99 protein-coding genes and 16 pseudogenes (2 of these 115 running past the window's edge) are annotated in these 115,343 nt (G+C 33.8%); 62 read left to right on the top strand and 53 right to left on the bottom strand.

Annotation, left to right across the window (positions count from 1 at the left end):
• From nirK to ACQ9BO_RS11395, 3 genes and pseudogenes are all read left to right on the top strand, one after another.
• Window positions 1–935, top strand: partial view of a copper-containing nitrite reductase gene (nirK, locus tag ACQ9BO_RS11405; protein ID WP_431244799.1) — the 3' portion only. Its footprint begins 511 nt before the window's first position; the window shows 935 of its 1,446 coding nt (coding positions 512–1,446); its start codon lies off the left edge, out of view; its stop codon occupies window positions 933–935.
• Between the two features lie 16 nt (window positions 936–951).
• Window positions 952–1,729, top strand: a pseudogene (locus ACQ9BO_RS11400) (formylglycine-generating enzyme family protein).
• A gap of 16 nt (window positions 1,730–1,745) precedes the next feature.
• Window positions 1,746–2,337, top strand: a pseudogene (locus ACQ9BO_RS11395) (SCO family protein).
• A 42-nt stretch (window positions 2,338–2,379) separates the two neighbouring features.
• Here the strand turns inward: ACQ9BO_RS11395 and ACQ9BO_RS11390 are convergent.
• From ACQ9BO_RS11390 to ACQ9BO_RS11370, 5 genes and pseudogenes are all read right to left on the bottom strand, one after another.
• Window positions 2,380–3,483 carry a hypothetical protein gene (locus tag ACQ9BO_RS11390; RefSeq protein ID WP_431244798.1) on the bottom strand — a complete coding sequence of 368 codons (1,104 nt, stop codon included), beginning with the start codon at window positions 3,481–3,483 and terminating at the stop codon, window positions 2,380–2,382.
• Between the two features lie 287 nt (window positions 3,484–3,770).
• Window positions 3,771–4,502, bottom strand: a complete 732-nt coding sequence (gene ric / locus ACQ9BO_RS11385) for an iron-sulfur cluster repair di-iron protein (protein WP_431244797.1) — start codon at window positions 4,500–4,502, stop codon at window positions 3,771–3,773.
• A 119-nt stretch (window positions 4,503–4,621) separates the two neighbouring features.
• The gene (locus ACQ9BO_RS11380; protein WP_431244796.1) at window positions 4,622–4,819 is read right to left on the bottom strand and encodes a plastocyanin/azurin family copper-binding protein; all 198 of its coding nucleotides are present in this window, start codon (window positions 4,817–4,819) and stop codon (window positions 4,622–4,624) included.
• On the bottom strand, window positions 4,806–4,985 hold the full coding sequence (locus ACQ9BO_RS11375) for a hypothetical protein (RefSeq protein WP_431244795.1): 180 nt from the start codon (window positions 4,983–4,985) through the stop codon (window positions 4,806–4,808). The genes ACQ9BO_RS11380 and ACQ9BO_RS11375 overlap by 14 nt, the downstream gene beginning before the upstream one ends.
• A gap of 205 nt (window positions 4,986–5,190) precedes the next feature.
• Window positions 5,191–5,636 (bottom strand): annotated as a pseudogene (locus ACQ9BO_RS11370) (RrF2 family transcriptional regulator).
• A 200-nt stretch (window positions 5,637–5,836) separates the two neighbouring features.
• Between ACQ9BO_RS11370 and ACQ9BO_RS11365 the strand changes: the two are divergent.
• Window positions 5,837–6,616 carry an NYN domain-containing protein gene (locus ACQ9BO_RS11365; RefSeq protein ID WP_431244794.1) on the top strand — a complete coding sequence of 260 codons (780 nt, stop codon included), beginning with the start codon at window positions 5,837–5,839 and terminating at the stop codon, window positions 6,614–6,616.
• Window positions 6,617–6,664: 48 nt separating this feature from the next.
• Window positions 6,665–8,162 (top strand): annotated as a pseudogene (locus ACQ9BO_RS11360) (FMN-binding glutamate synthase family protein).
• A gap of 69 nt (window positions 8,163–8,231) precedes the next feature.
• Here the strand turns inward: ACQ9BO_RS11360 and ACQ9BO_RS11355 are convergent.
• From ACQ9BO_RS11355 to ACQ9BO_RS11345, 3 genes are all read right to left on the bottom strand, one after another.
• A complete protein-coding gene (locus ACQ9BO_RS11355; protein WP_431244793.1) occupies window positions 8,232–8,663 on the bottom strand; it encodes a hypothetical protein in 432 nt (143 codons plus the stop codon).
• Window positions 8,664–8,868: 205 nt separating this feature from the next.
• Window positions 8,869–9,270, bottom strand: a complete 402-nt coding sequence (locus ACQ9BO_RS11350) for a hypothetical protein (protein WP_431244792.1) — start codon at window positions 9,268–9,270, stop codon at window positions 8,869–8,871.
• A gap of 10 nt (window positions 9,271–9,280) precedes the next feature.
• Window positions 9,281–10,459: a glycoside hydrolase family 88 protein gene (locus ACQ9BO_RS11345; RefSeq protein ID WP_132990110.1), complete on the bottom strand. Its 1,179-nt coding sequence runs from the start codon at window positions 10,457–10,459 to the stop codon at window positions 9,281–9,283.
• Between the two features lie 125 nt (window positions 10,460–10,584).
• Here ACQ9BO_RS11345 and ACQ9BO_RS11340 point away from each other — a divergent pair, with 125 nt between their 5' ends.
• The 7 genes from ACQ9BO_RS11340 (at window position 10,585) to ACQ9BO_RS11310 (ending at window position 16,772) form a co-directional block, all read left to right on the top strand.
• Window positions 10,585–10,983: a DUF2809 domain-containing protein gene (locus ACQ9BO_RS11340; RefSeq protein ID WP_431244791.1), complete on the top strand. Its 399-nt coding sequence runs from the start codon at window positions 10,585–10,587 to the stop codon at window positions 10,981–10,983.
• Complete coding sequence (locus ACQ9BO_RS11335) at window positions 10,955–11,533, top strand: non-canonical purine NTP diphosphatase (RefSeq protein ID WP_431244790.1); 579 nt, start codon at window positions 10,955–10,957, stop codon at window positions 11,531–11,533. Before ACQ9BO_RS11340 ends, ACQ9BO_RS11335 begins: the two co-directional genes overlap by 29 nt.
• A 203-nt stretch (window positions 11,534–11,736) precedes the next feature.
• Window positions 11,737–13,647, top strand: coding sequence for a DEAD/DEAH box helicase (locus ACQ9BO_RS11330; protein WP_431244789.1), 1,911 nt, complete (start codon window positions 11,737–11,739; stop codon window positions 13,645–13,647).
• A gap of 410 nt (window positions 13,648–14,057) precedes the next feature.
• The gene (locus ACQ9BO_RS11325) at window positions 14,058–14,831 is read left to right on the top strand and encodes a carboxypeptidase-like regulatory domain-containing protein (protein ID WP_431244788.1); all 774 of its coding nucleotides are present in this window, start codon (window positions 14,058–14,060) and stop codon (window positions 14,829–14,831) included.
• 249 nt (window positions 14,832–15,080) lie between these two features.
• Window positions 15,081–15,572 (top strand): hypothetical protein, encoded by a 492-nt coding sequence (locus ACQ9BO_RS11320; protein WP_431244787.1) that lies wholly within the window; start codon window positions 15,081–15,083, stop codon window positions 15,570–15,572.
• 187 nt (window positions 15,573–15,759) lie between these two features.
• Window positions 15,760–16,200 (top strand): hypothetical protein, encoded by a 441-nt coding sequence (locus tag ACQ9BO_RS11315; protein ID WP_431244786.1) that lies wholly within the window; start codon window positions 15,760–15,762, stop codon window positions 16,198–16,200.
• Window positions 16,201–16,355: 155 nt separating this feature from the next.
• Complete coding sequence (locus tag ACQ9BO_RS11310; protein WP_431244785.1) at window positions 16,356–16,772, top strand: DUF4304 domain-containing protein; 417 nt, start codon at window positions 16,356–16,358, stop codon at window positions 16,770–16,772.
• A gap of 43 nt (window positions 16,773–16,815) precedes the next feature.
• Here the strand turns inward: ACQ9BO_RS11310 and ACQ9BO_RS11305 are convergent, their stop codons facing one another.
• On the bottom strand, window positions 16,816–16,938 hold the full coding sequence (locus ACQ9BO_RS11305; RefSeq protein ID WP_431245107.1) for a winged helix-turn-helix domain-containing protein: 123 nt from the start codon (window positions 16,936–16,938) through the stop codon (window positions 16,816–16,818).
• A 139-nt stretch (window positions 16,939–17,077) separates the two neighbouring features.
• On the bottom strand, window positions 17,078–17,707 hold the full coding sequence (locus ACQ9BO_RS11300) for a hypothetical protein (RefSeq protein ID WP_431244784.1): 630 nt from the start codon (window positions 17,705–17,707) through the stop codon (window positions 17,078–17,080).
• Window positions 17,708–17,843: 136 nt separating this feature from the next.
• Between ACQ9BO_RS11300 and ACQ9BO_RS11295 the strand changes: the two genes are divergently transcribed.
• Window positions 17,844–18,416, top strand: a complete 573-nt coding sequence (locus tag ACQ9BO_RS11295) for a hypothetical protein (protein WP_431244783.1) — start codon at window positions 17,844–17,846, stop codon at window positions 18,414–18,416.
• A 123-nt stretch (window positions 18,417–18,539) separates the two neighbouring features.
• Here the strand turns inward: ACQ9BO_RS11295 and ACQ9BO_RS11290 are convergent.
• A pseudogene (locus ACQ9BO_RS11290) lies at window positions 18,540–19,999 on the bottom strand (aminoacyl-histidine dipeptidase).
• 344 nt (window positions 20,000–20,343) lie between these two features.
• Here ACQ9BO_RS11290 and ACQ9BO_RS11285 point away from each other — a divergent pair.
• Complete coding sequence (locus ACQ9BO_RS11285; RefSeq protein ID WP_431244782.1) at window positions 20,344–21,405, top strand: DUF3810 domain-containing protein; 1,062 nt, start codon at window positions 20,344–20,346, stop codon at window positions 21,403–21,405.
• Between the two features lie 70 nt (window positions 21,406–21,475).
• Here ACQ9BO_RS11285 and ACQ9BO_RS11280 read toward each other — a convergent pair whose 3' ends face one another.
• The 4 genes from ACQ9BO_RS11280 to ACQ9BO_RS11265 form a co-directional block, all read right to left on the bottom strand.
• Window positions 21,476–24,019, bottom strand: coding sequence for a TonB-dependent receptor plug domain-containing protein (locus ACQ9BO_RS11280; RefSeq protein ID WP_431244781.1), 2,544 nt, complete (start codon window positions 24,017–24,019; stop codon window positions 21,476–21,478).
• A 74-nt stretch (window positions 24,020–24,093) separates the two neighbouring features.
• Window positions 24,094–24,339 carry a hypothetical protein gene (locus tag ACQ9BO_RS11275; protein WP_431244780.1) on the bottom strand — a complete coding sequence of 82 codons (246 nt, stop codon included), beginning with the start codon at window positions 24,337–24,339 and terminating at the stop codon, window positions 24,094–24,096.
• On the bottom strand, window positions 24,336–26,006 hold the full coding sequence (locus ACQ9BO_RS11270; protein ID WP_431244779.1) for a hypothetical protein: 1,671 nt from the start codon (window positions 26,004–26,006) through the stop codon (window positions 24,336–24,338). Before ACQ9BO_RS11270 ends, ACQ9BO_RS11275 begins: the two co-directional genes overlap by 4 nt.
• Window positions 26,007–26,010: 4 nt before the next feature.
• Window positions 26,011–28,767, bottom strand: coding sequence for a carboxypeptidase-like regulatory domain-containing protein (locus ACQ9BO_RS11265; protein WP_431244778.1), 2,757 nt, complete (start codon window positions 28,765–28,767; stop codon window positions 26,011–26,013).
• Between the two features lie 147 nt (window positions 28,768–28,914).
• On the opposite strand from ACQ9BO_RS11265, the gene ACQ9BO_RS11260 reads away from it, so the two are divergent.
• Window positions 28,915–29,409 (top strand): RNA polymerase sigma factor, encoded by a 495-nt coding sequence (locus ACQ9BO_RS11260; protein ID WP_068843197.1) that lies wholly within the window; start codon window positions 28,915–28,917, stop codon window positions 29,407–29,409.
• An 8-nt stretch (window positions 29,410–29,417) separates the two neighbouring features.
• Window positions 29,418–30,050 carry a hypothetical protein gene (locus ACQ9BO_RS11255; protein ID WP_431244777.1) on the top strand — a complete coding sequence of 211 codons (633 nt, stop codon included), beginning with the start codon at window positions 29,418–29,420 and terminating at the stop codon, window positions 30,048–30,050.
• A gap of 243 nt (window positions 30,051–30,293) precedes the next feature.
• Here the strand turns inward: ACQ9BO_RS11255 and ACQ9BO_RS11250 are convergent, their stop codons facing one another.
• The gene (locus ACQ9BO_RS11250) at window positions 30,294–31,103 is read right to left on the bottom strand and encodes a lysophospholipid acyltransferase family protein (RefSeq protein WP_431244776.1); all 810 of its coding nucleotides are present in this window, start codon (window positions 31,101–31,103) and stop codon (window positions 30,294–30,296) included.
• Window positions 31,104–31,229: 126 nt separating this feature from the next.
• Window positions 31,230–31,880 carry an NUDIX hydrolase gene (locus ACQ9BO_RS11245; RefSeq protein WP_431244775.1) on the bottom strand — a complete coding sequence of 217 codons (651 nt, stop codon included), beginning with the start codon at window positions 31,878–31,880 and terminating at the stop codon, window positions 31,230–31,232.
• Between the two features lie 91 nt (window positions 31,881–31,971).
• Here ACQ9BO_RS11245 and ACQ9BO_RS11240 point away from each other — a divergent pair, with 91 nt between their 5' ends.
• The 8 genes and pseudogenes from ACQ9BO_RS11240 (at window position 31,972) to ACQ9BO_RS11205 (ending at window position 39,881) form a co-directional block, all read left to right on the top strand.
• Window positions 31,972–32,409 carry a DUF4268 domain-containing protein gene (locus tag ACQ9BO_RS11240; RefSeq protein WP_431244774.1) on the top strand — a complete coding sequence of 146 codons (438 nt, stop codon included), beginning with the start codon at window positions 31,972–31,974 and terminating at the stop codon, window positions 32,407–32,409.
• A gap of 344 nt (window positions 32,410–32,753) precedes the next feature.
• On the top strand, window positions 32,754–33,008 hold the full coding sequence (locus tag ACQ9BO_RS11235) for a tetratricopeptide repeat protein (protein ID WP_431244773.1): 255 nt from the start codon (window positions 32,754–32,756) through the stop codon (window positions 33,006–33,008).
• A 50-nt stretch (window positions 33,009–33,058) separates the two neighbouring features.
• Entirely contained in the window at window positions 33,059–34,762 is a 1,704-nt protein-coding gene (locus ACQ9BO_RS11230) for a hypothetical protein (RefSeq protein WP_431244772.1), read from the top strand.
• Between the two features lie 32 nt (window positions 34,763–34,794).
• A complete protein-coding gene (locus ACQ9BO_RS11225) occupies window positions 34,795–36,006 on the top strand; it encodes a hypothetical protein (RefSeq protein WP_431244771.1) in 1,212 nt (403 codons plus the stop codon).
• Window positions 36,007–36,016: 10 nt separating this feature from the next.
• Window positions 36,017–36,313: a hypothetical protein gene (locus ACQ9BO_RS11220; protein WP_431244770.1), complete on the top strand. Its 297-nt coding sequence runs from the start codon at window positions 36,017–36,019 to the stop codon at window positions 36,311–36,313.
• A 15-nt stretch (window positions 36,314–36,328) separates the two neighbouring features.
• Window positions 36,329–36,820 (top strand): DUF3857 domain-containing protein, encoded by a 492-nt coding sequence (locus ACQ9BO_RS11215; protein ID WP_431244769.1) that lies wholly within the window; start codon window positions 36,329–36,331, stop codon window positions 36,818–36,820.
• An 11-nt stretch (window positions 36,821–36,831) separates the two neighbouring features.
• Window positions 36,832–37,932 (top strand): annotated as a pseudogene (locus tag ACQ9BO_RS11210) (transglutaminase-like domain-containing protein); the annotation flags it as partial.
• A gap of 218 nt (window positions 37,933–38,150) precedes the next feature.
• Window positions 38,151–39,881: a DUF3857 domain-containing protein gene (locus ACQ9BO_RS11205; RefSeq protein ID WP_431245106.1), complete on the top strand. Its 1,731-nt coding sequence runs from the start codon at window positions 38,151–38,153 to the stop codon at window positions 39,879–39,881.
• 130 nt (window positions 39,882–40,011) lie between these two features.
• Here ACQ9BO_RS11205 and ACQ9BO_RS11200 read toward each other — a convergent pair whose 3' ends face one another.
• From ACQ9BO_RS11200 to mnmA, 4 genes and pseudogenes are all read right to left on the bottom strand, one after another.
• The gene (locus tag ACQ9BO_RS11200; protein WP_431244768.1) at window positions 40,012–40,422 is read right to left on the bottom strand and encodes a hypothetical protein; all 411 of its coding nucleotides are present in this window, start codon (window positions 40,420–40,422) and stop codon (window positions 40,012–40,014) included.
• Window positions 40,423–40,442: 20 nt separating this feature from the next.
• Window positions 40,443–41,388 (bottom strand): annotated as a pseudogene (locus tag ACQ9BO_RS11195) (NAD(P)H-dependent flavin oxidoreductase).
• Window positions 41,389–41,400: 12 nt separating this feature from the next.
• Window positions 41,401–42,957 (bottom strand): S8 family serine peptidase, encoded by a 1,557-nt coding sequence (locus ACQ9BO_RS11190; RefSeq protein WP_431244767.1) that lies wholly within the window; start codon window positions 42,955–42,957, stop codon window positions 41,401–41,403.
• Between the two features lie 90 nt (window positions 42,958–43,047).
• A pseudogene (gene mnmA / locus ACQ9BO_RS11185) lies at window positions 43,048–44,234 on the bottom strand (tRNA 2-thiouridine(34) synthase MnmA).
• Between the two features lie 320 nt (window positions 44,235–44,554).
• On the opposite strand from mnmA, the gene ACQ9BO_RS11180 reads away from it, so the two are divergent.
• Entirely contained in the window at window positions 44,555–46,252 is a 1,698-nt protein-coding gene (locus ACQ9BO_RS11180) for a PEP/pyruvate-binding domain-containing protein (RefSeq protein WP_431244766.1), read from the top strand.
• Here ACQ9BO_RS11180 and ACQ9BO_RS11175 read toward each other — a convergent pair whose 3' ends face one another.
• The 10 genes and pseudogenes from ACQ9BO_RS11175 to ACQ9BO_RS11130 all read right to left on the bottom strand — a co-directional run bounded on the left by ACQ9BO_RS11175 (window position 46,253) and on the right by ACQ9BO_RS11130 (window position 57,853).
• Window positions 46,253–46,810, bottom strand: a complete 558-nt coding sequence (locus ACQ9BO_RS11175; protein WP_431244765.1) for a DUF4956 domain-containing protein — start codon at window positions 46,808–46,810, stop codon at window positions 46,253–46,255.
• Window positions 46,811–46,928: 118 nt separating this feature from the next.
• Complete coding sequence (locus ACQ9BO_RS11170; protein ID WP_431244764.1) at window positions 46,929–47,645, bottom strand: toxin-antitoxin system YwqK family antitoxin; 717 nt, start codon at window positions 47,643–47,645, stop codon at window positions 46,929–46,931.
• Between the two features lie 96 nt (window positions 47,646–47,741).
• Window positions 47,742–49,656: pseudogene (yidC, locus tag ACQ9BO_RS11165) on the bottom strand (membrane protein insertase YidC).
• Between the two features lie 73 nt (window positions 49,657–49,729).
• Window positions 49,730–51,344: pseudogene (locus ACQ9BO_RS11160) on the bottom strand (CTP synthase).
• 445 nt (window positions 51,345–51,789) lie between these two features.
• A complete protein-coding gene (locus ACQ9BO_RS11155; protein WP_431244763.1) occupies window positions 51,790–52,026 on the bottom strand; it encodes a DUF3820 family protein in 237 nt (78 codons plus the stop codon).
• A gap of 338 nt (window positions 52,027–52,364) precedes the next feature.
• Window positions 52,365–54,293, bottom strand: coding sequence for a glucosamine-6-phosphate deaminase (gene nagB / locus ACQ9BO_RS11150; RefSeq protein WP_431244762.1), 1,929 nt, complete (start codon window positions 54,291–54,293; stop codon window positions 52,365–52,367).
• Window positions 54,294–54,324: 31 nt separating this feature from the next.
• Entirely contained in the window at window positions 54,325–55,278 is a 954-nt protein-coding gene (locus ACQ9BO_RS11145) for a hypothetical protein (RefSeq protein ID WP_431244761.1), read from the bottom strand.
• The gene (locus ACQ9BO_RS11140) at window positions 55,241–55,699 is read right to left on the bottom strand and encodes an MFS transporter (protein WP_431244760.1); all 459 of its coding nucleotides are present in this window, start codon (window positions 55,697–55,699) and stop codon (window positions 55,241–55,243) included. Before ACQ9BO_RS11140 ends, ACQ9BO_RS11145 begins: the two co-directional genes overlap by 38 nt.
• 176 nt (window positions 55,700–55,875) lie before the next feature.
• Window positions 55,876–56,772 carry a sugar phosphate nucleotidyltransferase gene (locus ACQ9BO_RS11135; protein WP_431244759.1) on the bottom strand — a complete coding sequence of 299 codons (897 nt, stop codon included), beginning with the start codon at window positions 56,770–56,772 and terminating at the stop codon, window positions 55,876–55,878.
• Window positions 56,762–57,853 carry a mevalonate kinase family protein gene (locus tag ACQ9BO_RS11130; protein ID WP_431244758.1) on the bottom strand — a complete coding sequence of 364 codons (1,092 nt, stop codon included), beginning with the start codon at window positions 57,851–57,853 and terminating at the stop codon, window positions 56,762–56,764. Before ACQ9BO_RS11130 ends, ACQ9BO_RS11135 begins: the two co-directional genes overlap by 11 nt.
• 234 nt (window positions 57,854–58,087) lie before the next feature.
• Here ACQ9BO_RS11130 and ACQ9BO_RS11125 point away from each other — a divergent pair, with 234 nt between their 5' ends.
• Both ACQ9BO_RS11125 and ACQ9BO_RS11120 read left to right on the top strand, forming a co-directional pair.
• Complete coding sequence (locus ACQ9BO_RS11125; RefSeq protein ID WP_431244757.1) at window positions 58,088–58,426, top strand: LacI family DNA-binding transcriptional regulator; 339 nt, start codon at window positions 58,088–58,090, stop codon at window positions 58,424–58,426.
• A 41-nt stretch (window positions 58,427–58,467) separates the two neighbouring features.
• Window positions 58,468–59,127 (top strand): substrate-binding domain-containing protein, encoded by a 660-nt coding sequence (locus ACQ9BO_RS11120; RefSeq protein WP_431244756.1) that lies wholly within the window; start codon window positions 58,468–58,470, stop codon window positions 59,125–59,127.
• Between the two features lie 124 nt (window positions 59,128–59,251).
• On the opposite strand, the gene ACQ9BO_RS11115 is transcribed toward ACQ9BO_RS11120, so the two are convergent.
• On the bottom strand, window positions 59,252–59,755 hold the full coding sequence (locus ACQ9BO_RS11115; protein WP_431245105.1) for a sugar-binding protein: 504 nt from the start codon (window positions 59,753–59,755) through the stop codon (window positions 59,252–59,254).
• Between the two features lie 807 nt (window positions 59,756–60,562).
• Here ACQ9BO_RS11115 and ACQ9BO_RS11110 point away from each other — a divergent pair.
• The 20 genes and pseudogenes from ACQ9BO_RS11110 (at window position 60,563) to ACQ9BO_RS11015 (ending at window position 81,114) form a co-directional block, all read left to right on the top strand.
• Window positions 60,563–61,027 carry a carboxypeptidase-like regulatory domain-containing protein gene (locus ACQ9BO_RS11110; RefSeq protein ID WP_431244755.1) on the top strand — a complete coding sequence of 155 codons (465 nt, stop codon included), beginning with the start codon at window positions 60,563–60,565 and terminating at the stop codon, window positions 61,025–61,027.
• A gap of 11 nt (window positions 61,028–61,038) precedes the next feature.
• Window positions 61,039–63,180, top strand: coding sequence for a SusC/RagA family TonB-linked outer membrane protein (locus ACQ9BO_RS11105; RefSeq protein ID WP_431244754.1), 2,142 nt, complete (start codon window positions 61,039–61,041; stop codon window positions 63,178–63,180).
• Entirely contained in the window at window positions 63,095–63,649 is a 555-nt protein-coding gene (locus ACQ9BO_RS11100; RefSeq protein ID WP_431244753.1) for a hypothetical protein, read from the top strand. The genes ACQ9BO_RS11105 and ACQ9BO_RS11100 overlap by 86 nt, the downstream gene beginning before the upstream one ends.
• Before the next feature lie 37 nt (window positions 63,650–63,686).
• Window positions 63,687–64,397, top strand: coding sequence for a RagB/SusD family nutrient uptake outer membrane protein (locus ACQ9BO_RS11095; protein ID WP_431244752.1), 711 nt, complete (start codon window positions 63,687–63,689; stop codon window positions 64,395–64,397).
• Entirely contained in the window at window positions 64,351–65,199 is an 849-nt protein-coding gene (locus tag ACQ9BO_RS11090) for a RagB/SusD family nutrient uptake outer membrane protein (RefSeq protein ID WP_431244751.1), read from the top strand. The genes ACQ9BO_RS11095 and ACQ9BO_RS11090 overlap by 47 nt, the downstream gene beginning before the upstream one ends.
• A gap of 101 nt (window positions 65,200–65,300) precedes the next feature.
• The gene (locus ACQ9BO_RS11085) at window positions 65,301–66,395 is read left to right on the top strand and encodes an aryl-sulfate sulfotransferase (protein ID WP_431244750.1); all 1,095 of its coding nucleotides are present in this window, start codon (window positions 65,301–65,303) and stop codon (window positions 66,393–66,395) included.
• A gap of 16 nt (window positions 66,396–66,411) precedes the next feature.
• Window positions 66,412–66,714 (top strand): hypothetical protein, encoded by a 303-nt coding sequence (locus ACQ9BO_RS11080; RefSeq protein WP_431244749.1) that lies wholly within the window; start codon window positions 66,412–66,414, stop codon window positions 66,712–66,714.
• Between the two features lie 13 nt (window positions 66,715–66,727).
• A complete protein-coding gene (locus tag ACQ9BO_RS11075; RefSeq protein WP_431244748.1) occupies window positions 66,728–67,729 on the top strand; it encodes a c-type cytochrome in 1,002 nt (333 codons plus the stop codon).
• A gap of 40 nt (window positions 67,730–67,769) precedes the next feature.
• Window positions 67,770–70,001: a glycoside hydrolase domain-containing protein gene (locus ACQ9BO_RS11070; protein WP_431244747.1), complete on the top strand. Its 2,232-nt coding sequence runs from the start codon at window positions 67,770–67,772 to the stop codon at window positions 69,999–70,001.
• A complete protein-coding gene (locus ACQ9BO_RS11065; RefSeq protein WP_431244746.1) occupies window positions 69,982–70,761 on the top strand; it encodes a glycoside hydrolase domain-containing protein in 780 nt (259 codons plus the stop codon). Before ACQ9BO_RS11070 ends, ACQ9BO_RS11065 begins: the two co-directional genes overlap by 20 nt.
• 256 nt (window positions 70,762–71,017) lie before the next feature.
• Window positions 71,018–71,692: a DUF5107 domain-containing protein gene (locus ACQ9BO_RS11060; RefSeq protein WP_431244745.1), complete on the top strand. Its 675-nt coding sequence runs from the start codon at window positions 71,018–71,020 to the stop codon at window positions 71,690–71,692.
• Window positions 71,622–72,701, top strand: coding sequence for a DUF5107 domain-containing protein (locus tag ACQ9BO_RS11055; RefSeq protein ID WP_431244744.1), 1,080 nt, complete (start codon window positions 71,622–71,624; stop codon window positions 72,699–72,701). Before ACQ9BO_RS11060 ends, ACQ9BO_RS11055 begins: the two co-directional genes overlap by 71 nt.
• Entirely contained in the window at window positions 72,676–74,115 is a 1,440-nt protein-coding gene (locus tag ACQ9BO_RS11050; RefSeq protein WP_431244743.1) for a tetratricopeptide repeat protein, read from the top strand. Before ACQ9BO_RS11055 ends, ACQ9BO_RS11050 begins: the two co-directional genes overlap by 26 nt.
• A gap of 71 nt (window positions 74,116–74,186) precedes the next feature.
• On the top strand, window positions 74,187–74,558 hold the full coding sequence (locus ACQ9BO_RS11045) for a hypothetical protein (protein WP_431244742.1): 372 nt from the start codon (window positions 74,187–74,189) through the stop codon (window positions 74,556–74,558).
• Window positions 74,512–76,371, top strand: a complete 1,860-nt coding sequence (locus ACQ9BO_RS11040) for a M1 family metallopeptidase (protein WP_431244741.1) — start codon at window positions 74,512–74,514, stop codon at window positions 76,369–76,371. The genes ACQ9BO_RS11045 and ACQ9BO_RS11040 overlap by 47 nt, the downstream gene beginning before the upstream one ends.
• A gap of 98 nt (window positions 76,372–76,469) precedes the next feature.
• Window positions 76,470–76,838 (top strand): DUF5077 domain-containing protein, encoded by a 369-nt coding sequence (locus tag ACQ9BO_RS11035; RefSeq protein WP_431244740.1) that lies wholly within the window; start codon window positions 76,470–76,472, stop codon window positions 76,836–76,838.
• Complete coding sequence (locus ACQ9BO_RS11030) at window positions 76,811–77,758, top strand: DUF3472 domain-containing protein (protein WP_431244739.1); 948 nt, start codon at window positions 76,811–76,813, stop codon at window positions 77,756–77,758. The genes ACQ9BO_RS11035 and ACQ9BO_RS11030 overlap by 28 nt, the downstream gene beginning before the upstream one ends.
• Window positions 77,759–77,799: 41 nt before the next feature.
• Window positions 77,800–79,176 (top strand): Gfo/Idh/MocA family protein, encoded by a 1,377-nt coding sequence (locus ACQ9BO_RS11025; RefSeq protein WP_431244738.1) that lies wholly within the window; start codon window positions 77,800–77,802, stop codon window positions 79,174–79,176.
• 82 nt (window positions 79,177–79,258) lie between these two features.
• Window positions 79,259–80,721, top strand: a pseudogene (locus tag ACQ9BO_RS11020) (glycoside hydrolase family 35 protein); the annotation flags it as partial.
• A gap of 48 nt (window positions 80,722–80,769) precedes the next feature.
• Window positions 80,770–81,114, top strand: coding sequence for a hypothetical protein (locus tag ACQ9BO_RS11015; RefSeq protein WP_431245104.1), 345 nt, complete (start codon window positions 80,770–80,772; stop codon window positions 81,112–81,114).
• A gap of 253 nt (window positions 81,115–81,367) precedes the next feature.
• On the opposite strand, the pseudogene ACQ9BO_RS11010 reads toward ACQ9BO_RS11015, so the two are convergent.
• The 8 genes and pseudogenes from ACQ9BO_RS11010 to guaA form a co-directional block, all read right to left on the bottom strand.
• Window positions 81,368–81,770: pseudogene (locus ACQ9BO_RS11010) on the bottom strand (OsmC family protein).
• On the bottom strand, window positions 81,770–82,003 hold the full coding sequence (locus tag ACQ9BO_RS11005) for a hypothetical protein (RefSeq protein WP_431244737.1): 234 nt from the start codon (window positions 82,001–82,003) through the stop codon (window positions 81,770–81,772). The pseudogene ACQ9BO_RS11010 and the gene ACQ9BO_RS11005 overlap by 1 nt, the downstream one beginning before the upstream one ends.
• Window positions 82,000–82,476 (bottom strand): hypothetical protein, encoded by a 477-nt coding sequence (locus ACQ9BO_RS11000; protein ID WP_431244736.1) that lies wholly within the window; start codon window positions 82,474–82,476, stop codon window positions 82,000–82,002. Before ACQ9BO_RS11000 ends, ACQ9BO_RS11005 begins: the two co-directional genes overlap by 4 nt.
• Window positions 82,457–83,332 (bottom strand): PBP1 and LysM peptidoglycan-binding domain-containing protein, encoded by an 876-nt coding sequence (locus ACQ9BO_RS10995; RefSeq protein WP_431244735.1) that lies wholly within the window; start codon window positions 83,330–83,332, stop codon window positions 82,457–82,459. The genes ACQ9BO_RS11000 and ACQ9BO_RS10995 overlap by 20 nt, the downstream gene beginning before the upstream one ends.
• A 79-nt stretch (window positions 83,333–83,411) precedes the next feature.
• A complete protein-coding gene (locus ACQ9BO_RS10990) occupies window positions 83,412–83,795 on the bottom strand; it encodes a LysM peptidoglycan-binding domain-containing protein (protein ID WP_431244734.1) in 384 nt (127 codons plus the stop codon).
• Between the two features lie 168 nt (window positions 83,796–83,963).
• Entirely contained in the window at window positions 83,964–84,500 is a 537-nt protein-coding gene (locus ACQ9BO_RS10985) for a hypothetical protein (protein WP_431244733.1), read from the bottom strand.
• Between the two features lie 56 nt (window positions 84,501–84,556).
• The gene (locus ACQ9BO_RS10980; protein WP_431244732.1) at window positions 84,557–85,879 is read right to left on the bottom strand and encodes a LysM peptidoglycan-binding domain-containing protein; all 1,323 of its coding nucleotides are present in this window, start codon (window positions 85,877–85,879) and stop codon (window positions 84,557–84,559) included.
• 62 nt (window positions 85,880–85,941) lie between these two features.
• Window positions 85,942–87,471, bottom strand: coding sequence for a glutamine-hydrolyzing GMP synthase (gene guaA, locus ACQ9BO_RS10975; protein WP_431244731.1), 1,530 nt, complete (start codon window positions 87,469–87,471; stop codon window positions 85,942–85,944).
• A 229-nt stretch (window positions 87,472–87,700) separates the two neighbouring features.
• On the opposite strand from guaA, the gene ACQ9BO_RS10970 reads away from it, so the two are divergent.
• Complete coding sequence (locus ACQ9BO_RS10970; RefSeq protein WP_431244730.1) at window positions 87,701–88,228, top strand: hypothetical protein; 528 nt, start codon at window positions 87,701–87,703, stop codon at window positions 88,226–88,228.
• A gap of 102 nt (window positions 88,229–88,330) precedes the next feature.
• Here ACQ9BO_RS10970 and ACQ9BO_RS10965 read toward each other — a convergent pair whose 3' ends face one another.
• Entirely contained in the window at window positions 88,331–88,786 is a 456-nt protein-coding gene (locus ACQ9BO_RS10965; protein WP_431244729.1) for a hypothetical protein, read from the bottom strand.
• Window positions 88,787–89,355: 569 nt separating this feature from the next.
• Here ACQ9BO_RS10965 and ACQ9BO_RS10960 point away from each other — a divergent pair.
• The 14 genes and pseudogenes from ACQ9BO_RS10960 to ACQ9BO_RS10895 all read left to right on the top strand — a co-directional run bounded on the left by ACQ9BO_RS10960 (window position 89,356) and on the right by ACQ9BO_RS10895 (window position 102,571).
• Entirely contained in the window at window positions 89,356–90,273 is a 918-nt protein-coding gene (locus ACQ9BO_RS10960) for a DnaJ C-terminal domain-containing protein (RefSeq protein WP_431244728.1), read from the top strand.
• Complete coding sequence (locus ACQ9BO_RS10955) at window positions 90,263–90,562, top strand: chaperone modulator CbpM (RefSeq protein WP_431244727.1); 300 nt, start codon at window positions 90,263–90,265, stop codon at window positions 90,560–90,562. The genes ACQ9BO_RS10960 and ACQ9BO_RS10955 overlap by 11 nt, the downstream gene beginning before the upstream one ends.
• A gap of 353 nt (window positions 90,563–90,915) precedes the next feature.
• Window positions 90,916–91,299 carry a RidA family protein gene (locus tag ACQ9BO_RS10950; RefSeq protein WP_026729120.1) on the top strand — a complete coding sequence of 128 codons (384 nt, stop codon included), beginning with the start codon at window positions 90,916–90,918 and terminating at the stop codon, window positions 91,297–91,299.
• Window positions 91,300–91,451: 152 nt separating this feature from the next.
• Window positions 91,452–92,708, top strand: a complete 1,257-nt coding sequence (locus ACQ9BO_RS10945; RefSeq protein WP_431244726.1) for a voltage-gated chloride channel family protein — start codon at window positions 91,452–91,454, stop codon at window positions 92,706–92,708.
• Between the two features lie 160 nt (window positions 92,709–92,868).
• Window positions 92,869–93,873 carry a DHH family phosphoesterase gene (locus ACQ9BO_RS10940; protein WP_431244725.1) on the top strand — a complete coding sequence of 335 codons (1,005 nt, stop codon included), beginning with the start codon at window positions 92,869–92,871 and terminating at the stop codon, window positions 93,871–93,873.
• Between the two features lie 6 nt (window positions 93,874–93,879).
• Window positions 93,880–94,539 carry a gliding motility-associated peptidyl-prolyl isomerase GldI gene (gene gldI / locus ACQ9BO_RS10935; RefSeq protein WP_431244724.1) on the top strand — a complete coding sequence of 220 codons (660 nt, stop codon included), beginning with the start codon at window positions 93,880–93,882 and terminating at the stop codon, window positions 94,537–94,539.
• A gap of 47 nt (window positions 94,540–94,586) precedes the next feature.
• Window positions 94,587–95,663 (top strand): peptidylprolyl isomerase, encoded by a 1,077-nt coding sequence (locus ACQ9BO_RS10930; protein WP_132990035.1) that lies wholly within the window; start codon window positions 94,587–94,589, stop codon window positions 95,661–95,663.
• A gap of 32 nt (window positions 95,664–95,695) precedes the next feature.
• Window positions 95,696–96,862 (top strand): peptidylprolyl isomerase, encoded by a 1,167-nt coding sequence (locus ACQ9BO_RS10925; RefSeq protein WP_431244723.1) that lies wholly within the window; start codon window positions 95,696–95,698, stop codon window positions 96,860–96,862.
• Between the two features lie 219 nt (window positions 96,863–97,081).
• Window positions 97,082–97,978, top strand: a pseudogene (locus ACQ9BO_RS10920) (EamA family transporter).
• Between the two features lie 86 nt (window positions 97,979–98,064).
• A complete protein-coding gene (locus ACQ9BO_RS10915) occupies window positions 98,065–98,421 on the top strand; it encodes a DoxX family protein (protein ID WP_431244722.1) in 357 nt (118 codons plus the stop codon).
• A 33-nt stretch (window positions 98,422–98,454) separates the two neighbouring features.
• Window positions 98,455–99,162: an aquaporin Z gene (aqpZ, locus tag ACQ9BO_RS10910; protein WP_431244721.1), complete on the top strand. Its 708-nt coding sequence runs from the start codon at window positions 98,455–98,457 to the stop codon at window positions 99,160–99,162.
• A 225-nt stretch (window positions 99,163–99,387) separates the two neighbouring features.
• Window positions 99,388–100,215: a sterol desaturase family protein gene (locus tag ACQ9BO_RS10905; RefSeq protein WP_431244720.1), complete on the top strand. Its 828-nt coding sequence runs from the start codon at window positions 99,388–99,390 to the stop codon at window positions 100,213–100,215.
• A 120-nt stretch (window positions 100,216–100,335) separates the two neighbouring features.
• Window positions 100,336–100,613: pseudogene (locus ACQ9BO_RS10900) on the top strand (DUF2805 domain-containing protein).
• Window positions 100,614–100,711: 98 nt separating this feature from the next.
• On the top strand, window positions 100,712–102,571 hold the full coding sequence (locus ACQ9BO_RS10895) for a peptidase M61 (protein WP_431244719.1): 1,860 nt from the start codon (window positions 100,712–100,714) through the stop codon (window positions 102,569–102,571).
• Window positions 102,572–102,740: 169 nt separating this feature from the next.
• Here the strand turns inward: ACQ9BO_RS10895 and ACQ9BO_RS10890 are convergent, their stop codons facing one another.
• The 12 genes and pseudogenes from ACQ9BO_RS10890 to ACQ9BO_RS10835 all read right to left on the bottom strand — a co-directional run.
• Complete coding sequence (locus ACQ9BO_RS10890; protein ID WP_132990028.1) at window positions 102,741–103,184, bottom strand: hypothetical protein; 444 nt, start codon at window positions 103,182–103,184, stop codon at window positions 102,741–102,743.
• A gap of 232 nt (window positions 103,185–103,416) precedes the next feature.
• Window positions 103,417–105,748 (bottom strand): annotated as a pseudogene (locus ACQ9BO_RS10885) (GH92 family glycosyl hydrolase).
• A gap of 334 nt (window positions 105,749–106,082) precedes the next feature.
• The gene (locus ACQ9BO_RS10880) at window positions 106,083–106,691 is read right to left on the bottom strand and encodes a GNAT family N-acetyltransferase (RefSeq protein ID WP_431244718.1); all 609 of its coding nucleotides are present in this window, start codon (window positions 106,689–106,691) and stop codon (window positions 106,083–106,085) included.
• 418 nt (window positions 106,692–107,109) lie between these two features.
• Window positions 107,110–107,466 (bottom strand): hypothetical protein, encoded by a 357-nt coding sequence (locus tag ACQ9BO_RS10875; RefSeq protein WP_431244717.1) that lies wholly within the window; start codon window positions 107,464–107,466, stop codon window positions 107,110–107,112.
• Between the two features lie 89 nt (window positions 107,467–107,555).
• Window positions 107,556–108,735, bottom strand: a pseudogene (locus ACQ9BO_RS10870) (AIR synthase related protein).
• A 189-nt stretch (window positions 108,736–108,924) separates the two neighbouring features.
• On the bottom strand, window positions 108,925–110,403 hold the full coding sequence (locus ACQ9BO_RS10865) for a carboxypeptidase-like regulatory domain-containing protein (RefSeq protein ID WP_431244716.1): 1,479 nt from the start codon (window positions 110,401–110,403) through the stop codon (window positions 108,925–108,927).
• A 73-nt stretch (window positions 110,404–110,476) separates the two neighbouring features.
• On the bottom strand, window positions 110,477–111,853 hold the full coding sequence (locus ACQ9BO_RS10860; RefSeq protein ID WP_431244715.1) for a CsgG/HfaB family protein: 1,377 nt from the start codon (window positions 111,851–111,853) through the stop codon (window positions 110,477–110,479).
• A gap of 56 nt (window positions 111,854–111,909) precedes the next feature.
• Window positions 111,910–112,377, bottom strand: a complete 468-nt coding sequence (locus ACQ9BO_RS10855) for a curli assembly protein CsgF (protein WP_431244714.1) — start codon at window positions 112,375–112,377, stop codon at window positions 111,910–111,912.
• A 70-nt stretch (window positions 112,378–112,447) separates the two neighbouring features.
• A complete protein-coding gene (locus tag ACQ9BO_RS10850; RefSeq protein WP_431244713.1) occupies window positions 112,448–112,906 on the bottom strand; it encodes a CsgE family curli-type amyloid fiber assembly protein in 459 nt (152 codons plus the stop codon).
• A gap of 282 nt (window positions 112,907–113,188) precedes the next feature.
• Window positions 113,189–113,671 carry a hypothetical protein gene (locus ACQ9BO_RS10845; protein WP_431244712.1) on the bottom strand — a complete coding sequence of 161 codons (483 nt, stop codon included), beginning with the start codon at window positions 113,669–113,671 and terminating at the stop codon, window positions 113,189–113,191.
• A 64-nt stretch (window positions 113,672–113,735) separates the two neighbouring features.
• Window positions 113,736–114,359 carry a hypothetical protein gene (locus tag ACQ9BO_RS10840; protein WP_431244711.1) on the bottom strand — a complete coding sequence of 208 codons (624 nt, stop codon included), beginning with the start codon at window positions 114,357–114,359 and terminating at the stop codon, window positions 113,736–113,738.
• Between the two features lie 396 nt (window positions 114,360–114,755).
• Window positions 114,756–115,343 carry the 3' portion of a glutamine synthetase III gene (locus ACQ9BO_RS10835; protein ID WP_431244710.1) on the bottom strand. The gene runs 1,602 nt beyond the window's last position, so 588 of the gene's 2,190 nt are visible here — the last part of the coding sequence; the start codon falls outside the window, past its right edge — the gene reads right to left on this strand; the stop codon is at window positions 114,756–114,758.

The following is a 115,343-nucleotide window of genomic DNA, read 5'->3' as shown; positions in this document are numbered from 1 at the left end:
TTGCAAATGGTATGTACGGATTAATTTTAGTTGAACCAGAAGGCGGGCTTCCTCCTGTTGATAAGGAATACTATGTAATGCAGGGTGATTTTTACACTCAAGGTGAATATGGAGCAAAAGGGCTTCAGCCTTTTGATATGAACAAAGCGATAAAAGAAACTCCTGATTATGTTGTATTTAATGGTAAAGTTGGCTCTTTAACAAATGGAAATGAGCTGACAGCAAAAGTTGGTGAAACTGTTCGTTTATTTGTTGGAAACGGCGGACCAAACTTGGTTTCTTCTTTTCACGTTATTGGCGAAATATTTGACAATGTTCATATTGAAGGTGGCACCACAATCAATCATAATGTACAAACTACTTTAATTCCTGCTGGAGGTTCTGCGATTGTTGATTTTAAAGTTGAAACTCCGGGAACTTTTATTCTGGTTGATCACTCGATTTTTAGAGCATTTAATAAAGGTGCTCTGGGAATGCTGAAAGTGGAAGGAAATGAAAACAAAAACATTTATTCTGGAACTATTCAAGAAGGTATTTATTTACCTGAAGGTGGAACAATTCAAAAAATGCCAGTAGATCCTGTTGCAAAAACTGCGGTTCCTAAACGTACAGCTGAAGAAAAAATAAAAATTGGAAAAGAAATTTTTGGAACAACCTGTTTTGCTTGTCATCAATCTGAAGGGCAAGGAATTCCGAATACGTTTCCTCCTTTAGCAAAATCAGATTATTTAAATGCCGATTCTAAACGTGCTATTAAAACAATTCTTCACGGTTTAACTGGCGAAGTTACTGTTAATGGCAAAAAATACAATAATGTAATGCCGGCTCAAAATTTATCTGATGATGAAATAGCAAATGTGCTGACTTACATTTACAGCGACTGGGGAAATAATAAAACGGAAGTTACACCAGAAATGGTAAAAGCATTAAGATAAACAGCAAACAATCAGCATGAAAAAATACATTTTCATACTAACTATCTTTTTCTCTGTGTTTAGTGTCATGAAGGCGCAGGAAAAAGGAATGGCGTTCATAAAAGAGGGATCTTTTGTCCCTCTTTATGGAGCTGTTTCCAAAAATCCTGTAGTTGTAAAATCATTTTACATAGATGTTTATCCTATAACAAATAGTCAATTTTTAGAGTTCGTTAAAAAAAACACTTCTTATCGAAAATCAAAAATGAAAGGGATTTTTGCAGATAAAAGCTATCTCAATTATTGGAAAAACGATCTTGATTTCGAAAATGCAAAACCAAATTCGCCCGTTACAAATGTTTCTTGGTTTTCAGCAAAAAAATACTGCGAATGCGAAGGAAAACGTTTAGCTACAATGGATGAATGGGAATATGTAGCAATGGCCGACACGAAAAAAATTGACGCAAGAACCAAAAAAGAATTCAATGAATATATTTTATCCTGGTACGAGAAATCGAGAACGTATGAGAATGAAATTGGGAAAACGTTCAAGAATTATTGGGGCGTTTACGACATGCATGGTTTAGTTTGGGAATGGACAGCCGATTTTAACAGCATTTTTTTATCGGGTGAATCGAGAAAGGACAAAAGCAATGATAAAAACCTTTTCTGCGGAGGTGCCTCAGTTAACGCATCCGATTTAATGGATTATGCTTGCTTTTATGCGTTACGCGTTCAGAGGAAGTTTGAAAGCACAATATTCTACAAGAAATCTTGGCTTTAGATGCGCCAGTACAACAAAACCAAAAATCTAATTTAAATTAGTTTGAAATGAAAAAAATAACAATCGTCTTTTTTGCTCTTACATTATCATTTTACAGCCGCAAAAAGACTGATACAAAAGCAGAAACAAAAAAAGAAATCAGCGATTTATCGATTTACAATCTACCATCAAAATGGACAACACAGGATGGGAAAGATATTGAATTAAAAAGTCTGAGAGGAAATGTTTTGGTTATGGTTATGATTTACACAAGCTGTAAGGCAGACATGTCCGAGATTGGTCGCTGATATGCGTGATATTGAATCAAAATTAGAAAAAACGACGAAACAAAATGTAAAATTGATTTTGGTCAGTATAGATCCGAAAACGGATACACCACAAAGATTAAAATCTTTTGCAATTACCAATAAAATGAATCAGGATCCTTGGATTTTCCTTCGTTCATCTGAAGAAAATACACGAGAATTTGCGACAGTTCTGGCTGTAAACTACAAACAAATATCACCAATGGATTTTTCGCATTCTAATATTATAAGTGTTTTTAATCAAGAAGGTGAATTGATTTTTCAGCAGGAAGGTTTAGGTGTAAATAATGAAAAAACAATCGAAACAATAAATCAGGAAGCGACAAAAATATAGATATTTAAATAGGTTGATTAGTAAGAAGCAAGAGTTTGATTTTTAAATAGAAATCGGCTCTTGTTTTTTATTTATAATGGATATCATCATTAAAACTAAACCCAAAACAAGGAGGATACTGAAAACTAAAATACTTTGATAATAAAACACAATCGTTCCTTTTCCAAAAAACAAAAACCCGCCTTGTAAAAACAACAAAATTTCTGTTGAAATATATCCGAAAATAAAGCACTTCACTCCTATTTTTAATATTGGAGAATCTCCTAAAAGTATTTTATTCTGAAGCATAATTCCAAACAAAAATCCTGTGATAATTCCCAAAGTCGTTAAATGAATAAATCCGATTACAAAATTTCGGATTTGATGCGAAACTTCGGCCAAATTTGGAAAAATCGTGAGCAATTGAATTCCAACTTTCAAAAAAATAGAAAACAAAGCTAATCCATAAACGACTTTTGTGGTTTTGTCTAAAGTACTTTTGAAATGATTTATTTGAGGTTTCAGCATTTTATAGAAATAAATAAAAGCTCCTAATTGAAGTAAAACTCCAAAAATATTGATATAACTCAAAACATTATTTTCTATAAACCAACGCACTGGAAAAGCAACCGTTAATAATATAGAAATGATTATTAAAAAGTAAAACTTCTTAAACTTTGCTTCATCAATTTTATATTGAAATTGTTTTAAAAAAAGTGCCAAAATTGCCAAAATAAACCAGCCATTAAACTGAAAATGAAGAAAAAACTGAATCGCAATTTGATAAAAAGCGCTTTGTTTTCCTAATGTACTAACCGCAGGACCTAAACACCAAACTCCGCAGGTTGACAAAATCATAAACAAAATTGAAATCAGTAAAAGTCTTTGTGAGGGTGATTTATCTCTGGAACAATCTTTCCAAACTAAACGACAAAAAACATAACTCAATAAAATATGAAGAGTCGAGGAAATAATCGAAAACAAAGCATATCCCTGAATTTGAAAAGCAATTATCATTCCGACAACCGAAAATTCTGTCAACCAAAATAGACGGTTATAAATTGGTTTTTGGCTTTTCTCTTTTGGAATGAAAAAAAGAACAATCAAAACATATACAATCATATAAACCCAACCCAGCATTGCTACATGTGAATGCGCGTGAAGCAAAAAACTGTAGTTTAAAAAATCTAAAGGAAACAGATACATAAACCGCATTAATAATCCGAAAACACAGGCAATCAGAAAATTAAAAAAACAGCAAATAATCCAGGCTTTTTGAGAATTCATATTGCAATTTTTTTTAACATAAAATTTTTAAACCATATAAGTAATATAAGAAATTATAAGTCTGTTTTAAATGAACTTATATTACTTATATGGTTTAAAATAAAAACACCGATAATTATCATTTTTAGATAAGTTTTCGGTGCTTTTAGAATTAATAAAATCAATCTTTATTCTACTTCAACAAAGTCTTTTTCTAAAGTCACAGCTTTTGGAAATAAAATATTATTTTCCAAATGAATGTGTTTGTGCAAATCTGCTTCAAACTCTTTCAACATTGCAAAAGTCACTCTGTAAGTTGTACAAGCATCTGCAGGTGGCGTATAGTTATTTGTCAATTCGGCAATTGCTCTAAAACGTTCGCCTTCATTATCATGTTCATTCATCATCATCGCAATCGGGTTTGAAACAGTTCCAAAAGTTGGTTGAGATAAAATCCCATCAGATTCTTTGGTTTTTACCATTCGTTTTACAAAAGGAAACAAAACCAATTCCTCTTTTTTCATATGTTGCGCTAATTCGCCAGCACAGCCAACAAACAATTCATTAATTCTAAACAATTCTGGATGGCTAGCACCGTGAACTTTGCATAATTTATCTAAAAACGGAAGCAGTGCATTTGTTTTTTCTTCCACATAACGGTGATGCGTTTTTTCAATATAGTCTGCCAATAAATCCAAAGGCCATGAATTAAAATCGATGTTTCCTTGATTTTCTGACTGCAAAACCTGCAAAACATTTTCTAATAAAGCATCTGCATTAATGTTTTGTTTCTCGCAAACTTCTGTAACGGTTCTATTTCCTTTACAGCAAAAATCAATATTATATTTAGAAAATACAGTCGCTGTTCTAAAATCGTCAGCAACGAATGATCCGATTGTTTTGTTTTTTAAATTTTCCATGATACTCATTTTTTAAATTTTTATTTTTTTATTTTTTTTGAATCCAAATAAAAGATATTTTTATCTTTTATTTGGATTCAAAAAACTCCAAACTGAAACAGAATTGGAGTTTTTACTCTTTACTCAACAATTAATACACCTTTCATCATAGCCACGTGGCCTGGGAAAGAGCAAATAAATGGATAAGATCCTTTTTTATCAATTGTAAATTCGATTGTATCTTCTTCTCCGCCACCTAATAATTTAGTGTGAGCAACAATTGAAGCTTTTTCAGATTCCGGAATATAATCGGTTGCTTTGGCATCATTTGCTTTCAAAGCAAAAGCAGACTTGATCCGTTCCTTCTTGTAAAATCACTAAATTATGCCCCATTGCTTCTTTTGGGATTTTCCCAACATGTTTCAAAGTAAGTTTAATTGGTTTTCCAGCAACTGCTTTTAGTTCATTTACGTTATATTGCATTTGGTCATTTCCTTCAATCACTAATACATTTTCTTCGGTCGCTGGTGTTGCTGGTGCTTTTTCTCCTTCTGTAAATGGTTCAGTTGTTTCTGTTTGATCAGCCGGAGCCGTTTCTTTTTACCGCAAGAAGTAACTGCTAAAAATCCCATCAGGATTAGTATTGAAAATTTGTTTTTTGTATTCATTTTTAAATTATTATTAAATGTTAATCTATTGTATTTTAAGGTTATTCTATATTTAAGGCTTTCAGAAAAGAGTCTCCCGATTCTACTCCAGAAGCAAGCTGTTCTAAAGTTGTTTTTGTAAGCATTTCTAAGAGTAAGCCCCGAATTTTTTGAAATCATTATGCACTGGGCACGGACGCTCTTCAGAACATTCTTTTAATCCAATTCCGCAACCTTTATAAATTTTATCGCCATCAATAGCATCAACTATCTGAATGAGATGAATCGATTTTACAGCTTCATTAGAAACTTCAAAACCGCCTCCAACTCCTTTGGCGGAATGAATGATTCCGTTTTTGGTCAAAATCTGCATAATCTTGGCCGTAAACGGTTCAGGCGAATCAATTTCTTTGGCAACATCTTTTATTCCAACCCTAATTCCTTTTGAAGAATTTGTGGCAATAAAAATCGAAGCTCTAATTCCGTATTCACAGGCTTTTGAAAACATATCTCTTTTATTAATTCCATACAAAGATATACAGATTTATAATAAAGGACAAAATTATCTTTAATTAATTTTACGAAAGGATAAACTTATTTATAACCAAAATAATTAAGTAGGTTAAAAACACTAATTCGGCACTAAAACCACATAAAAACAAATTTTAATTTTAACTTTGAGATACTTAATTTTCTAATATCTAAATAATGGCATTCAGCACTTCAAAAGATTTAAAATTAGCTGTTCTTATAGACGCCGATAATGTTCCCTACAGTAATGTAAAAGGTATGATGGAAGAAATTGCAAAACTTGGAACGCCAACAACAAAAAGAATTTATGCCGATTGGACAAAGCCAAATGCTAATGGCTGGAAAGGCGTTTTATTAGAGCATGCCATCACTCCTATTCAGCAATACAGCTACACCGTTGGCAAAAACTCTTCCGATTCTGCTTTGATAATTGATGCTATGGATTTGCTATATTCTGGAAAATTAGACGGATTCTGCATTGTTTCGAGTGATAGCGATTTTACAAGACTTGCCGTAAGACTTCGCGAATCCGGCATGAAAGTAATTGGTATTGGTGAAAAGAAAACACCAAACTCATTTATCGTTGCCTGCGACCGATTTATTTATATTGAAGTTTTGGATGGAGCAACTCAAAAGAAAAAACCTAAAGTTGTTGTCGCCGACACCAAAAAACCAGTCGAAAAACCTACAGAAAAAGCGCTTCATAAAATTGACAAACAGACTATTGAACTTATCGAAGCCACAATTGAAGATATTGAAGATGACGATGGCTGGGCATTTTTAGGTGATGTAGGAAACTTGATTGTAAAGAAAAAACCAGAATTTGATCCTCGAAATTATGGTTATTCCAAGCTTACCCCAATGCTGAAATCATTGACTGATATTCTAGAAATCGACGAAAGAGAATCAGACAAAAAAGGAATCAAACACGTTTATGTACGTTTAAGATTCAACTAATATTTCATTACCTATTTAAATTTTTAAAAACATGAGAAAAAATTCTTTATTTACGGATTCTTATTGTTTCTAATTGTTCTCGCAATTTATTATTACACTGGACGAGGCTATTTACTCGTTTTTATTATCCCTTTTTTGCTAATTGTGGGAGTTTACAACGCATCTCAAGAAAAACACGCTATTTTAAGGAACTTTCCTGTTTTAGGTTATTTCAGATATTTATTTGAGATGATTGCTCCGGAGATTCAACAGTATTTTATCGAAAGATCTACAGACGGAAAACCATTTTCTAGAAATCAGCGCTCATTAGTTTATCAAAGGGCAAAAAATATCGATTCGAGCACTCCTTTTGGAACGCAATTAAACTTAAACACAGAGAATTATGAAGGAATAAAACACTCCATTTTTCCTGCAAAAGTTAATGAAGAACTGCCTCGCGTTTTAGTAGGCGGAAAAGATTGCAAACAGCCTTATTCGGCTTCTTTATTTAATGTATCGGCAATGAGTTTTGGTTCATTGAGCGAACATGCCGTTCGTGCTATCAATATTGGAGCGCAAAAAGGAAATTTTTATCAAAATACCGGAGAAGGTGGCTTAACAGAATTTCATCTTGCGGGAGGTGGCGATATTACATGGCAAATTGGTACAGGATATTTTGGATGCCGAGACGCCGAAGGAAATTTCAGCCCTGAAAAATTCTCTGAAAAAGCCAATCTCCCAAATGTAAAAATGATTGAGATCAAGCTTTCACAAGGTGCAAAACCTGGACACGGAGGTGTTCTTCCTGCCAGAAAAAACACTGAACAAATTGCAAAAATCAGAGGTGTCGAACCACATACTATGATTCTTTCTCCTCCTGGCCATCATGCGTTTTCAGATTCTAAAGGATTAGTTCATTTTATCAAGCAATTGCGTGATTTGTCGAACGGAAAACCAATCGGATTTAAATTGTGTATTGGAAACACAGCAGAATTTGAAGCGATTTGCCACGAAATGATCGCTGAAGACATTTATCCAGATTTCATTACAGTTGATGGTGCCGAAGGCGGAACTGGAGCCGCGCCTCTTGAATTTGCAGACGGAGTTGGAATGCCATTTGAACCTGCCTTAATTTTCGTCAACAAAACTTTGGTCGGATTAAATATCAGAGATAAGATGAGAATTATCGGAAGCGGAAAAATCATTTCTGGCTACTCTATTTTACACGCCATTGCATTGGGCGCTGACATGTGCAACAGTGCAAGAGGATTTATGTTCTCTTTAGGCTGTATTCAGGCATTGCGTTGCCATAATAACGAATGCCCGACTGGTGTTGCCACTCAAAACAAAATGCTGATGAAAGGATTGGTTGTTACTGATAAATCAGAACGTGTATATCATTTCCATAAAAATACGCTTCACTCGGCAAACGAACTTTTGGTCGCAGACCGGAAAAACTTCTTTTGCAGATGTTGACATTAATATTTTTATGCGAGGTGATGAATTTACTAATTTATCTGAACTATATTTTCCAGATAATCTGACAAACGTTACCAAAAGAAATTAAACTAAAAAGCCTTTTTGATTGTCAAAAAGGCTTTTTTAGTTATTTAAAGTAATTTTATATCACAGGCAATTACAGTTTTGCAGTTTCTTTTCCATTTCCTCCAGAACCTTCTAATACAGCTAGCTCTTCCTTATCAACTAATTGTTGTGCTAAAATGATATTATTATAAGATAAGAAATAAACATCAAACGACACCCCTTCTTCAATCAATTCTTGAGAAATCTGATTGTTTTTGATCATTTCTTTCAGCAAGTTTGGAAAAGATGTTTTTGTTGCCAATTTATTTTCTTCATTGCCTTCTAAATTAGTCTCGATTCTAATTTCGATTTTATTGTCATTTAAAAATGCTTTTGCGCTGGTGCTAATAATTCCCGCACCCTTTATTGACGACGAAATATTGTAATTACTTACATGCTCCTGTATTTTCTGCTTTGTGTTTTTACAGCTGGCAAGCACTAAAATTAAAATAAATGCAAATGCGATTTGGGTAATTTTTTTCATAAATTTTTAGTTTTTTGGTTATTTTTTAACTCAAACATAACAAACTTATAACACAAAAACAACATTGTAGTAAAAAAATAAAATTTGTAATTATTTGATTACAAATAACCTATAACTCAATAAGGCTATTTTACAGCAAACAAAAAAGCCTCTTTTAGATAACCAAAGAGACTTTTGAATATTTTGAAAGATTTTGAGAATCTATTTATTTTATTATTTCGGAAATTGATTCTTTATCGATCACTTTCTTTGAAAGAACAGTATTATCGTCTGCCAAAAAATAAGCATCAAATCGGATCCCTTCTTCAACTAAATCTTTAGGAATCTGATCTTTTTTGATCATTTCTTTCAGCAATTTCGAGAATGCCAAATCACCAGCCATTTTATTTGCTTGATTTTGCTCTAAAGCAGTTTCAAATCTCAATTCAATTTTATCATCATTGATATAACCTCTTGCCGTTGTCAACGTAACATTATCAGCTTTAAAAGTTTTTGCCGAAGCATTATATGCTGTTACGTATTCCTGTAGTTTCTGTTTGGCATTTTTACAACCCACCAATAAAAGCACCATCATGATCATTGACAAAATTTGGCTTATTCTTTTCATAGTTTTTTAATTATTTTATTTTTTGAAGTCTTAAAAGCGCTTCAAGATAATAATAATCTGCGTAATTTATAGAACAATCTACTTCGCTTCCAGCTGGTTTATGACCAGTTGAATGGAGCAAAAATGCCGAATTGACATCACGGCTTTGATAATTATCTGAAAGCGAAACAATCATTTTTTTAGCTTTTGTCAAATATTCTTTTTTCAGATTTTTATCTTTGGTATAAGAGCTCAATTCTAAAAGAGCCGATGACACAATCGCGGCGGCAGATGCATCACGAGGCGCATTTGGAATGTCTGGCGCATTAAAATCCCAATACGGAATCAAGTCTTCTGTCGTTAATTTATCCAGATAAACTCTGGCTATTTTATGTGCAAAATCCAAAAATTTAGGATCTTTTGTTTCTCTGTAAACCATTGTAAAACCATAAATGCCCCATGCCTGGCCTCTCGCCCACATACTATCGTCGCTGTATCCTTGTGCAGTTCTTCCTTTTATCTTTTTCCCCGTTTCATAATCATAAATTACAACATGGTAAGAAGTATAATCTGGTCTAAAATGATTTGCCATTGTAGTTTCGGCATGTTTTACGGCAATGTCGTATAACTTTTTACTTCCTCCATTTTTAGAAGCCCAGAAAAGCATTTCTAAGTTCATCATGTTGTCAATAATCGTATTATGACCACCCATTTTATTATGAGGCCAAGATTGAATAGTTCCCACTTTAGGGTTAAAAAGCGTCGCCAATGTATCAGCCGTTTTCAGAATAATTTCTTTGTATTCTTTGTTTTTAGTCAAACGATATCCATTTCCGAAACTATTAAAAACTTGAAAACCCAAATCATGATCTCCGGCTTTGCTAACTGATAAAGGAGTCAAAAATCGGCTAAATTTATCAGCTTCTTTTTCCCATTTCTTATCGCCGGTTGCTTGGTACAAATACCATAATTCACCTGGCCAGAATCCGCTTGTCCAATCTTTATAACCAACAAATTTCCATTCTTTACTCCCATTCGGAACCGTTCTAGGCGATGTTCCATCATTCGGAATCACTTTTAACGTCTTTGAAGCCTGCTCTGCACAGTAATCAAGTTGTTTTTTAATATTAAACGAATTGTCTTTTTGAGAATAGCCCTGATTTCCAAGCAAGCAAAAAGCCGCAATCAGAGTGAAAAATTTTGCATTCATTGTGGTTATTTTTTGAAGTATAGTTTTATTGAATCGATAAATTTATAAAATAAAGTAAACCTATCCGAATCTTTGTATTTTTGTTTACCCAAAAAAGTACTAATGTCCCCAATCAAAATTTAAAATTGAACAAAACCAGAATCCAATATCTCCTTCTATTCTTGTCAGTTATCTTTCTCGGAATTCTTTCAAGGAAAATTTCACTGATTCCATTATGGATTGGCGATTTCCTGTATGCTGTGATGATTTATTTTCTTGTTAGAATTGTATTTCTCAATAAAAAAGCAACTTACATCTTTATTCTTTCATTACTAATTTGTTATGGAATTGAATTTTTACAGCTTTATCAAGCTCCTTGGATTATTGAACTGAGAAAAACACTTTTTGGAAGATATGTTTTGGGCCAAGGCTTTTTATGGTCGGACATTCTTGCTTATACCGCAGGAATACTTTTCATCTTTTTTATCGAAAAAATCATTTTAAAATACAACAATTATGAAGCTCGTTTTCGCATCAAACAATAAAAACAAAATCAAAGAGATCCAAAGCATTTTAAAAGGATCTATACAATTATTAAGTTTAGAAGATATTGGCTGTTTTGAAGATATTCCGGAAACTGCCCATACAATTGAAGGAAACGCAATTTTGAAAGCCGATTATGTAACCGAAAAATATGGTTACGATTGCTTTGCTGATGATACCGGATTAGAAGTTCATGCCTTAAATGGAGAACCCGGAGTCTATTCAGCACGATATGCAGGCGAACAAAAAAATGCCGATGACAACATGAACAAGCTTTTAGACGCTTTAAAAGGCGAACAGAATCGTAGCGCACAGTTCAAGACCGTTATTGCTTTGAACTTAAATGGAGAACAGCATCTTTTTACTGGAATTGCAAAAGGAGAAATCACTTTGAATAAAACTGGAAATCAAGGTTTTGGATACGATCCAATTTTCAAGCCGGAAAATTACAGCGAAACCTTTGCCGAATTGCCTTTGGAAACCAAAAATAAAATTGGCCATCGCGGAAAAGCAACGCGACAACTTATTGATTTTCTGAACTCCACAAAATAATTGTTTAAAATACAACATTTTAGAAGCTAAAATTGATATTTCAAGACGTATTTTTTTCGAAAATTCTTCAATCTTTAAAAAAATCATTTCACACCAAACATAACTTTTTGATAATCAAATCATAACAAATACATAATTCTTGAAATAGCATTAGCATATCTGAATAATTAACAGTAATTTTGCACCCTATTTTAAAAATACATATGAACAAATTTGAACAATTAGGATTAAATGAATCGTTACTGAAGGCGATTTTAGATCTAGGATTTGAAAATCCGTCGGAGGTACAGGAAAAGGCGATTCCCCTATTATTGGAAAAAGACACGGATATGGTTGCGTTGGCTCAGACAGGGACAGGGAAAACGGCGACTTTCGGTTTTCCGCTAATCCAAAAAATTGATGCTGACAACAGAAATACACAGGCATTAGTTTTATCGCCAACAAGGGAGCTTTGTTTACAGATTACTAACGAACTTAAAAACTACTCAAAATACGAAAAAGGTATTAATGTGGTAGCAGTTTACGGAGGAGCTAGTATTACAGAGCAAGCAAGAGAAATTAAAAGAGGAGCACAAATTATTGTGGCTACTCCAGGAAGAATGCAAGACATGATCAACAGAGGTTTGGTTAACATTAAAAACATCGATTACTGTGTTCTTGATGAGGCTGACGAAATGTTGAACATGGGATTTTATGATGATATCTGTTCTATTTTATCAGATACTCCTGACGAAAAAAGCACATGGTTGTTCTCTGCAACTATGCCACAGGAAGTTGCTAGAATTGCAAAACAATTCATGAGCGACCCAGTAGAAATTACTGTTGGAACTAAAAATTCTGGTTCATCTACAGTATCTCACGAATTTTATTTAGTAAATGCTCGTGACCGTTACGAGGCTTTAAAAAGATTAGCAGATGCTAATCCAGACATTTTCTCTGTGGTTTTCTGTCGTACTAAAAGAGATACGCAGGCAATCGCTGAAAAATTAATTGAAGATGGTTATAGCGCCGCTGCGTTACACGGAGATTTATCTCAAGCGCAACGTGATGGTGTAATGAAATCATTCCGTGGAAGACAAATTCAGATGCTTGTTGCTACTGACGTTGTCGCACGTGGTATTGACGTTGACAACGTAACACACGTTGTGAACTACCAATTGCCTGATGAAATTGAAACATACAACCACCGTTCTGGACGTACTGGTAGAGCTGGAAAATTAGGAACTTCTATTGTAATTGTTACAAAAAGCGAGTTGCGTAAAATTTCTTCTATCGAAAGAATCATCAAGCAAAAATTCGTTGAAAAAACTATTCCATCTGGAATCGAAATCTGCGAAATTCAATTATTGCATTTAGCAAACAAAATTAAAGATACTGAAGTTGATCACGAAATTGACAACTACTTACCAGCAATCAATAATGTTCTTGAAGATTTATCTAAAGAAGAATTGATTAAAAAAATGGTTTCTGTAGAATTCAACCGTTTCATTACTTACTACAAAAAGAATAGAGATATTTCGGCTCAATCTTCTGGAGAAAGACGTGAAAGAGGTGATTCTGAGCCAAGAGAATTTAGCAATAATGGAGCAGTTCGTTATTTCGTAAACATTGGTTCTAGAGATAATTTCGATTGGATGTCTCTTAAAGATTACTTGAAAGAAACATTAGACTTAGGTCGTGATGACGTTTTCAAAGTTGATGTAAAAGAAGGCTTCTCTTTCTTTAACACTGATCCTGAGCACACTGACAAAGTAATGGACATCTTGAACAATACGCAGTTAGAAGGACGTCGTATCAATGTCGAAATTTCTAAAAATGACGGCGGAGGAAGACGTGACCACAACAACCGTGGAGGAAGACGTGATTCTGGAAGAAGAGAAGGAAACTTTGCTCCAAGACGTGAAGGAGGTTCTGACAGAGGCGGATTTAGAGGAGAAAGAAACTCTTCATCTAGACGTGAAGGTGGTTCTGACAGAGGCGGATTCAGAGGAGAAAGAAATTCTGCTCCAAGAGAAGGCGGTTTCAGAAGAAACGAAGGCGGTTCTGATAGAGCTCCAAGACGTTCTGAAAGCTTTGGCGATTCGTCAAGACCAAGAAGACCAAGAAGAGATTAATTTTTTAATATCTTAAAATACAAAATCCCAAATTCCAGACATAATTGGAATTTGGGATTTTTTTGCCAAGAATTCTTCTCTTCTCTCTTTCTAGCTAAATACCAAAAACAAACCAAACAGGTGCACGCAATTTAATTCAAACACATAGAAACATAGATTTAGAGGCATCTATAAAAGGCGTTTCACTTGTTTTAAACAAACATAGCAGGCTATGTGTTAGAAACTAGTTTCTTTTTAAGCTCTTTTCCAAAAATAAAATCTATCTTTCTAAGTGTTGAATAAAAAAACATGAATTACACGCCGTAGTTAAAAGCAATTCTTTTTTGCTTTGTTAATTTTCTTATAATTATATTCCAAGACTATAAAATATTTAATCCCGTTTTACTACTTTTAGTGCTTTAAATCAGGATATGAAATATTTCGCAGTTTTCTTTTTTATGTTATTGACGAGTATTGGTTTTGCTCAAGAAACAGAATCAACAGCTCCTCAAAGAGTTTCAGGTTACATCTTTAATGATAACACCAAACAACCTCTCCCTAATGTAAATATCATCAATAAAAACAAGGTGTTAGGCGCAAAGTCTGATGCTAAAGGTTATTTTGAAATTGATGTACAGCAAAATGACACACTGCAATTCTCTATTCTGGGATTCCAATCTTTGCGCATTAGAGTGACGAATGACTGGATCAAAAACAAAATCACAAGAATTCAGCTTACAGAAAAAGCAATTGCACTTGAAGAAGTTGTTATTGCTCCTTTCAGCTTGACCGGCTATCTTGAAATTGACTCAAAACTTATTCCGACTAAGGAAAACTACCGTTATAGCATTTCTGGCCTTACACAAGGTTATGAAGCTGGTGAATATGCCCCAAATGCATTTGGAAAAGTATTGGGTTCTATTTTCAACCCCGCCGATATGCTCTATAATTTCTTTGGAAAAAATGGAAAAGAGCTCAGGAAGCTTAAAGACATGAAAAAAGATGACACGATCAGAAATCTTCTTGAAACGAAATACGACAGAGAAACCCTTGCCTTGCTTTTAGGAATTACAAAAGAAGAAATTCCGGAGATTTTACAGCGTTGCAACTACTCAGAATCGTTTGTCCAGCAAGCAAATGATTTGCAGATTCTTGATGCTATTAGTGGCTGTTATGAGCAGTATAAAGTCTTGAAACGTAATTAAAGTATTCAGTCGCAGTCGCAGTATTCAGTTGCACTAACATTGAACAATATATAAAAATAATCCCTGATTGCTAAAAGCGGTCAGGGATTTTTACTTTTAGGTACGCGACAGAACTGCGGAAATTTATAAACGTTAGTACGAAAAGTATTCTACAGATTAAAAAATCATTATAATGATTTTTAAGACAAATATTCTATATTTTTGGTGGTGTAGCAATTGTAATATAGTATCAACATTAATCTAAAAACCATGAAACAAATCATAATTATTCTTACTTTATCAGTTACATTTTTTTCTTTTGCACAAAAGAATCGCAAAGCATTTTCATTAGAAATTGCAGTGAATGAAACACAACAATACAAAGCTGAAATACCCGAAAGCCCATATTTTGTAAAGGAAAAATTATTACAAATTTACTGTGGCGAAAAAGTTTTTGTTGAATGCGAAATTGCCGGAGATTCAATAAGCGACATGAAAATAGTTACCGAAAATACACATCCCGAAAAAACAATAGAAATTCAGTTTTCTCAAGATGTTAAAGACAGAAAGAGTATAAATACCATGCTTCAGCTAAATAATCCTTTTAACAAAGACTTAGTTTATGAAGCAATTATGCTTACGCCATTTAGTGAACAATGGAAATCAACATCCACAATTCCAATTACAGCAAAGTTAATGAGTTTCGAAACTTGGGGTCATCCAATTATATCTTTAGGTTTAATGAATTGGCACTTTAAATAAAGCTACGACATATAACAGTTACTAAAATGAATTCGGGAAATTGCCTAAATGGAAAATTGGTTTTACATTTAGAATGATTTGATAAATTCCAATAATAAACTGAATTTAATCTCAAGCTTGCTAAAGTAGCGGGACATTATTGATTATTATATGACCAATCAGAAAACATGATAAAAAAATACTTTTCTTGATATTCATACTAACACTTATTTCTTGTTCAAAACAGAGTAAAATCTATTATGAATATGACGGATTGGTGGTTACACGATTTACAGATTGCTCTAAAGACTATATTTTAATAGGTAAGCATCAAAATATATCAGACACTTTAAATTCAACTTTTATTAAATCTTCATTTAGCGGGTTTAATTCTGGAATGGATGCATATATGGTGTTTCGTTCTGATAGAAAAATAGATATAATTGGTCTAGGTGCTTCTTTTGAAAAATTTGGTTCAAACGATTCAATTAACCTCAAAGATTTCGAAAATAATATTGATTTTAAAAAATGGGAAGATAATGCAAAATTGAATTTTAAGAATATAATTCGCTTATCAAATGTTATAAAACTAGAAAAAAAGCGAAATTTAGGATACAAAACTGAAGTGCAAGCGAGTTACGAAAACTAAAAAAACAGCAATTAAAAACTGCTATAAAGGATTTGGAATGATTTGCTTCGCTTCGTCTATTTATTATCTCGGGTGGAAAATCCGAAAATAGGCGACTTAATTTAACACCTAATTGATGTAGTAACTAGGACTTCTATATGATATTACAAAATAATATGATGACAAATAATGAATTCAAGGAAATTTTTAAAAATCAATTGACCAAAATTGGATTTAAAATGCGCGGAAATAATTTTAGATTAAAAACATCCGAGATTGAAACAATCGTCAATCTTCAAAAATCTAATTTTAGCAATGCATATTATGTAAATTATGGTTACAACCTTCTAAATTTTGATTGTAGTGAAGTATACATTCATATTTCTGAACGCCTGCCACAATTGGCGACTTTCGATCTAGAAAAGGAATTCCAAAATCGAGAAAAAGAGCTCCTTGCTATTATAAATCAAATGCTTATTCCTGAAATTACTAAAATTAAAACTGAACAAGATGTTCTAAATTTATTTCAAAGAAAACCTTATCTCAACATGACTACGATATTCAAGGTTAAAGAATATCTAAAACTATTATAAGTATGTCCCACAAAAGCTAGAACAAATAAATATTTCTGGCATTTTATAGCGTACTAATTTCAAGCATATACCCTTTCCCGCGTACAACAACAATTTTTAGATTTGGATCAAATTCCAGTTTTTTTCTAAGTTTTGATATGAACATATCTAGACTACGCCCGACTATAACACCTTCATCTTCCCATATTTCTTTTTGAATTCGTTTTTTTCTATAATCTCGTTAGGAGACAATGCAAAAATAAGCAGTAAACGGGTTTCTGTTCCGGTCAGGTCGATTGTCTTTCCATTTATAAAAAGTTTCTTGTTTACCGCATCAAACAACGCCGAGCCCAAAGCGATAGCGCCTTTATGTTCAGTATGCGACAAAACCTTTTTCGGCTTAAAAGTTCTAAAAAAATAAAACCTAAAAATCCTAAAAAGGACACACTAGCCAAAAAATATCCGTTCTTAACTATATTTATGTTTGTCGCTTCTAATTTTATATTAATCCTATAACAGGCTTTGGGTTGCTTTCTTCCTATGCAGGCCACAATATCATCCTTTTTATTTTTGGAAATAGCATATCCATAAGCCACACTTGAATCGCTACAGTTCAAAACCTTAACTATGTAATTATTGGCAAACGAAGAGTTGTCTAAAAAACGATTCGTTGTAGCTATTAAACTGTCCGGTTGAAAAGTAAAATCATTCTCAAAACTAATCTGATATTCATTTTCTGCGATTTTTTTCACAGGTAGCACTCTCGATATACTATCGCCCGATTGTAGTAATATTTCATGTCCAATTCTGCGAAGCAATATTTCTCTTCTGGCATAATCAAAATCATCATTATCCTCCGTGCTAAAAGCAAGACAGATTACACAGATAATGGAGATAAATAATAATCCCAACACGTATTTGCGTTTTCCTGAAAGAAGATTTCTGCTAATAAACATAGTATCAAGTTTTTATTTACAAAGTTTACATTTTTATTTACAATTTTTAGCTCACAGTACGCAAAATAATAAAGTAATTTGCTTCATAAACTTTAAAAAGAGATAAAATTAGAGTATTAATTAAAACATCAAAAACATGAAAAAAATCATTTATTTGCTGATCTTATTATTGGTTGTAGTAAGCGGAGTGGTATTTGCTAATCGTAAAATTAAAAATGAAACCATTAAAAATACAAACTCAAAACCTCTCACTATGGCTGAAAGGAAAGCCGCATTAAAAAAATGGGAAGCTACTCCTGATGGCATAATGTACAAAAAATGGGAAGCCTCTGACGCAGGTCAAAAAGTACATGCCAGTGCCATTAAAATAAGCAAGCCCATTAAGGATTACACCAATATGGAAGCAACTGTAACCTCTCTTTCCCTTCCTGCTGGCTCAAGATTAGGTTTCGGTATAATGGCCAAGATTAATGGAGAAGATTATATTCTTGCTTTTGGAACAGAAAAGTCAGATTATACTGTTTTGAATTTTAACAATAGTTTTGACCAATTAAAAACATTAAAAGTAAACGACAAAATAATTATACGAAGCCATAGCGTATCGCAAGCGCCAAAATATTCATATCCGATAATTAGCGTTGACTATGTAGAACAAAACAATAAAACAATTTATAAACGCGCACCTCGCAATGACGGTGACGGTTGTTAAGTCAAAAACGGATAAAAAGAAGAAAGAAAAAAATTCTCTTAAAAAGGATTAATTAGTTTTCAGTCACAGTCGCAGTTTTCAGTCTCAAAAGAAACTGAAAACTGTGACTGAAAACTGAGACTTTTATTTAACCGGAATATTAGAAAGAATTTCCAATACAAATTTCCAATATTTTTGAGCAGATGAAATACTCGCTCTTTCATCTGGAGAATGCGCTCCGTGAATAGTTGGTCCAAAAGAAATCATATCCATTCCAGGATAATTCGTTCCTAAAATACCGCATTCTAAACCAGCGTGACATGCTACAACTTTTGGTTGTTCTCCGTTTTGTTTTTCGTAAATCTCTTTTAAAACCTCTAAAATTTCTGAATTTACATTTGGTGTCCATCCTGGGTAAGAACCTGTAAGTTCTACCTCGCATCCAACTAATTCAAATGCAGAACGCAACGAATTTGCCAAATCAAATTTTGAAGATTCTACAGAAGAACGTGTTAAACATCCAACCAAAATTTCTCCATCTTTAATAATAACTCTAGCAATATTATTTGAAGTTTCAACTAAATCAGCCATATCAGCGCTCATTCTGTAAACGCCGTTGTGTGCCGCATAAATCGCTCTGATGATTCCTTCTTGAACACCTAAGTCCATAACTTTTTCTGGCAAATCGCCCTTTACGATTTCAATCGTTAAGTTTGGTTCCGTTGTTTTATATTCTGCTTTGATATCAGCAATGATTTCTTGCATATCATACACATAAGCTTCATCAAACATTTGAGAAATAATTACTTTAGCAACACTTTCTCTCGGAATTGCATTTCTCAAACTTCCTCCGTTGATTTCTACGATCTGCAAACCAAAGTTTTCAAAAGCATCAAACAACAAACGGTTCATGATTTTATTGGCATTTCCTAAACCTTTATGAATATCCATTCCTGAATGTCCTCCGTTTAAGCCTTTTACTGTAATTGTATAGCCAACAGAACCTTCTGGAACTTCTTCTTCGTGATACGTTCTTGTTGCCGTAACATCAATTCCGCCAGCACATCCAATATCAATTTCGTCATCTTCTTCAGTATCCAAATTCAATAAAATCTGACCTTGCAAAATGCCTCCTTTTAAGTTTAAAGCACCAGTCATTCCAGTTTCTTCGTCAACTGTAAACAAAGCTTCGATTGCAGGATGCGGAATATCTTTGCTTTCCAAAATAGCCATAATAGTCGCTACTCCAAGTCCGTTGTCAGCTCCAAGTGTTGTGCCTCGCGCTCGAACCCAGTCACCATCAACATACATGTCGATTCCTTGAGTATCAAAATCAAAAACAGTATCTGCATTTTTTGGTGCACCATATCAAGATGCCCCTGCATAACGATTGGCTTGCGATTTTCCATTTCTGGAGTTGCCGGTTTTCTAATGATTACATTTCTGATTTCATCTTCAAAAGTTTCTAAACCTAAGCTGTTTCCAAAGTTTTTCATAAACTCGATAACACGCTCTTCTTTCTTTGAGGGACGCGGAACGGCATTTAAATCTGCGAATTTATTCCAAAGTGCTTTTGGCTCCAGATTTCTTACTTCTTGACTCATATATTTTTGTTTGATGTTTAACAATTAAGAGCTCCAAAGTTACAAAGTTTATATTTTTTTTGCCACGAATTTCACAAATTAGCACTAATTATATCCTGTATGAGGTTCAATTTCACAAATTTCAATCCTTATAACTTCCATTTGGATGATCAACAAAAAAATAAATCGTGAATTCTTGGTTATCTTTTTATTTGCCTCGAAAAATCAACCACAAATTCCGCAAATTAGCGCAAATTCTAGGCTTTCATTTGCATGATATAAAAAAATAATTCGTGAATTCGTAGCTAACTTCTTTTTGTCGATTGATATTTGTATCTATATTTACGTATCTAAAAAATCAATCCGTGAAACGAAAATATATACTTCCTATATTCCTTTTAGTTCAGATTATCTTTTTAAAAATCCTGCAATTTTTTCCAGATTATGTTGAAGGCTTTTACAGCAATAATTTATACTTCCGAATTTCGCATTTTTTACGAAGTGTTTTGGGCAAAATTCCGTTTTCTGTTGGGGATTGTTTTTATGCTATTTTGATTCTTTCGATAATCAGTTGGTTTTGGAGAATCAGAAAAACTTGGAGATTAGAATGGAAAGATCATATTTTAAAAATTTTAGGCAAAATCTCTATATACTACTTCTTATTTCATGTGCTTTGGGCGTTCAATTATTACCGTGAACCACTATTTGAAAAAATGGAAATCAAAAGAGAATATACTGATGCTGATCTTTTGGCTTTCACAAAAAGATTAATTTCAAAAACCAATGAAATTCAGTTTCAAATCACAAAAAACGACAGTGCAAAAGTGGTTTTTCCGTATTCTCAAAAAGAAGTTTTTGAAATGAATATTAACGGATATAACAATTTAGCCAAAGAACATCCTTACTTTAAATATGAAATTTTGAGCGTCAAAAAATCATTATTCAGTGTGCCGCTGACTTATATGGGATTTGGAGGTTATTTGAATCCGTTTACAAATGAAGCTCAAGTAAATGATTTGTTGCCAATGTATAACTTCCCGATTACAAGTTCGCACGAAATGGCGCATCAAATTGGTTTTGCGAGCGAAAATGAATGCAATTTTATTGGAGTCTTGGCAACCGTAAAAAACAAAAATCCATATTATCAATATTCTGGATATAGCTTTGCTTTACGTTATTGTCTCGGAATTTGGCAATTCAAAAATGAAAAAATCTTTAATGAATTAAAGAAAACAGTTCATGCCGGAATTTTAAAAAACTATCAAGAAAGTCAAGATTTCTGGAAAAAATACGACACATTTATCGACAAAGGTTTTCATTTTCTTTATGATAATTTCCTGAAAACAAATAATCAAAAAGATGGAATGGAAAGCTACAGCAAGTTTATTGATTTGATGATTAATTATTATAAAGGAAAAGAGCTTTAGTGCTTTTTAACTTTGATACAAAAAAACCTAACAGGCTTTAAAAACCTGTTAGGATAATAAACTTATTTAATTAAGGCAAAACTTCGATTTCTAAACCAGAATTCCAATTTCTATATTCGTTTTCATAATACAAATAGGCCGATGACGCAACGCCTTTATAACTTCCTGGAACAACAGCTTTAAGATCAATATTCACTTTTCGGATTTCTTTGGCATCTAATTTTCTAAAATAAAGCACCAATTCATTTCCAAAGATTTCATAATAATCAACTATATTTTTATCTGTAAGCTCCTTCAATTGCCAAGGTTCTGGGGTTGTTCCACCAGGAATTCCAATTCTTGCTATTGGATTAGAAACTTGCTCATTGCTATTATTTTGAATCTCGATTTCAACTCTAGCTGTTTCACTAATTTTCAGCTTATTAGTCGCTGATTTTGTCTTCAAACTTAATTTGCATTCCTTAGCATTATTTGGAACAAAAGTATGATACTGGATATATAACGTATACGGAATTGATTTTTCAGCAGAAATCTGAATCGAAAAATTGTTGACTCCAGAATTAATTTCCAAATCTTTCAGCATTACATTTTCATTTGAATCTTTTTTGCTTAAATCAACAGCTTTATTATTTAAATTCAGTGTTACCTCAGTAGAAGTAGCTGATTCCGTATTGATTTTAGAAAACTCTGTAATTGCTTTCAAAGCTAATGCTGTAGCTTGTGTAGAACCAAATCCGTAGCTTGTTTTTGCTTTCTGAATATAGTCTAAAACATCCAAAATAGTTTTTGAAATTTTCTTTTCTTTTAACAAAGCAAGAGCGTAAAGGGAATTAACTTCAATATTCAACGATTTTCCATAACTATTAATAACGGATTGTTCCGCCTTAAGTTCCTTAAATCCAATTTTAGCAACTTTATCCTTTATCAAACTCATCAGTTGCTTGTAATTCTCCATTTTATCCAAATTAAATGAAGTCAAAGCCAGCAAATTCATTCGGTATAAATCGTTGCTATTTAAGGCTTCTTCCAAAGCTGTTTCGTATTGTTTTTGAATATCGTTCTGCCCTATTTCAGATAATACATAAACGATATAGGCATTATTTACTTGATATTTTATTCCCGAAAAACCATATTTCGCAGGATTTTGCTTAAAGCCACCTTTTTCATCTTTTCTTGAATTCAGCCAGCGCATTGATCGCTCAATCAACTTTTGATCGATATTGATATATTCTTTCATTTCATGAAACTGAAGCAAACCGTAAGCCGTTAAGGCTTCGTTGCCTGGATTTCCTCCGTACCATTCAAAACCGCCGTCTTTTGATTCGTAATTTTTTAATTTAGTATAGCCATTTTCCAAATATCGCATGGCATTCTCTTTAAATTCTGGCGTAGTCATTTTGTATTTCAGCAATTGCATAGCCATTATATTTGGATAATTTGAAGATGAAACTTGCTCAAAACATCCATAAGGTTCACGCACCATGCCTTCTAGTCCATCAAAAATAGACGAAAACGGATTTATAAATAATTTGAATCCTGCATCCATAGATCCAGGAACAAAATCAGGAATATTAAAATCTTTCGTTTGCGATTTTGTTCCAGAAATATCATCATTTACCGGAAATCCCTTTGAAAAAATATCAATATTCTTTTTGATTTTAGTTTTAAAGTTTTCGGCGCTCAATAAAATTTCAAACGGAAAGTTTTTTCCAACCTTATCTGTTTTTACAGTCACATAAATTGTTTTGGATTCATTTGGTTTTAAATCAATTATGGAGTCTTTTTGAGCAACATTTTGTTCATTGAATATGGTTTTGCATTCTAATTTTACATTTTTACCTGAATTGTTTTTCATCCAAAGTGGCATCAAAACCTTATCAGCTTGCGAAGCGTATAAAGGAACTTTTATATCTGTCTGAATCAAATCTTTTACGGCAAAAACTGCTTCGCCTTTTCCGACATCTCCATTATAAGAAATTCCTTCGGCCATGATTTTAAACGAAGTGCTATCATCTGAATTGTAAAATTCAAAATTTGCTTCACCTTTATTATTCGTATGAACAACAGCATTCCAATAAATACAATTTCTAAAATCTGTTTTTTCTTCAGCGATTAGGGTTTTATATTTTGGTGCATAAAAACTATCAGCCTCATTTACATATTTTGAATCGCCTTTTACAACATCCTGAAAAGTATAATAATGCGTTTTTCCAAAAACAATCTGCGGGTCATTTGCCTTGCTTTTTGTGGTTACCAAAATAACACCGTACACACCCGCTGTGCCATAAGTTGCTGAAGCCGAAGCATCTTTTAAAAATACTACAGATTCAATAGAATTTGCCGGAAGGCTTCCAAAAACAGATGAATTTTCGTTATTCGCATACGGAATTCCATCTACTACAATCAATGGTTGGCCTCCAGATCTGCTTCCATAAACAGAAGACAAACCTCTGATGACCACTTTATCTGCAGAACTCGTTTGACCGGAAGAAGACGAAATTTGAATTCCTGGTAAACGACCGCTTAACGCATTTGAAAAAATTTCCTGATTCGAAACCATTACCACAGAACCTGAAACCATGCTTCTTGTTACGGTTCCATAACCTACGACCATAACTTCTTGCAATCTTTGAGAATCGTTATTTAACGAAATACTCTGGCCTTGAAATTGTCTTTTTTGATTTTCTCCTATCTTTTTTCTTCATATTTGTAATCAATATTTAAAGTTGCCGTGTTGGTAAGCGTATCTTTAATCATCGCAAAAACAGTCGCATGTGAAATTGAATTTTTAATTTCTAATTCCTCCCTATTTTTGTATTCGGCTGTGAGAACTCCAAAATTTGAAAAGTGAACTCGGTTGAATTTAAAATAACCGCTTTTGTTGCTTTTGGTTTCAAAAACCTTTCTTTCATCGGTAAAAAACAGCACTCTCACTGAGGCTGGTTTTCCATTTTTTTCAAAACAAATCCTTCAAGGGTATTGCTCTTTTCTGGCTCAACGACAACATTCGAACTTAGCAGTTTTTGAAGATCATTTTGATTGTATTTTCTCCAACCTTGCGTGTTTAAAAGCAAATCGATCGCTTTTTCTCGCTCTTCCAATTTTTTATTTTCGTCAAAATAAAATCTTGGTTCGTGAATCTTTCCTTTTAATTCAAAACCCAAAAGAAGCCACGACAAAATATTGTCTTGCTTATCATCGATATAAGTCAGAAGTTTTGAATCAGCTACTGATATTGACAAATTAGAAGCAATTAGCGCATTATTTTTGTCTTTCGTAACCACAGAAACTTTTACTTTCTCTCTTGGCAAATACGTTTCTTTATCAGTCTTGATTTCGATTTTCAATCCGTTTTGATAATTCACAAAAATTAATCTTTCTGCCACAATTTTGTCTTCGATTGCTAACGAAAAAGACTGAATTCCAACAGGAAATTCTTTAGTATTTACCTCAATTGTGTTCCAACCTTGAGCTAAATTTACCAGAATTGTTTTGTGAATTTTAGCCGTATTTCTAATCAGTATTTTTCCTTGAACAGCTATTGGCGAATAAATTTTCAAAACAGCATTTTCCTGATTCTTTTCGGCATTTATCACAAATAGATTTTTTTCGGCAACAGGCAATGCAATTTTTTCTTCAGATGCAAAAGGTGAAGTCAATACAGCAAAATATTTTTTATTTTCTTCTGATTTCAACTTGACGTTCCCCATTCCGTCATGAAAACTCTTGAAATCGGTGACTTTATTCCCTTTTTCATCTTCTATAAATCCTGCAACATCCATTGGAAGACCAAATTCATTTTTTGCTATAAAAAACAATGAAGACGTTTCGTTTAGAACTAAATTTCCGCTTTCGGCCAAAAACTGCAAATCGACAAAATTCAAGTTTATTGGAATCGATCTCGTAACAGATTCTTTGAAATTATCATAATCCAGCATTACATTTAAAATTCCGTCGTTTGATTTCAGGTTTTCAGGAAGTTTAAAACGAATTATCGCTTTTCCTAAATCATCGGTTTTTGCATGAAGCGAATCCATTTTGCTTCCGCCAATGAAAATATCATATTTAAATTCATAATTTCGTATAGGCTGATTTTGCAGATTTTTAACCTCAAAATCGGCTTCGCATATTTCACCCTTTCCATAGGCTTTTTTTCTGAAATCCAAAGTCATCAAAATTCTTGGCGAAATCACCTTTTGAACAAAAACATTCTTTTCAAAAATATTATCAGAAACCTGATTTTGAAGTCGCGTATAAGCTCGGATTTTATAAATACCTGAAACACCATCTTTCGGAATTTCATACGATCCAGCCGTATTTCCATCTTTAATAAAATAAATTTGGCTTTTTATTTTTTTATTGCTTCCGTCAAATAAATCGACATAAAGATAATCGCTCAAATTTGAGGGTTTGTTGTCGCTTTTGGTAACAAAAGCTTTAAAATAGATTATTTCGCCTGGGAAATACAATACATTATTGAATTGCAAATAGACTTTTTCTGTCAATGATTTTTTATAAACAGCATTCCATTCGTTTTCAATATTTTGAGCAAATACACTTTGAAACAAAAGCAAAAAGAATATGTATTTTATATTTTTCATCGGACTAAAATTTAATGGTTAAAGATGACCCAAAGCTTTGCATCATTGGCGAATTGAAATAATCTAATCCGGTTGTATCAATGGAATTAAACATCGAATTATTACTAAAAGCCGACTTGCTTTTTGCCATAATGAAGGCATTATTCATAAAAATGGCAACAGAATAATTGAGGTTGTTCCGAGTCCAATTTGTCATTTTTGAATACGATAATGTAATCGAACTTAATCGAAAGTATGTGGCGTCTTCGATTGCATCTTCGGCAACTCCATCAATTCCGTAGCGTGCCCAGCGATTCTGTTCGACAGGAAGGTTTACATCATAAAAAGAAACCGCTTTTGTGTTTGGCAAACCTGCCTGCGTCACGCCATCAAATATATAATTGGTCGTGTTGCGTTGTGATCCTGTTACCGCAGATTTTCCATAATAATTAAGCGTTTGTTGTGTTCCGTTCCAAATTTCGCCTCCTTGGCTCCATTCAAAAGTCAAACTGAGTTTTAAATCTTTATATGTAAAACAGTTATAAAACCCAACAACAAAATCTGGATTTGGATTTCCTAAAATTTTAGGATTCGAATCTTTTATGGGAAAACCAGAATCGTCAATAATAATATTGTTTTTGCTGTCTCTCAAATAGCCGTTTCCAACAATTACGCCGAGTGGCTGGCCAACAATGTAATTTTTATTAACGTCAGCAAAACCAGCAAATGGAATTCGCGCTTGATTGTTGTTCAAACTTGTTACTTCATTTTTATAATAGGTGAAATTTAAATTGAAGTTGTAATTAACATTACGATTATAAAAACGTGGCTTTTGAATGTCAAATTCAATTCCGTTTTGTTTATAATTTACATCTGGCGACCAGCTTACGGTATTCGAATTAAAAATTGGTGTATATAAATTATCGACTTTTTTATGATAGTAAACCAGATTCAAATTCAAATACCTGAAATTGCAACTCAGTTTTAGATTGGTAATTTGCTCTTTTGTTGGTACCGCACCGCGTGATGTAATTAACTCCAAACCATTTTCAAGTTCTTTAAATTGATTTATTTGATAGCGCGACGAATTAAAATTCAAATTATTATTCTGCAATGAAGGCTCAGTTTCATTATAACCATGATCGAGTGTAAAACTTAAATTACTGTCAAAAAGATTTCTTAATTCGGCCGATCCAAAATAATTCGTCATCAAATGATTTTGAACTGTTGAAGAATAGTTCAAATCTGATTTTGCTTTTAAAAATAAATCGGCATAACCAATTATATTAGTCAAGACATAAGCGCCATTTACATTATAGAAAACCTCAAATCTGTCTTGAGCCACATTCAGATTATTTTTGATTTGGCTGTTTTTAGGAAAATCTGCTGACGATGTAAATCCGCTGAAATAATCGCGATTCAATTCTCTGTCAGAAAATCTAAAATCGATTTTAGATTCTATGACTAAATCACCGTTGGTATGTTTACAAACATCCGAAGCCGATGCCGTTTTGAATTTCTCAGTTCGTTCATTAAAATTTGGCGCAATAATTCCTGCACTGTAAAAAGCTTGTCCGTTTGTATTTGTAATCTCTGAAGATTGAAAACTTGCAGTAATCTTATTTTCGTTGTGCCAACCTTTATAAGTATGATTGAAATTAAATGAAAGCGTTTTGCTTTTATTCTCGTCCAGATTATTTTCAAGCAAATAATACGGATTATTCTCAAAAGCTGAAAAACTTCTTTGTTGCCCATTAGACAAAACAGAAGCCAAACCAGTATCAAAATGAATTGGCGTTACGGCATTGGCAAAAATAATTTTATTGATGCCGAAATTAGAATTTGACAAATTATTTGTAAAATCATTATAAGTCAAAAGCGTTTCTATAGTGCTTTTGTCTGAAACCTTTCTGAAATATTTTAAAGAGGTCGTAATTTCATTATTTCGAGTATCTGGAATCGCAATATTTCCTGTTTTATAGGCAAATCTTATGTGAAGCATATTTTGTTTTGGGCCAATGATTTGTGCATTCAAAGCTGTTTTGCTTTCTATGGCATTCTGAAAAAAATGATTCGGATTATATAGCTCCAACTGACTTGCTCCAGCAGAAGATCTGTTTTCAATATCTCCTTGCGGATAATATTCTGAAGCATTTTGAGAATATTGCAATGTACTTACATTTGGTCCCCAACTAAAAATTTCATTGGTTTGTGGCGCTTGATAAATTAATGTTCCGTTTTGGCTTCGGCCTTGTGCATATTCATTTTGGTATTTAGGCAAACGAAATGGCGTCGAAACCAAAAGTTCTTGTGCCACTTCAAATGCTATTCTGTTATATTGATTTTTATATTTCAAATTATAAAAACCATGCTCTTTTCTGGTAATATTCAATATATCAGAACGATCTACATCTCTATTCAAATCAAATTCAAAATATCCAGAAGGTTTTGAGGATTGCAGAGAATCTACTGTTTTTTCGAGCTTTTCAAGATAATCGTTGCTTTCAATTGGTGTTACTCTTTCATCATTTTCCAAAAAAGTCCGAGTGGAAATTCTGAATATTTTTGTTTTCATCCCAAGATAAGAAATCGACAGTTCATCTCCCTCTCGAACTTCGATCGAATAATTTCCATCAAAATCTGTTGAAACGCAGTTTTTAGTATTCACAACGCACACATAAGCGCCAGGAACAGGTTGTCCGTCAGAGCTAACATTGCCTTTATAAATGGACTGGGAAAAACTGATAGAAGATATAAAAAGAAAAAGTAATAGTTTATTCATACTGCTGTTTTATACTATAGAGCTCAATTCTTGCTAAAAGGTTGGGAACAAAATAAAAAAAGCAAGAATACAGCAAAAATTTAATTTTATGTTAATTTTTTTATCTTCACCTGTAACAAAAATCATTTCACGACTACTAATACCTATATGAGCGAAAACCTAGAACAATCATTTGTTGCGCAATTGCAGGCAAATCAGAATATAATCCACAAGATTTGTAGATTATATACTGCCGGCGAAGATGCTCACAAAGACTTGTTTCAGGAAATTACCATTCAGCTCTGGAAAGCATATCCTAAATTTAGAGGCGACAGTAAATTTTCGACCTGGACTTATCGTGTTGCTTTAAATACTGCAATTACCTTATACCGAAAAACCAAACGAACCGTATCGACAGTAGAATATGAAAGTCATCAGCATTTTGTGAAAGATGTCGATTACAATTATGAAGAGGAAGAGCAGATTAAATTGATGTACAAAGCTGTTTACCAGCTCAACGACATTGAGAAAGCATTAGTTTTTATGTATTTAGAAGACAAAGATTATCAAGAAATAGCTGAAACTCTAGGGATCAGCGAAGTGAATGCGCGCGTGAAAATGAACCGAATTAAAGGGAAACTTAAAAAGATACTAAATCCTTAAAAATTATTATGAAAGAACTGGATTTATTAAAAAAAGACTGGAAAAAGAACTCGGATTCTTTTGAGCAAATTTCTGAAAAAGAAATCTACAAAATGATTCATAAAAAATCATCGTCAATTGTAAAGTTGATTTTGATCATAAGCATTTTGGAAATTTCGTTTTGGACTTTTTCCAATTTATTTATCAATACCGATGATTTATTAAATAAAATGAATCATCCTGAAATTGTGCTAGCACTAGATATTATAACCTATTTCAATTATGTAGTGGTTTTGATTTTTGTTATTATTTTTTACAAAAACTACAAAACAATTTCAGCTACTGTTGCCACAAAAAATTTAATGAGCGCCATATTAAAGACTCGAAAAACAGTTCAGTATTATGTATGGTATAACCTTGGAATGCTTGTTATTATTACGATAATTAGTTACTTCATCGCTTTTGTTTACAATCCTGACATGGCGTTTTTAAGAGAAAAATTAGCCGAAAACGGAAAAGCCTTATTCTTTACTGTGGGAATTTTGGTTCTGATCATATTAGGATTGTTCGGTATGTTTTGGTGCATTTACCGATTAGTTTACGGAACTTTATTACGCCGATTATACGCAAATTATAAGGAGTTGAAGAAGATTGATTTCTAATCTAAGATGCAAAGTTGCAAAGGCCCAAAGTGACAAAGGCTCAAAGGTTTTCATTTGAAGCTGAAAATCGCTTTGTAAAAAAATAAACTCAAGTAACTGTCACCCTGAGCGAAGTCGAAGGGTACAAAGTTAAGCTCAGCAAGAAGTAGGCTTCGACTTCGCTCAGCCTGACAAAGTAAAACGTGAAACTTGAAACTTGAAACTTGAAACAATCTAAAATCTAAAATCAGAAATCTAAAATCCCTAGTATTCCCATTGTCTTAACCTGTTAAGTTCTTCCTGTGCTTTGATTTCTTCAGCTGGAATAACTTTTAAGAAAGATGGATGTTGCTCGATTGCGTATTCTACTTTTTCTACAATTTCTTCGATTGTGTCGTTTTCATAATCAATATCAAGAGGTTCTTTGATAATGAAAGACTGCAGAATTCCTTTTTTCTTCATTCTTAAACCTTTTTTGTCAAATGATCTGCGGAAACCGTCAATAACAATAGGAATTACTATAGGTTTATGTTGCTTTATAATATGTGCCGTTCCTTTACGAACCGGCTTAAAAGACTTAGTAGTTCCTTGCGGAAAAGTAATTACCCAACCATCGTTCAGAGCAATTTTAATGTTCTCAGTGTCATTTGGGTTAACGTCTCTTTTTTCAGTAACATCAACTCCTTTTGCACGCCAAGTTCGCTCAACCGTGATTGCACCAACATAAGCTAAAATTCTTGGCAATAAACCCGCATGCATGGTTTCTTTTGCGGCAACATAATAAATATTCATTTTTGGTTGCCACAAATAACCAATGTTCTTAATAGTATCTTGACGTCCGCTTAAACTTGCGTTAAAGACATGAAACATTGCCACAACATCAGCAAAATAAGTTTGGTGATTCGAAATAAACAGCACATTAGTATCAGGCAATGTTTTGATGATTTCAGATCCTTCAATCTGCAATTCATTAAAACCTCTGTATCTTCGGTGCGTCATGGCTCCCAAGACACGGATTAACCATTTCTTGATGAATAAAATATGTCCAAAAGGATTTCGTTTAAACAATCCCATAGCTGTTTATTGTATTTTTTTTGTTAGTCCGCAAACATACAAAAATTATTCTTTCAGCAATACTGTATAGCAATTTCGGAAATAAATCGTTAAAATAATGAATATCAAATTGTTAATTTTTCATTTTTACGATTTTTCACCCAAAACTGTTTTTAGCACGTCGCGTAATTCACTTAATATCATTGCCGTTGCTCCCCAAACAATATGATTTTGGATGCTAAAAGCAGGAACGGGAATGTTGACTGCATAAGAAGTTGATAATGTGGCTTCGGTAATAATTTCGTCATTCAAAAAAACAGACAAAGGCAACTCGATAATATCGGCTACTTCTCGGATATCAGGATAAAATGAGAGTTCTTCTTTTGCGATTCCCATAAATGGATGAACCAAAAAATTGCTCGGCGGAATATACATTGGCGTAAAATGCTTAACTACTTCAATTTTTTCAGGAAGTATGCCAATTTCTTCATTGGTTTCTCTGAGTGCAGTGTCTTTAAAATCAAAATCTGAAAGTTCATATTTTCCTCCAGGAAATGCAATTTGCGAAGAATGAACTCCATTATATGCATTTCGAACAATCAAAACGAGATGTGTTTTTCCATTTTTTGGATAAAACAGCATCATAACAGCGGCAATTCTCGGATTTTTTGTACTTAAATCAAGGTTTTTAAGTTCCTGCATGCGTTCTTTTGGCGCCATTTTTATGTGCGAAGTTGTCGCTGGCAGTTCAACAGGAATTAAATTAGGAACATATTGCAAAAAATCTTGAAAATCCATATTCAAAGTTTATTTTTGTACTTTCAAATAAAATATAAATATACTCTAGAAAATGCGGTTCTACAAATTTTCTAAGATAAAGCCATAAATAATGTACAGTAAAGAAGAATCACAGCGAATGAAAAGAGAATTCTGGGTAGCTTTTGCAGAAAAATATCCGAGAAAATGGGTTCTTTATGATACAAAAATCAAAGATTTCTCTTTTAAGTTTTATGTGGATAATAAAAAAGCTCATGTTTTAATCGATATTGAACACCGAAGCGAAGAAAAACGAATGGCTTATTTCGAAAAACTTGAAGCGTTAAAAAGCATTCTAGAAGAAGAGTTTATTAAGGATTTAGTTTTCGAAAAAAATTATACACTCGAAAGTGGCAAAACCATCAGCCGAATCTGGGTTGAAAAACAAGGAATTGGTTTCAGCAACCGCAATAATTGGGATGCTATTTTTGATTTTTTCAATGAAAACATGCACGCTCTGGAAATGTTTTATCTAGAATATGATGAATTTATAAAAGATATTGAATCGTAAGTTTCTAAGACTCTAAGATGCTAAGATGCTGAGATTCTAAGGTTCTAAAACGAATATTCAAACCCGACAGGTTTTATCCCGAAGCTTCGGGACTGTCGGGTTTACTTTTTACATTTCACTTTTACATTTCACTTTTACTTTTCACTTTTGCATTTTACATTTTGCATTTCACTTTCGACTTTGGACTTTCGACTTTGGACTTATTATTCAATCAGCGACAAAATCAAGACATTACAACAGATTTGTCTGATCTTTAAGATTTTTAAAAATAATTAATAAAGAAATACCTATAATAGATGCAGATTTGAACAAAATCTCTATATTTGAAAAAACCAAAAACCATAATGAAAAAAATTTTACTGCTGTTTTTATTAGTTTCATTTTCAAAAAACTATGCACAAACTGATTATGCTTTTGTTTACAACAATGACTCCATAATCAAAAAAGGCGAAAAATTATATGATGACAAAAAATATGATGAAGCCTTAAAAGAATATCAAAAAATCAGTAAAATTGACCCCCGATACTTAAACGCACAATATGAGATTGGCTTAGTCCTTAATGCGCAGGAAAAAAGAGCGAACTCAAAGCTTTTTTAGAAGATTTATATGCAAAAGGAAAAATGCAGGATTTTCCGGAACTGTATAAAATGTACGCCATCTTTTTAAGCAACGAAAAAGAATACGAATTATCAGAAAAAATCTTTAAAGAAGGCGAAAAATACATTGGAAATTTTTCAACCTTTCAATACAATTTTGCAATCCTATATATTCGTAAACAGGAAACACAAAAAGCACTAGATATACTAAAACGTATTGTTACAAATGATCCTAATTACGCTTCAGCCCATTATTTATTGGGAATTATGGCATTTGAAAATGGCAAAATTACCGAAGGAACTCTAGCTTTGATGAGCTACCTTGCCATTGCTCCTACTGGACAATTTGCAAGTAAAGCTGTACTGCAATTGAATGAAAATTTTGGACAAAATTACCTAGCAGAAAACAAGCTCGTTTTTTCAAAATCTGGAGATAATTTTGAAGAAATCGAAACTATTTTGAGGAATCAATTGCCATTAAAAAAGGTATATAAAGTAAAATCAAGCATTGATGACAAGATAACGCGTCAAGTACAAGCAGTTGCCGAATATACTCTGGAACATAAAATGGGTGACGGTTTTTTTGAAACCACATACATTCCGTGGGTAAAAGACATGGTCGAAAAAAATCAGCTGGAAAATTACTCTTACTACAGTTTGCTTTCTCTTGAAGATAAAATCGGGAAAGAATTAAATAAACAAAAGAAGAAATTAATGTCATTTAATGACGACTATGTGCAAAAAGGTTTTTGGAGTGTTTTTGGCAAAAGAAATTTAGATCTTTTTGGCAAAAACGAAGAAGTTGTAGTCAGCATCAGAAACGAAAGACCATTTATTATTGGTCCGCAAGTTAATGGCGAATTTAATGGGAAATGCAAATATTTAAATGCATTTGGAAATGTAAACGGTGAGCTTAGTTTTAAAAACGGAGAATTAGACGGGCATCAAAAATATTATGATGAAAAAGGTCGTATTACCGAAGAAAAATCTTTTACAGCCGGAAAATTAAACGGAGAAAGAACGACTTATTATGAAAATGGAAACATTGCATTGTTTGAAACTTACAAAGATGACAAACTAGACGGAATTAGCACTTCGTATTATCCAAATGGGGGTAAAAACTGCGAAATAAACTTTACAAACGGAGAACGAAATGGTACTTTAATCTGCTTGCACGAAAATGGAACTAAGAAAAATGAAATTGATTTTGCTAACGGAAAATTAAGTGGCAAATACAATACATACAATGAAGCTGGAGATTTGACTGAAACATACAATTGCAAGGATGATAAAATTGAAGGAAATTATACCGAATATTTTGATGGCAAAACATTAAAATCGGAAGCGGTATATAAAAACGGTTTTATTGAAGGAAGCTATAAAACGTATTATGCAAACAAAACTTTAGAAAGAGAAAACATTTGCGCACTCGGCAATGTTTCGAAATCAACTGATTATTATGAAAACGGCAAAAAATCAGCTGAAAGTTTATATGCGCCTAAGGGTGTTTTAGAAAATTATAGTCGCTTTGATACTGCCGGAAACAAATATTTTGAAGAAAAATACAAAGCCGGCGAATTAAAAACAGGTATTCAATATACTGCAGATGCTCCTAAGGGAACTGAGGTAAGCGTTGCCAAAAAAGGTTTTGAAATGAAAAACTTTGATGGAACATTACGAATTAAAGGAGATTTTGAAAAAGGAAAAAAACAGGCGAATGGAACTACTTGTTTTCTTCTGGATTGCCTCGCTTGAAAGAATTTTATGTCAATGGAAAAAATAGTGGTTTGAGCACTAGTTATAATCAAGGTGGCGAAATTTCAACCATATCAAATTATGCGAATGATACTTTAAACGGACGTTATGAAGTGTATGATGCCGCTAATCTTAATCAAATTTACAACTACGAAAAAGGAAAGCAAAATGGCCCTTTTCAAGTTTTGTATCCTAATGGAAAAGTAAGCACTGAAGGTTTTATGTCTGAAAATAATGTTGTAAATGACAAGTTTGTTTATTTCCAAAACGGAAATATTGCGGCAATCGAACATTATGTGAATAATTACATGACTAGCAAAAAAACATTTGGCCCTGATGAAAAGTTGGAAAACGATTTTGACTATAAAAACAAAACCGGAAAATTCAATTTAGCATTCAATAATGGTGCGTACACTAAAAACTGCGAAATGAAAAACGGAATCTTGAATGGAAAGCTGATTGCACAGGACAAATACAAAGCCAATATACTTGATGCAGAATACGTTAACGGAAAACTTCACAATTTATATAAAAAATACAGTCCGGTTGGTTCACTTTTGGTCGAACAAAACTATTATTGTGGCAAACTAAACGGAACCGCTAAACAATATGATTATGTTGGAAATTTAAAAACTGTCGAAGAATATTCTTTTGGGGCTGAAAATGGAAAATCGGTTCGTTATTTCAATAACAAATCGAAAATGATGGAAAATTCAATGGTTAATGATTCACGAGAAGGCGAAACTACTTATTACAATCAGAAAGGTGAAGCTTTATTGATTATTGGCTTTGAAAATAATATGCCGCAATACTTTATTTCAAAAAGCAAAACTGGCGAATTGACCGAAAAAACTCCAATCAAAAATCAAACAGCAACGATTGTATCGAATTATTCAAACGGAAAACCAGCTATTGAATTAACTTTAAACAAAGGCCAATTACAAGGCAAATTTGTAATCAATTCTATTGATGGAAAACCAGAATACGAATGCAGTTATAACAACGGTAATCTAGATGGAGAACGCGTTGAATATTATGCAAATGGAAAACCATACAAAAAAGAGCATTTTTCAAACAACAACTTCGAAGGACCACAACAGTATTTTAAAGAAGACGGACAATTATGGGCTAGTGTTTCTTTCAAAAATGACGAATTGCACGGAAATACTTTAATTTATAATGCTGGGAAATTAGTACAAACCAAAAAATATGATTCTGATGAATTGGTTGACATCATCAAATAAACCTTTAATTTTGAGTGCCTTTTTTTGTCTGTATTCTGTTTTAGGTATTGCACAAAAATCATTTCAGGAAATAAAAGACTTGTATCCAGATCATAACGAAATCATCTTGGATAATACTGAAGTTTATGATATTTCTATTGAAAACAATGGTTTAAAAATCATCAATGACAGTCATTATGAATCGATGATTCTGACACAAAACGGAATAATCAACAACAAAGAATCTTTCTCTTATTCAGATTTGATTCCTCTTAAAAGTTATGATGCCTATACTGTCGTTAATGAAAACGGAAAAGAGAAAAAATAAAAGTAACACAGACTATTGAAAAAACAGTCTCAGTCAAACTCCATTTTTTACAATGGTGTAAAAGAGCGCCAACTTACTTTTCCGAATTTAGAAATGGGCGCCAAAAAAGTGTACAATTATCAGTCCCAATTTTTAGATCCGCATTTGTTGCACAAATTTATATTTGGCGACAATATGCCAATCCAAAATTCGACTTTAGAAGTACGAACCGACAAAAATGTGGTGATTGATTATAAAATTTTCAATGATCCAAACAAAACCATTATCTACTCTAAAACAGAAAAGAAAGGAAAATGGATTCATAGATGGACATTATCTGACATTAAAGCGACCAAATACGAAGATGGCGCTCCAGGTTATTTATACCAAATTCCGCATGTTGATTTTTATATTAAAGAATATACAATCAATAATGTAAAAACACCGGTTTTAGGCACAATTACAGAATTATTCAATTATTATAGTGATTTTGTAAAAGACCTAAACAAAAAGAAGATCCCGAATTAAAAGCACTTACACTAGACATTACTAAAGACAAAACTACCGATGAAGAAAAAGTAAAAAGTATTTTTTACTGGGTAAAAGAAAACATCAAATATATTGCTTTTGAAAATGGTTATGAAGGATTTATTCCGCGTGAAGCAAGTTTGGTTTTTGAGCGAAAATTTGGTGATTGCAAAGATATGGCGAGCATAATTTCGTGTATGGCGCATTATGCCGGCGTGAAAGATGTTACTTTGGCTTGGATCGGAACGCGCAGTATTCCGTATTCTTATAATGATCTTGCGACTCCATCTGTAGATAATCACATGATTGCCATCTATAAAAAAGGCGATCAGTATATCTTTTTAGACGGAACTGACAAGGAAACACGCTATGGTATTCCAACAGCTTTTATTCAAGGAAAAGAAGTGCTTTTCAACGAAAATGGCCAATACAAAATTTACCCTGTTCCCGTTGTTCCGGCAAATCAAAATGAGATTAAGGAAACTGTCAATTTAAAAATTGAAAACAGCAAATTGATTGGAAATGCAAAAATGGAACGTTTTGGTTACAACCGAAGCCATATTTTAATGCAAATTGGCGATGCATCAAATAAAGCGCGCCAGGAAATGATCAAATCTTTGGTTTTAAAAGGAAACAACAAATTCATTTTAAAAGATTACAAAGAAGAAAATTTATCGGATAAAAATCTGCCGTACATCATCGATTACAATTTTGATCTCGACAATTATATTGTAAAAGTGGACAAGGAGATTTATCTGAATCTATTTTTGGACAAGTTTTTTGACAGATCAAATCTTGCTAAAGACAGAGTTGCACAATATGAATTTGAATATCTGACTCAATTTTCGACACAATATGTATTAGAAATTCCAAAAAACTACAAAATCAAATATCTCCCAAAAGATTTTGATATCGACAATGATTATTTGAAAGCGCATTTTGCATATGAAGTAAAAAACAACATGCTTTATTTGAATGTCAATTTACAGCAAAAGAAATTATTGCTCAACAAACCCGATTTTGAGCCTTGGAATGAAACCATCAAAAAACTAAAAACTAACTATAGCGAAACCATAATTCTACTTGAAAATAATGAAAAAAAACTTCCTTAAAACCATTTTTACCTTTGTCGCATTACTGTGTACTTCAGTCTTTTTTGCGCAAGATTATAGTTTCAAAAATTATGACTGGAATGAAAAAGATGTAAAAATCGAGGTTCCAAAAAATATGAAAACGAGAAAGAATTCATTCTTAATCGAACTGTAAAAATTGAAGTTGCTGTTGATAAAAACAATGTAACACAGTTTCGCTTGATTCATGAAAAAAATACATCAACTCTGATGATGCAATCGAGCGTAATAACAAAATTTATATTCCATTTGGAGACAACGAAAATGTACTTGTTACTAAAGTTCGCGTAATTCTGAAAAATGGAAAAATCATCAGCTTGGACAAAAAAGACATTAAAGAAGAAGTTGATCAAGAAAAAGGAATGAAATATAACTATTTTGCGATCAACGGACTTGAAAAAGGCGCTGTAATCGAAAAACTTTATGTCCTTCAAGAAATGCCAGATTTAAAAGGAAATACCATCAAAATGCAAGATGAGTATCCTATTGCCGATCTAAGTTTTGAATTGATCACACCAGCGCATCTTGTTTTTAAAACCAAATCCTATAATGGTTTGAGCGAAGCCATTGTGGATGACAAAAAATTGGAGAATAAAAAAGTAATCAGCGTTTCTGAAAAAGATATTCCTGCTTTAAAAGATGATGAAGAATACTCAAATTGGGATGTCAAACTTAAACTTTTCCGATACAAATTGGATGCAAATTTATTCAACGGAGGAAAAAACTTGAATAATTTCAAGGAATTTGCAACCATGACTTATGAAAGAATTAATCCTGTTTTAGACAAAAAACAAGAAAAAGCGATCGCAACTTTCTGTAGTTCAATTCCAGAATCAAAAGATCCTCAGGAGCAGATTTGGAATATCGAAAACAAAATCAAAAAAACAATCATCTACGATAAATATACTGACATGAAGCCTTCGCTGACTGATGTAATCAGTACAAAACAAGCGAACAGTGTTGATATTATAAAATTGTATGTTGCTGTTTTCAAATATTTTAAAATAGAACAAAATCTAGTTTTCACTTCTAGCCGTTACAAAGTTCCTTTTGACAAGGATTTTGAAAGCTATGAAAACTTAAATGATTTCTTGTTTTATTTTCCTGCCATCAAAAAATATCTTTCGCCAACTGAAATCGAATACCGTTTGCCTTTATTTCCAAATTACTTAGGAAACAATAATGGCTTATTCATAAAAGAAAAAGTTTTTGCAGGTGTTTCAATGGGAATTGGAGAAGTTAATTTTATTGAAATACCAGGAACAGAAATCACACACGATTTTATGGATATAACGGTCGATTTCACAAAAGATCTTGAAAACCCAACAATTACAAGTATTATGACTTACGGAGGATATTCTGGAATGAATTTTCAGCCTATCAAAGATTTCGTTTCGGCAGACCAATACAAAACCATGCTGAAAAGTATTTCTGAAAATTATACGCTTCAAAGCGAATACAAAACGCTTACCACAGAAAATGACGGTACAGAATTTATTGGCAAAAAACCATACAAATTGAACCTGACTTTTGATGGAAAAGATATGATTCAGAAAGCGGGAGAAAATTATTTGTTTTCAGTAGGACAAACTATTGGAAGGCAAATGGAATTTTATCAAGAAAACAAACGTGTTCTTCCCGTAGAGATTGATTATCCGCATTATTACACACGAAAAATAAAAATTGTTTTGCCAGAAGGAGCAAAAATCAAAAACTTAGATAAGTTTGTAATGGACTTCAAAACCGATTTAAACGGAAAAACTGAAGCCGCATTTACCAGCAAATATTCACAAAACAAAAATGAAGTTATTGTTGAAAATACTGAGTTTTACAATATTGTAAATTATCCGCTATCAAGTTTTGATCAATACAAAGCCGTAATCAACGTCACTGCCGATTTCAATAAAATTGTGGTTATTGTAACACAGTAAATTTTAAGAAACACATAAAAACAAAGCCGACAAATTTTTATGATTTGTCGGCTTTGTTTTTTTATTAAAATTCAAAATCTTAGTATCTTAGTACCGATAGCTATCGGGATAGCATCTCAGTAACTTTTTATTAAACACTAAAAATATTATAAACGATAATATGATCGTCGTAGTTGATATAAAGCTGTTTTCTGAAATCTTGTTTTTTACGGGTTATAATGGAGAGTTTACATTCTTTCCCATCATTGTCTTTACACATAAAAGAATATGTAATATCAGTATCGTTTTCTTCTCTTTCAATATAATCCAAAATATTAAAAAGCTGAATTTCTTGCGAATACACGACGATTCGATGTTTGTTGGTGTCTAAAACCACACTCAAATTAACCAAATCAAGATTAGACCATTCGCCCCACTTCCCTCTTTCATTTTTCTCTAAAACACTAAAACCTGAGGTCTTAAAATGATATGACTGACTTTGGGCTTTTTGCAGTCCAAAAACAAAAAACAATATTACTATAGAAGTCTGAATAAAATTCATAAAATATTTCTCACCTAAAATTAAAATTCAAATGTAGCCTTTTCATTTCTTGCTTCCTCAAATTCAGCTATCATTTGTTGCACAATTTGCTCTACAGGCAAAATTTCATGAATTAGTCCAGCAATTTGTCCAATTTCAAGTTCACCTTCGTCAAGATCGCCTTCAAACATTCCTTTTTTAGCTCTTGCTCTTCCCAAAAGCTGTATCAATTCTTCTTTTGAAGGGCATTTTTCATATAACGCTTGAACATCTTGATAAAATTTATTCTTCACCAATCTAACAGGAGCTAATTCTTTCAAAGTCAAATGCGTATCACCTTCTTTTACCTTAACTATTGTTTTTTTGAAATTATTGTGAGCCGAAGATTCAATTGATGCTCGCAAAACGACTTCCTACTTGTACACCATCGGCACCAAGAATCATTGCGACCAACATTCCTCTTCCTGTGGCAATTCCACCAGCCGCAATAAGCGGAATCTGAATTTTTTCCCTAACCATCGGAATCAAAGTCAAAGTTGTAGTTTCTTCGCGTCCGTTGTGTCCTCCTGCTTCAAAACCTTCGGCCACAACGGCATCTACACCTGCATCTTGAGCTTTTAAAGCAAATGTACTGCTACTCACTACGTGTACAACTGTAATCCCTTTTTCTTTTAAAAATGAAGTCCAAGTTTTAGGATTTCCTGCTGAAGTAAAAACGATTTTTACGCCTTCTTCAACAACAATATTCATGATTTCTTCAATGTTTGGATACAACATTGGAATATTGACTCCAAAAGGTTTATCAGTAGCTTTTTTACATTTCTGAATATGTTCTCTCAAAACTTCAGGGTACATTGAACCTGCACCAATCAGACCTAAACCTCCAGCATTACTAACCGCCGAAGCCAATTTATAACCGCTGTTCCAGATCATTCCGCCTTGAATTATTGGATATTTTATATTAAAAAGCTTCGTAATTTTATTCATGCAAATATGCTGTTATTGTTTTATTATCTTTCCTGTTTTATGCAAACCGTCGGCATCAAAAGTATAAAAATAAAGACCGCTGTTTAACGCTTCTACAGAAAGAAATGGATTTTGATTTGTAATTTGTTTTTCAATTAATTTTTGTCCTAAAACCGAATAAATGGCAACAGAAGCATCATAATTTCCTTCCGAAAACGAAAAAGTTATCATTGTTTTTGCCGGATTAGGAAATACAGAAAAAGACGATGATACAGCGAAATCATCAATTCCTAAATTAGCGCCAAAATTCGGAATTCCGTAACCATAATTATTATCTGGAGCATTATATCGATCTGCCGATTGCAAAATCATCTGCCTGATTTCTTTATTTGTTTTTGTTGGAAATGCCTGCCAAAGGCATGCCACTAATCCCGCCATAACCGGACATGAAAACGATGTTCCGTTTGCAGTGCCGATATTTCCCGAAGCATCAGAAATTACTGTTGCGGTTCCCTGAGCCATAATATCTGGCTTAATCCGATTGTCAAAACTTGGCCCAATGGAGCTAAAATCAGACCTTACTTTTGCCGAAGTCACAGAACCAACAGCTAAAACCGAAACTGCATCAGCGGGAGCACCAATATGCGGTTCAGGAGTTCTTCCTTCATTTCCTGCCGAAGCTAATACAATTATTCCTTTGCTAAAAGCCATTTCAGCTCCTCTAGAAATAAAAGTTGTACTTCCATTCATGTCGCTATAAGTATGGCTTTCACCTGTTTTATCAAACTCAAAATAACCTAACGAAGTGGTAATAATATCAACACCAAGACTGTCTGCTTTTTCTGTCGCTTCGACCCAAAGCGATTCCTCTATTGGATTTTCAGATGCATCGTTTTCAGTAATAAACAAATAGTATGACGCATCTGGTGCCGTACCAACCAAGGAGTTCTCTTTGTAGCCACCCATGGTTGAAAGCACTAAAGTTCCGTGATTATCACCAGTATAAAAATTGGCGTTGCGATTTACAAAATCATATCCGCCCAAAATTCTATTGTTAGTTTGAAGATTCTGAAAAGGCTGTGCTGTATTTACACCTGGAAAACCCGCATCTAAAACCGCTATAATTTTTCCAGATCCTGTATAATTTTGTTTGTGTAAAGCCTGTCCGTTAAGCATTTGAATTTGGCTTGCCGAATTTCCATAAGCATAATCAATATTTGTTTTAAGCTTATTGTTTGTTCGAGCAGAAATGTTTTCATTAACTCTTTTTTCTGTATTCAAAATTTTGTTTGTGAAAACAACTTTATCAACAAAAGATAATGATTTAAGTGTCAAAATATTCGTTTGAGTTCCTCTAATATGAAGCGCATTCAGCCATTTCGATTTAGCCAAAACCGTAATTCCTGTACTTGATTTTATTTGCGAAAGATATGTTTCTTCAACAGGAACATCGGTAATATCTAATGCGATATTCTGGGCAGTTCTTCGGGTTAAGGATCGCTGTGCCAGCATATCAGAAGGTTTATCCAGAAAAGATTGCGAACTTGGTTTATCTTTAAAATAGATCCATGCATCTTCCTGCGAAAACATCGCCGAGGTGAATAGTAATAAAAAAAGAAAAAATAGTGCTTCATAGCTTACTTTTTTAAAAAGAGAAATCTCTTATAAAAAAGTATAAAGCTAAGAAATTACTCCCGAACCAACTAATTCATTATCTAAATACCACGCAACAAACTGACCTTCAGTAATTGCCGATTGCGGTTCTTCAAAACGAACGTACATTCCGTCTTCAAATTGATACAAAACAGCTTTTTGCAAAGGCTGACGATAACGAATTCTAGCCATTACCTCTTTCGATTCACCTGGTTTTAAAGTCAAATCTGTACGAACCCAGTGTACTTCAGAATTTCCAACAAACAAAGCTTTTTTAAACAAGCCTGGATGATTGCTCGACAAACCTGTATAAATAGTATTGGTATCAACATCGGTAGCAATTACAAATAATGGATCTGTAGTTCCACCAACATTCAAACCTTTTCTTTGTCCAACTGTAAAATAATGAGCTCCTTGATGTTTTCCAACCACTTTGCCCATTGTTGGAAGATAATTCAGTTTTCGAGATTCTATTTTTAATTGTTCTTCTAAAGATAATCCAGATATATCTTCAACATTATAAATTGGATCATTTTTATCGATCTGAACAATTTTGCCTTCTTTTGGCTGTAATTTTTGTTGTAAAAATTCAGGTAAACGAACTTTCCCAATAAAACATAACCCTTGTGAATCTTTCTTTTCTGCCGTTACTAATTCCATTTCGGCGACAATTTCACGAACTTCTGGTTTGGTCAAAGCGCCAATTGGAAACAATGCTTTTGATAATTGTTCTTGAGACAATTGACATAAAAAATAAGATTGATCTTTATTTACATCATTACCTGCAATTAATTGATAAACTGGTTTCCCATCAACTTCAATTTCGTTTTTTGGCAATAATGCCCTGTTGCAACATAATCAGCACCAAGGCTTAAGGCAATTTTCATGAAAACATCAAATTTGATTTCGCGATTACAAAGCACGTCAGGATTTGGAGTTCTTCCTTTTTCATATTCGTTGAACATATAATCAACGATTTTCTCTTTGTATTCTTCGCTCAAATCGACAGTTTGAAACGGTATTCCAAGTTTTTCGGCTACTAATAAAGCATCATTACTATCTTCTAACCAAGGGCATTCGTTAGAAATAGTAACCGAATCATCATGCCAGTTTTTCATAAAAAGGCCAATAACTTCGTATCCTTGTTGTTGCAATAAATAAGCCGCAACACTAGAATCTACTCCACCAGAAAGTCCAACAACTACACGTTTCATTTTAAAGTCTTTAATTTTTCAAGGTTGCAAAGGTACACCAAATAATAGAAAATTTTACAAACGTTTTGATTACTTTAAGCAATCCCGCGGTAGATAAAACTTATTACTTTTTTGAGTACATTTAATCATCAAATCAAAAACATGAAAAAATACATTTACAGCTTATTTTTCCTGTTCGCGCTTACTACTGTAAGCGCTCAACGCTATTCATCTTCTCTAAAAGATTATGAGGCTTACAAAGCATTTAAAGGAAAACCGCTATCTGATAAATTTTCTAATATCGAATCTGTAAAAATTGTTTACGATTTAAGAAAGAAAAAATGTACTATTTCAACAGCCAGCTTATTTCACATCATTATCAATTTGCAACTGAATATTTGGGTTATGATAAAGATATCGAAGTCTTTAATAATGAAAATTACAGTGATAGTGAAAAAGATAGAGATTATCTGCTCGGAAATTTAAATCACATTAAAGGAACCGAGAAATGGATTTTTGAGCTTGCCGCTTCAGATCATATGAAAGTTTCGCAAATCGAATGGTTTTATAATCAAGTAAAAAACAGTTCTTTTATTGGCAATAACCTCAAGTTTTATCTCAATGATCCTGAGAAAATAGCCTTATTCCAAGAAGGAAAATTTAAAATTCCATGTGTAAAATCAGATTATATTTTTAATGAAATTACGTATCAGCAAGTCGCTGGTGGCTCTACAATTGGAATTCTTAAACAATACAAAATAAAGGATTTAGAAAAATTTAAACCTAATCCAGATGAAATTATTATCCTCGACGGAACTCCAAATATATTACCAGACGCAAAAGGCATAATTGTAAACGAACTTCAAACGCCGCTAAGTCATTTAGTGCTTTTGGGCAAAAACCGAAAGATTCCAATAATGGCCTATAAAAACATTGACAAAGACAACAACATCAAAAGATTGCTTTCTAAAAAGGTAGAATTCAAAACAGAAATTGACACTTTTTATTTGAAAGAAACAACAAAAAAGATTACTCAAAAAAATGCTTCAAAAAAGAAAATTCTAACAATCGATAATTCTGTAACTGATATTATTGACCTTTCCTCTATTCCAAAAAAAGGAGTAAATTATATTGGTTCCAAAGCACAAAACATGGCTTATTTAATCGCCATTTCAAAAGAAACGCCTTTTAAAACTCCAGAAAATGCGCATGCTATTCCTTTTTATTATTATACCAAACACATTCAGAAACCATTAATTTCTGGCTTAATAAAGGAGTTGCTGAATTATCCAAAAAAGGATTCAACTGCTTGGATAAATAAAAAACTGAAAGAAATTCGGGAAGCAATCAAAACAGAAAAAATTGATCCAGAATTAATTGCAAAACTGAATGAGACTTTTAAAAATGCATCTTTTAAAAACTTCAGATTCAGATCATCAACAAATGCAGAAGATTTGGATGATTTTAATGGCGCCGGATTATATGATTCTAAAACGGGAATTTTAGGCGACAGCATAAAAAGTTTCGAAAAAGCGATCAAACAAGTCTGGGCTAGTGTATGGAACGAAGCTTCTTATAATGAAAGAGAACTTTTTGGAATCGATCAGCAAAATATTGCTATGGGCGTTTTAGTGCATCGTTCATTTCCTGAAGAAGTTGCCAATGGAGTTGTAATTACAAAAAATATATTTAGAAGAAATTTTCCCGGATTTACAGTCAATGTTCAAAAAGGAGAAAGTTCGGTTGTAAAACCTGAAAAAGGAGAAATTTGCGAACAATTTACCGCCTATCACATAAATGATGGCAATGATGATGAAGATTTTGAAATTGATTACACCTCTAACTCGAATTTAAACAATAACGAGCCATTATTGACAAGAAAAGAAATGAACCGATTGTATACTGTCAGCAAAACGATCGAATCTAAAATGTACCGCTATTGGCGAAAAAACCAATTTCATCCTGTAGATATTGAGTTTAAGATTGTGGGCGAAAAAAGAGATTTATATATCAAACAAGTTCGGCCTTTTAATGAATAATCAATAAAAAACCTGAAGTTCAATTTCGTTTGAAACGATATTTACCAAAACAATTTTAAAATCGAAATCGTGAATGTTTATTTTTTCCTGAATTGCTTTGCGAACATTTCCGTTTTCTAAAGAAAAATCATTTAAAAGCGGGATTTTAACATCAACAGTATTTAAATATTTTGAGTTTTTTTTGTTTACAATAAGTGAAGCCGCAACATAAAATCCAATAATAATCAACTGGAAAAACAATAGAACTTCGATTTTTTCATACGGATACATGATATCTAAAATCGAAAGCGTAATGGTTGCAAAAAGAAAAATAATTGCATTTACAGTGAAAGACTGCGTTCGAAATCGTAAAATGGAAAAAATTGCAAAAAGACCAAACCCAATTCCAACACCGATTTCAATTTTGGTAAACAAATAACATAGCGAGAAAGTACACAATCCCACAATAACCATTAATGGATTTATAGTTTCGTTATCTTTTCTATTAGAGAAAAAATACAAAACCAAAATTGAAAAAAACAACAATAAAAACCTTCCAATCAATTCGTTTAAATCCATTTTTCAAAATGTTAGTCAATCAAATTTAAAAAAGTTTGCCACGAATTCACGAATTTTTATTCTAAAATTAATTCATGAATTCGTGGCAAAAAACTTTACGCTAACTTATATAGTTTTCTTATTCCATTTTAGGCTTTGAGTCAGCCTGATAATTACTTTTTGGATCACTCATGTTTATTTCTTTGGTCAATTTTCCTTTCAAGTAAAACTGCCATCTACCAACTTTTTTGCCATTTAGAAATTTTCCTTGAGAGGCCATAAGCCCTTCTGAATCATAAAAAATTGCCTCACCATTATAAACATTATCTTTAAAAGTTGACTGCTCTAGCAGAATTGCATTTTGACCGTATTTTTTATAAACTCCAGCTTTTAATCCATTCTTATAGGTAGTTTCTTCAGCAATCTTGCCATCTGGATAAAAAATAGATCGAATGCCTTCTAACTTTCCGTTTTTATAATTTTCAAGAGTCATCACCACTTTAGAAGCTTTGTGATAATATTTCCACTCTCCTTCTCTAGCTTTCCCTACCTCTTTCCCTTCGCTCACTTTATTTTTATTCTGGTCATAAAAAATAGTGTACGAACTTCCGTCATTTGCAGAAAAATCTCGTGTAGCAATTACATCGCCTTTTTTAGTATCATCAAAAAACTTAAAAACTCCGGTTTCTTTTCCGTGACTGAAAGTTCCTTCATATCGTGGGCGTTTTGAGGTTTCGTAAGTTCCTTTCCAAACTCCGTCTTTTTTACCATCAGCATCCAATTTATTAATGTCTTGTGCAGAAACTAAAAGGGCATTTAAAAAAAGCAATCCAACAACTATTTTTTTATAAATCATAATAAATTTAAATTTTAAGCTTTAACGAAAAATACTTCTGATAAAGTATATTTTAAAAATAAAAAAATCCCGATAAATCGAGATTTTTTTATTGAATTATTTCTTCTTTTGAGCTTTTGCGACTTCTTGCTGTTCCATTACCTCTTGAAGACGCTGTTGAAACTTGCTCTGCTTTTTAGGCTCTTTTAATTTGTTTTCTTGAATTTGAGCATGAATTTTTTCACTGTCAACAATATAGTTCTTGATCACAAACATAATTCCGATTGTAATTAAGTTTGAAATAAAGTTGTATAAACTCAATCCAGCACCATAATTATTGAAGAAAAGCAACATCATTAATGGCGAAACATAAATCATGATTTTCATCATCTTAGCCATATCAGGCATTCCTTCTTGTTGAGGGGCCGCCATTTGTTGATCTCCCGAAGTCATTTTCATGTAGAAGAAAATTGCAATCGCCGCCAAGATTGGGAACAAACTAATATGGTCTCCATAAACCGGAATAGAAAACGGTAATTTAACCACAGCATCAAATGATGATAAATCGTCTGCCCAAAGGAAGCTTTTTTGTCTTAACTCAAAAGCGGCTGGGAAGAACTGAAATGAAGCATACATAAAAGGAAGTTGAATCAAGGCTGGGATACATCCTGCCATTGGATTTACTCCTGCTTTATTGTATAGTTTCATTGTTTCTTGTTGTTTCTTCATTGGGTCTTTTTTGAATTTCTCTCCCAACTCTGCAATATCAGGTCTTAAAACTTTCATTTTAGCCTGAGACAAAAATGACTTATAAGTAATTGGCGACATAGCCAATTTGATAATAATCGTAAAAATAATAATCGCAATTCCTAATGATAATCCTATAGTAGAGCTTAAGAATCCGAATAATGGAATAAAGATCCATTTGTTGATCCATCCAAAAATTCCCCATCCTAAAGGAATGATTTTGTCAAAATTTTTGTCGTAAGACTTTAATGTTTTGTAATCTACTGGACCAAAATAAAGGCTCATTTTATAATCAACTTCGCCATTTGAGAATGCTAAAGGTAAATTAGCTCTGAATTGTTTTGTGTAGACAGTATCAATTTTTTCGTCTTTAACTAAATTGTCTGACTGCAGTTTCGAAGTTTCAAAAGGCTTTTCTGTAGCCAAAATTGTCGCAAAAAAGTGCTGTTTAAAAGCAACAAAACTTACTTTTTCAGGAGTTTCCTCTTTACCTTGCCCTTGACCATTTACATTACTGTATTTTGATTCTTCGTATTTGTAATCAATTTGAGAGAAACGACCTTCGTACGAAATGCTTTTCTCGTTTCTGTATGTTTTTAAATCCCATTCTAAATTTAATGGTTTAGCTGAGTTTAAAACTTTGTTTAAACCTTGAGAACGAATATCAAAACCAACTAAGTAATCATTTGGTTTCAAAATATATTTATACTCTAGAAATTCATTTGCTCCCGCTTTTAAACGCATAGACAAAACTTGGTCTGCACCAACTTTTTCTAATGTTGGTTCAAAATACAAATCTTTAGAATTTAATGTTCTATTATCTGTAGTAAGAAGTTGTAAATTTAAGTTTGAGTTGTTGTTTTTAATTAACTCAACTAATTCACCAGAACCTTTTTTAAACTTTTCAAATTCTTTTAAAGTAGCCTCAACAATATAACCGCCTTTATTAGCAATTTTAAGTTTAATCTTCTCATTTTCAATTGTAGTAAAAGCTTCTTTTGCAGAAGGAAGTGTAGCTGAATAGGCAAATCCTCCTAAAGTTTTTTGCAATTGAGCAATTTGAGCAGTATCACCAGGAGTTGTAGCAACTGGCAATGACGCAGTTTTAGCTTTATCAGCTTTAGCTTGGGCTTCTTGTTTAGCAACTAATTCTTTCTTGGCTTTCTCAGCGAGCAATTTCTTTTTCAGAAGGCTGATTTTGGTACATAATCCAAAGCAAAATTCCAAATATCAGTACAAAACCAATGATCGAATTAAGGTCTAATTTTTTTCTTCCATTATTAATTTAAAAAAGTTATTCGTTTGAGGCTATTAGTATCTGTTTAATTTAAAAGTTACAGTCTCTTAGAATATAATTATTATTTTTTATGCGCATTTACAGCAATTGCCACAAAGTTTACAAAAATAGGGTGCGGATTTGCTACTGTACTTTTGTATTCTGGATGGTATTGTACACCAATGAAGAACGGGTGATTTTCAAGCTCTACAATCTCGACTAAACCTGTATCAGGATTAACTCCAGAAGCTTTTAAACCAGCTTTTTGTAATTCATCTGCATATTTATTGTTATACTCATAACGGTGGCGGTGACGCTCCGAAATAGTTTTTTGTCCGTATATTTTGTATGCTAAAGTGTCTGGTTTGATATCACATTTCCAAGCACCAAGACGCATTGTTCCACCTTTATCAGTAATTGTTTTTTGCTCTTCCATTAAATTCACAACCGGATGAGGCGTCTTATCATTCATCTCTGTTGAATTTGCTTCAGCATAACCTAAAATATTTCTAGAATATTCGATAACAGACATCTGCATTCCTAAACAAATTCCGAAGAAAGGAATATTGTTTTCACGTACGTAACGAACTGCTTCAATTTTTCCTTCAATACCTCTTTCACCAAAACCTGGAGCAACTAAAACTCCGTCCAGAGTTCCTAATTTCTCTTCAACATTATCAGCATTGATATGCTCTGAGTGAATTGAAATTACGTTTACTTTAGTTTCATTTGCGGCTCCTGCATGAATGAACGCCTCTAAAATAGATTTGTAACAATCCTGCATTTCTACATATTTACCAACCAAACCAATATTTACAGTTTGCTTTGGGCTTTTTAATCTTTTTAAGAAAGTATTCCAGTTTTTAAGATCTGGAGATGCTTTTTTAGGTAAATCTAATTTCTTTAAAGCCACAACATCTAATCCTTCTTCAAGCATTAAATTTGGAACTTCATATATTGTAGAAGCATCAATTGACTGAATAACTGCTTCTTTCTTTACATTACAGAATAAAGCTAATTTTTGGCGTAATTCCTGAGACAATTCATGCTCAGTTCTACAAACCAAAATATCTGCCTTAATACCGCTTTCCATTAAAGTTTTAACAGAGTGTTGCGTTGGTTTTGTTTTTAATTCGCCTGCGTACCGCCAAATAAGGAACTAATGTCAAGTGAATAACAATTCCGTTATTTTCACCTAATTCCCAAACTAATTGACGAACAGATTCTATATAAGGTAGCGATTCGATATCACCAACAGTTCCACCAATTTCAGTAATTACAATATCATAATCGCCAGATTTACCTAGCAATTGCATTCTGTCTTTGATTTCGTTTGTGATATGAGGAACAACCTGAACTGTTTTTCCTAAAAATTCTCCTCTTCTTTCTTTTTCAATAACCGAAAGATAAACTCTTCCTGTAGTAACGTTATTAGCCTGAGAAGTAGGAACGTTCAAGAAACGCTCGTAGTGTCCTAAGTCTAAGTCAGTTTCAGCTCCATCATCTGTCACATAACATTCTCCGTGCTCATACGGGTTTAGTGTCCCCGGATCTACGTTAATGTATGGATCAAATTTCTGAATAGTTGTGCGGTATCCTCTTCCTTGTAACAATTTTGCCAAAGATGCCGCGATAATCCCTTTTCCTAATGAAGAGGTCACACCTCCTGTAACAAAAATATATTTTGTTTGATTCATTCTGTTGTTGTTTGTAAGTAGTTGTGTAAAAAACTTGGCAAAAGTACAAATTTAATTAGATAATTTATCAATTCGAGAATGAGATAATTTTGCAAATTTTTAAACATATCGATTACTTGGTTTTGTAATCGATAATTTTAACTTTTAATTAGAAGTTTTTTTGAAGAATGTGCCTAATTCTAGTCTAAAACACCTTAATATACTGTGCTAACTAAAGTAGAATTAAAATTGAAGGAAATCTAAGCATAATTTCCGAATTACTATTGTAGCGAAAAATTTAGGACTTTTTTAAGCAAAAAAAATATTATAATTTAAAAAACACTGACTTGTACACATTTATGAATTCAGTCTTGAACTCTGTGGTATCACTTTGTTTTTGGAAATTATAATATTTTTGTATTTCAAACTTATAAAAAAAATTTTAAACTACGAAAGATTTTTCCTACTATTTAATAGGTTTTGGATATTGCTTCTTTATATTCCGAATCAATTCTTCCAATCCATTTAATTTCAATTCATAAATCAGTTGCAATTGTTGCCCCAATTCTCCCTTTGGAAAACCTTTATTATGATACCAAACTACATAATATTCAGGCAAATCGATTAAATATCTTCCTTCGTATTTCCCGAATGGCATTTTGGTATGCGCTAATTTTATGAGTTGTTTTTTGTCTTGATCCATAGTTTTTAAGAAGAAAGAAGCAAGAGGAAAGACTTATACTTTCTTCTTGCTTCAATTGTATGCAAAGCTACCATTTATTTTTTCTTTTGCCACAGATTAAAAAATAGTTTTCAGTCTCAGTCACAGTTTACAGCTTTAAAACGAAGACTACTGTAAAGACTGGAAAACTTAGAACCTCAGAATCTTAGAACCTTAGCCTCTTTAAAAAAAAAAGCAAGAAAAAAGAACCTAATTCGACTCTCTCTTCCTGCTTCAAAAATATTATTTGACTACTCACTAATTTCCAAAATACTAAGAAAAAAAAACTTAGTGCCTTAGCACCTCAGAACCTTAGGATCTTAGTAATGCCATCTCACGAAAGCCTCCATTGCCGCATAAGTCGCTAAACCTAATTGGTGATACAATTCTGCTGTTTCGCGGTTTCTGTCTTCAGCTCTCTGCCAGAACTCTCTTGCGTCTGTCCCTTGGAAAACAACACCGTCTTTTTGAGATTGGTGCTTGAAGATTCCGTGACGTTTTGCTAAAACCTGATCTGGACTCATTGGAACTGCCATTTCAACTTCATCAATTCCCCATTCTTGCCAAGCACCACGATACAACCATAACCAGCAGTCGTTCATGAATTCTTTTGGCTTTAAAACTTTAACCGCTTCAAAAATAGCATCCAAACAAACTTTATGCGTTCCGTGCGGATCTGCTAAATCTCCAGCGGCATAAATTTGGTGTGGCTTAATTTTCTCGATTAAATCAACTGTCAGCTGAATATCTTCTGGTCCGATTGGTTTTTTCTCGATAGTTCCAGTTTCGTAGAAAGGCAATTCCATAAAGTGAATTTGCGAATCTGGAAGACCTACAAAATAACTTGTAGCTCTCGCCTCTCCTTTTCTGATCAAACCTTTAATATAACGAACTTCTGGAATGTCAATTTCGCTGTTCTTTTTGTTCTGTAAAAATGCTTCTGCTTTTTTGTAGATGTTATCTGCTTCTTCGCTTTTGATTCCGAATTTTTCATTGTAATCAATTACGAATCTTGCAAAACGCAATGCTTCATCGTCAGCAACCGCAATATTTCCTGATGTTTGGTAAGCCACATGCACTTCATGCCCTTGCTCTTGCAGACGCATGAAAGTTCCTCCCATACTGATAATGTCATCATCAGGATGCGGACTGAAAATCAATACACGTTTTTTAGCTGGCTCTGCTCTTTCAGGACGATTTGTATCATCTGAATTTGGTTTTCCACCTGGCCAACCTGTAATTGTATTTTGTAATTTATTAAATATCTTAATGTTAGTATCGTAAGCTGGACCAGAATCTGCTAATAAATCGCTCATACCGTTTTCGATATAATCTGCATCTGTAAGCATCAAAATTGGTTTTTTAAGATCTAATGCCAATCCTAAAACCGCTTTACGAGTTAATTTGTCTGTCCAAACAATTTTCTCTACCAACCAAGGCTTGTTGATTCTCGTTAATTTTGAAGTCGCTTCTTTATCTAAGACAAAAACTGCATTGTTGTGCTCTTGCAAAAACGAAGCTGGAACTCTATTGGTAACTTCATCTTCAACAGATTTTTTCACAATATTTGATTTCCCTTCACCCCAAGCCAATAAAATTACTCTTTTAGCTTCCATGATTTTTTTCACTCCAAGCGTGATTGCTGTTCTTGGCGTATTGTTCAATCCGAAGAAATCTTTGCTTGCGGCAACTCTAGTAATATGATCTAAAGCTACTAAACGTGTTTTCGAGTTTTGAAGCGAACCAGATTCGTTGAAACCAATATGTCCGTTTCCTCCAATTCCAAGAACCTGCAAATCGATTCCGCCTAAAGCTTCGATTTTAGCTTCATATTCGTGACAATAATCAGCAATTTGCTCCTTTGTCAAAAGTCCGTCTGGAACGTGAGCATTTTCAGGTAAAATATCGACATGATCAAACAGCAATTCTTTCATAAAACGAACATAACTGTTGATTGAGTTTGGTTCCATCGGATAATATTCATCCAAGTTAAAACTTACTACGTTTTTGAAACTCAAACCTTCTTCTTTATGAAGACGAACCAATTCAGCATACAAACCTTTTGGAGAAGACCCCGTTGCAAGCCCTAAAACACAAAGCTTATTTTCTTTTTGTTTTTCTCTAATTAGAGCCGCAATTTCCTGTGCTACTTCTTTTGAAGCTTCTGAAGAATTTTCAAAAACAACCGTATTGATGTTTTCGAATCGTTTTTCGAATCCTGTTGCTTTGTCGATTTTACTTTTTAACATGATATAGTTTTTTATTTAGTTTCTCATTTATTTACCATCGTCGGTATTTATGTCCTTTTACTGCGTAAAAAAGAATCATTACATACGATGGCAAAAGCATTAAATACGCCAGCTGATTGCCACTTCTTGAAGTTGCCTGTGTACCGGCCGCAATATTTGACTCATTAATAGTTTCGGTAATCAAACCATAGAACAGCGGGAAAATGGCACCGCCAATAATTCCCATAATCAAAATAGCACTTCCTATTTTAGTATATCCGCCCAAATCTTGTAATGCCATTGGCCAAATTGCCGGCCAGCAAAGTGCATTTGCCAAACCTAAAAGCGCTACTAAAAGAATCACAACTGGCAAAGGTGGAATTCCGGGAAGCTGAATCATTATTTTAGGCGAAATCACAACAATTGCCAGAACCAGAATAATTCCTAAAACTCCAGATCCTTGCAAAGCCGTTGCTTGCGAAAGGTGCTTCGGAATCAATGTTATTCCTAAAATATAGCCGACAACCATTGCCGACATCGTAAAAGAAGTTAATTTGAGATAAAAATTTCCTTCATCACCATAAACCCCTAATTGTTTTCCAAAACCTCCGATCGAATCTCCTGCCAAAACTTCTGCAGAGATGTAAAGCATCAAAGTAATAACTCCAAAAACCAATTGAGGTCGCCTGAAAGCATTTTTAACTTGTTTAAAAACACTCAGATGCTCCACATTTCCATCTTCATCCAAATCAATTTCTGGAAGCGGGGAAAGCTTCACAAATAAAGCTAACACCATAATAATCAATCCCATATAAAGATAAGGTCTTTGCAATTGTAATGCAAGAGAATTCAATGCATTTGATTTTGAAACCGAATCCAACATGGCAATTTTATCTGCTGTAAACTCCTGCATATTAGACAGAACCAAAGCCGTCAATACAATTGGCGCTACAAATCCCGCCAATTTATTAGCAATTCCTAAAACACTTATTCTCGTTGCTTGCACTTTCTCTTGGTCCAATTACCACTACATACGGATTTGAAGCGGTCTGCAAAATGGCCAAGCCTGTTCCCATAACAAAAAGCGCTATCAAGAACAATAAAAATGTACGGCTTTCGGCGACTGGATAAAACAAAAATGCGCCAAGAGCAATGATGAGCAATCCGAGCGAAATCCCATTTTTATAACCTACTTTCTCAATTACCCACGATGATGGCACTGCCATAACAAAGTAAGCAATGTAAAAAGCGAAAGTCACGAAATAAGCCTGAGACGATGACAGTTCGCAAGCCAATTCAAAAAACGGAATCAACGGCCCATTTAGCCACGTTACAAATCCGAGAATAAAAAATAATGCAGTCAAGATAACCATCGGAATAATTGAATTCCTTTTTATTGCTGGTATGACATTTTCAATGTTTGACATAATACTTTTGGTTGATTGTTAATAGATTTTTTGTTTTTCCAATCTAATTTAGAATCAACACTAAATTTATCTATTTGCATATTTTGCGCAAATGTATGCATTTTTTTGCAACACCAAAATTAATACAATAAATGATGGTTATCCTAAAACAGAAATGAAGATTTTGTTATTATTAATTATGAATTCCAATCGAGTACTGGATAGTGTTTTTTAAGATATTCTTTTACATCTGCAATATCTTCTTTTGCCGTCAAATCAGGCACATGCTCGGAAAATGGGATTCCGATTGTAGTATTTGGACTTGCTTTTACAGCATTCAAAAGAACCGTTGGCAACTCCTTTTCATCCCTTTCTGGATTTACCGGACAATTTTTAAGATGCAGGTATAAAGTACTTCCTGTAAACTTAAAAGCATTCATGCTAATCCTGATTTTTCCTTCTTTATCCTTATAATTTTGCAAATCATTTGCAGAAGGTTTTTCTAAAATATCAAGCAATTGATTATTTTCATCTAATTTTGCAATAGCAAAACGCGAAATTCGTTCCGACGGAAATTCCAAAGCATCGCGATCATAACTTATAAACGCATTAGGGCTTGCTGTTTTTCTTAATGCCGATAAAGCATCAGCAGAATATAAATTATCACTATTACAAACCGAATATTCCATTCCGTTTAGCTCTGGATATTGCTCAACTGCCTGAAACAAAGCATCTGCTGTACCAAAAGGCTTTGTTCTTCCTTCTGGAATATATTGTACGGCAAATGAAATGTTGAGGCCATGAAAATCATTATCAGCATCATGGCTTCCGTAAAATTCTTTGAACAATTCTCCCTGTTCGCCTATAATGATATAAATGTTCTCATAGCCCGCTTTTTTTGCATTCAACAACAGGTAATCCAACAAAGGCCTTCCGGTTGAACCTACACCAATCAAGCCTTTGCTTCTTTCATTTGCCTGAGCGATTTCTTCTGCAGACAAATTATCTGCAATAGCTTCTTTTTTCATGCGAGACGATGCTCCGCCCGCTAGAATAACTAAATTGTTGTGCATATCTTCTTTTCTAAATTTCAATATTTTCAATAATTCTGACACCAGGATCAACTATTACTCCATAAGCTTCTTGGGCACCTGCGTTCAAAATTGCTTCAATCACCAAAGCTTCTTTTTTAGGATCTACAATCACCACAATGCCGCCGCCTCCGCCAGAACCTACAATTTTTGCACCGTACGCACCAGCGCGCAAAGCCGCATTTATCATATCATCAATTCTAGGAACGGTAATCTTCAACAAATCACGCAAGACTTCGTGATGCTGATTCATCCAAAAACCAATCTTTTCAAGATTCAAAGCTGGTTTTTCAAACTCTTTCAAAGCTTCTTTTGTATAATGATAATTTTTTAGAGTCGCTTCAAAAAACGGAATCAAACGATCTGGAAGACAATTTTTGTATTTCCCAATATCATCTATTTCAGAAGCATTCAAATCAAAATCAGGGTAATTTTGTTTTACAAGATCAATTGCCATTAGCGCATTCCCTTTCAATTCTCCAATCAACCCAATAGTCTCCTTAGGCACTCCAGAAACTCCTGTAATCAAGCCTTTTAATTCGGTTCCGATGCATCGGTATGAAAAAGGATCTTTTGTATTAATATAAACGATATTTCCAACTCCGATACTGAAATGATCCATCATACCGCCAGGTTCTCCGTGTTCTAACACTTCAGATGCATATCCCATTTTAGCAATAAATTCTGGCGTCACTTCATCATCAACCCCAAACGCTTCGATCAAAAAGCGAATCCAAGCCATTAACAATGCAGATGAGCTCGATGTTCCCGAATTTATTGGAATATCTCCTGTGATCGTAATATCATAACCACATGTAGGCACACAGCCATGTCTGCGCAAAACACGCAATGAGGAAGCGAAATAATCGCGTGGTTCCAATTTCTCAAAAGAGGCATTAATATCAATGACACGAACTTCATTGATATCAGTCATATTAATAACAAATGTGTTAGTATTATTTTGCTCTGCTGTAAGCTTTATGTTTCGATCTATCGCGCAGGCTATAACAGGCAATCCCAAATAGTCCTGATGATCTCCAAAGAGACAAGTACGGCCCGGGGCTAATGAAGTAATTTTTCTCATGTAAAAAATTCACATTAAAACATTAAAAATCAATAATTTAAAATGTTTGTTGGTTATTAATTTTCTTTTCTTTTTTAGGTTTTGATTTTACGAAACTATATATTATATTTTGATAAAACAAGAAAAAAACAAAAAATGTGCTCGAACACACTAATTTTATGTTCTCGAGCACACAATTGAATTATAGCGAAAAAATTTACTGATTATTAAATCAAAGTTTTTATATTTGCTTATATGGATAAAAAGTATACGATTAAGGATATTGCTCAAATGGCAGGAGTTTCTAAAGGAACTGTTGACCGTGTTTTGCATAATAGAGGAAAGGTTTCTCCTGCCGCTTTGGAGAAAATCAATGAGGTTCTGAATGTTATCGACTACGAACCCAATCTCATCGCCCGAAATTTAAAAAGCACGAAAATTTATCGCATTTGCGTTTTACTCCCAGATCCGGCATTTGACCCCTATTGGCTTCCTTGTGTCAACGGAATTCAAGATGCCATAATCGAGTTTAAAGCATATAACGTTATTATTGATACTCATTATTTCAATCCTGAAAGTACAAAATCTTTTTAAAAGTCAATGAAAACATTATCGCTCAAGCACCTGATGCTGTTTTGCTCACGCCATTATTCCATAAAGAAACCGTTGAAATCATAAAACAATATGACGAATTAGGCGTCATGGTAAACACATTCAACAACGAAGTCGAATCTTCCTATATTAAAAGTTTTGTGGGACAAGATCTTCACAAAAGCGGACGCGTTGCCGCCAGCTTAATGAATTTGATTTTAAGCCAAGGCCAAATTGCCATTATCCACATTGACGAAAGCCTTAAAAATGCAGTTCACATGCAGGAAAAGGAAAAAGGTTTTAGAAATTATTTTGAAGAAAAAGAGCTTCATGACTATTCAATAACCACCTTGAAACTGAAAAACTCAAACATCGAAACGAAATTTGCTTCATTCTTAGAAGAAAATCCCGATTTAACCGGAATTTTTATTACTACCTCAAAAGCATATCAAATTGCTTCATTGCTATCTTCAGCTAAAAGCAAAAAAATCGCACTTATAGGTTATGACTTACTTGAAAAAAATGTCAATTTCCTAAACCAAGGATTGGTGCACTTTTTAATCCATCAAAATCAAAAAAGACAAGTTTACCTAGGAGTCAGCACATTAGTTGAACACTTTTTATTCCGAAAAGAAATCCCTGATACTATTTTACTGCCAATAGACATTATTAATGTTGAAAATGCTTCTTTTTACGTGTCATGATTAAAAAAAGGTGCAAAGTTACAAAGTTACAAAGGGACAAAGATTTAAAACTTAGCAACTTTTTTGCTTTGTTGCTTTATTACTTTGCCCCTTTGTAACTTTGTTCCTTTGAACCTCAAAAAAGCTATTCCATCAAAATAAACATTCCGAATGAAGAAGCGATATGAAAATTTGGCGTTTCCGTATTTGGGTTTACCCAGGAAATCCAAGTTGGTTCATAATTTTGACTTTCAGTTTTGGAGAATTTTGCCCTGAAAACACCTGCTTCGATTTTATTATTTTGAATCAAGTTTAATTCCTTCAGCGATTTAATACTGATAATCCCTTTTACCGTGAAAGAGATTTCATCTTTTGACGCATTTATTCTTAAATCTTCTTTTGGCCATTTCCAATCAAAATCGAAAACTTTATCAGGTCGTGCCTCAAAATCCATCAATCTTGCCGAAGTATCCATTTCTAGACAATAATACGGATTCAAAGAATAATTTGTTCTAAAAAACAATTCAACACGATCAGAATTTCCAATGCTGTCAATACTATTATCTTTTTCATCAATATAAATATCAGTATCAAAAACTCTGAAACTAAAATATAAATTTTCAAAATCCCAAAGTGCACGAAATTCAATTTTAGAAATTGATCACTATTCCAAGGTGATGAAAAATCGGTAAGACAATTTGCATTTTCTAAAAAAATGAATCGGAAATTTCACCTTCATTTTTTAAGTTTTTATCGATTAAAACTACCTGATATTCTTTCATGATTTTAATTAAAAGAAAGTTAATTTTTGATTTTGAAAAAAAGCTGGAACAACTTCAAATTCGGCTTCTCTTCCATTCACTTTTTACGACGTCTAATATAGTTCAAAAAATGAAGAAAAAAGTTTCGTTTTCGCGTCGATAAAATTAAAATATCGCCTTCAAAACCCATAAGAAAACACTGCTTAATTTATATGTTTTTCAATCACTAATTGCGAAATTCACAAGTTTTTTTAAAAACCTCATTTATAATTCAAAAAACAGACATTTTTCTATACCTGCGAATTTCTGGAATATTTTAAAAATATCACATCATTTTAGCGTAAAAAATGTATCGCACAAATTTATGTGCTCGAGAACATAAATTTTGTGTGTTCGAGCACATTTTTTGTGTTTTTTCTTGTTTTATAAAAATATAATCTATAGTTTCGTCAGAGATTAATCTTAAAACTGAGTTAAATCAGTAAAATTTTTGATGATTTTGAAGCCTAAAAAACGATCAAAAATGAAGTGAATAAGCTGTATTCCGACTAAAAAATCAAACTGATTTTTTTTTGCAGAAATCAATACGGCAGAAATCAAGTAAAAAACAAAAAAGAATTTGCGAATCAAAAAAGAAGTCTAAAACCTACAAACAACAAAAAACAAATTAAACATTAACCAAAACCAATTTTCGTATGAAATTATTAACCCAAAAAAAGCCAAGAGATTTTCGGATTAACAATTTATCCGGTAAAGAAATTAAACTGACATTACTTTCATTGTTGGCATTTACATTTCAAGCTTCGGCAGTTTCATCAATAAATACCTCTGAGAAAAATTATTCTTCAATATTTTTTGAGAAAACCATAAAAGGTACCGTAACAGATCAGAATGGCTTGCCCCTTCCGGGTGCAAATGTTGTGGTGAAAGGCACGACAAAAGGAGTTCAGACCGATGTTGATGGAAGTTTCTCGATTACAGTAGCTGATAATGTTACTAAACTTATCGTAACCTACATTGGTATGGAAGATCAAGAAGTATCAGTAGGAAGCTCTCCTCTAAAAATTGTCATGAAAGAAGCAGGACAAAAATTAGATGAAGTAGTTATTGGATACGGAAAATCAAAGAAAAAGACCTTACTGGATCTGTTGCTTCTATAAGCAAAGACAACTTGAACTTAGGCGGAACAGTTTCAAACGTTGGGCAAGCTTTACAAGGTCGTGCTTCTGGGGTTCAGGTACAACAAAACAGCTATGCCCCTGGAACGAATCCTTCAGTTGTAATTAGAGGAGGAAACTCGATCAATACTTCGAATGCTCCTTTGTATGTAGTGGATGGATTTATTACGAGTACTGGAGGATCTATCAGCCCAAATGATATTGAAAATATTCAGATTTTAAAAGATGCCGCTTCTACTGCAATTTACGGTGCTCGAGGCGGAAACGGAGTTATTTTGATTACTACCAAAAAAGGAAAATCAGGAAAAATGCAGGTTGAGGCTGAAATTTCTGATGGTTTTCAAAACATCATAAAAGAGCCATCATTAATTACAGGGCAACAATATGCAGATATTCAAAACGCAATTGCATTGGAAAATGGAAGACCACCAGTTTTTCCAGCAAGTTTTCCTATTGCAAATACAAACTGGTTTGAAGCCGCAACGCGTCCGGGCGAGGTTTTAAACAGAACGCTTACTTTCAGCGGAAGCGACAAAACATCTAAATTTTTCCTTTCTGGAAACTATTTGAAACAAACCGGAGCAATTGAAAATACAGATTTTGAAAGATATACTGTAAGAATGGGTGGCGAGAAAAGATTTAATGACAAATTAAACATGGGAACTAATGTTTACGGCGCTGTAAGCGAAGGAAACAACAGTGATTTTGGCGATAATATTTTATCTCCAATGTTCTCTATCCAGACTGCACCTCCAACAATTCCAATTTACAATGCTGATGGTTCTTATTACAAATATCAAGGTAAAGATAATGCCTTGGCTCTTTTACTAGAACCTACTGACCACACTATCAACAGAATGGTGAACGGAAATATGTTCTTGGATTATGAGATCATTAAAGGTTTAACGTATCATTTTGGTGCTGGTGCTGAATGGCAGGAAGTTATTCAAGGAAAATATACGCCAAGTACTTTAGTAGCTGGAGTCGCGTTAAAAGGATCTGGATCTGAAGAAAACAGAACGTATTTCAGATGGAGTACTGAACAATATTTGACTTATAAGTTTAATGTTGCTGAACAACACGCATTTACTGCAATGATTGGAACTTCAAACCAAAAAGATACTTATGAGAGAGTAAAAGCGGCAGGAACTGGTTTCTCAAGCGACTTGCTTACTTATTACAATCTTCAAGGAGCCGCAGTTTACTTGAAACCAGAAACTGAAAAAACAGAAACAAAACTTACTTCTTATTTTGGAAGGTTAAATTATGCATTCAATGACAAATATCTTTTCACTTTTACAATAAGAAAAGATGGTTCTTCTCGTTTTGGGCCAAACAACAAATTCGGTATTTTCCCATCTGGAGCGGTTGCTTGGAAATTGTCTAATGAATCATTCATTCAAAATCTGAACACTTTTTCTGATCTTAAATTAAGAGCCAGCTACGGTATTACAGGAAGTGATGGGATTGGTGACTACTCATACATGAGCAGATTGCAATCATGGGGTGTAACGATTGCTCCTGATGAATTTGTTGCGGGTACTGAACCAGCCAATTTAGCAAACCCGAATTTGAAATGGGAACAAACAGCTCAAACAAACATAGGTTTGGACATGGGATTCTTTAATGACAATCTTACTGTTACAATTGACGCCTACAAAAAAAGAACTTCTGATGCTCTTTTGAATGTTCCTGTTGGAGGATGGTGGGGATTCGGTACTCAAAGAGTTAACTCTGGAGTTATTGACAACAGCGGTATCGAGTTAGGGATCAGCACTGTAAACTTTAAAACTGATAAATTCACTTGGAGTTCATCTTTAAACTTAGCTTACAACAAACAAGAAATTGTTTCTCTTGCTGATAACGTAAAAATCATCAGTACAAATACTTCAAATCCAAGCGGAACTGTTTCTGGACAAGAATTTACAAGATTAGAGCCAGGAAAAGAAATGGGCGTTTTATACGGTTATAAATATGCCGGAGTTATCAAAACCGGAGAAACTTATGCTCCACAGCCACTTTCTAAACCAGGAGATCCAAAATATGTGGATGTTGACGGAGACGGAACAATTACTGCGAGCAGACAGAACTTATTTAGGAAATTCTATTCCGCATTATATTGCTGGTTTCAATAATGATTTCAGATATGGAAATTTTGATATGAATATCTTTTTCCAAGGAGCTTTTGATTATTCTGTGTATAATATGACTAGAATGGTTGGGGAATCATCTACAAGCACAGATGCTTTGAACCGTTGGGTTGCAGGAACAAATGAAAACACTGATATTCCGAGAGATGGATACTACAAAAGCAAATATGGAAGCTATGTGAATTCAAAATTTGTTGAAGAAGCATCTTACCTACGTTTGAAAAATGTTTCTATTGGTTATTCAATTCCTGAAAGCGCACTAAAAACCGTAAAATTTATTGACAGCATCAGATTATATGCTATCGGACAAAATTTATTGACAATCACAAACTATTCTGGAAACGACCCAGAGGTTAATGGGCACTCAGGAAACAATTTAGGTGGTGGAATCGACTTCAACTCGTTCCCAGCTTCAAGAACTTTTATACTTGGTATTAAAGTAGCTATTCACTAGTCTAAAAGCATTTTTTAGTAACATTAAATTTATGAAAATGAAAAAATATACAATATTATTCCTTTTACTCGTCGCAGGAGTACAATTTTCGTGCAACGAAGACTTGGATCCAACAGTGTATAGCAACTTGACTAATACGAATGGATACCAAACCAAGTCAGATGCTATTGCGTCAATCAATTCCATTTACGGAAGACTGAAAGGTCCTGCTGTAGGTGATAACTTTTCATACTGGGCTACAAGACACTTCGCTTTGACTGATATTGCTACCGATTTAGGTCATTGTCAATACGGGGGAGATCCAGGACAATTATCTCTAGGAACTTGGAGTTCAACAAATGGTCTGCTTGCAGAAGATTGGAATGCAATGTACAAGTTGATTGCTAATGCTAACAATGCAATTTTCAACATTACACCAATGTCCGGAATTACAGCGGCAGAAAAAGCACAGTTTATAGCTGAAGCGAAATTTTTGAGAGCTTCTGCCTATATGGATTTGACAGATTCTTGGGGACCGGTAATTTTAATCACCGAAGCCAATTTAGGAAGTCCTGGTTATTTAGATCAGACACCGCCATCATCTGTTGAGGAAATTGATGCTTTCCTTGTAAAAGAATTGACTGAAGTCGCGAATGTATTGCCGGTAAACTATAAAAGCAATGCTATTTATAGTACAAATGACGTTGGTCGAGCTACAAAAGGTGCTCGCACTTACTTTACTAGCAAAACTTTATATGCGCAGTCATGACTGGCAAAAAGTAGTAACATTGACACAGCAAGTGATGGCTTTAAACGAATATAGTTTATATCCTTCTTACTTAGGCTTGTTTAAAGAAAGTAATAAATGGTGTAGTGAAAACATCTTTTCTTCTTTGAGTGATGCAAACACAAACGGAACAGAATTATTGAATCATTTTGGACCAATCGATCACCCAGTAGTTCAAAACAGATGGCAGTATTATACAGTAAACTGGGATTTCTACAACACTTTTGGTGATGAAGATGATAGAAAAAAATGTTTCTTCCCAGAATTTATGGGAACTGACGGTCTTCTTCATAAACAAGCGCCATCATTAGGAGCTCAGCCGCCAGCTGGCGAGTTTTATATGCCAGACGTGTCAACAAGAAAATATGCTGATGATGAAACAACAACATATTACGACGGACACAGTGTGAATATTTTGCGTTATGCTGATGTTTTATTAAGCAGAGCTGAAGCTCTAAATGAAATCAACGGCCCGACTGCTGAAGCTATTAACTTGATCAACCAAGTAAAAGGAAGATCACACGCAAAATTATTGGTTTTAACAGGTCTGACAAAAGAAAGTCTGAGAGACGCGATATTGCAAGAAAGAGGCTGGGAACTTTTCTATGAAGGAAAACGCCGCGCAGATTTGATCAGAATGAACAAATATGATGTTCTTGTAAATGCTTATCATCTTAGAGTTGGAGAAGCGGCACAAATCAAAATGCCACAAAATAAGTATTACACTTATCCGCAGAGTCAGGTAAATCTTAACCCAAAATTAAGCAACGCCGACAGACAATAAATAAATTTTTAAATCAAGAATAGGCAGTTAAAATTGTCTGTCTATTCTTGATTTTTTACACAAAAAAAGTACTTTTCTGTTTCACAAAGAAGACCTTTAAGATGATCAAAAAATTAGTATTAAAATGGAGTTTTATTTTGGTTTTGCTTGTTTTGGCAAGCTGTTCCAAAAATCAGGGCAATGGTATCACAAATATTAACATTGGGACTCATAGCAACAACGAATTGAAAATTCAGATCGATGTTACTACGAAGGACGATGTTCAAGTATATGCAGAATATTGGTCTGATAAAAAAGGAAACAAAGACAAGATGACTTCTCCGATTTCAAAACCTGGTTTTGAGCATTCTTTGGTTCTTTGCAACATTATTCCAGAAACCAATTATAGTTATCAATTATTTACAATTCAGAACGGGGAGAAAAAACCAAGCAAAGTCTACACTTTCAAATCAAGAAAACTTCCGGAATGGCTTCAAAAACAATTCAAAGCCAATTGTCCGAAACCAGAATTATTGCCTGCAAATTTCAAAAAAGGCTTTTTGCTTTTGGCGAAAAGAGAAACTCCTGGAACCGCTTATATTGTTGATTACAAAGGAAATTTAAGATGGTATCATACCGTTGAAGGAACAGGATTTAAAGTTGTACATTTTACAAAAGAACAAACGATTCTTTCGATTTTAGGAACAAATGATGAGCCAACAAGCTACGGAAGTGAGATTCTAGAAATCAATCTTCAAGGCGATACTTTAACACATATTAAAAAAGGCCAAGGCGATTTAAAACAAACAATTCATCATGAAATCATAAAAAAATCGGCTAATGAAATTGTGGTTTTAACGGTTGACCAAAAAATAATCGATTTGACTTCCATTGGAGGAAAAAAACAAGATACAATCAACGGCGACGGAATTCAAATTTTGGATCGAAAAGGAAAACAGCTTTGGAAATGGAGCGTTTTTGATGATCTAGATCCGTTTAAAGATAAAAATTTATTAAAAACCAAGAAAGACTGGACGCACGCCAACAGTTTAAGCTATGATACAGATGGAAATTTCTTAATCTCTTTCTATAATAACGGCCAGATTTGGAAAATCAATTCAAAAACCGGAAAAGTAATCTGGAAATTAGGAAAAGATGGCACAATGAAAATGGCTTCTGATACCAATTTTTCTCAAGCACACAGCCGCACACATTGATCAAGAAGGAAGTTTATTGTTTTTTGACAATGGTGTCGATATCAAACAATCTTCTGTTTTTGCTCTAAAAGTTGACGAAAAAACAAATTCAGTAAAACTGGATTTTCATATAAAATTACCAAAAGATATTTATAATGACCGAATGGGAAGCGCATATATGATCAATAAAGATCTTCTTCTTGTTTGCTGTTCAAAAAGACATATAACAGTTTTAACCAATAAAAAAGGGGTTTTGTTATGGGCATTAGAATCTGAAATTCCGCCATACAGAACAATCTTTATTCCTGAAGAAAAATTGAAACCTTTTCTTCTAAATTAAAAAAATACTAGCCATGAAAAAAACAATTCTTATCGGACTTTTTTCAGCATTTTCAATAGCTGTTTTCAATTCCTGTACCAAAACAAATTCTCAAACTTTGGCTTCAACAACAACCGAAGAAGGAGAAGAAGATGAAGGCTACATCACAATTGATACTTCTCAAATACCAGATGATCAATTTGGAGAATCGGTTCGTTATGGAAGAGAATTAATGATGAAAACGGCTTATTATATTGGCCCAAATGGTACTAAAGGAAAATATTTAGGCAATAAAATGAATTGTACCAATTGTCATCAAGATGCAGGAACAAAACCTCATGCATTCAATTTGATGTCTTCGCATGACAATTATCCACAATACCGTGGACGCGAAAACAAGGTGCTTACATTGGCAGAAAGAGTGAACAACTGCATTATGCGCCCGCATTCCGGAAAACCGCTTCCGTTGGATAGTAAAGAAATGGTGGCATTTTTATCTTATTTTAAATGGATCAGCAAATTTGTGCCAAAAGATGGTAATTTTAAAGGAGCAAAAAATCTAGAAATAGAATTTCCAGATGTTGCGGCAAGTCCAGAAAGAGGAAAAGTTTTATTTGCTGAAAACTGTGCAAGATGCCATGGAAATAATGGTGAAGGAGTTTACAATGCTGACAAATCTGGTTACACTTATCCTCCACTTTGGGGCGAATATGGTTATCAGCCAGGTTCAAGCATGCACCGCGTTATCAAACAAGCACAATGGCTAAAAAGCAATATGCCTTATGATAAAGTAACGCTTGGAAAACCTTATTTGACAGATAAAGAAGCTCTTGACATTGCGGCTTATGTAAATGACGATTCGCAACATACAAGACCAAACCCAAAAACATTTGATTATCCAAATAAAATGGGCAAACCAATCGATTATTCGCATAGTCCTTTTCAGGATAATTTTACTGAAGAACAACACAAATACGGTCCTTATAAACCAATTATTGCATATTGGAAGAAAAATGGATGGAAAGCTGTTTACTAAATAAATCTAACTACACCTTATTAATTGAATATCAAACACAATGAAACTAAACAAACAAACTTTAAATCAGATATTGATCATGAGCTTTTTCATTTTCAGTATTTCATTGACTGCACAAATAAAATATTCAGACGGAAATGACAGCTGGAATCCGAACCAATTAGGAAATCATCGTGCTGTAATTGCGTTTTCTGGTACAGGAAATGTTGCAAAAACAACTATTGAATGGCGAAGAAGAGACCAAAATCCTGAATTAAAGAAAATTATTGTTCAGGATGCATCCGGAAAAGATATTCAGAATATAAAAACAGAAAATATCAATAGAGAAAACGGAACTATTTTCTTCGAACCTATTTCAGGCAAAGGGACTTATTACGTTTATTATATGCCTTATGTTGATGAAGGAACTGCAAATTATCCAAAAGGAATTTATCAAAAACCTGAAGATAAAGCTAATACTGAATGGGTTTCTAAAATTAAAACAAATACAAAAGACAATTGTTCTGTTACTGAAATTCAGAGTGTAAATGCTTTCAATAGTTTTTATCCGATGGAAGTGATTGCAACGGCTTCTGAGACTTCAGCGCTTCTTGCAAAAAACAGTGGAAATTCTTTCTTGGTTTTCCCGGAAGACAAAGAACATTCAATTAAATTAAAATCGGATTTGCCACAAAGATGGATTCAAAAAGGTGTACAAAACAGTTTTTCGGATACGGCAATGAAAGGCGAATATTTAGCTTTTCAATTGGGAGTTTATGCACTTGAAGATTTAAAGAATGTAAAAGTTACTTTCACAAATTTAGTTGGTCCAACTGGTTCAATTGATGCGAAAGATATAAACTGTATCAATACAGACGGAACAAGATATGATGGTTCTCCTTTCACCAATACCGTTTCGGTTTCAAAAGGAAAAATTCAGGCAATGTGGTGCGGAATTGACGTTCCTCAGACTGCAACTGCTGGAACTTACAAAGGAAAAGCGACTGTTACCGCTGATGGAAAATCAAAAGAAATCGAACTTCAAATTACAGTAAGCAATGAAGTAACAAAAAACGGAGGCATTGACAGTCCAGAAAAAATGACGCGTTTAAAATGGTTGAATTCTACATTAGCTCAGGAAAATACGGTTATTGCTCCTTATACTCCACTAGCCGTAAATAATTCTGAAATTTCTTTATTAGGAAGAAAATTGACTTTGGCTCCAAACGGATTTCCAGCTCAGATCCAAACTTATTTCACTCCAGAAATGACTTCTGTAACAACCAAAGCAAATGATATTTTAAGTTCGCCAATCGATTTTCATTTTGTTGATGCATCTGGAAAAGAAGTGCAATGGAAAAATAGCGGTGTAAAATTTACTAAAAAAGAAGCGGGAACGGTTTCTTGGGAAAATACTTCGACTTCAAAATCAGTTCAAATGGATGTAAATGCTTCTGTTGAATTTGATGGTTTCGTACATTATACAGTTAAAGTTACAGCACTTGAAGATGTTTCATTTAATGATATTAATTTCCAAATGTCAATGCGACCAAATTCTGCAAAATACATGATGGGATTAGGTCAAAAAGGTGGAGATCGCCCTGCAACTTTCGACTGGAAATGGGATGTAGCACATAAAAATCAAGATGGTGCTTGGATCGGAGCTGTAAATTCTGGATTGCAGTTTTCTTTAAGAGACGAAAAATATAGTAGCCCTTTAAATACTAATTTCTATTTACAAAAACCTTTATTGTCGCCTACTTCATGGGGTAACGAAAATAAGGGCGGTATTACTATAACGCCAAACCAAAAATCGGTTGTAGTAAATGCGTATAGCGGTGCTAGAACAATGAAAAAAGGCGATGTTTTATATTATAATTTCAACTTATTAATTACGCCTTTCCATACCATAAATACCGATTTTCAATGGGATACAAAGTTTTACCACAAATACAGTCCAATCGATTCTATTGCTAAAACTGGTGCAACGGTAATCAATATTCACCACGCAAATGCGATTAATCCGTATATCAATTATCCTTTTATCGAATTTAAAAAGATGAAATCGTATATCGATGAAGCGCATCAAAAAGGATTAAAAGTAAAAATCTATAATACGGTTAGAGAGGTTTCTAACAAAGCTTATGAGACTTTCGCTTTAAGAAGTTTAGGTCACGAAATTTATTCTCCAGGAAAAGGTGGAGGATTCTCTTGGCTACAAGAACACGTTGGAGACGATTATATCGCGACTTGGTTTGTTCCTGAAATTAAAGATGCTTGCAATCGTAAATAGCGGTATGAATCGTTGGCATAATTATTATGTTGAAGGAATGAATTGGCTAACTCAAAATGTTGGAATTGACGGAATTTATCTTGATGACGTTGCTTTCGACAGAATCACGATGAAACGTATCAAAAGAGTTTTGACGAAAGACGGACATCCTGGAATTATCGATTTACACAGTGCGAACCAGTACAACAAAAGCGACGGATTTAACAACAGTGCCAACTTATACATGGAGCACTTCCCTTACATCAATAAATTATGGTTTGGAGAATATTTTGATTATCAAAAAAATCAACCTGACTTTTTCTTAACTGAGGTAAGCGGAATTCCATTCGGATTAATGGGAGAAATGCTTCAAGATGGCGGAAATCCATGGAGAGGAATGGTTTACGGAATGACAAACAGATTGCCTTGGAGCGACGGAGCTGATCCAAGAAATATCTGGAAAGTATGGGATTCTTTCGGAATCAAAGGTTCTGAAATGATTGGATATTGGAGCGAAAATTGTCCAGTAAAAACAAACAACGACAAAGTTTTGGCAACAGTTTATAAAAAGAACGGAACAGCTTTAATTTCAATTGCAAGCTGGGCAGATGCCGATGTAAATGTGAAATTGAATATTGACTGGAAAAAACTAGGAATCAATCCTGCAAAAGCAACTATTATGGCTCCAGAAGTTACCAATTTCCAACCTGCAAAATCGTTCACAGCAAAAGACGAAATTCCAGTTTCTAAAGGAAAAGGTTGGTTGTTGATTGTTAAATAATAAAATCCATATTGTTGTGCCGTTAGGCACTATATATTGGTAGAAAACAAGAATTAGAAAAAATTTAGCGTGCCGTAGGTACGCAACAAAACGATAATTATTGCGTACCTACGGCACGCCAACGTATTTGAACCTGATTTTTTCTACCAATATTTAGTGCCTGACGGCACATCTAACACCAATTAACACATATTAAATCATTGAAATTTATTTAATCTGTGGCAAAAAACAACCACAAATAAACAAGCTCTCCATCATGAAATTTAGACCATTATTATCAATTCTACTCTTTGGAAGCCTCTTTGTCACCGCACAAAACAAACCAACCGTAAAAGAATACAAAAAAGTATTTACCACATATCCGTTCTCAGATCCTGATCCGATTCCGAAACCTGATACCAAGTTTTACCCGTATTTTCGTTTTGACGGTTTTACAGACAAACCCGTTCAGAAAGAATGGAAAGTAATCGAAATTGAAAACGATTATATCAAAATAATGATTCTGCCAGAAATTGGTGGAAAAGTTTGGTCGGCTATAGAAAAATCTACAGGAAAAGACATTGTTTACAATAATCATGTGGTAAAATTCAGAGACATTGCCATGCGCGGACCGTGGACAAGTGGCGGTGTTGAAGGCAATTACGGAATCATCGGCCACACACCAAATTGTGCCACTCCTGTCGATTATAAAATCATAAACCGAGAAGACGGAAGTATTAGTCACGTGATTGGAGTTTTGGATTTATTGACGAGAACTTCTTGGAAATTAGATATTAATCTGCCGAAAGACAAAGCTTATTTTACCACAAATTCGTTCTGGTCAAACACAACTGAATTCGAGCAGACCTTACTACACTTGGATGAATACTGGAATAAAAGCGACCGAAAATCTGCAATTTATTTATCCGGGACAAACTTATATTGGTCATAACGGAGAATACAATTCGTGGCCAATCGATAAGGAAAACGGTAAAGATTTATCATTCTACAAAAACAACAATTTTGGCGGTTACAAATCGTATCACGTATTCGGGAAATATGATGATTTCTTTGGCGGATATTATCACGACGAAGATTTCGGAATGGGAAGATACGGCAATCACGATGATAAACCGGGCAAAAAAATCTGGATTTGGGGATTGTCTCAACAAGGAATGATTTGGGAAAAATTATTAACGGATACTGATGGACAATATGTAGAAGTTCAAAGCGGAAGATTGTTTAATCAGGCAAGCGAAGGCAGTAATCTTACACCTTTCAAACAGCGCTCATTTGCACCATATCAAACCGATACTTGGACCGAATATTGGTTTCCTGTAAAACACACAAAAGGTTTTGTGAAAGCCAATAATTATGGTTCTGTTAATATTAAAAACGAAAACGGCTGGCTGAAAATCTATTTTTCTCCACTTCAAAAACTAAATGAAAAAATTGAAGTTTTTGAGAACGATAAAAAAGTGTATTCTAAAGATATTGCTTTGAATACCATGCAAACTTTTAAAGACTCTATTCAGATAAAAGTTGATTCTAATAAATTGAAATTTGTTTTGGGCGACAATAAACTAGTTTGGAATTCTGCTCCAGAAGATGGAAATATCAATCGTCCTGTCGAAATTCCGAAGGATTTCGATCATAATTCAATTTACGGATTGTATCAGCAGGGAAAAAATTATATCGCTTTTAAAGATTATGTTCTGGCTGAAGACAAATTGAATGCTTGTTTGAAACTTGATTCAAACTATGCTCCTGCTCTTTCTGCATTGGCTTCTTTACAAATCAGAAAATTAGATTTTAAAGGAGCTGTAAATTCAGCAAGCAAAGCTTTATCAATAGATACTTACGATGCTTCGGCGAATTATTTTTATGCTTTGGCAAATTTCCATTTAGGAAATAATACCGATGCAAAAGATGGTTTTGACATTGCGGTACGCAAGCGTTGAATTCCGCAGTCCAGCTTATACCGCTTTAAGCAAAATTTATTTGGCCGAAAATGACTTGCCAAAAGCGGTTGAATATGCTGAGAAAAGTTTAGTATACAATCAATACAACATAGAAGGCTTACAGGTTTTAGCGGTTTTATATCGTCTTCAAAATAATTCTGATAAAGCAAATTCGGTTTTAAAAAACATTACACAATTGGATCCGCTGAATCATTTTGCTGATTTTGAAAAATACCTTTGGAACAATTCAAACGATTCAAAAAATGCTTTTGTTTCTGCCATTCAAAACGAAATGCCAGAACAGACTTTTCTTGAATTGGGAATTTGGTACAATAATATAAGCCGAAAAGAAGATGCTCTGAAAGTGTTTTCTATTGCAGAATCAAGCGCTGAAATTATTTATTGGAAAGCCTTTTTAGAAAATAAACCAGTTGATTTAAGCAAAATAAAACCGGGAACAAGTTTCCCTTTCAGAAATGAAACAGCTGAAATTTTAAAATCATTAATTAAAACAAATGATCAATACCAATTAAAATATCATTTAGGATTAATTGAATGGAACCGCAACAGTATTTCAGAAGCTAAACAGTTGTTTTCACAATGCGGTACAAAACCAAACGATCCTGCTTTTTATGGCGCAAAAGCTTCTTTATTTAAAGATGATGCTTCAATAGTATTGGCAAGTCTTCAGCAAGCCATAAAATTGGATCCGCAAGGCTGGAGATACCATAAAATGTTGGCAGAACATTACATCGCTCAAAAACAATTTGACAAAGCGCTTACAACAGCTGAATCTTTCTATAAAAAACATCAGGACAATTATTTGATTGGAATGCTGTACGCCAAAACATTATTGCTGAACAAAAAGTATCGTGAAGCCGATTCGTTCTTAACCAAATTGCAGATTCTTCCTTTTGAAGGTGCAACGGCTGGAAGACAATTGTATCACGAAGCTAAATTGATGCAAGCTTTGGCAGAGATGAAAAACAAGCAATACAAAAAAGCATTACAATTTATTGCTGATGCTAAGCTATTCCCAGAAAATTTAGGAGTTGGAAAACCATATGACGAAAATATAGATGAAAGACTAGAAAACTGGCTGGATTATCAATGTTATACCAATCTTGGAAACAAAGAAATGGCTTCAAAATCTTTAGATAAAATTGTCGCTTTTCATCCAGTAGTGGATAATACGGTTATGAATTTTCTTCCAGCAAATCAATTGGTTTCGGCTTGGGCGATTGAAAAAACTTCATCTGCTCAAGAAGCTGAAAAATGGATTAAAACGCAGGCCAATTTATATCCGACAAATAAAATAGTTCAGTGGAGTTTATTGGCTTATACAAAAAAATCATCGAATTTTTTAAGTGAAGATGAAAAAGACGGTGAAGTGAGAATTATCGAAAAACTTTAAAAAATATAGTAAAAGTAAAATACAATTAGCTGTACTTTTAAACCACAAAACAATCATTTAAAATCAAAAAAATGAATAACCTTTTCTTAAAATGTACTCTTTTTGGCCTTGCCTTATTCGCAGTTCAAAATACAGAGGCACAAAACACAGACAAGAGCAAAGACGAATTGTCTGTTTACCGAGTTACCCCTCAAAAAGTTCACGATTTAATTCACACTAAACTTGACGTTTCCTTTGATTATGGCAAAAGATACTTGTATGGGAAAGAGTGGCTGACTTTAAAACCTCATTTCTATGAAACCGATTCACTTACGCTTGACGCAAAAGGAATGGATTTTAAAGAAATTGCAATTATTGAAGGAAACAAAAAAACAACTTTAAAGTATACATATGACAATGAGCAGACTTTTTATTGCCTTAAACAGAAAATACAAAAGCACTGAAAAATTCACTATTTACATTAGTTACACTGCAAAACCAGATGAATTAAAAGTAAAAGGAAGTGCCGCAATTACAGACGCGAAAGGATTATATTTTATAAATCCTGATGGAAAAGATGACAAGCCAATCCAGATCTGGACACAAGGAGAAACAGAAGCATCATCGGCCTGGTTTCCTACAATCGATAAACCAAATCAGAAAACAACTTCTGAAATTGCAATGACGGTTGACGCAAAATATGTAACACTATCTAACGGTAAACTGGCGTCACAAAAAGTCAATTCAAACGGAACCCGCACGGATATCTGGAAAATGGAATTACCACATTCGCCTTATTTGTTTATGATGGCTGTTGGTGATTTTAAAATAACCAAAGACACTTACAACGGTAAAGAAGTGAGCTATTATCTGGAACCAAAATATGCCCCATACGCAAAACAAATATTTGGTAAAACTCCGGATATGATGAACTTTTACAGCAAAATGCTAGGCGTTGAATATCCGTGGGCAAAATATGCGCAAATCGTTGCCAGAGATTATGTTTCAGGCGCAATGGAAAATACATCTGCAACCTTGCATGGAGAGTATGTACAGAAAACAGCCAGAGAATTACTGGATGATAATCAAGAAAGTACAATAGCTCACGAACTTTTTCACCAATGGTTTGGGGATTATGTAACAGCTGAATCGTGGTCGAACTTAACCATGAATGAATCTTTTGCCACTTTTGGAGAAGTGCTTTGGCACGGTCACGATGCTGGACAAGACGCGGAAGACAGATCACGTTATGAAAAACTTCAAAATTATCTTCGTTCACAGAAAAATGGAAACAGCGAAATATTAGCACGTTTTCATTACAAAACTGCAGAAGATATGTTTGATAACATCAGCTATTCTAAAGGTTCAATCATTTTGTATGCAATGAAAAACCAAATGGGTGACGAAGCCTTCTTCAAAGGACTAAATCATTATTTAACTACAAATGCTTTTAAATCTGGTGAACCGCATCAATTGCGTTTGTCTATGGAAGAAGTGACAGGAAAAGACTGGTTGCCTTATTTTGATCAATGGTATTACAATGCCGGAAGTCCGATTCTGGATGTGAATTACAGATATGCTAACGGAAAAGTTATCATTACAATAAGTCAATCTCAGGATAGTGCGGTGCAAACTTTTACACTTCCTTTAAAAGTTGATTTTTACGTAAACGGAAATAAAATAAGAAAAGATATTTTAATTAATGAAAGACAACAAAGCTTCAGTTTTGATCTTCCTTCAAAACCAGAATTTATAGATTTAGATCCAGATAAAATCCTAGTGGGCGAAGTTAAGGTAGATAGAAAAACTGTCGCTGATTATCTATTCCAATATAAAAATGCACCATCTTATTATAACCGAATTGAAGCTATAAAATTTGCTTCAAAAGATAGAAGTCAGGAGTCACAACTTATTTTACTGGAAGGCTTAAAAGACCAACAAGAAGATTTAAGAGTACTGAGCATCAAAGCAATTGATTTGAATGAAAAACAAACCAAAGATCAGGTTTTAAAAACGCTTCTTGATATTGCTAAAAATGATAAAAAGACGATTGCAAGAGCCAATGCCATTGTAAAATTAGCTTCTACAGGCGATGCTTCTTATAAAAGTTTAATGGAAGAAAGCATCAAAGAACAATCATACAACGTAATTGCAACAGGATTAGCAGGATTAACAAAATATGCACCAGCCGAAGCAGATAAAGCATTGGCATCATTAGATGACGATACCAAAAAACACGTAACGCCATTAATGAGAAGATTTAATAGTCAAAAATAATTAGCAAGGTCCATTTGAATTGTTTTGTTTTTGAAAACCTCTCTAATCTGGTTCATTAGAGAGGTTACTTTTAAAAGAAAAACCAAAATCACAGCAAAATGAAAAACTTATTTTACTTGTTTTTTGCTTTCGTATTAGTGTCTTTTTCGAATGAGAAAAACGATGCTGAAACTACAATTTCTATTCCTTTGGCTGGAAATGCTTTTAGTTCTGAACATATTGACGGAAGTAATACAATTACAGACAATGGCATTGAAAATTGGATGAATCCTAAGGAGTTTTTTACTTTATATTTTAAAATTTCAAAACCTGGAACTTTTCAGATTTCTGTTGAAGAATCAGTAGAAGTTTTTGGAAAATCGGAAGTTGAATTTTCTATAAACAACGACTCTAAAAAAGTAAAATTTGTTGCATCAAAAAAAGCGGTTTCCATTGGAACTTGGACAATAAAAAAGAAGGCTATGTAGCATTAAAAATAAAAGGAATCAGTAAAATTGGTACTCAATTTCCTTCTATAAACCGCATAACAATTTCAAGCAAAGATTTTGATGGAAAAATTTCTTATGTTCCAAATAACGAAGGAAACTTTTATCATTGGGGACGCCGTGGACCTTCGGTTCATTTAAATTATCAAATTCCCGAAAATATTAATGCAGAATGGTATTATAATGAAATTACCGTTCCTAAAAACGAAGACAAAATAGGCTCTTATTTTATGGCAAATGGTTTTGGCGAAGGCTATTTTGGAATTCAGGTAAATTCGGCATCAGAAAGACGAATTCTGTTCTCCGTTTGGAGTCCATTTGAAACTGATAATCCAAAAAGTATTCCTGATTCACAAAAAATCAAAATGCTCAAAAAAGGAGAAAATGTTCATACCGGAGAATTTGGAAGTGAAGGTTCCGGAGGTCAAAGTTATCTGAAATATATGTGGAAAGCTGGTACAACCTATAAATTCTTATTGCGAGGAAATCCTCAAAACGACAATTCTACAAATTACACCGCTTATTTTTATGCGCCAGAATTAAAAAAATGGTTGTTGATTGCGAGTTTCAATCGTCCTCAAACACATACTTATTTAAAAAGATTTCATTCCTTTTTAGAAAATTTTGTTCCTGAACAAGGTGATTTATCGCGAAAAGTTCTATTCAATAATCAATGGATTTGTGATGAAAAAGGAAATTGGATTGAAGTTAATTCGGCTCGTTTTACAACAGACAATACCGGCACAAAAGGGTATCGCATGGATTTTGCCGGCGGGCTGGAGAAGAATTCTTTTTATCTAAAAGATGGCGGTTTCTTCAACGATTTCACAACACCAAAAACCATTTTCACAAGACCATTAAACAATAAAAAACCGGAAATCAATTTTGATGCTTTGCCTTAAAAATGATTGCTTTAAATAATCAAAAAAATAAATAACCACACATGAAAACTCGTATTTTAAAACTCTTTTTAATCGTCTGTATTTTATTTGGCTGGACAGTCTCAGCACAAATGATCAAGACCAAAACACCATCAAGGCCAAAAGGACAGCAAGATGTTCTTAGAATGTCTGCACCTGCTATTCCTAAAGTTCGTATTGCTTTCATTGGTTTAGGAATGCGAGGGCCTGGCGCTGTTGAACGTATGACCCATATTCCGGGTGTTGAAATTATCGCACTTTGTGACATGAAGCAAGAAAACACTTCAAAAGCCAATGAAATCTTGGCAAAAGCCGGATTCCCAAAAGCTCAGGAATTTTATGGCGATGAAAATGCTTGGAGAAAAGTTACAGCCCTGCCAAATGTAGATTTAGTTTATGTGGCAACAGATTGGCTTCATCATGCCGTAATTGGAGTTCAGGCCATGAAAGACGGAAAACACGTTGCAATCGAAGTTCCGGGAGCATTGACCATGAAAGAAATCTGGGAACTCATTGATACTTCAGAAAAAACGAGAAAACATTGTATGCAATTGGAAAACTGTGTTTATGATTTCTTCGAATTGACAACTTTAAATATGGCGCAACAAGGTTTATTTGGAGAAATTCTTCATGCGGAAGGTTCTTACATTCACGGATTACAGCCGTTTTGGGGAGAATACTGGAACAACTGGAGAATGGATTACAACATTAAACACCGTGGCGATATTTATGCGACACACGGAATGGGACCTGCGTGTCAGGCACTAAATATTCACCGTGGCGACAAAATGAATTTCTTGGTTTCTATGGATACAAAAGCAGTTGGAAATCCCGCTTATATCAAAGAAAAATCGGGACAAGAAATTAAAGATTTTAGAAACGGAGACCATACCATGACTATGATTCGCACTGAAAACGGAAAAACAATTCAAATTCAGCATGACGTTACTTCTCCTCGCCCATACAGCAGAATGTATCAATTGAGCGGCACAAAAGGTTTCGCAAATAAATATCCTTTAGAAGGTTATGCTTTGGATGGAAAAGAATTAGGCGACGATGTAAAACCAAACCACGAAAAATTAAGCGCACACTCTTTTGTTCCTGAAGAAGTGAAAAAAGCTTTAATGGAAAAATACAAACACCCAATTGCCAAGGGAATTGAAGAACAAGCCAAAAAAGTAGGCGGTCATGGCGGAATGGATTTCATTATGGATTATCGTTTAATTCACTGTTTGCAAAAAGGACTTCCTCTAGATATGGATGTTTACGATTTAGCAGAATGGTCTTGTTTAGGTCCACTGACAGAAATTTCATTAGATAATAATTCTGCACCCGTAGAAATTCCTGATTTCACACGAGGAGGCTGGAACAAACTTAAAAAATTAGAGTTTTCAGAATAAATATTGGTTAGTTAGGAAGACAAGAGGGCAAAGTTTATATTTGTCCTCTTGTCTGTTTTCAAGCAAATCTTATCACAACACAATGAAAAAAATAGCTTTATTTCTTTTTATCGCTTGTTGCTTATTTTCCGAAGCATCAGCACAGAACAAACAAACTTTCGCAATCAGCGATGGAAATTTTCTTTTAGATGGAAAACCGATTCAAATTCACTCTGGAGAAATGCATTATTCCCGAATCCCTCAGCCATATTGGAGACATCGCCTAAAAATGATGAAAGCAATGGGATTAAATGCCGTTGCCACGTATGTTTTCTGGAATTACCACGAAATTGCTCCTGGGATTTGGGATTTTAAAACAGGAAATAAAAACTTAGCCGAATATATTAAAACCGCCCAAGAAGAAGGACTATTTGTGATTTTACGTCCAGGTCCGTATGTTTGTGCCGAATGGGAATTTGGTGGTTATCCTTGGTTTTTGCAAAACGTTCCGAATATGGTAATTCGTGGAAATAACAAGGAGTATTTAGCGGCAACAAAAGCTTATTTTACCGAATTATACAAACAAGTTGCTAATTTGCAAATCACGAAAGGTGGCCCAATTATTATGGTTCAAGGCGAAAATGAATTTGGTTCTTACGTTTCACAGCGAAAAGACATTTCATTAGAAGAGCATAAAAAATACAGCGCCGCAGTTTTTCAACAATTAAAAGATGTTGGTTTTGAAGTTCCGTTTTTCACTTCAGATGGAAGTTGGCTTTTTGAAGGTGGTGCTTTGCCAGGAGCTCTACCAACTGCAAACGGTGAAGATGACGTAACAAAACTTAAAAAAGTCGTAGATCAATTCCATAATGGGAAAGGCCCATATATGGTTGCAGAATTTTATCCGGGCTGGCTAGATCATTGGGCAGAACCATTTCCTATTCAGAAGCCGGAACAGACTGTCCGTCAAACCAAGAAATATCTGGACAATCAAGTTTCTTTCAATTATTATATGGTGCATGGCGGAACCAATTTCGGATTTACGTCTGGTGCAAATTACGATAAAGAGCACGACATTCAGCCTGACATGACATCGTACGATTATGATGCCCCAATAAGTGAAGCGGGTTGGGCAACTCCAAAGTATAATGCATTGAGAGAACTTTTAAAAACCAAAGAAACCCCAAATATTCCGGATCAGATTCCAGTAATTACGATTCCGAATATTCCCCTTTCGAAAGTAGTTGATTTAGATGATCTAAAATCGAAAATAGAACCTGTTATCGAAGATACGCCACAAACATTTGAGCAATTAAACCAAGGAGATGGTTATGTTTGGTACAGCAAAAAATTTACACAACCAATTAGCGGAAAATTAGAATTAAACGGTTTACGTGATTACGCTATCGTATATGTTAACGGAAAAAAGTTGCCGAGCTAAACCGCTATTACAAAAAATACGACTGTGAAATTGAAGTTCCTTTCAATGCAACTTTAGATATTTTAGTTGAAAATATGGGACGCATTAATTATGGTTCGCAGATAAATTCTAATAACAAAGGAATTATTAGTCCAATCATCATCAATGGCGAAACTATTACTGGAAATTGGGAAATGTACAAACTGCCAATGGATAAAAAGCCAGATTTAACTGCTTATAAAAACTCAGGAAAAGCAAATCGTCCTACTTTATATCAAGGAACTTTTGATCTGAAAAAGACCGGAGATACATTTCTGGATATGAAAGATTGGGGAAAAGGAATTGTTTTCATCAACGGAATCAACATTGGCCGTTATTGGAGTGTTGGTCCGCAACAAACGCTTTATGTTCCAGGATGCTGGCTGAAAAAAGGCAAAAATGACATTACAATTTTTGAACAGAAAAATGAAACAATTCAGAAAGAAGTCAAAACAATTGCATCGCCAATTTTACAAGATCTAAAACCTGAAAAAGGTTAAAAAAACCATATTAAAAAGCTCTGGAATAAGCAGATATTCTATAAACAAAAGCCCCAGCGGGGTAAAATATTTATAGAATTTAAATCAAATAAATGAGAAAAAGCTCCAGCGGAGCGACATCTTTAAGATATGTCGCTCCGCTGGAGCTTTATATTGCATAAATATTCTTTTCTGTAGATATTTCGCTTCTCCGAAGCTTATAAAAAAAGCTGTCCTTTTGAGACAGCTCTTTTTAAATATTCAGTCAAAAAAATTAACTCCAGTTAAAAGTAATTTTCTTTTCAATTTCACTGCTTAAGCTCAGAAAAACTGGGCAAGTCATTGCGAGCACGTTCTAAAATAGTTCTGCTTTTTTCATCAGCATTGCTTTTCATTTGAAAAACAATTTCGATTGCACCAATTCGTCTTGGTTCAGCATTCATTATTTTTGTTACTTCTGCAGTAGAACCAACAAAATCAACTTCCATATCGCGGGCTTTGATTCCCATAATCGTCATCATACAACTTGCTAATGCATTTGCAACTGTATCTGTTGGAGAAAACGCCTCCCCTTTTCCGTTATTATCTAATGGCGCGTCTGAAATAATTTCGCTTCCAGACTGCACATGAATTGAACTTGTTCTTAAATCGCCTAAATAGGTTACTTTTGATGTCATTAATTTGCTTCTTTTAAAGTTAAATCGCTGTCGTAATATAAAATGTAAACACCTTTGTTTGCGTGTCCTCCATCCTCTTTTCTGTAATATTGAAATTTATTGTCCACTTGTTCTGTGGTCATTAAATCGGCCGTTTCTTGGTATGTTTTCCCTTGAACCAAACGCATCATCGTGTCAAAAGTAACATCAAATCCTTTTGTTGCATAAACATTCGGATTTACTTTGTTTTTCAAACGGTATTCTTTTTGAAAATCAAAGCTCCTGCTTCACTGCTTTCTCGTGTTACTGATGGATACATCAAATTCAGTTTAACTAAATTATCAAAATTAATTTCATCTGTATCCAATGTACTATTTGGCTCTAAAATAACTAATTGAACCTGACATGTTTTTTGCGAGTCAAGCAACGCTTTTATTGTTGCTTTTACCATTGCTGTATTTCCAGTTTCCATCACTACATAGTTTATTCGGCCAGGAAGCAACAACCCTTTTAAGTTCGCAACATCTAAGCCACCCGTTTCTGTCAAAGTAGCAAATACAACTCCTTTTTGGTTCTGTTTAATATAGTTGATTACTGATTCTTTTTTCTTGTCAACAACGGCTACAATATTTCCGTTTTTGGCGCGCATATAATCAAAAACTGAATTACGCACCACATCGTTTGACGGAATTGCTTGATACAAATTATCAATTGGATTTGTCAGCATCTTTTGATAAAGGCGAAATCACCGGAACATTATATAGACGAAGTGAATTTGCAGTCGACTCAGCATTATTTTGATAAAATGGCCCAATCACAGCATTTGCATTTTGCAATTTATTTTGCGCAATCAAACTTGAAACGTTAGATGTCGTTTTAGTTTCTCCCGAATCATAAATCGAAACATCAATAGGCAATTTCAAAGCTTTAGCAGAGTCAATCGCCATCATTGCTCCTGAATAAAAGTCCAACGTCATGTTTAAGAATTTATCCGTTTTGATTTTTGTTGCCAAACTTGTTGTATCGCTTTGAAGTTTTGACAAATTAAATGGCAATAATAAAACCACTTTTTGTCGCTCTGTCTGACCTCTTTTCTTTGTCAATTCTACCACTTCAGGATCCGCAGAAACCGTTTCAGATTTTACTTTGTCCACAATTTTAATACCGCTTGGAGCAGAAGTTTCTACAGCTTTTTCAATTGGTTTCTCAACCGTTTTTTCAACCACTTGTGGCTGTGCTTGAGGAACAATTGGCTGTGGCGCTAAATATCCTGTTGGAACTTTCAAAACCATTCCTTCTTTCACTCCTCCAGAAAGTTCTGGATTTAATGCTGTCAGCTCTTCTTGACTCAAATGAAATGTTCTTCCCAAACTATAAAAAGTCTCTTTTGGCTTCACTTGATATTCCATATAAGTTGTTGCTTTTTTAGGAGTATCCGCTTTTTTAGTTTCGGCAGGTTTTGCTGTATTTGCAATTGGAGCCGCATCTGTTTTAGGAGCAGTTCCTTTTATGGTCAAACGATACCCAATTGGCAAATTAGAAACGATTTCTGGATTTCGTTTTTCTAATTCTTCAACGGTCATATTGTATTGTTTTGCAATACCAAATTTAGTTTCCTTTGGTCGCACATCATGATATACATATTTCTCTTGAGCTGAATTTTTAGCTGGTTTTGTCTGCGACCGTTTTTGGAACTGAACCTTTTGCTGGAATCACCAATTTTTGTCCAATTTGGACACCGTCTTTTTCTAAAAACGGATTCACTGCTTTTAACGCTTCATCCGAAATTCCATATTTATGCTCAATGCTGTAAAAAGTTTCTTTTGGCTGTACTTCGTGAATAATATCTTTTGTATTAACGGATGTTTTTACCACAGCTGGTTCAGATTTTACCACGGCTTTGCCACTTGCAGGAATCAGCAAAACAGTATTTGGTTTTACTCCATTTCTAGCATCTGGATTTAATGCATAAATATCATAAGGCGTAACTTTAAATTTTACGGCAATCTGGTTTATTGTTTCTCCGCCTGTAACTGTATATTTCACAACCTTTTCCTGTGAAAAAGCCGAACAGGTTACAAAAAAACCAAAGACAATAATGTTGAATAATATTTCATAAATAGGACTTAAAACAATTTAATTTTTAATTCAAAAACAAGTTATTAAATTCTTGTCAAAGCAAGATTCGGGCCAGTGTTAATTCCTCCCCAAATATTATCTAAGATCAATCTCTGCTTTAGCAATAATTATCTCCTTATATAACTCATCTTCCTCCTTTTTCTTGCATTTATACAAAACTTCTTCCATGTTTTCGAACTTATCCGAGTAAACATAATACGAAAGACTGTTTATATTGAAAAAGAAACTTGCGTTAAAATCACCAGAATCAATAAGTTTCATGATAAGCTTATCGCGAACTGTTGCGTCTGTAAATATACCTAAAACTAAGTAATACCCGTTTGAAACTTCTTTAAGATTATCAAAAACTTCAACTTTTACTGTTTTGTCTGTTTTAAGCGGATTTTCTTCCAATTCACGCTTCATTTCTTCTAGTGAAACCGTTTTTGAAGCTTCAGAAATACCCGATTTATTTTGTTTTTTAATTGCCTCATCCTGATACTTTTTCAATTTCATCAAAGCTAATTTGTCATCAAATTTTCGAGCCTCCATACTATAATAAGAAGCTTTGCTGATATGTCTTTTTACTTCAATTTGTTTTTGAGTATCCAATGAATCGATTTTGGCGATCAAGAGCTGATTTTGGGCATCGCCTTGTTCCTGTTGGATTTTGTAACGCTTTATTTCTTCTAAAGAAAGTCTTTGCTGAATTGAAGTAACATTATTATTTTTCTCGCTTTCGCGGATTTTTTCTTGTATTCCTGATTTTCCTCAACGGCTATTTTTTCTACTTTGTTCATCAAGCCGGCATATGCTTTTCGGTTTTCAGCCAATTCTTTTTTCAATTGAGAAGATAATTCACTAGTTTTCCCAATACTTTCATATGATTGTTTTTCCAAACGTTTTGATTCATCAACATTCAAAACATCCATTCGTTTTAATTCAACCAAATCATTATTCATCGTGTTTACCAATGAATCCAGTTTAGCCATCAAAATATCCTGAACATTTTTGTTGGCTTCCAAAACCAATCGGAGTTTTTCAACCGAATTTTCTTTAGAACCATTCATATCATTCAGATTCACTTTCAAATCATTAATTTTTATAATTTTCTGATTCATTTCTTTCTGAACAACCAATCGGTCTTTTAAATCCTCTATTTCAACTGTTTTAGCTTTTGTTTTTTCAACTACAACTTGTTTTTCTGCCAAAGCAAGCATTAATTCTTCGCTTTCATTGGCAGGTTTTATTTCTTTTGTGTTGATGGCTAATTTGTTTCCGACAATTAATCCGTTTACGATTTCAGGATTTTGAGATTCTAATTGATCAATCGAAATACCGTATTTTTTAGAAATCGAGAATTTAGTTTCTTTTGGTTCAACGACATGAAAAATAGTTTCTTTATTAATCACACGAACTTTTCCGTCTAACGTTTTTCTTTTGTTCGGAATTAGAATTGTTTGACCAATTTGCAAACCATTGATCAAAATATCCTTATTTAGATTTTCTAAATCCTCAACCGAAACATTGTATTGTCTGGCAATACTAAATAAAGATTCTTTAGCAACAACAAGATGCGAAGCTTTTGTAGTATTTGTAATTTCAGTTTTTGAAAGATTTGAAGCATTTTGCGGAATAACTAATTCTTGACCAACTTGAAGTCCGCTGGCAAGAATTTCTTTATTGGCTTCCTGAAGTGCTTCTTGAGAAACGTGATATTTTTTTGATAAACCGTAAAGTGTTTCCTTTTCGCCAACAACGTGAGTGATTTGCTGGTTTTGTTTTGGCTTTTCTGAAGAATGAACCGGAACCTTAATAATTTGATTGTCTTTGATTCCGTTTTGTGATTCGGGGTTGAGTTTGTAGATTTCATCAACCGAAACCTTATATTTTTGGGCTATAAAATAAGCGGTTTCTCCCTTTTGAATTTTGTGCTCGATAAATGAATCTTGTGCAGTTATTCTGTTAAAAGACAAAACAAAGACAAGAAAAAACGTTAAAAATTCTCTCATAAATAGTAGGTTATAAAAATTAAGGCCTTACAAATGTAAGACCTTAATTTTAAAATATACTACTATTCCCACTCAATTGTTGCAGGTGGTTTTGAACTAATATCGTAAACTACACGATTCACGCCTTTTACTTTATTGATGATATCGTTTGACACTTTCATCAAGAAATCATATGGCAAATGAACCCAGTCAGCCGTCATACCATCAGTTGATTCCACAGCTCTCAGCGCTACTACTTTTTCGTACGTACGCTCATCACCCATTACACCAACACTGTTTACAGGAAGCAAAATTGCTCCAGCCTGCCAAACTTTATCGTATAATCCCCAAGATTTTAATCCTTCGATAAATACAGAATCTACATCTTGCAGAATTCTAACTTTCTCTGGAGTAATATCTCCTAAAATTCTGATTGATAATCCTGGTCCCGGGAAAGGGTGTCTTCCTAATAATTCAGGATCTATTCCTAATGTAGCACCAACTCTACGAACTTCGTCTTTAAACAACATTCTAAGTGGCTCTACAATTTTTAATTTCATATAATCTGGCAATCCACCAACGTTGTGGTGCGATTTAATAGTTGCAGATGGTCCTTTTACCGAAACAGATTCGATTACGTCTGGATAAATTGTTCCTTGAGCCAACCATTTTACATCTTCCAATAAGTGTGATTCATCATCAAAAACTTCGATAAATACACGACCAATTGTTTTACGTTTTGTTTCAGGATCACTAATTCCAGCTAATTCGCCAAGGAAACGATCTCCAGCATCTACTCCTTTTACGTTTAATCCCATTCCTTTGTATTGATCTAATACATTTTGGAATTCGTTTTTACGTAAAAGACCGTTGTTTACGAAGATGCAATATAAATTTTGTCCAATTGCTTTGTTTAATAAAACAGTCGCTACAGTAGAATCTACTCCTCCAGATAAACCAAGAACGACTTTATCGTCTCCTAATTTCTCTTTCAATTCTGCTACCATTTCGTCAACGAAAGCATTTGGAGTAAAGTTTTGAGGAACTTCTGCAATTTTAACCAAGAAGTTTTCTAACATCTTTTTTCCATCTGTTGAATGGTAAACTTCTGGATGGTATTGAATTGCATAAGTAGTTTCGCCTTCAATTTTGTAAGCCGCGTATTCTACGTCATGCGTGCTTGCTAATTTTACAGCATTTGTCGGAAGCGCTTTGATACTATCGCTATGGCTCATCCAAACTTGGCTGTTTTCTGAAACTCCTTCAAAGAAAGTTTCACCTTCTTTAATATAAGACAAGTTTGCTCTTCCGTATTCTCTTGTATTTGAAGTCGCCACTTCACCTCCACTGAAATGAGCCAAATATTGTGCTCCATAACAAACGGCAAGCAAAGGCATTTTACCTCTAATTTGCGATAAATCAGGGTGTGGTGCATCTTCTCCTCTAACAGAGAAAGGGCTTCCTCCTAAAATTACGGCTTTATAACTTGATAAATCACTCGGAATGTGATTGTAAGGAAAAATTTCGCAGAATATATTTAATTCGCGAACTCTACGCGCAATAAGCTGAGTATATTGCGATCCGAAATCTAAAATAAGTACGTTGTGTTGCATGCGCAAAAGTACTTTTTATATTCGAAATTCAAAAATCGGAACGTTGAAAAAATAAATATTTTTTTTCAGTGGAGTTCCTAAGATGCTAAGTTTCTGAGATTCTGAGCCTTTTTCTGACTCAAAAACAAAAAACTTAGCATCTCAGAAACTTAGCATCTTAGTATCTTTGCCCAAAATCCAAAAACCAAATTATTTCGTATGTAACGAAAAACCCAATTTAAAATTAACTATGAAATCAAAACTTATTGCCTTGACGGTTTGTCTGTCACTTTTTTTAACTTCTTGTGATGCTGTTGATGATTTATTGACTTTCACAATTTCGAATAATACTTCGATTACAATCAAAAGCACTTCACCTATTAATTTGCCTTCGGAAATAATCACGCCGGAAGTAACGACAAATTCATCTGCTGAATTTCAAAACAACAAAACAAAAGCTAGTCTGGTAAAAGATGTAAAATTGAGATCGTTGAATTTATCGATTTCTGATCCATCAGATAAAACATTTACATTTTTGAAATCGGTTCATTTGTACATTTCAACAACAAATTCAGATGAAATCGAATTGGCTTATCAAGATAATATCATGTCAACCAGCAACACAATTGATTTGATTTGCACTGATCAAAAATTGGATCAGTATATCAAAGCTGACAGCTATAAAATAAGAACTAAAGTAACTTTGAAAGAAACTCTAACAAAAGATGTAACCGTAAAAGCGGACATGAAGTTTAAGGTTACTGCGGATCCGTTCTAAAAAGGTTCAAAGTGACAAAGCGACAAAGGTTCAAAGGCAAACGAAGTGTAAAAACTTTGTCCCTTTGAACCTTTGTCGCTTTGTAACTCGCGCTAACAGCGCTTACTCTTTTGTCACCACAATCGAAGCCTTAAATCCTGCCGCTAGATTATCCCAATAATCATTGGTTACCAATTGTCCTTTATCGTCAAAAACTTGGATTTCTGCTGTGTTTCCTCCGAGGCTTCCTATATTAAGGGCTTCAAAATCTAATTTATTAAATCCGTCGGCCAAATTAATTTTAACATCTTTAAAGTTAGCATCCAAAAATATCTGATCGCGAATGACTTGATCGTTATTTGATACTTTTACCAAATCCCCGTCTATTGCTCCAAAATCGCGGAATTTGACAATAAAATATTGTGATTTTGTTTTGAAATCTCCCAAAGAAATATTCTTTTTGACCAATGTTCCCCTGCCCTCGCGAAGTCCTGCATCTTTTAGAGCTTTGTCCAAATCTTTTTCCATTTTGGCTACATAACGATCACCAGGATTAGCAAATTGACTTTCGGTTGACATCGTGAATTTGCTTTTTTCTTCTCCAATCTGAAATTTCGATTTTGTCGTTAATTGCGTATTATCATAAACATTTGGCGTTTTGATACTTGGAATTTCAGAAGTTGAAGCGACCGGATCATCTAAACTTGGTAAATCAGGAGCCGGTATTTTTTTGGCTTCGCATTAAACTTTGGTGCAGGAATACTCTTGAATTTAGTGCTAAATTCATTTTGAGCTGAAAGCGTTGCGGCAGTAAAAAATAATATGAAAAATAATATGTGCTTCATTGAAAAGGTTTTATCGACTCGGCCTGTTAATTTTTGCAAAATATTTCAGTATTGAGCAAAAATACTATAATTTGTTTACGCACTTCCACTTTAAGTATTTTATAACAATATTTTGGCCTAATTTTTAGAATCAAAAAACCTGCCATAGTTTAATTGCTCGTATTAAATTTTAACATTATCCTTGAAAATATTCGTACAATCATTTTGCGAAATTTTTGTTATAAAATGCTCTTTTACTTTGAGAATAAGCAACTTATTCCTAAATTCAAGGTTTAAATTTTTGTTCATCAAAAAATCAAGAAAATGGATTATATCGACTATTATAACACATTGGAAATCACAAAAACAGCTACCGAAGCTGAAATTAAAAAAGCGTACAGGAAATTAGCTCGAAAATACCATCCCGATTTGAATCCGAATGATAAAGAAGCGGAGAAAAAATTCAAAGAAATCAATGAAGCAAATGAAGTTTTGAGCAATCCTGAAAACCGTAAAAAATATGATAAATACGGGAAAGACTGGAAACACGCCGATGAATTTGAAAAAGCTGGCTACGACCCAAACCAGCAACAACAGCAATATTCTAGACAGCAAAGCGGACAGGATTTTTCTGGTTTTGGAGGTGATTTTTCGGGAAGCGATTTTTCTGATTTTTTCAATTCAATGTACGGATCAGGACGAAGCAGAAGCCAATCCAAATACAGAGGACAAGATTTCAATGCCGAATTACAACTAGATTTAGCATCGGCATACACAACACACAAACAAAATTTGACCATTAATGGCAAAAATATTAGAATCACTATTCCAGCAGGAGTTGAAAATGGTCAGGTCATAAAAATTCCTGGGCATGGTGGTGCCGGAGTAAACGGCGGGCCAAATGGCGATTTGTATATTACTTTTCAAATCTCCAACAATTCTGATTTTAAAAGAGATGGAAATAATCTCTACTCAAATGTTGACTTAGACTTGTACACTGCAATTTTAGGTGGCGAAATCAGCGTAAAGACCTTTGACGGAAAAGTAAAAATAAAAGTGCCGGCCGAAACTCAAACGGGAACAAAAGTAAAATTAAAAGGAAAAGGCTTTCCTGTTTATAAAAAAGACAATCAATTTGGTGATTTGTATGTTACTTACAATCTAAAAATCCCAACTAAATTATCTGAAAAAGAAAAAGAATTATTTGCAGAATTAGCTAAACTTAGAAATCATGGCCAGTAAAAATTTAATTCAAATAAAACAGTTTTGTCTATATCACGAAATTGAAAATACCTTTATAAAAGAGCTCAGCAATTATGGTTTGGTGAAAATTATTTTTGAAGAAAATGATGAGTATTTGGAACCAGAAGAGTTGCCCACAATCGAGAAAATGATGCGCATGCATTACGATCTTAATATTAATATGGAAGGAATTGATGCCATTTATCATTTGCTGAATAAAATTGAAGTTTTACAACAACATTTGACAAATACACAAAATAAGCTCCGAATTTACGAAGAAGAAAAATAAATTAATCCATCGGTTTGGAAAACTTATTTCAACCACAAATTGCACAAATTTTTGCAAATTAATTTGTGTGAATTTACTTCGTCAATTCGCTGTCGCTCGGGTGTGAAATTTGCGGTTAAAAACCTTTTTCAGAGCTAAAATTGAAATAAACTATTTACAGAGTTTAAACTACTTTTTCACATCAATAAAAAAGCAGAATCATTTTAAAATATCACAAAAAAGACTGATTTTAAGTGGGATTTCAAACTAAAATAATTCTTTTTCATTGGCTTATTTTATAAATTGCAACGCATTAATTAACCTGAATTTGTTTTAAAAAACCATCAAAAAACAATTCAAAAAAAACTCATAAAATGAAAAGAGAAAACATCTTAACAGGATCGCCGTGGGAAGACAAAATGGGATACTGCCGCGCTGTAAGAATTGGCAACATCATTGAAGTTTCGGGAACTGTAGCAATCGTTGACGGCGAAAAAGTAAAAGCCGATGACGCTTACGCGCAGACATACAACATTATTGAGCGCGTTGAAAAAGTTCTTGAAGATTTGAACGTTGGAATAAAAGATGTAATCAGAACTAGAATTTTCACAACAGATGTTTCTACTTTTGAAGAAGTTGCCAGAGCGCATTCAGCTTTCTTTAAAGATGTAAAACCTACAACTGGATTTTATGAAATCAGCAAATTAGTTGCTCCTGAATATTTAGTTGAAATCGAATTTACTGCTGTTGTTCAGTAAAGTTTTTTTGCCACGAATTGCACGAATTTCCACTAATTTTTTCTTTTATCACTTTCGATAGCGATCGGAATAAATAAATTAAAAATGTTTTTTTTCATATTAATTCGTGAAAATTCGTGAAATTCGTGGCAAAACTATTTTAGAATTCATTAATGACTTCACAAAGCCCAAAACAATTATTGCTTTCCATTCCTAAATGGATTTTTATCTGTGCTTTAATTGGTGTACTTTCAGGATCTGCATCTGCATTTTTTCTTGTTTCTTTAGAATGGGTTACACAATTCAGAATTACGCATGACTGGATCATCTGGCTTTTGCCATTTGGCGGATTATTAGTTGGTTTGAGCTATTATTACTGGGGAGAATCTGTTGCAAAAGGAAATAATTTATTGTTGGAAGAATACGAAAATCCGCAGAAAGTAATTCCGTTTAAAATGGCTCCTTTGGTACTTTTAGGAACCTTGCTTACTCATTTATTTGGCGGATCTGCCGGACGCGAAGGAACTGCAGTTCAAATGGGAGGCGCAATTGCAGATCAATTCACCAAAATTTTCAAACTCGATAATTCCGAACGCAAAATTTTAATAATTCTCGGAATCAGTGCTGGTTTTGCCTCTGTTTTTGGAACACCTTTGGCGGGCGCCATTTTTGCTTTGGAAGTTTTATATTTTAGTAAAATCAATTTCAAAAGCATTTTACTTTCTTTTTTAGTCGCTTATGTCGCCTATTTCACCGTTGAATTTTGGGAAATTAAACATACGCATTACAGCATTCCAGTTATTCCTGAACTTAACTTGAGCAATATCTTTTACATCATAATTATCGGAATTTTATCTGGTCTCGTCGCTTTATTATTTGCTCGAAGTACTCATTTTTGGAGTTCTCTTTTTTCTAAAAACATTAAATATCCACCACTTCGTCCTGTTATTGGCGGAATTATTCTGGCGATTGCAATTGCCGGTTTAGGATTTACAAAATTCTCTGGACTTGGCGTTCCTGTAATTGTAGATTCATTTTCAAATCCAAATGAATGGTATGATTTTCTGCTAAAAATTCTCTTCACTGGATTTACTCTCGGAGCTGGTTTTAAAGGTGGCGAAGTAACACCTCTATTTTTTGTCGGAGCAACTTTAGGAAGCGCTTTGTCAACAGTTATTCCAATGCCAATTGCCCTTTTAGCAGGAGTTGGGTTTGTTGCTGTTTTTTCTGGCGCGACACACACTCCTATCGCCTGCACCATTATGGGAATGGAATTATTCGGAATTGCTCCTGGAATATTTATCGCCATTGGCTGTACAATTGCTTATTTTTCTTCAGGCTCAGTTGGTATTTATAAATCTCAGATTGTAAAAGGTGCGAAATATAAATTGTATCAGCGATTTAAAAAAGAAGAATTGGAACATCTTTAAAAAATTCCAATAATAAAATTCCAAATCCCAATACAGAATTCTCTAAACTGAAACTTTGCAGTACAATCTCAAATCCACAACTCATAACTCCTAACTTAAAAGTGTGTTAATCTATAAAATGATTGCAACATTACATTAAAAAAATGTAAATTCGCACACTATGAAAATACAAGATATACAAGCGATACAATTGTTGCTTGTCGCCCCAAAGAAAATCGCAATAATTCCGCATAGAGGCCCAGATGGAGATGCCATGGGATCTACCTTGGCTTTATACCACTTTTTAATAAAAAACAATCATCAGGCAACCGTAATTGCGCCAAATGATTTTCCTGAATTTCTAGCTTGGCTTCCAGGTTCTGAGACTGTAAAAGTATTTGAAAAAGATACTCAAAACTGTACCAAAATTTTAGAAGAAGCTGAATTGATTTTTACGCTTGATTTTAACGCATTTCATCGTACAGGCGAAATGGAGTATACTTTAGCAAAACTAACTGTTCCGTTTGTCATGATCGATCATCATCAAAAACCTGATGATTATGCGACTTATATGTATTCTGACACTGAATTTGGATCAACTTGTGAAATGGTTTACAACTTTATTTCTTTCTTAAACAAAAAAGAAGATATTGACAAGACCATTGCAACTTGCATCTATACCGGGATTTTGACCGATTCTGGTTCATTCCGTTTTCCAGGAACAACAGGAAATACGCACCGAATTATTGCCGAATTAATTGATCTTGGAGTTGAAAACACTCAAATTCCAGTTTTATTATTTGATAATAGTTCGTACAGCCGTTTGCAATTATTAGGACGAGCGTTGCAGAACATGAAAGTTTTTGAAGAGCATAAAACATCATATACTTCACTTACTCAAGCCGAATTAGATTCATTTGATTATGTAAAAGGCGATACTGAAGGAATAGTAAATTATGGCCTAAGCATAAAAGGTATTGTTTTTACTGCTATTTTTATCGAAAATAAAGACGAGCAGATTATCAAGATATCTTTCCGTTCGCAAGGAGGTTTTGATGTAAACCAATTTGCCAGAGATCATTTTAACGGTGGAGGCCACAGCAATGCCGCCGGAGGAAAATCAGATTTATCAATGGAAGAAACTTTGGCTAAATTTGAAGATTTAGTATCTAAACTTACAATATAACTGAATATGAAATATTTAAAAATCAGTATCTATACACTACTTTTTACTGTTTTGCTTTCCAGTTGCAAACAACACGAAGAAGCAAGAAGGCCACTTTCAAGAGTGTCGGGAACTTTTATGAAAAAATCGGCTGACCGAAACAAAAAGTTAGTTGCCAATGAGGAAGAAGTCATCAAAAAAATCATAAAAAGCAATCCGAAAGTAAAATATTACGCTACAAGAAAAGGCTATTGGTTTTCTTATGATGAAAGAAATCTAAATGAAACTCAAACACCTAAAAAAGGAGATATAGCTTATTTCAATTTAGAAGTAAAAGATATCAAAGGCAATTTAATTTACTCAGAAGCTGATCTTGGGCCTCAAACTTATTATGTTGACAAACAAGACATCATGATGGGATTGCGCGACGGTATCAAATACATGCACAAAAATGAAACAGTTACGTTTTTGTTTCCTTCACATATCGCATACGGATATCATGGCGACAATAAAAAAATTGGACCAAATGAATCGTTAATGTGTACTGTAACACTTCGTAATTTTGTTCCTGATCCTACTGCACCAAAAGTTGTTGCTCCTGCGGGACAAGTCTGCTCCAATGGACGCTTCGGCTGGACAAACGCCAAAACCTGCAACACCAAAACCAGTTGCCGCAAAACCAGTTAATCCAACTAAAAAAGATACAGTAAACCCATAAAAAAAACATTTTAGAAATGAAAAAAAGTATTTTATTATTACTACTAGCCGTTACTTCTCTTTATTCATGCAAAGATGAACACAGTAATTTGCCTGATGGTTTATACGCCGATATTGAAACAAACAAAGGACATATTATAGTTGAATTGGACTATAAAAAAGCTCCAGTTACTGTAGCAAATTTTGTTACGTTAGCAGAAGGGAAAAACGAATTTGTAACTAAAGATTACAAAAAAGGAAAGCCTTTTTACGACGGATTAAAATTCCATAGAGTTATTGAAAATTTTATGATTCAGTCTGGAGATCCTGAAGGAACAGGTTCTGGAGATACTGGATATAAATTCAAAGACGAGATCACAGATTTGAAATTTGACAAACCTGGTGTTTTGGCAATGGCAAACAACGGTCCTGGAACAAACAGCAGTCAATTTTTCATTACACATGTTGAAACGCCTTGGTTGGAAGGAAGACACACTATTTTTGGTCATGTAGTTGAAAAAGGACAAGAAGTAGTAAACCAAATAAAACAAGACGATACAATCGTTGCAATTACTATTATCAGAAATGGTGAAGCCGCAAAGAAATTTGACGCTGTAAAAGTATTTCATGACTATTTTTCAGAAATTCAAAAAGAAAAAAGCAAATATGCTGGTGTTCAAAAAGAAAAAGTGGCTTACTACGCTTCTATCAAACCAAAAGCTACTAAAACAAATTCAGGATTAGAATTTGTAATTACTGAAAAAGGATCTGGAAAAAAACCAGCAATCGGATCTCAAATTTACATTCACTACGCAGGTTTCCTTGAAGATGGAACATTATTTGATTCAAGTATTGCTGATGTAAACAAAACATTTGGAAAATACGACACTGCAAGAGCAGAACAAAACGGCTACCAACCTATTCCATTTCAAGCTGGTAAAAAAGACGGTCTGATTCCTGGATTTATTGAAGGAATTGAGCAACTTTCTTTTGGAGACAAAGCAGTTCTTTTTATTCCATCTCATTTAGCTTATGGAGCAACTGGAGCTGGAGGAGTAATTCCGCCAAATGCTAATATCATTTTCGAAATTCAATTATTAGAAAAACCACAATAATAAATTATACATCGACTTAAATTCGAAACAAAATGAAATTTAAATTTCTATTATTATTTTGCTTGGCTTTAGTAAACCTACAAGCTCAAACAACAAAAAAACCAGCGACAAAGCCAAAAGCGCCTCAATCAAAAGTCGCTCCAGCAAAACCTGTCTGCAAGCTGACAAAACCAGTTGTTCCTGAAGACCCAAACAATGGTATTTTTGCAACAATTTCGACTTCAAAAGGTGATATTGTTGTTTCTTTAGAATATGTAAAAGCACCTGTTACAGTTGCTAATTTTATTTCATTGGCAGAAGGAAACAATCCAAATGTAAAAGTGGAAAGACTAAAAGGAAAACCATTTTATGATGGTCTGAAATTTCACAGGGTAATCAATGATTTCATGATTCAAGGTGGAGATCCAGACGGAAATGGTACTGGTGGCCCTGGATATTCATTCAAAGATGAATTTACCGAAGAATTAAAATTTGACAAAGGCGGTATTCTTGCTATGGCAAATTCTGGCCCGGCTACTAACGGAAGCCAGTTTTTCATTACGCATAAAGACACTCCTTGGTTAAACGGAAAACATACTATTTTTGGTCACGTAGTTTCGGGAATGGACAATGTAAATAAAATTGTTCAAGATGATATCATGACAAAAATTACGATTACTCGCAAAGGAGATGCGGCTAAAAAATTTGACGCCGTAAAAGTTCTTGCAGATGACGTAAAAAAAGAAGAAGCTAAAAAGCAAGAAGCACAAAAGGTAGTTGCTCAAAAAGCGACTTATATTGCGACAACTAAAGCAAAAGCAACTACAACTGCATCTGGCTTAAAGTATGTAATTACACAAAAAGGATCTGGTGTAAAAGGCGCTGAAGGATCGACAATTTATTTCCACTACGCAGGATATTTTGAGAATGGAAATCTTTTTGACAGCAGTATGGCAAATGTTGCAAAAGCATACGGAAAATATGATCCACAAAGAGATGCTGGTGGAGGATATAAAGCCTTCCCTTTCACAGTTGGTAAAAAAGACGGAATGATTCCTGGATTTATCGAGGCATTAGATATGATGACAGATGGCGAAAAAGCAATTTTCTTCCTTCCTTCAAATTTAGCTTACGGAGAAAAAGGTGCTGGAGGTGTAATTCCGCCAAACTCAACTTTGATCTTTGAAATTGAGACTTATAAAAATCAGCCGGTTAAATAATTAACACGAAAGTTTTATAAAAATAGAAACCATCAAAGCATTTGTTTTGGTGGTTTTTTTCTTTTAAATCAAATTCTGATTTTCTGCAAAATACGCAATTTACAAATTCAAAACACCCTTAAAATAATATTAAAACAAACGTTTAGCCATAATTTCTGCCAAATCACAAACAAAATAGCTTACCTTTGCCGGCCTTAATTTTTAAAACAGGATTATCAAATGTCACAGAACAATGTATTAAAAGGAGTTTTTTTAGTTGCTTTAGGAGCTACAACTTACGGAATGTTAGCCACTTTTGTAAAAATGGCTTATTCTGAAGGATATACAACTGCCGAAGTAACAACTTCACAATTTGTTTTGGGAATAATCGGAATTTTGATCATCAATGCATTTCAGAAAATAAAAAATAAAGGAACTGCGGTAAAAGCTTCTTCAAAAAATATAGCCAGCTTAATGCTTGCTGGAACATCATTAGGAATGACAAGTTTATTCTATTACTTGGCTGTAAAATACATTCCAGTTTCGATTGGAATTGTTTTATTAATGCAAACGGTCTGGATGGGCGTTTTGCTTGAAATGATTTTAGAAAAAAATTACCCTCAAAACAAAAAGTAATAGCCGTTTTTATTGTCCTTATCGGAACAGCTTTGGCTACAAATCTTATTCATGCAGATTTTATATTAGATTGGAGAGGAATTGTTTGGGGACTTTTGGTCGCAGCTGTCTTTTACAACTACTATGTTTACCGCAAATCGTGTCGCTACTGAAATTTCTTCGGCGCAACGAAGTCTGTATATGCTTTTAGGTGGAGCCGTGATTGTCTTTTCTTTTGCATTTGCAACGCAAGCAGGCACATTTAATTTGGCCATTTTCATGAAATGGGGAATTGTTTTGTCTTTATTTGGAACCATCATCCCTCCTATGCTTATGAATGCAGGTTTTCCTCTAACTGGAATTGGATTAGGAAGCATTGTTTCTGCTCTCGAACTTCCAGTATCAGTGACAATGGCTTTTATTCTTTTAAATGAAAAAGTAATCTTTTTGCAATGGATAGGTATTGCTTTAATTATTCTTGCCATAATTATTATGAATGTAAATTTCAAGGCAAAAAAGTAAACGATTTTACATAGCTTTAAAAAAAGCCTCCTGTAATGCAATAATTGTTAATTTTTTTATAAATTCGTGATATACAATAAGATATCATGAAACAACCTTGGCATTTATATTTAATGGCTTCTTTATATATACTTGCCGGAATTAATCATTTCAGAAAACCGGGAATGTACATCAAGATCATTCCACCCGTATTCAAAAACCCCAAATTAATAAATAATTTAAGTGGATTTGCCGAAATTCTATTAGGCATACTCCTATTACTTTCTTTTACAAAAAATTTTGCCGCTTGGGGAATTATTGCACTATTAGTTGCCGTATTTCCTGCAAATTTATACATGTACCAAAATAAAAAAGCGAGTTTTAATTTACCAAAATGGATTTTATTTGTACGTTTGCCCTTACAAATTGTTTTGATTTTATGGGCATACCAATATACCCTTTAACGATCGAATCTATTAATTTAAAATTATTTAATTATGAAAAAATTATTTGCTGAGTTTTTTGGAACTTTTTGGTTAGTTTTTGGAGGTTGTGGAAGCGCTATTTTTGCGACTGGAATTCCTGATTTAGGAATTGGATTTGCGGGAGTTGCTTTAGCTTTTGGTTTAACGGTTTTAACAATGGCATATGCTGTTGGACATATTTCTGGCGGACATTTTAATCCCGCAGTTTCATTTGGATTATGGGCTGGTGGAAGATTTTCAGCCAAAGACCTTATTCCGTACATTATTGCGCAATGTGTTGGCGCAATTGCGATCGCAGGAACTTTATACACAATTGCTTCAGGAAAAGCGGGTTTCGCAATTGACAATACTAAAGCTGGGGCATTTGCTTCAAACGGTTTTGGAGCATTTTCGCCTGATGGCTATTCTTTGCAAGCCTGTTTTATTGCCGAATTTGTATTGACATTATTTTTCCTTTTAATTATTTTGGGTGCAACTGATAAGTTTGCAAACGGAAGATTTGCTGGAATCGCAATTGGTTTGGGCTTAACTTTAATCCATTTAATCAGTATTCCTATCACAAATACTTCTGTAAATCCTGCTAGATCTTTATCTCAAGCCATTTTTGTTGGAGGTGAGCCATTATCTCAAGTTTGGTTATTTTGGGTGGCGCCAATTCTAGGTGCAATTGTAGCCGGATTTATCTATAAAAACTTGCCGCAAAATCAAGAGGAAGCATAATTTTCATTCAGCCAAAAATATTTACAAATCTTAAAAATTTAAAAGTTACCTAATATCCCATAAAGAGAAAAAGTCCTTAATAAGCTTTTTTCTCTTTTTTGTTTTTTCACAAGCAATCCAAAAAACACTAATAACAATAAAAAACACAAAAAAAATCATATTTCATAAAATTTAAATTATTATTTCATCAATTTTATTACATTTGAAGAAATACATTGTTGAATTATGAATGCTATAATTGATTATTTCAGTACAATTCCCTCTTCACATCGAAGCTTAATTTTGATTGGTGGCATCACTATTTTTTGGCTGATCGAAAATGCCTTTCCCCTTTTTCAGATGCGTTATAAAAAATGGCATCATGCAGGAATCAACATTTTTTTTACGCTTACCACCATTATAGTCAATTTTGTATTAGCCTTCATTCTAATCAAAACTGTCGCTTGGACAACTGAAAATCATTTTGGAATTCTAGAATGGCTTCCTGAAATTCCAATTTGGCTCTATACCTTAATAGGCTTGCTTTTGCTGGATTTAATTGGTGCTTATTTGGCTCATTTTGTTCAACATAAAGTAAAATTTTTATGGCGTTTTCATTTGATCCACCATACAGATACTTGGATTGACACGACCTCGGCAAACAGACATCACCCGGGAGAAAGCGTTATTCGATTTATTTTTACAACTTTAGGCGTTTTGATTGTCGGAAGCCCAATGTGGATGGTTTTTCTATATCAATCATTGTCCGTAATAGGTTCTCAGTTTAATCATGCTAATATTTCGCTTCCGGAAAAGCTGGATGTTTTTTTGAGTTATTTTATTGTTTCGCCAAATATGCATAAAGTACATCATCATTATGTACTTCCATACACCGATAGCAATTATGGAAATATTTTTTCAATTTGGGACCGTCTTTTCGGAACTTTTACCACTTTGCCAAAAGACCAATTAATTTATGGAGTAGATACCCATATGAACCCCGAAGAACACAACAAATTGGGAAATTTATTGCAAATTCCTTTTCAAAAATCGAGATCAATAAAAAACAGTTAAAATCAGCAAAAAAAATAGTTCGGCGAACCAAGTAATTATTTTTTTATTAATATTGATATATAAAATGAAAATCAATCTATTATTAATCATTAACCTCTATTTTGAATTAATTTTCACGAGATGAAAAAGAGTAGCCGCAAAGAATTGAATTGGGAACAAACAGAAAGACTTGTTTCGTTAGCTTTAGAAGAAAAAATCCATTTGAAATTATAAAAAAAGAATTTGGATTAGCAGAAAAGGAAGTTCTGGAAATCATGAAGAAGAAAATGCCTCTTGAAAAATTTGAGATGTGGAAAAAGAAGGCAATTGCAAATAAGCCAAAACCAAAACCAGTCAAAATCGATGACTTCGACGAAGACTTGGACGGAAAATATTATATAAAGAACAAACTAGACTAATACAAAACTCCTGAAATTCAGGAGTTTTTTTTATTTTTATATAAAATGTAACAATTTGATAATTTAGAAGTCAAATACACATAACTAAACGCGAACAAATGAGAAAAATAATTTACACCCTTGCTCTTGCTGTAACATTTTGGAGCTGTAAAACGGGAAGTACATCTGGAGATGCAAAAAGCAAAACTGTCGATGTCAACATTAACCTTGTAGATGTTAAAGACGACAAAGTCTTAGTAACTGTAACACCTCCGGCAATTAAAACGGACGAAGTAATTTACAGCATCCCAAAAACAGTTCCTGGAACGTATTCAACAGATAATTACGGTAAATATTCTGATGGTTTCAAAGCTTTTGATGCCAAAGGAAATGAGCTAACTGTAAAAAGAATTGACGATAATTCTTGGTCAATTTCGAATGCAAAAACACTTAAAAAAATCACTTATTTGGTTGGCGATACTTTCGATACCGAAAAAGGAACTGGATTTGGAAATGACGATGTGTTTTCACCAGCTGGAACAAACATTAACGCAGGTGTTAACTTTATGGTCAATACGCATGGTTTTGTAGGTTATTTTCAAGATAAGTTAGATGTTCCTTACAAAGTTACTATCACGCATCCTGAAACACTTTGGGGAGCAACTTCAATGACTGATACTGACGACAGCAAAACAAGCGACGTTTTCACAACGCCTCGTTATGCAGTTTTGGTTGAAAATCCAATTATGTATTCTAAACCTGATTACACGACTTTCAACGTGAACGGAATGGATATTTTGATTGCAGTTTATTCTCCTACTGGAAAATTTACTGCTGAAAGCATTACGCCTGAAATGAAAACAATGATGACGGCGCAGAAAAACTTTTTAGGAAAAATCAATTCTACTAAAAAATATACTGTTTTATTGTACTTGTCAAGCCTTGCAAAGGATGATGCACATGGTTTTGGAGCTTTAGAGCATCCAACGGCTACAACAGTGGTTTTGCCAGAATCTATGCCAAAAGAAAAACTGGTAGAATCAATGAAAGATGTGGTCTCTCATGAGTTTTTCCATATTGTAACACCATTGACAATTCATTCAAAAGAAATCCAATATTTTGATTATAATGCACCAAAAATGTCTGAACATTTATGGATGTATGAAGGTGTAACAGAATATTTTGCAAACCTTTTCCAAATCAATCAAGGTTTGATTAACGAAGCTGAATTTTACACGAGAATTGCTGATAAAATCGAACAAGCAAAAGGCTTAAACGATACAATGTCATTTACTGTAATGAGCAAAAATGTATTGGAACAGCCTTATAAAGACCAATATTTGAACGTATATCAAAAAGGTGCGTTGATTGGTATGTGCATCGATATTATTATCAGAGAAAAAAGCAATGGAGAAAGAGGAATTCTTGATTTAATGCACAAACTATCAAACGAATATGGTATTGAAAAACCATTTAATGATGATGAACTTTTTGCTAAAATCACACAATTGACTTATCCTGAAGTTGGTGAATTCTTAAACAAATATGTAGCAGGAACAACTCCAATTCCTTACAATTTTTACTTAGCAAAAGTTGGTGTAACAAAAGCAACTGAGAAAAAACCAGGACCAATATTCTTGAAAGGACAAACACCTTATATTTCTGTTGACAAACAAACAAAAGAAATTGCTGTTCGTTCTGATATTGAACCAAATGAATTTTTCAGAAACCTTAATTTAAAAGGTGGCGATATTTTGGTTTCTATAAACGACAAACCTTATTCGCTTGCTAATATTTATGATTTAATTGGAGAAAGTGAAAACTGGAAAGAAAATGATCCAATTACTGTAAAAATTAAACGCGCGGGCAAAGAAGAAACTATAAAAGGCACTGTTAAATTACCATTTGAAGAATCTGAAACTTTTAAAGCTACTGATGCTTCAAAAGAAAAACTTAAAAATGCATGGTTGAAAGGATAATTCCTTTTAAACAAATAAAAAAACCGACAAGTGATTGTCGGTTTTTTTTATGTCTTTAGTTTTAAATTTTGAGCTGTCTCGAGTGTCAGACTGAGCGAAGTCGAAGTCTCACAAAGTGATTCGGTTTGCGTGGCTTCGACTTCGCTCAGCCTGACAAACTTTATGTTTTTTACTTCTTCACAGGAAACTTCCAGTCAAATTCGTCTTTATCATTGATGATCGCACCTATTTCGAATTTTACAACTTCGTCAAATTCAGTCTGAAGGATGAACCAATTGTCTTCGTTGAAGTAATTTTCAAAAGTGTCAAAAGTCTCTTGATTGAATTTTGTAATTCCTTTTGTTGCCAAATCTTTCTTTACATCGGCAATTTTTCTTCCGATTAATTTGAATCCAAAAACTTCTAGATCATTGCTTGAAGCTACTGCATAACCAAATTTAAAATCTTCTTCTTGATAAAAAGTCAATCTGATTTTATGTGCATTGTACACAAAAATCACATTTTCGTCTTCATCTTTATAGTTTTTATCAGGTTTTCCTAAAACAGCCGTTACATCGTTCTGCTTCATTCCGAAAAGCAATTTGTCAATTCCTGATTTTAGATTTATTTTCATAGTTTGTTTTCTTTATTTGAAATGCAAATTTCGTGAAGTTTTTTTGTTATTCGCCACGAATTGCACAAATTTCTCGAATTTTAATCTTGTGATAATTGGTTGATTTACCCTTTTTGTCAGGCTGAGCGGAGTCAAAGCCCTTTTTGGTCATATAAGCCCTTCGACTTCGCTCAGGGCGACAATAGAATAAACCTGCATAAATCTATTACACCAGTATAATCTGTGGCCCATCTTAATTTTGATAATTCTTCTTATTCGGCTTGTTGCTCATATAAAAAGTAATTTTTCCGCCATTCATCACATCAGAATGCTTCAAAAAGGTTTTGAAAGTTCCTTTCCATTTAAAAGCACTTTCGAAACAAATACATTTTTATCGGATTGGTTTACGGTTTCAACTTCAAAGTTTTTTCCATTTTCTAAATTGAAAACCGCATTTTTTACCAGCGGGCTTCCTAATGCATATTCATCAGAGCCTGGCGCAACTGGATAAAAACCTAAACTGCTAAAAATATACCAAGCGCTCATTTGACCAAAATCATCATTTCCGCCTAAACCATCAGCACCATTTCTATACATTTTTTTCAAAATCATTCTGATTTTGTCTTGCGCTTTCCAAGGCGAATTTGTCCAATTGTATAAATACACAACATGGTGCGAAGGCTCATTTCCATGAACATAATTTCCGATAATTCCGTCTCTTGTGATATCTTCTGTATTTTCGAAATATTTGTCAGGCAAATGCATATTAAACAATGAATCTAAACGAACGCCAAATTTGTCGTTTCCGCCCATCAATTTAATCATTGCCGCAGGATCTTGTGGCACGTATAAACTATAATTCCATGAATTCCCTTCAATAAAACCTTGTCCATGTGTGTCTAATGGATCAAATTCTTTTTGAAAGTTCCGTCATTTAATTTCGGACGCATGAATCCAGTTTTTTCATCATACACATTTTTATAATTCTGAGACCTCGCGATGAATTCATTATAAATATCAATCTTTCCTAATTTCTTTGTCGCTTGCGCAATTGCCCAATCATCGTATGCGTATTCTAAAGTCTTTGAAACCGAAGAACCGTTTTTATCTTCAGGAACATAACCCATTTTCATATAATATTCTAATCCGTCGTAATAAGGAACTTTTGCAGTATTGACACATGCTTGAAGCGCTTTTTCAGCATCAAAATTCACATTTCCCTTTACAATTGCATCGGCAACTACTGAAACAGAATGATAACCAATCATACACCAATTTTCATTAGCATAATGTGACCAAATCGGAAGCATTTTATGTACACTTTGATCCGAATGCGCCAACATTGAACTCACCATATCTGCGTTGCGAGTTGGTTGTATAATATTAAAGAAAGGATGCAGAGCACGATACGTATCCCATAATGAATAACTGGTATAATTTTTAAATTTTTCAGCTTTATGAACATTCATATCCAGCCCTTTATAATTTCCATCCAAATCCATATATTCTGTTGGACCTAAAAAGGCATGATACATTGCGGTATAAAAGTTTACATAATCTTCTTTTTGAATAGCTTCTATCTGAATTTTGTTCAATTCGTTGTTCCAAACTTCCTGACTTTGTTTTTTTACTTTTTCGAAATCCCAACCCGGAACTTCTTTTTTCATATTTTCTAATGCTCCAGCCGAACTTACTGGTGATAAAGCCATTTTTATTTTAATTTTTTCGCCTTCTTCGGTATTAAAATCAAAGAACAATTTTAAGTTTTGTCCAGCCATTTCTGGAAAATTTTTCGTTTGATCAAATCTTCCCCAGAAACCTCTGTAAACACTTTTTTCTTGAGCCGCTTGTCCGTAGCTTTTAATTGGTTTGCTGAAAGACATTGCAAAATAAACTGTTCTTGTACGCGCCCAACCGTTTGTCTGACGATAACCTGTTATCAAAGTATCATTTTCTACACGAACAAATGTCCAAACGTTTTTCTTATCATAATTGTAAATTCCTGAAGTCAAATCCAAAATAATATGCGCATCATTTGCCTTTGGAAAAGTATATTGATGCATACCTACTCTTGTTGTTGCAGTCAATTCAGCTTTAATTTTATGATCTTCTAAGAAAACACTATAATATGCTGGTTCAGCTTTTTCAGTAGTGTGTGAAAATGCAGATCTATAGCCTGACAGTGGTTTTGAAGCCACGCCCGGATTCAATTGCAGTTTTCCTGTCGTAGGCATAATCAAAAAATCACCTAAATCTGAATGTCCTGTTCCACTGAAATGGGTATGACTGAAGCCTACAATTGTCTTGTCTTCATATTGATAGCCTGCGCAATATTTATACACTTCTCCATTGTATTTTCCATTCAAACCGTAAGCGATTGTATCAGTTTCTGGACTTAGCTGAACACTTCCAAAAGGAACTGTTGCACCTGGATAGGTATGCCCCATTCTTGCTGTTCCAATCATTGGATCCACATACTGAATTAAATTTCGTTTTTCAGCTGTTTTTTTCTGCGTATTTGAAGTGATTCCAAGTATCAAAAATGAGAATCCGAAAAGAAGGTTTTTGCAATTTATTTTATTCATTGGGTATTTTTTTAATCATTATGTTTTATCCAAAAAAATCAAGAAGTTTCTAAAACGATTTACCTGATTTTTGGTTCAGAAAAATACAATAAAAAATGCTTTTAAAAAATATAAATTTTACCGCAATGTAAACCGGACTGAAGTCCGGCCCTACAATATGAATCGAGCCTAACGGCTCTTTACAATGATTCTGTTCATTTTTTTGATTCTATGAAAAAATGCGATCGATTGAAAAAACATATACAATCAAAAAAAGTTCCGAAGGAATGGTTTATATTGTAGGGCCGGACTTCAGTCCGGTTTAAAAATAGTAAGAGCCGTTGGCTCTTTTTTATTATAGTTTGTTTTTAAGGTTTTCTTTTACCTCATCAAACCATTCGTTTTTAAGGATGCTTAAAACTATTGAATCACGTCGAATATTGCTATCTCTTGTTGGCATATTGCTTCTTAAAATACCTTCGACTTTACAGCCAATGCTCTTCATTGCGGCAATACTGCGCTCATTATTATTGTCGGCACGAAGTTCCACACGTTCCATCCCTAAAGTTTCAAAGGCAAACTGGAACAAAAGAAATTTACAGTGTTTGTTTAGTCCGGTGCCTCTAAAAGCAAATCCGTACCATGTGTAGCCTAATTGCAGTGTTTGAAATTCAATATTTATGTCGTAAAAGCGCGTAGAACCTGCATATTTTTGAGATTTTTTGTCGAAAACGATAAACGGAAATTCTTTTTTGCATTCCCTTGCTTTTATTGCCAATTGAATATAATTAACCAAATTTTCTTTTCCTTCAGCACCAACTAAAGAGTATTTCCAAGTTTCTGGTTCGTTGATAGAAATTTCTAACAGATTTTCAACATCTGATTCTTGAAGTGGACGCAGTAAAACGAAATCATCTTCTAAAATTATATTGTCTGAGAAATTGAAATTTGATATTTTATTCATAATTTATTTTTCGTTATTAAATTATTTTCGTCTATAAATATAAAGTCCCTACGGGACAAATAAAAATCGCAAATCATTTTTTCTACCAATATGTAATCTCTACGAGATATTTACCATCATTTGTGTAATCCATTACGAGCAAAATATTGGTAGTCTATAAATATAAAGTCCCTACGGGACAAATAAAAATTGCATATCATTTTTTCTACCGATATATAATCTCTACAAGATATTTATTGTAATTTGTATAGTCATATTGGTAAAAAGCAAATACCAATATGCAATCTCTACCAGATATTTATTATAATTTGTGTACTCCGATAGGAGTAAAATATTGGTAGAAAAAACAAATTCCAAAATAAAAAAAGTCCCATAGGGACTTTCCTTTTATACGATATTTTACAAAAATCTGAAAAAACTATTCGCTCATTTCATCGTAACGCTCCGGAACTTGCGGATCGTATAACGGGCATTTGAATTCTTCCATTATCGAAACCAATTGATTCATGGTTTTGCCTTCGGTGCCATAACAGTCAATTTTAACACTCTGCGGTGTTGTAATTACTTGAAAAGCGCCTCTTCCAGCATTATTTTTCCAGCTGTTTTCATCAACTCTTTCCCATTTTGAAAAAACGGAATTAATTCGGTTGATAATTACATCGATCGGAAGAACTGCAAGTCCTTGTATCTCTTCTTTCTCAATAAGAGCTTCGTAAACTTCCTGATTATTCAGGTAAATTTCATCTAAATATCTCCAAAAAAGCAGTTCGTACATAATTCTGGCGTTTTATAAATTGTAGAGACGCACAGCAGTACGTCTAAAATCACGAAAGACGCACTGCTGTGCGCCTCTACAGAAAAAATTTAATATTCAAATGTTCCGTATTCGCTTGAAATAGTAAGTTTTTTAGTATCTGCTACTTCTACTCTACCAACGATTTGTGCATCAACATTGAAAAATTTTGAAATCTCAATAATATCTTGCGCAATGCTTTCTGGAACGTAAAGCTCCATTCTGTGTCCACAGTTAAAAACTTGGTACATTTCTTTCCAATCTGTTTTTGATTGTTCTTGGATTAACTTGAACAATGGCGGAACTGGAAATAAATTATCTTTGATAATGTGCAAATCTTTTACGAAATGCAAAATTTTAGTTTGTGCGCCACCACTGCAGTGTACCATTCCGTGAATATCTTTTGGAGTGTATTTATCTAAAATTTTCTTGATGATTGGTGCATAAGTTCTTGTTGGCGAAAGCACTAATTGTCCAGCGTTGATTGGGCTGTTTTCTACTTCATCAGTCAAATTAACTTGTCCTGAATAAATCAATTCTTCTGGAACTGTCAGCATCGTAGCTTTCTGGGTATTTTTTAGCCAAATATTTTCCGAATACATCGTGACGAGCAGAAGTAAGTCCGTTGCTACCCATTCCGCCGTTATAACCTTTTTCATAAGTTGCTTGACCAAATGAAGCCAAACCAACAATTACATCGCCAGCTTGAATATTCGCATTATCAACAACGTCGCTGCGTTTCATTCTTGCCGTCACAGTAGAATCGACGATAATGGTACGAACAACATCTCCAACATCAGCAGTTTCACCACCTGTTGAATGAATGGTAACGCCAAAAGATTTTAATTCGTTGATTAATTCTTCTGTTCCATTGATGATTGCAGAAATTACCTCAGCTGGAATTAAATTTTTATTTCTTCCGATAGTTGAAGAAAGTAGAATATTATCTGTTGCTCCAACACATAATAAATCGTCAATATTCATGATCAGAGCATCTTGAGCGATTCCTTTCCAAACTGAAAGATCTCCAGTTTCTTTCCAATACATATATGCTAATGATGATTTTGTACCGGCGCCGTCAGCATGCATAATCAAGCAATGTTCTGAATCTTGGGTAAGATAATCTGGAACAATTTTGCAGAATGCCTGTGGAAATAAACCTTTATCAATATTTTTTATTGCGTTGTGTACGTCTTCTTTTGATGCCGAAACACCTCTTTGTGCGTACCTTTTGCTAGAATCTGAACTCATGAAACTTAGTTTGTGTTGATGTGGTGCAAAGATAATTAGATTTTTTAATTCTTGGGTTTATACCAATTTAAAATTAGATTTTATTAGAACTTAATCTTCTGCATTACGATTATTCATTTTATAAAAAAATCGACAGTGAGCAAACTGCCGATTTTTTGACATCAAAATTATTCGAAGATTATGATATTTTTATTTCCAGTCAGGCATCGACGCATTTTGGAACAAAGTTGTCCTTGTACTGTCGTCGGTTGTGCTGACAGTTTGTATATTTTTAGCTGAAAGCCCATCATTAGAGGTATTTACAAAAATGACTTTTGCTTCATTTGGCGAAAATTTCACATCGAGGTCGTTGAAACCATTTTCTTTACCTGATGACAATTCTGCCGATGTATTTGTTGCAACTGTATAAATGAATATTCTGGAATCTAAACGTCTGTAATCTGCATTTTCAAATCCGGAGACATCTCTGGCGTAAACGACTCTTTTATTATCAATCGAAATATCAATTCCGCTTGCACCTCCGGTGACTCCAGAAAGTACCGTATATAATACAGTTCCGCTCATATCTATAGCATAAATTTCGACGCTATAACCTGAAACATCATTTACTTTTAGGATAATTTGGCTTCCATCTCGACTCCATTCGCATTCTGAAATAAATTTGCCGTTTGGTGTTTTAAACAATTGTACCAATCCAGATCCATCAGCGTTTATGCGGTAGAGTTTGTCAAAATTTGGATAAATCAATTGACTTCCATTTGTACTCCAGGAATAACTCACATTGTCCATATTGAAACCTGCTATCGGAACAAAATTGGTAATCTTTCGCACATCTGTACCATCCGGATTCATACTGAAAATTTGATTCAATGATCCGTCAGTGCTGATATAAGCAATTCGGTTAATGCTTAAATTTTTTCTTGGTCTGAAACTATTCACCTCTGCTGAAGACAATTGAAGTTCATTTCCGGCATCATCAGCAGTAAAAATTACATTGTTGTTTTTTATTTTTTTGACATACATGTATCTCGGATTCGGGAAAGCCAATGTTCTAAACGAATTTGTGACACTATTTATAGGCTTGTTGATTCCGTCATCAACACTTACTTGCCAGTAATATTTAGTACTGAAACTTAAATCCTTGATATTTAAAGTTGTTGTTTTAAGATCTGAATACGTTTTCACTTCATCTGTAGTTCCGTTTTTTACCGTCACTGTATAAGTCAACGGATCGCCTTCAGGGTCTTTTGCAGTCCAAGTCAGGTCAAGGCTTAAAGCTTGTCCGGTAGAATTGTCGATAGGCGATGTAAGTACCGGAATTTCTGGCGGTTTATTAGTCGCTGTTGATATTTCTAGCTCAAAAATAACTTCAATTTCAATATCTTTTTCTATTGTACCTGGTACAAATCTGGCAATGAAACCATCTTTTTGGGCCTGAAATGCATATTTCCCTGCTGGTATTTTGTCTATTTTAAAATATCCGTCCTTATCAGTATATACTGTGCTCGTTGTTGGACTCGAAGACACACGAGCATTTTCGATTCCAGTATATGTACGGACATCAACAACTCTTCCTTTAATTGAACCAGTTCCTGTGTTATCAAACTGCTCTTCACTGCAAGAAATTAAAAGAAAAAAGCACGCCAAAATTTTTAATCCTATTTTCATTTGAGACTGAATTTTATTAAACTTATATTGATTTAATCCTTTAATCATTAATTATTAAAGATCAAAAGGTCGCTTATTTTTTCTTATAATTTGTTTTTTTAGGAAAGTAATATGTCATTCCAAGACCTATGCGGTAAAAATAATCATCCCTGACGCCAGCGACGAGATGATCGACATTATCGCTGAATGCGGCATTGAACTCGCCATACATTTTGATTCCGACATGGGGCGAGACAAGATATTCGACTCCTGCTCCAAATTGCACTTTGCTGTGAAAATTTTCTCTATGATGATCAAATTCAAATCCGGTTCCTGCAAAAACAAAAGGAGAAAAAACGTCACGGGGCAATATGATGCATTCCAGATTAAGATCTAAAGACAAATAGCCATAATCCATATAATTTCGATTTGCCACCTGAAAAGCATTTGAGGAAGCACTTAGATTAAATGTTGGAGAGAAAAAGAATTTAATTGCTCCTCTTACCATTGGCATAGGCTTGGGATTTGGATAATCGCCTTGCATAATCGCCGTTCCTCCTACCGCTTCTATGCCAAATCTCGCTCTTCTGTTTTCGCTTAAATTTCTGTTATATAATTGTGCTAAATCGGCTTCGTTTTTTTCTTTGTCATATTCAGCCACAAAATCGTCGATTTGTTTTTGCGGTGCATTTACTTCCCAAAGTTTATCTTTTATTCCGTCAACAATTAGTCCTTCAACGGCTTTTTCAATTGCTTCTGTAACCGCCATCTGGATTGGTTCGTTTCTTGTAAAACCAGTTTCAACTTCCAAAAGCCTGTTTAAATTCACATATCTGAACAAACTTGCATCAATACTTTGTGAGAGAATGGTTTTTGAAACATAAACCGTATTTAAGATTTTTCCGTTTGAAGTTGATACTAGTCTCAAATACACTGTTACTCGGTCTTGTCTATATTGAGTAGAACCTCCAGCTCCAAAATATCTGGCACCAAAACCACCTGTAATTATATTTGTATCATAAGAAATAATTCCACCTTCCAACAAAACTCCGGCAAATAAAAGCGGGGTTAAAACTGCCTCATTTGGTTCTGTTTTTGACGCATACTCTTGGCGCGTAGAACGAATAATATTTCTTTCATTTAAAAGATTCCCCAGATTTTCACGCTCAATAGGAATAAACCATTTTGAATCTTGTAAAGCTTTTATCAAAATAGAAGTTGCTCCTTGCGTTACAGCTGTACTGAAGGTACTTCCTAGCTCAGTAGGCTTGTATTGTCCTGTCTGGTCTTTAAATTTATAAACACCCACAACAATTTGCTCTTTGGGCTTGGGCATTTCTACCAATTTGGCAGTGGCAGGAGTATTTTCTCCATATACCGCTTTCTGCACTCCAACAGGCTGATTAAAATATGCTCCACATCCTGAAAATAGGCAAATTAATAAAAATAGAAAAAGGGGACTTTTATTCATAATCTCAATTATTTACAATAATACTTGAACCTTACTTTTACTTTGAACAATAAATTTTATTGTCCTGGAAGAATTACTTGTGTCTGCTCACCAGTTTCTGTATCTAAAACATCAACCACCAATCCTAAATTAGAATGGTAAATGTCTACTGACAACGTTCCAAAAACATAAGTTCCAGGAGAAAGTGTGCCAGTTCCTGTGCCCGTACCGGTACCTGTTCCCGTTCCAGTTCCGCTTCCTGTGCCGGTACTGCTTCCAAATTGATTTTCGAATAATGAATTTGAAAGCCTGTTTAGCAATTGGTTGTTCAAATTGCTTTTGAAACGCTCCAAATCTGTCTGCTGTTTATACTGCGAACCAGTGTCTTCCTTATAATCATTCTGAGCTTGAGCCGAGCTTAAAAGCCAATTATAGTTGAAAGTATCTCCTCCAAAATTTGGATTGGCGACTTTATATTGAAGGTTTTGTGCAATTGATATTGTACTAAAACCGAACAAGCAAACGAGTAATGCTATAGTTTTCATATAGATACTTTTTTTAGTTTGAACATTAAATGGTAAACTCTTTATCGGAAAAATATACTCAATTGAAAACTTAGTATTGAGTAATCATTTTGTTTTGCTTTTCTAGATCTTTAAAATACTTGAATAGCTTTTGAGAGGCTGAATCTGCCATGTATTTTAAAAAATCTTCGTCAGGACGCGAAATAAACTCCTCAATAATATCACTATCAACTAAGATTGTAATTTTGGTTGTGCGTCCAAAAGTCAGTTCTTCTTGAACCGTTACGATTTTGGTAGTATGAATTTTCAGTTTTGAATATTGTGCATAAAACATATCATAAAAATCATTTCCTAATTTTGTTTTGGCATCATTGGCGACTATTCCAACCATTTCGATGCCGTCAACAGGGAAAGATTTTCCTGCGTCTGATTCAGTTTCTTCATTAAAAACAATTCGGTCTTTACCAATTATGGCATTTTTTTCATCATAAATCAGCAACATTACAATCACTTCATCCTGTTTGGTATAATTGATTTGCGTTTTAGACAATTCTACCCTTTGGATTGGTTCAAGTGTTACTCTTCCGTCTTGTGCATTAGTTGATTTATTTGAATTTGATTTGTTTTTTTTGAATACGCTTAGTTTATATGAAATATTCTTAAACTCTGATTTTAAATTTTCTGCAGTTCCGGTTATAAATAATAAATTCTCGATTTCCTTAACTTCAATTTTAGCTTTTACCTCCTTATTATACTCCGTCTGCGAAAACCCGTTTTCAGAAAAAAAATAACAAAAACTACAACAATTATGTTTAGATACCTTTTCATGATCCTAGCGATTGAATACGTAAATTGTACCAGAATTTCCAGACTGATTGATGATCATATCCCTGGATATTGAATTTGATCCTGTACTGAAAATCGTTAAATTATTGCCTTCTTGATTGACCTTCATCGATTCGACTCCTCGGGAGTACAATGAAACATCACTTATATAATTATTATTACCTGACTGTATATAAGATTGATTTATTTCGTCTGCTTTTTTGTAGACATTCATATAGTTATTATTACCCGTTTGCTGTGCAGTCACATTAGCATTGTTACTGATAATAGTTAAATTAGCCTGATTATAACTGCCAATTTGAGTAATTTTGACTATGTTATGACTTATAATATATTGATTGGTATTCTGATTTTGATTGCGATTGTTTGATTCATTCATGGCTATAACATAATCATTTACATTTCCATCAATTGATTGTGAGAATATAATTCCTGTGAAAAGAAAAAATAGGATTAGTACAGCTTTCATAACTTTTGAAATAATAAAAAAAGGAAGAACTGATATATCTAGTTCTTCCTTCTTCTGGTTTGTTTTAGTTAGATTGGATTACTAAGCTTCCGTTAAGTGCTCCAACTTGAGTGACAGTGCTGTCATGGCCCCATCCAAATTGTGCTGTAGTCATGAAGTTTGCGATTCCGTACTGTTCAATGCTAGAAGTATTAAACCATCCTGCTTGAATTGTCAAAGCATTATTGAATATTCCATATTGTTCAGTAGAAGCATCATTTCCAAATCCTACCTGAATTGTTGCCTCATTATTCAACCAGCCTACTTGAGTAGAAGAAGCTGTATTGAAATCACCAAGTTGAAAGATATCAGAAGAGTTGTCTGCTCCAAACTGAGTTACATAAGCTTGATTTCCAACCCAGAATCCTTGGAAAATATTTGAATCATTATCATCTCCAATTTGAGTTACGACAGCAAGATTTCCTGCTCCTAATTGAAGAATTGTAGATTCGTTGTCTTCCCCATATTGCCCAACAAGAGCAACGTTTGCAATACCAATTTGGTCTACATCAGACATATTGTCTTCACCAACTTGAACTACTAATGCACCATTTAATAAACCAGCTTGGTCTACATCACTCACATTGTTTTGCGCAAAGGCAATACCTACCACTAGCATCGCGGAGATGCTTAAAATTACTTTTTTCATAATAAATATATTTAATTGGTTATTAATACAAATTATTATGCAGGTTGTAATTTGGGGAGCAAAAATTGGGGAATCGTTTTTAATGAAATCTGAGATGAAAATTGGGGTTATTTTCTGATTTCTTTTTTCAAAATTAGAAAACTTACAGAAAACCAAAACGGGTATAAATACTTATTTTACAGCAACTTAACCTACTTTTCGACAAACTGTAAAACTATCTCGACGAACTGCTGTTTTTACCTTTTTTATTAGTACGAAAAAACTTAGTTATAGCAATTTATTTACTTACAAAGACTTGTGAGGCGTTAATAAAATGTTAAAAAAATAGTCATTTTTAACATATTGCCAAAAAAACCTGTCTTTTTAAGACAGGTTTTTATCTAAATTTTGAGAATATTATTTCGTAAACAGCAACTCTCTGTATTTAGTCAGAGTCCAGCTTTCATCATCTACTAGTAATTCTAATTTATCACAGTGATTGCGGATATCCTCGAAATACGGTTTTACCTTATTACAATATGCCTCCGCCATTTTTTGCGCATCAGTGAGTTGATTGGCTTTCTTTCTTTCATTAGTCATTGCCAATACTTTTGAATTAATTCCTTCAATATGTCCTGAAATTTCTTTAATCAAAACAATTTGTTCTTTGGCTAATGCTTCAAAATCTTTTGCGAAAATTTCTTTCAATCCTTTTACATTTTCAATTAAAGTGTTTTGATATCGAATCGCCGTAGGAATTACATGGTTTCTAGCGATATCGCCTAAAACCCTTCCTTCGATTTGGATTTTCTTAGTATATTCTTCTAATTCAATCTCGTAGCGTGCTTCGGCCTCCACGTGATTAAAGATTCCTAATTCTTCAAATAAGGTCAAAGCTTGTTTTGAAACTTTTGCTTTAATTGCTTCTGGAGTTGTTTTAAAATTGCTCAAACCTCTTTTTGTCGCTTCTTTTTCCCAAGCTTCGCTATAACCGTCGCCTTCAAA

Origin of the sequence: Flavobacterium sp. P21 (assembly GCF_050632225.1) — a bacterium.
Lineage (GTDB): Bacteria > Bacteroidota > Bacteroidia > Flavobacteriales > Flavobacteriaceae > Flavobacterium.
The sequence above is the reverse complement of the archived record's forward strand: the minus strand, read 5'-3'. Positions and strand labels throughout refer to the sequence as shown.

Bases quoted from the DNA above. Each gene is read 5' to 3' on its own strand.
- ACQ9BO_RS10845 (WP_431244712.1), bottom strand. From the start codon at position 113,671: ATGAAAGCTGTACTAATCCTATTTTTTCTTTTCACAGGAATTATATTC.
- ACQ9BO_RS10865 (WP_431244716.1), bottom strand. From the start codon at position 110,403: ATGAAAATAGGATTAAAAATTTTGGCGTGCTTTTTTCTTTTAATTTCT.
- ACQ9BO_RS10960 (WP_431244728.1), top strand. From the start codon at position 89,356: ATGGATTATATCGACTATTATAACACATTGGAAATCACAAAAACAGCT.
- ACQ9BO_RS11025 (WP_431244738.1), top strand. From the start codon at position 77,800: ATGAAAACTCGTATTTTAAAACTCTTTTTAATCGTCTGTATTTTATTT.
- ACQ9BO_RS11320 (WP_431244787.1), top strand. From the start codon at position 15,081: ATGAAACAAATCATAATTATTCTTACTTTATCAGTTACATTTTTTTCT.
- ACQ9BO_RS11065 (WP_431244746.1), top strand. From the start codon at position 69,982: ATGCTTGCAATCGTAAATAGCGGTATGAATCGTTGGCATAATTATTAT.
- ACQ9BO_RS11260 (WP_068843197.1), top strand. From the start codon at position 28,915: ATGAGCGAAAACCTAGAACAATCATTTGTTGCGCAATTGCAGGCAAAT.
- aqpZ (WP_431244721.1), top strand. From the start codon at position 98,455: ATGAAAAAATTATTTGCTGAGTTTTTTGGAACTTTTTGGTTAGTTTTT.
- ACQ9BO_RS11280 (WP_431244781.1), bottom strand. From the start codon at position 24,019: ATGGTCGTAGGTTATGGAACCGTAACAAGAAGCATGGTTTCAGGTTCT.
- ACQ9BO_RS11060 (WP_431244745.1), top strand. From the start codon at position 71,018: ATGAAATTTAGACCATTATTATCAATTCTACTCTTTGGAAGCCTCTTT.
- ACQ9BO_RS11095 (WP_431244752.1), top strand. From the start codon at position 63,687: ATGAAAAAATATACAATATTATTCCTTTTACTCGTCGCAGGAGTACAA.
- ACQ9BO_RS11265 (WP_431244778.1), bottom strand. From the start codon at position 28,767: ATGAATAAACTATTACTTTTTCTTTTTATATCTTCTATCAGTTTTTCC.
- ACQ9BO_RS11070 (WP_431244747.1), top strand. From the start codon at position 67,770: ATGAAACTAAACAAACAAACTTTAAATCAGATATTGATCATGAGCTTT.
- ACQ9BO_RS10855 (WP_431244714.1), bottom strand. From the start codon at position 112,377: ATGAAAACTATAGCATTACTCGTTTGCTTGTTCGGTTTTAGTACAATA.
- ACQ9BO_RS11125 (WP_431244757.1), top strand. From the start codon at position 58,088: ATGGATAAAAAGTATACGATTAAGGATATTGCTCAAATGGCAGGAGTT.
- ACQ9BO_RS11175 (WP_431244765.1), bottom strand. From the start codon at position 46,810: ATGGATTTAAACGAATTGATTGGAAGGTTTTTATTGTTGTTTTTTTCA.
- ACQ9BO_RS10840 (WP_431244711.1), bottom strand. From the start codon at position 114,359: ATGAAAAAAGTAATTTTAAGCATCTCCGCGATGCTAGTGGTAGGTATT.
- ACQ9BO_RS11300 (WP_431244784.1), bottom strand. From the start codon at position 17,707: ATGTTTATTAGCAGAAATCTTCTTTCAGGAAAACGCAAATACGTGTTG.
- ACQ9BO_RS11230 (WP_431244772.1), top strand. From the start codon at position 33,059: ATGTACGCCATCTTTTTAAGCAACGAAAAAGAATACGAATTATCAGAA.
- ACQ9BO_RS11245 (WP_431244775.1), bottom strand. From the start codon at position 31,880: ATGGATTTTCAAGATTTTTTGCAATATGTTCCTAATTTAATTCCTGTT.
- ACQ9BO_RS10875 (WP_431244717.1), bottom strand. From the start codon at position 107,466: ATGTACGAACTGCTTTTTTGGAGATATTTAGATGAAATTTACCTGAAT.
- ACQ9BO_RS11045 (WP_431244742.1), top strand. From the start codon at position 74,187: ATGAATAACCTTTTCTTAAAATGTACTCTTTTTGGCCTTGCCTTATTC.
- ACQ9BO_RS10880 (WP_431244718.1), bottom strand. From the start codon at position 106,691: ATGAATAAAATATCAAATTTCAATTTCTCAGACAATATAATTTTAGAA.
- ACQ9BO_RS11235 (WP_431244773.1), top strand. From the start codon at position 32,754: ATGAAAAAAATTTTACTGCTGTTTTTATTAGTTTCATTTTCAAAAAAC.
- ACQ9BO_RS11295 (WP_431244783.1), top strand. From the start codon at position 17,844: ATGAAAAAAATCATTTATTTGCTGATCTTATTATTGGTTGTAGTAAGC.
- ACQ9BO_RS11085 (WP_431244750.1), top strand. From the start codon at position 65,301: ATGATCAAAAAATTAGTATTAAAATGGAGTTTTATTTTGGTTTTGCTT.
- ACQ9BO_RS11055 (WP_431244744.1), top strand. From the start codon at position 71,622: ATGAATACTGGAATAAAAGCGACCGAAAATCTGCAATTTATTTATCCG.
- ACQ9BO_RS11310 (WP_431244785.1), top strand. From the start codon at position 16,356: ATGATGACAAATAATGAATTCAAGGAAATTTTTAAAAATCAATTGACC.
- ACQ9BO_RS10940 (WP_431244725.1), top strand. From the start codon at position 92,869: ATGAAAATACAAGATATACAAGCGATACAATTGTTGCTTGTCGCCCCA.
- ACQ9BO_RS11190 (WP_431244767.1), bottom strand. From the start codon at position 42,957: ATGTTTTCGCAGGAAGATGCATGGATCTATTTTAAAGATAAACCAAGT.
- ACQ9BO_RS11040 (WP_431244741.1), top strand. From the start codon at position 74,512: ATGAGCAGACTTTTTATTGCCTTAAACAGAAAATACAAAAGCACTGAA.
- ACQ9BO_RS11240 (WP_431244774.1), top strand. From the start codon at position 31,972: ATGTACAGTAAAGAAGAATCACAGCGAATGAAAAGAGAATTCTGGGTA.
- ACQ9BO_RS11140 (WP_431244760.1), bottom strand. From the start codon at position 55,699: ATGTCAAACATTGAAAATGTCATACCAGCAATAAAAAGGAATTCAATT.
- nagB (WP_431244762.1), bottom strand. From the start codon at position 54,293: ATGTTAAAAAGTAAAATCGACAAAGCAACAGGATTCGAAAAACGATTC.
- ACQ9BO_RS10915 (WP_431244722.1), top strand. From the start codon at position 98,065: ATGAAACAACCTTGGCATTTATATTTAATGGCTTCTTTATATATACTT.
- ACQ9BO_RS11335 (WP_431244790.1), top strand. From the start codon at position 10,955: ATGAAGCTCGTTTTCGCATCAAACAATAAAAACAAAATCAAAGAGATC.
- ACQ9BO_RS11130 (WP_431244758.1), bottom strand. From the start codon at position 57,853: ATGAGAAAAATTACTTCATTAGCCCCGGGCCGTACTTGTCTCTTTGGA.
- gldI (WP_431244724.1), top strand. From the start codon at position 93,880: ATGAAATATTTAAAAATCAGTATCTATACACTACTTTTTACTGTTTTG.
- ACQ9BO_RS11000 (WP_431244736.1), bottom strand. From the start codon at position 82,476: ATGCTGACAAATCCAATTGATAATTTGTATCAAGCAATTCCGTCAAAC.
- ACQ9BO_RS11355 (WP_431244793.1), bottom strand. From the start codon at position 8,663: ATGAAAAAAATTACCCAAATCGCATTTGCATTTATTTTAATTTTAGTG.
- ACQ9BO_RS11155 (WP_431244763.1), bottom strand. From the start codon at position 52,026: ATGGATCAAGACAAAAAACAACTCATAAAATTAGCGCATACCAAAATG.
- ACQ9BO_RS11365 (WP_431244794.1), top strand. From the start codon at position 5,837: ATGGCATTCAGCACTTCAAAAGATTTAAAATTAGCTGTTCTTATAGAC.
- ACQ9BO_RS10970 (WP_431244730.1), top strand. From the start codon at position 87,701: ATGAAATCAAAACTTATTGCCTTGACGGTTTGTCTGTCACTTTTTTTA.
- ACQ9BO_RS11110 (WP_431244755.1), top strand. From the start codon at position 60,563: ATGAAATTATTAACCCAAAAAAAGCCAAGAGATTTTCGGATTAACAAT.
- ACQ9BO_RS11250 (WP_431244776.1), bottom strand. From the start codon at position 31,103: ATGGGATTGTTTAAACGAAATCCTTTTGGACATATTTTATTCATCAAG.
- ACQ9BO_RS10860 (WP_431244715.1), bottom strand. From the start codon at position 111,853: ATGAATAAAAGTCCCCTTTTTCTATTTTTATTAATTTGCCTATTTTCA.
- ACQ9BO_RS11100 (WP_431244753.1), top strand. From the start codon at position 63,095: ATGTTGACGGAGACGGAACAATTACTGCGAGCAGACAGAACTTATTTA.
- ACQ9BO_RS10950 (WP_026729120.1), top strand. From the start codon at position 90,916: ATGAAAAGAGAAAACATCTTAACAGGATCGCCGTGGGAAGACAAAATG.
- ACQ9BO_RS11350 (WP_431244792.1), bottom strand. From the start codon at position 9,270: ATGAAAAGAATAAGCCAAATTTTGTCAATGATCATGATGGTGCTTTTA.
- ACQ9BO_RS11015 (WP_431245104.1), top strand. From the start codon at position 80,770: ATGTACAAACTGCCAATGGATAAAAAGCCAGATTTAACTGCTTATAAA.
- ACQ9BO_RS10930 (WP_132990035.1), top strand. From the start codon at position 94,587: ATGAAAAAAAGTATTTTATTATTACTACTAGCCGTTACTTCTCTTTAT.
- ACQ9BO_RS10905 (WP_431244720.1), top strand. From the start codon at position 99,388: ATGAATGCTATAATTGATTATTTCAGTACAATTCCCTCTTCACATCGA.
- ACQ9BO_RS11170 (WP_431244764.1), bottom strand. From the start codon at position 47,645: ATGATTTATAAAAAAATAGTTGTTGGATTGCTTTTTTTAAATGCCCTT.
- ACQ9BO_RS11035 (WP_431244740.1), top strand. From the start codon at position 76,470: ATGAAAAACTTATTTTACTTGTTTTTTGCTTTCGTATTAGTGTCTTTT.
- ACQ9BO_RS11255 (WP_431244777.1), top strand. From the start codon at position 29,418: ATGAAAGAACTGGATTTATTAAAAAAAGACTGGAAAAAGAACTCGGAT.
- ACQ9BO_RS11330 (WP_431244789.1), top strand. From the start codon at position 11,737: ATGAACAAATTTGAACAATTAGGATTAAATGAATCGTTACTGAAGGCG.
- ACQ9BO_RS10945 (WP_431244726.1), top strand. From the start codon at position 91,452: ATGACTTCACAAAGCCCAAAACAATTATTGCTTTCCATTCCTAAATGG.
- ACQ9BO_RS10955 (WP_431244727.1), top strand. From the start codon at position 90,263: ATGGCCAGTAAAAATTTAATTCAAATAAAACAGTTTTGTCTATATCAC.
- guaA (WP_431244731.1), bottom strand. From the start codon at position 87,471: ATGCAACACAACGTACTTATTTTAGATTTCGGATCGCAATATACTCAG.
- ACQ9BO_RS11075 (WP_431244748.1), top strand. From the start codon at position 66,728: ATGAAAAAAACAATTCTTATCGGACTTTTTTCAGCATTTTCAATAGCT.
- ACQ9BO_RS10925 (WP_431244723.1), top strand. From the start codon at position 95,696: ATGAAATTTAAATTTCTATTATTATTTTGCTTGGCTTTAGTAAACCTA.
- ACQ9BO_RS11200 (WP_431244768.1), bottom strand. From the start codon at position 40,422: ATGAATTTTATTCAGACTTCTATAGTAATATTGTTTTTTGTTTTTGGA.
- ACQ9BO_RS11345 (WP_132990110.1), bottom strand. From the start codon at position 10,459: ATGAATGCAAAATTTTTCACTCTGATTGCGGCTTTTTGCTTGCTTGGA.
- ACQ9BO_RS11180 (WP_431244766.1), top strand. From the start codon at position 44,555: ATGTACTATTTCAACAGCCAGCTTATTTCACATCATTATCAATTTGCA.
- ACQ9BO_RS10980 (WP_431244732.1), bottom strand. From the start codon at position 85,879: ATGAGAGAATTTTTAACGTTTTTTCTTGTCTTTGTTTTGTCTTTTAAC.
- ACQ9BO_RS11270 (WP_431244779.1), bottom strand. From the start codon at position 26,006: ATGAAAAATATAAAATACATATTCTTTTTGCTTTTGTTTCAAAGTGTA.
- ric (WP_431244797.1), bottom strand. From the start codon at position 4,502: ATGGAAAATTTAAAAAACAAAACAATCGGATCATTCGTTGCTGACGAT.
- ACQ9BO_RS10895 (WP_431244719.1), top strand. From the start codon at position 100,712: ATGAGAAAAATAATTTACACCCTTGCTCTTGCTGTAACATTTTGGAGC.
- ACQ9BO_RS10890 (WP_132990028.1), bottom strand. From the start codon at position 103,184: ATGAAAATAAATCTAAAATCAGGAATTGACAAATTGCTTTTCGGAATG.
- ACQ9BO_RS11325 (WP_431244788.1), top strand. From the start codon at position 14,058: ATGAAATATTTCGCAGTTTTCTTTTTTATGTTATTGACGAGTATTGGT.
- ACQ9BO_RS10995 (WP_431244735.1), bottom strand. From the start codon at position 83,332: ATGACCGTTGAAGAATTAGAAAAACGAAATCCAGAAATCGTTTCTAAT.
- ACQ9BO_RS10965 (WP_431244729.1), bottom strand. From the start codon at position 88,786: ATGTCAACCGAAAGTCAATTTGCTAATCCTGGTGATCGTTATGTAGCC.